This is a genomic window from Nocardia sp. NPDC058176, from assembly GCF_042883805.1.
In the GTDB taxonomy this organism is placed as follows: domain Bacteria; phylum Actinomycetota; class Actinomycetes; order Mycobacteriales; family Mycobacteriaceae; genus Nocardia.
The window spans coordinates 1-111,293 of record NZ_JBHVVA010000006.1; the positions used below are offsets into that span (position 1 = coordinate 1).

A 111,293-nucleotide genomic window follows, 5' to 3' on the forward strand; every position below is an offset into this window, starting at 1 on the left:
GGAGATGTGTATAAGAGACAGGCTCCTTCGTCGCGTACGCCGCGGCGCCTGACCGGCGGCCCGGCCGCGAACCGCCGACTTCGTCGGCGATCCCTCCTCGAGGTCGGGATGTGCGGGGCTGGGAGTGCGGTCATGGCGGACTTGAGTGTTGGTGAGGGGGCTGGGGGTGCGGGAGGTGGTGGACTTCGAGCCTGGTGAGGGGGCTGGGGGTGCGGCAGGTGGTGGACTTTGCGCCCGGTGTTGGGGCTGGGAGTGCGGCAGGGGGGAGTGACACGGAGCGGGGGTGAGTGGCTCCTTCCTGCGTACGGGCCCACGGTGGGGCACAGTGGTGTCATGACGAACCCGAAGAAGCGGGGGCGCGCGGCGGAGCCGGTGCCGGAGGCGCAGGGGCGGAGGGTGCCGGGGGCCGAATTGCTGTCGGCGGCGCAGGCGGCGGTGGGGGCGGCGCAGACGGCGGCGGGGCAGGCGATCGATGCGGCGCAGCAGACGGCGGGGTATGCCTTCGACGCGGCGGTTCGGCTGCCGCCCGCTTCGGCGCAGTTGGCCGCTCAGTTGCCGGATCTGGTGGAGAACCTCTCGATTGCGGTGGACCGGCTCAACAGCACGATCGACCGGCTCGATCGCACCTTGGCGCTGGCCGATCCGGTCTTCGCCACCTATGACCGGTTGCTGCCCCGGCTGGAGGCGATGATCTCGCTGGGCGAGGACATCTTCGGCGCGTTGGCCAAGGTGCCGGGGGTCGGGCTGCTCGGCCGGATCACCGGGCGCGGCGGCGAGGAACCGGCGCCGGAACCTCCGCCGAGCAAACGGTCGCGCCCCAAGCGCTGAGCAACCCGAAGGTTCGCCCGGATCAAGCGCCGGCTTATCTATCCGGTTAGCGCGGAGGCGTTGGTTCGCCCCTCGTCGTTGCCCAGGCTGTCATCTACAACGAAGCACGCATCGCCACGCGGTGATGCGACTCATGACAGCCAGGACGCATCTGATGACATTCGAACTCGGTCGGCGCAAGTTCTTCGGCGTGAGCGCCGTCCTGCTGGGCGGTGCGGTGCTGGCCGCGTGCACCCGTGGGGGCGGCGTGCAGGACCGGGCGGCCGCGGGTGGCGCGCCCAGCTCCGGCGGGTCGATCACCTATCTGAACGAGAAGCTGATCGATGTCTATCAGCAACAGAGCACCGGCTCGTGGCATGTGGGCCAGGTGTGGAACCAGATCGTCGAGCGGCTGTTCTTCTACGACGCGGACGGGAACTTCGTCCCGCATCTGGCCACCGGGTTCACCCAGAACGAGGACCGCACGGTCTACACCATCACCATTCGTGAGGGCGTCACCTTCTCCAACGGGGAACGCCTCGACGCCGCGGCGGTCGCCGCGAATCTGAATCTGCTCGGCAAGGGCGATCAGGCCAGGGGAATCGTTCGCTCGCAGTACTTTCCGCCGATCTTCGACGGGGCCGTCGCCGTGTCCGACTACGTGGTGGAGGTCAAGCTCACCGAACCGATTGGCGACTTCATCTACCGCCTCGGTGCCTGGACGACGGTGGGAATCCTGGCCCCGGCCACCGTGAACGCGAGCCTGGCCGACCAGTCCGATCTGAGCAAGGTGTACGGCACCGGCCCGTTCGTCGTCGAATCCTGGCAGCCCAACAAGGAAGTCGTGCTGGTGCGCCGGGAGGACTACGCCTGGCCGCGCGCCGACCGCACGCACGAGGGCGCCGCCTATCTCGAGCGGGTGACCGTGCAGCAGATCGCGGAACCGTCGCTGCGCGTGGGCGCGCTGGAGGCCGATCAGGTGCAGATCATCCACTACGTGCAGCCCACCGAGGAGGCGCGGATCGAGGAATCGGGGCTGCAGCTCATCGCGCCGTCGTTCTTCGGCAGTGTGTGGGGCCTGCAACTGCGCCTGACCGCACCGCATCTGGACGACCTGCGCGTGCGCCAGGCTCTCACCCACGGCATCGACCGCAAGGAGATCCTGCAGACCAATTTCCCGAGCGGCCACTGGACCGAGGCGAAGTCCATCTTCAACGACGTCGTCCCCGGCACCATCGACCTGCGCGATCGATTCGCCTACGACCAGGACCGGGCCAACCGGCTGCTCGACGAGGCGGGCTGGACCGGACGCGACAGCGAGGGCTACCGCACCAAGGACGGCACTCAGCTGAACCTGTTCATCTATCCGTCGGTGTTCATCACCAGTTCCGCGGCCGACCTGCAACTCATCGCCCAGCAGTGGCGCAAGATCGGCGTCAAGCTCGACATCAAGGGCGTCGATTTCGCCAACTACAACACCGTCGCCACCAAACCCGATGTGCCGCTGTACGAGAACCATTGGCTCGCGGGCAGCCCCACCGAGGCGTGGCGCTGGTGGCACAGCTCCCAGGCCAACCAGTTCAAGGCGCCGAGCCGCGAACTCGACGATCTGCTCACCGCGCTCGTACAGGCCCCCGAGACCGACGCGCGGGTCGAGGCGTCGAAGAAGGTCCAGGAGTACGTGATCGACAACGCGTACTACATCCCGATCCACGAGTTCCGCCAGACCTGGGGCGCCGATCCCCGGCTGCAGGGGCTCGCCGTGGACGGTCTCGGCCTGATCAGCTTCTACGACGCCTGGCTGGATGTCTGATGGCGATCGCCGTCGAGCCGATCACGCCGCCGGAATCCACGCGTGGTCGCACGCCGCGCGACTCCGGGTATGTGCTGTCCCGGATCGGGCAGGCCGTGCTGGCCGCGATCTCGGTCTATGTGTTCGTGTTCGTCATCGTCACGGTGCTGCCGGGTGATCCGGTGTCCAACCAGCTGCGCAATCCCGAATTCAACTACAGCGAAGCCGAAATCCAGCAGCTGCTGTCGTACTACAACCTGGACCGGTCGCTGTGGGAACAGCTCGGCATCGCGCTGCTCCGGCTCGTCCAAGGCGATCTGGGCCTGTCCATCAGCTCCAATCGCCCGGTGACCGCGGTGCTGTGGGACGGGGTCCCCTCGACCCTGCAGCTGGCCGGAACGGCGTTCGTGTTCGCGACGATTCTCGCCTTCGCCATCGCGCTGGCCGCGTTCCAGTTGCCCAGCCGCTTCGGCGGATCGGTGTTCCGGTCGTTCCCCTCGCTGTTCCTGTCGATGCCGAACTTCCTCATCGCGCTGGTCGTCATCGACGTCTTCTCCTTCCAGCTCGGCTTCTTCCGGATCAACGACTACGACAGCCTCAACGCGCTGATCTATCCGGCCATCACCCTCGCCATCCCGGCCTCGGCGCCGATCGCCCAGGTGCTGATCACCGCACTCGACACCGCGCGCGCCGAGCAGTACGCCACCGTGGCGATCTCCAAGGGCATCAGCAGGTTCGAGCTGATAGCCCGCCATCTGCTGCCCAACGCGGCCCTGCCGACGGTGACGATCTCGGCGATCATCGTCGGCGATCTGCTGGCCGGATCGATCATCACCGAAGCGATCTTCGGCCGGAACGGGGTCGGCAGCATCATCGAGCTGGCCGTGGTCAACCAGGACGTTCCGGTCCTGCAGGCCGCGGTGACGCTGGCGGCGGTGCTGTTCCTGGCCATCAATCTCGCGGTCGATCTGGTGTATCCCGCGCTCGATCCGCGCCTGCGCCGCAAGGGAGCCCTCCGATGACCCGAAACCTGGTGCGGCCCGCGAACATTCCGGCGCGCCGGTCCTTCGCCGGCGGCCGTGACGTGTACACGATCCTCGCGCTGATCTTCCTCGCGCTGGTCGCGGCCTGGGCCGTGGCACCCGGATTGTTCAGCGGCCACGACCCGTTCGCCGGGGTTCCGCTGGACAAGTTCGAGGCCCCCTCGGCCGGGCACCTCTTCGGCACCGATCAACTCGGCCGCGACATCTTCGCCCGGGTCGTCCACGGCACCCGCCCGGCAGTGCTCTCGGCGCTGCTCGCGGTGTCGATCGGCTTGGTGATCGGCAGTCTGCTCGGGCTGATCGCCGGATTCTTCGGCCGCCTGCCCGACGCGTTCCTGGGCCGGGTGATCGACATCTTGCTCGCCATCCCCGGCTTCCTGCTCGCCGTCATCGTGGTGGTGTCGCTGGGGTTCGCGACCGTGAACGCGGCCATCGCCGTCGGTATCTCCTCGATCGCGGTGTTCGGGCGGCTGATCCGGTCGGAAGTGCTGCGGGTGAAGAATCTCGCCTTCATCGAGTCGTCGTATCTGATCGGCGGCAACCGGTTCACGGTGCTGTTCGCCCACGTGCTGCCCAACGCCTACCGGTCGGTGGTCGCGCTGGCGGTGCTGCAGTTCGGGCTCGCGGTGATCAGCATCGCCGGTCTGGCGTTCCTCGGCTACGGGAATCCGCCGCCGAGCCCGGACTGGGGGCTGCTCGTCGCGGAGGGCAAGGACTTCCTCTACCGCACACCGTGGTTGGTGTACGGCCCCGGTCTGGTCATGGTGCTCACGGTGCTCGCCCTCAATCAGGTCAGCCGGTCGATCGGGAAGGAGCGGGTGCGATGAACGTGTCGGTAGCCGCGGTCACCACGCGGATTCCCGAGCCTCGGGAACCGGCTGTCGCCGCGTTGCTGGCGGTCGACGGTCTCACCGTGGCCTATCACGGCGATCTCGCGACGCCGACGGTCGCCGGGATCTCGTTCGCGGTGCGGCCAGGGGAGGCGGTGGCGATCGTCGGTGAGTCCGGTTCGGGCAAGTCGACCGTCGTCAACGCGATCCTGAAACTGCTCGGCGGCACGGTGGCGGTCGGCGGCACCGTCACCGTCGAGGACACCGAGGTGCTCGGCCTGCCGGAGCGCGAGTTCCGCCGATTCCGGGGCCGCCGTATCGGTTTCGTCCCGCAGGACCCCACGGCCTCACTGAATCCGGTGCGCCGCATCGACCGTCAGATCGTCGAGGCCCTCCGCGCCTCGGGACTGCCCGAACACGCCGACCCCGCACGGCATCTCGAGCAGGCGCGGGAACTGCTGGACTCGGTCGGCATCCGCGATCCCGAACGCACCCTGCGGTCCTATCCGCACGAGCTGTCCGGTGGCCAGCTGCAGCGGGTGCTGATCGGTATCGCGATCGCGCAGAAGCCGCAGCTCGTGATCGCCGACGAACCGACCTCGGCCCTGGACGTGACGATTCAGAAGACGATCCTGGATCTGCTCGACCGGCTCCGTCGCGAGAACGACCTGGCGATCCTGCTGGTGACCCATGATCTGTCGCTGGCCGCGGAGCGATCCGATGCGGTGGTGGTGCTCGAACAGGGCCGGGTCCAGGAATACGGGTCCGCGCGCCAGGTACTCACCCAGCCGCGCTCGGACTACACCCGCCGGCTCATCGGCGACATCCCCGGCCTCGCCCTCGACCGGTTCGCCGCGGCACGCGAGCGCCGGGCGCCCGTGCCGCCGGACGACCACGCGCTGCGGGTGATCGATGTGCACAAGTCCTTCGGCCCGACCCGGGCGCTGAATGGCGTCTCCTTCGACATCGCCCCCGGCCGGACCCACGCCCTGGTCGGTGAGTCCGGGTCGGGGAAGTCCACGCTGGCCCGCATCGCGCTGCGGTTGCTCGAACCCGACGCCGGGCGGGTGCTCGTCGCCGGGCAGGACGTGTCGCATCTGAAACGCAAGGCCCTGCGCGCGGCGCACCGGAATCTGCAACTCGTCTATCAGAATCCGTCCAACTCCCTCGACCCGACGTTCTCGGTGGGCCGGCTGGTCGGTGAGCCGTTGCTGCGCTATCGCGTCGGCACCCGCCCCGAACGCCGCGCCCGCGTCTCGGAGGTGCTCGAGCTGGTCGGTCTCGACGACTCGTTCCTGCCGCGCCGCATCCGCGAGCTGTCCGGCGGCCAGCGGCAACGGGTGGCGATCGCGCGGGCGCTGAGCCTGCGCCCGCGCACCCTCGTGCTCGACGAGCCGACCTCGGCGCTCGACGTCACCATCCAGTCCCAGATCCTGCAGGTCCTGGTCGACCTGCAGGAGGAACTGAACCTCAGCTACCTGTTCATCTCCCACGACCTGAGCGTGGTCCGCCAGTTCGCCGACACCGTCACCGTCCTGCAGCACGGCGAGGTCAGGGAGTCGGGCCGGACCGAGGACGTCTTCGGCCGCCCCTGCCACGAGTACACGAAGGCGCTGGTGGCCTCGATTCCCACCGCGACCGGTCTCGTCACCACGAACCACCCCGAAATCCACGGCAGTGGAATTCACCCAGTAGGAGAAGGAGTCAGCCCATGACCACCGTTCCCAGCTCGGCCCTCGGTCTCGACGTCGTCCCCGTTGCGGGCTACATCGGTGCCGAGATCACCGGTGTCGACCTGCGCGAGAATCTCGAAGACGCCGTCATCGCCGACATTCGCCGCGCACTGCACGAATACAAGGTCGTGTTCTTCCGCGACCAGGAGATCGGCCACGCCGAACAGATCGCGTTCGCGCGCCGGTTCGGCAAGGTGACCCCCGCGCATCCGCACGAGGAGAGCCCGCCGGAGGGTTTCCCGGAGATCCTGCCCATCGACAGCCGTCGCTACGAGAAGAACCTGGGCCGCAAGCGCACGTCCTATGACCACAGCTGGCACACCGATGTCACCGCGCTGGTGAATCCGCCCGCCGCGTCGATCCTGCGCTCGGACATCCTGCCGCCCTACGGCGGTGACACCACGTGGACCAATCTCGTGACCGCCTACGAGAACCTGCCCAAGGAGCTGCGCGAGCTCGCCGACAAGATCGACATCAAGCACCAGTTCCAGACCAGGGCCGTCGAGGGCAGCCAGCGCAGCCGCAAGGTGGCCGAGGCGAATCTGGTGGCCTACCACCCCGCGGTCCGGGTGCATCCGGTGACGGGTGAGCGGGCCCTCTTCGTGAGCCCCGGCTTCACCCGTGGGGCGCGCGAGATCCGCGGGTTCAGCCCCGAGCAGAGCGAGCGCATTCTGAAGCTGCTGTGGTCGGAGGCCACCCGTGTCGAGTACACGGTGCGGTTCCGCTGGGCGGTCGGCAGTGTCGCGTTCTGGGACAACCGTGCCACCGCGCATCTGGCGATCGGCGACGCGGGTCATCTCGACCACGATCGGGTGCTGTACCGGGTGACCCTGGAAGGCGATGTGCCCAAGGGCGTGGACGGGCGCGAGTCCGAACTCGTCTCCGGGCAGCCCTTCTACGGCTCCTGAGCGGGCCACGTCGATGAGTCGATACCTGCGATTCGCGGTGAATCTGATTCCTGGCCCGTTGCAGACCGCCGACGGCAGGCATCCCTTCATCGACATCGCCGACTTCGTCCGCTCGGCCCAACTGGCCGAGCGGGCGAAGCTCGACGCGGTCTTCTTCGCCGATTCCCAGGGGCTCGGCCCCCAGGGCCGAGGCTTCGCCTACCTCGACCCGCTCACCGTGCTGCCCGCGCTCGCGCGCGAGACCGAACACGTGGGCCTGGTGGCGACGGCCTCCACCACCTACACCGAACCGTATGCCCTGGCCAGGGCGATCCTGTCGATCGACCACATCTCCCACGGTCGCGCGGGCTGGAACATCATCACCACGATGGACCCCGCCGTCGCGGCCAACTTCAACAGCCCGCACCCGCCGCCGCGCGAACAGCGCTACCGGCGGGCCGCGGAATTCGCCGAGGTCGTGGACAAACTGTGGGACTCGTGGCGCGACGACGTCACCGAGACCTGGGATCTGGCACGGCTCGATCGCGCGCCGATCGATCATCACGGCGAGTTCTTCTCCGTCGCCGGGCCATTGCAGTTGCCGCGGTCGCGTCAGGGCCGACCGGTGGTCTTCCAGGCGGGAGGTTCCGAGCAGGGGATCGAGACGGCCGCGCGGTTCGCCGACGCGGTGTTCTCGGTCGGCGTCACCGAGGACGCCTCCCGCCGGTACCGCGAGCGGCTGGCCAAGGAGACCCGCACCTGGCGTGGCGATACGGCCCAGGTCCTGGTGCTGCCGGGCATCTTCTTCACCATCGGCAGCACCGAGGACGAAGTGCGGCGGCTGCTGCACGAGGCGGAGCACGCCCTCGACGACAGCGATGTACTGCACCGGTTCGCGACCCGCTTCGATCTCGACCCCGCCACCCTCGACCTGGACGGCCCGGTCCCGCCCGAGGTGAGCGTCTCGGATTCGTCGCGGTCGATCGGATTCGCCCAGGGCGGTGTGGATCTCGCGGCGAGCGATCCGGCGCTGACCCTGCGCCGGTTCATCGTCTCCGGCGGTGGTGGGCATCGCCGCGTGTTCGGCACACCGGGATCGATCACCGACGATCTCATCGGATGGGTCGAGCGTGGCGCGGCCGACGGCTACACGGTGTTCGTGGAATCCCTGCCGCAGTTCGTCGAACACATCGTTCCGCTGCTGTGGGAGCGGGGCGTGCACCGGCACGAGTACAGCGGCACCACGCTGCGCGAGAACTTCGCCCAGCACACGGGTTGAGCAGCGCGTTCCGGCCGCGAGAACGATCGGATCGGCGTGGTCGGAACGCCTTCTCGGCGGGTGCGGTCCGGTAGCCTGGATGAGGTGAGTGTGACAGTGGCCGTGGTTCGACATCGTGTCGACCTGACGCGCCCCTGTTGTCCGAGCTGTCGCTGATCTCCACCAGCCACCCCTCGCGCACGCCACCCTCCCGTGCGTCGGACATGTCCCCGCCCTCCCCGTGACGGCGACCGCGGGCCGCACTGTCGACGCTGTATCACCGAGCGAGACGCCCATGCCAGTCACACCAGCCCCCCTGCGGAGCGCGTCATGACCCTCGACCTGCGCCGGATGATGCTGCTGTGCGATCTGGCCGAGCTCGGTTCCGTCGCCGCGGTGGCCGAGCAGCGGCGTGTCACCAGTTCCGCTGTCTCCCAGCAACTTCGCGCGCTCGAGCACGACACCGGCGCGGTGCTGTTCCGCCGGGACGGGCGCACCCTCGGGATGACCCGCACCGGCGAGGTGCTCGTGCAGCACGTGCGCAAGGTGCTCTCCGCCCTCGACGAGGCCGAAACCGCGATCGCGGCGGCCCGCACCGGGGTGCTCGGAAACATCGCCGTGGCCTCCTTCAACATGGGTATCCCGATGCTGGTCGCGCCGATGATGTCACGGTTGCGGCTGGCCCACCCCGACTTGAACGTCGCACTGCAACAGGAGTCGGCCGAGCACGCGCTGCGCCTGCTGCGGCGCAGCGAACTCGACATCGCCATCCTGTGCCGATACCCCTTCGACGCACCGCATTCGGCGGCCGGACTGATCGACGAGCACCTCATGGACGAGCCGATGGTCCTGCTCGCCCCGCTCGACCAGCACGACCGGATCCGTGCGGAGGGGATCGGCGCCCTCGCGGAATCCCCGTGGGTCACCGGCCCGGTGAGTTCGGGCCTGAGCACCACCCTGGGCCAGGTGGCCGGTGCGGCCGGATTCGTTCCGAAGGTCAAGCATCGGGTGATCGGCGCGCAGAACCTGTGCATGCTGGCCGCCACCGAGGTCGCCTCGGCCATCGCGCCGCGGATGGCCGTACCCGCCGAGTTCGAGTCGTTGATCGTGCGCGACGTGGGCTTCGCCGCCCGCACCATCAGCGCGGTGGTCCGCCACAACCGGCAACGCGACCCGAACATCAAACTCGTCCTGCGCGAACTCCACGACGTGGTCGCCGCGAACTGGCCCGAGACGCAACGTCGTCCGCTGCGCGTCGCGGTGTGATGCCGCGACACCGCGACCCGCTCCCGCGCGGAGGGGTTCCGCCTTACCTGAGAGCGCGGAAGGTCGCCGCGGCCTTGAGGACCATCTCCGCGTACTCGTCCTCGGGATCGGAATCCAGCACGATCGCGCCGCCCGCGCCGATCCGCCATTCGTCGTCGTAGCGGACGGCGGTGCGGATGACGATGTTGAGATCGGCGGTGCCGCCGAGGCCGAGGAAGCCGATGGTGCCCGAATAGATCCCGCGCGCTTCGGTTTCCAGCTCGTCGAGGATCTCCATGGTGCGCAGTTTCGGCGCACCGGTCATCGAACCGCCGGGGAAGCAGGCGCGCAGGGCATCGATCACCCCGGCGTCGTGGTGCAGGGTGCCGCGCACGGTCGACACCAATTGGTGCAGGGTGGAATAGGTTTCGGTGCTCATCAACTCCGGCACGTGCACCGAGCCGACCTCGCAGACCCGGCCCAGATCGTTGCGCAGCAGGTCGACGATCATCAGGTTCTCGGCGCGGGTCTTCGGATCGTCGGCCAGGGCGCGGCGCAGGTGCTCGTCCTCGGCGACGGTGCGGCCGCGCGGGGCGGTGCCCTTGATCGGTTTGCTCTCCACCGTGCGGTCCCGGTCGATCTTGAGGAAGCGCTCCGGCGAGGAACAGGCCACGTCGAGGCCGGGGAAACGCAGGTAGGCGGCGTACGGCGCGGGATTGCAGCGCCGCAGTCGGCGGTAGAAGTCCAGCCCGTCGTCTGGGGCGGCGGCGACGGCGGCTGCGTCGGTCAGGCAGATCTCGTAGGACTCGCCCGCGTGCAACCGCTCCTGGCACACCGCGATGTCGGCCAGGTACCGGTCGCGGCCGCGCAGCAGATGCGCCTGGACGGCGTCGGGGTCGGCGGGCACGGGAAGGTCGGCCGGATTCACCCAGGTGGGGAGTTCGTCGAGCGCGGCCGCGGTCTCCGCCAGCCAGGTGAGCGCGGCTTGTTCAGGTTCGGTCGGGGCATCCCCGGCGCGGTCCGGCCAGGTCTGCGCCTGCTCGGTGAGCGCCAGCAGGTGGGTGCGCCCCGCTTCGTGGTCGACCACGATCAGCCGGTCGGCGAAGATCCACTGCGCGTCCGGCGTGGGACTGCGGTGCACGGCCCGCGCGCCGCAATCGGCCTTCACCTCGTAGCCGAGATAGCCGACGTAGCCACCGGCGAAATCGAAAGGTAGCTCCGGGATCTCGCAGTGCCTGCGGCGCAGTTCGCGGTCCAGGTAGTCCAGGACCGTGCCGGGGACCGTGCGCTGGCCCGCCGCGTCGGTGACGGTCACCGCGTCCTCGCCGACCCGGTAGCGCACCACCTCGGCGTGCGGTCCGGCGGCGTCGCCGAGAAAGGAGAACCGGTCGAGGCCGGGTTCGACGTGTTCGCTGTCGAGCCAGAACGCGGTGGGGGAGTCGGCGTAGCGGCGCAGGAAGATCGCCTCGGTGTCGATCGCACGCTCGATCACACTGTGCCGCAGCTGGAATCGGCGCTCCGGCGGGGCAGGGGCCGGCGCGTGCACCGGTCCGCGCACCACCACCGGCGCCGCGGTGTGTGCCCGCGCCTTGGTGAGATCGGCGAAGTTGCGCACCAGGGCCGCGCCGAACTCGCTCGACACCGATTCGGGATGGAACTGCACACCCCACTGCGGCCGCTCCCGATGCCGCACCCCCATGATCACGCCGTCGCTCGTCCGCGCGGTCACCTCGATGACCTCGGGGAGCGGCTCCAGCGCGGCCAGCGAGTGATAGCGCACGACCGTGAAATCCTGCGGCAGACCGGCGAACAGCTCACCATCGTCATGCGCGACCTGATCGAGAAACCCGTGCCTGGCCTGCGGTGCCCGCCCCACCGCACCGCCCGCGCCGAGCACGATGCCCTGGTGCCCGAGGCAGACCCCGAGCAGCGGCAGCTCGCTGTGCGCGATCACCGCCGTCGACACCCCCATGTCGCGGATCCGATCGGGCCGACCGGGCCCCGGCGAGATCACCACATTGTCGAAGCGCTCCAGCCCCAGTTCGGACAACTCGACGGCCTCGTCGTTGCGCACGACGGTCGGCTCGTTGCCGTTGACCTCGCTGATCAGCTGATAGAGGTTGTAGGTGAACGAGTCGTAGTTGTCGATCAAGAGCGTGCGCATCGTGGGAGAAACCCTACGCCGGGCCCGGTCGCGCGCCTGCGAGGCATTCCCGAGCAGTGGGCGGCGATCTCGGGGCAGAATGTCCGTCATGGCTGTTTCGCAACCGCTCGATGTCGACCCGGCGATCGCAGATTTCGCGGCGATCGGAGGGTGGATGGACGAGCAGGACCTGCCCGAGGGCGAGTTCGGCGAGGTCACCGCGATCGGTGGCGGCACGCAGAACATCATGCTGCGCTTCACCCGCGGCGATCGCGAATACGTGCTGCGCCGCGGGCCCAAGCATCTGCGCGCCAAGAGCAACGACGTGATCCGGCGCGAATCGCGACTGCTCGGTGCCCTGGACGGCACCGAGATCCGTTCTCCCCGGGTGATCGCGGCCTGCGGCGACGAGTCGGTGATCGGCGCGGTCTTCTACCTGATGGAACCCATCCACGGCTTCAATCCGCAGACCGAACTGCCCGCCCTGCACGCCGGTGACCCCGAGGTCCGGCGCGGGATGGGCCTGTCCGCGGTCGAGGCCATCGCCCGCCTCGGCTCCCTGGACTACCAGGTACTCGGCCTGCAGGACTACGGCAAGCCCGACGGCTTCCTCGAACGTCAGGTGCCGCGCTGGCTGCGCGAACTCGAGTCCTACACCGCCAACGAGGGCTACCCCGGCCCGCGGATCCCCGGTCTCGAGCGGATCGGCGACTGGCTCGACCGCCACCGCCCGGCCGACCCGACCCCTGGGATCATGCACGGCGACTGTCACCTGGCCAACATGATGTTCGACTACGACAGCCCCGAGGTGGCCGCCATGGTCGACTGGGAGATGTCCACCATCGGCGACCCGCTGCTCGACCTCGGCTGGCAGCTGGCGACCAGGCCCGAACCGGGCACAGTCGGCGCGGGCCTGATGGGCACGCTCGGCACCGTCGGCGGCCTGCCGACCGAGGCCGAGATGGTCGAGCACTACGGCAAGTTCTCCGACCGCGACCTGAGCGCGGTCACCTGGTACACCGTGCTGGCCTGCTTCAAGCTGGGCATCGTGCTCGAGGGCACGCACGCGCGGGCGTTCGCGGGCAAGGCGCCCAAACAGGTGGGCGACTTCCTGCACGCGGTGACGCTGGAGCTGTTCGAACAGGCGGACCGCCTCGCCGAATGATGCCCGGATCTCGCGGGTACTTGGCCGAATATTGATGGATCACAAGATGCGGACATCCTAGGCTGGCATCATGATCGTCCCCGACACCAAGAACTGGACCTGGGTCCTCGAACGCCCCTGTCCCGACTGCGGATACGACGCCGAGGCCACCGCCTACGCGGCGATCCCCGAACTGTCGCTCGCCAGTGCCGCCCGCCTCGGTGCGGCGCTCGAACGCGCCGAGGCGCGGGCGCGGCCCGACGAGTCCACCTGGTCGGTGCTCGAATACGGCGCGCACGTGCGCGATGTGTGCCGCATCTTCGACACCAGGCTCGCGCTGATCCTGGCCGGTGACGGGGTCGAGCCGCCGCGGTTCGAGAACTGGGATCAGGACGCGACGGCGGTCGAGGATCGCTACGGCGAGCAGGACCCGGCCCTGGTCGCCGCGGAACTGTCCCGCGCCGCGGACACGGTGGCCGCCGCGTTCGGGGCGGTCCCGCCGGATCGGCTGGCGCTGCGCGGGGCGCGCAGCGACGGATCGCTGTTCACCGTCACCTCGCTGGCCCGCTACTTCCTCCATGATCTCGTGCACCACGTCCATGACGTGCGCGGATAGAGAAATCTTCATATTCTTTCTAGAACGTGTTCCAGAATTGGCCAATTCTTCGTTAGGGTGAGTGCAGTCACTACGAGGCACCAGCTTGGCGAGAGGTCGACCGGAACATGAAGACGAAGGGCGCGATCCTGTGGGGCACCGACCAGCAGTGGTCGGTGGAGGAGATCGAGGTCGGCGACCCCGTCGCCGGCGAGGTGCAGATCCGGATGGAAACGGCGGGCATGTGCCACTCCGACCATCACATCGTCACCGGCGCGACGCCGATGCCCGCCTTCCCCGTGATGGGCGGGCACGAGGGCGCGGGCGTCATCACCAAGCTCGGCCCGAACTGTCCGAGTGATCTGGCGGTGGGCGACCACGTCATCCTCTCGTTCATCCCGGCCTGTGGCCGCTGTCCCGCCTGCGTCGCCGGCAACATGGCGCTGTGCGATCTGGGCGCGGGACTGCTGATGGGACAGGCGATCTCGGACGGCACCTACCGCATCCAGGCGCGCGGGGAGAACGTCATCCCGATGTGCCTGCTCGGCACCTTCGCGCCCTACATGACGGTGCACCACACCTCGGTGGTCAAGATCGACCCCACCATTCCGTTCGAGGTCGCCTGCCTGGTCGGCTGCGGTGTGCCCACCGGCTTCGGTTCCTCGACCCATGTGGCGGAGGTGCAGCCCGGCGAGACCGTGGTGATCGCGGGCATCGGTGGTGTCGGCATGAGCGCGCTGCAGGGCGCGGTCCTGTCCGGTGCCTCGAAGGTCATCGCCATCGACCCGAATCCGTGGAAGCGCGAGCAGGCGCAGAAGTTCGGCGCCACCCATACCTACGAGTCCATGGCCGCCGCGATCATGCCGATGATCGACGCCACCGAGGGGCGGATGGCCGAGAAGGTCATCCTCACCATGGGTGAGATGCACGGTGACTACATCGAAGAGGGCCTGATCCTCACCGGCAAGGCGGGCACGCTGGTCGTCACCTCGATGGGCCGCATGGACGCAGGCGACGTGAAGATGAACAGCTTCCTGCTCTCGATGCTGCAGAAGACGGTGAAGGGCTGCATCTTCGGCGGCGGCAACGCCCGCCAGGACGCCCCCCGCCTGCTGCAGCTCTACAAGGCCGGTCAGCTCAACCTCGACGACATGGTCACCCGCAGCTACTCCCTCGAGGAGATCAACCAGGGTTACCAGGACATGCTGGACGGCAAGAACATTCGCGGCATCATCCGCTACACCGAGGCCGACTGGTAGGTCAGCTCCGTCGAACACCCTCGGCGAGCCGAACGGCGATCCGCGCGATCAGCTCGTACGGAATCGGTTCGCCGAGGGAGAATTTCACGGTGCCGCGACCCGATCGGTACGGGTCGACGGCCCGTTCGAGCTCCTCGTCCCCCTCGGGGATCGGGTAGAGGCTCACGTGGTCCTTCCAGCCCGCGAAGGACACGAATGTCCGGCCGTCGAGAGTGGCCGCCGGGATGGCGTAGCTGATCTTCTCGCCGCTGCCCGGCACCGCGCGCCGAATGGTCTCGCGGATCTGCTGGACGACCGCGCGTCCCGGCTCCGGCAGGCCGGCCAGATAGTCGTCCACGGAGGCGGGTTTCTCGGCCATCGTCGTCCTCCTGCGTCGCGCGTGCGGTGGAGCCGTCGGCATCGATGTTAGGCCCCGACCAGGGCTTCGCCGGGTTGCCCCGCGGCGGTGAGGTGGCCCTCGCGCAGCACCAGGCAGTGGTCGGCTCGCCGCGCCTCGGCCAGGTCGTGGGTGGCCTGCACGACGGTGACCCCGGTGGCGCTGATCTCGGTCAGGGTCCGGGAGATCTCGGCCTTGGAGTCCGTGTCCAGGCCGGTCGCCGGTTCGTCGAGCAGGAGCAGATCCGACTGCTGGGCCAGGGCCTGGGCGAGCAGGGTGCGCTGGCGTTGTCCGCCCGAGAGGGTGTCGAGCCGCCGCGTGGCCAGGTCGGCGAGGTTCATGCGTTCCAGGCAGTCGTGCGTGATGGCGCGGTCCTCGCGGGTGAGTCTGCGCCACGGTCCGCGGTGTGCCCAGCGGCCCATCGCCACGGCATCGCGCACGGTGATCGGCAGGGTGGTGGGAACGGCGGTGTGCTGCACCACGAATGCCGGGCGCCTGGCGGTGTCGCGGTGGATCGTGCCCCGGTCGGGGGTGACCGTGCCCGCGAGCACGCCGAGCAGGGTCGACTTCCCCGAACCGTTGGGTCCGAGGATCGCGGTGACCTGTCCGCGCGGGATCGTGGCCGACACCTCGAACAGCACCGGCCCGCGGGCATAGCCCGCCGTCAGGTGCTCGATCCGCAGGGCCGGGTCGGCAGTGTGTGACATCTCACCTCATTTGAAACGATAATCGTTTTCAGTATAGCGTTCCGCGCTATGGATTGGCTGATCGCCCCGTTCGAGGTGGCATTCGTGCAGCGTGCGCTGTGGGGCGGACTGCTCGTCTCCGGTGTGTGCGCCCTCGCCGGGACCTGGGTTGTGGTGCGCGGCATGGCATTTCTCGGCGACGCGATGGCGCACGGCATGCTGCCCGGTGTCGCCGTGGCGGCGCTGCTCGGCGGCAATCTGCTCGTCGGCGCCGCGGTCAGCTGCGCGGCCATGGCCTTCGGGGTGTCGGTGCTCGGGCGCAGCAAGCGCTTCGCGACCGATACCGCGATCGGGCTGCTGTTCGTCGGCATGCTGGCCGCCGGGGTGATCATCGTGTCGCGTTCGCAGTCGTTCGCCGTCGACCTGACCGGGTTCCTCTTCGGTGACGTGCTGGCCGTGCGCTCGCGCGACCTCTGGTATCTGGTCGCGGCCCTCGGTATCGCGCTGGTCGTCGTGGTGCTGGGGCACCGGGCCTTCCTCGCGCTGAGCTTCGATCCGCGCAAGGCGCACACGCTCGGGCTGCGGCCGAAGCTGGCGCACGCGGCCCTGATCGGGCTGGTGACCGTGGCGATCGTGGCCTCGTTCCACGTCGTCGGAACGCTGCTGGTGTTCGGCCTGCTCATCGCGCCACCCGCCGCCGCCCTGCACTTCTCCGACCGGATTCCGGTGATCATGGCGATCGCGGCGTTGATCGGCGGGCTGTCCACGGTGGCCGGACTGGTCATCTCCTGGCACGCGGGGACCGCGGCCGGGGCGACCATCGCCGCGGTGGCCGTCGGTGCGTTCTTCCTGTCGGCGATCGTGTCGGCGGTGCGCGAGCGGCTCGGCCGGGTGGGGGCCGCCTCGGTGGCGGCGCTGGCGGCGGTGCCGCTGGTGGGCTGTGGTGCGGTCGAGGAACCCGCGACGGTCGAGGAGACGCCGCACGGGTACGTCGCCGGGGCCGAGGAGGCGAGCGAGGCGCAGACGCGACTGGTCGTGGTCGACGCAGGGACCGGGGAGACGCGCGTGCTCGATCTGTTGACCGAGGAGGTCACTCCGATCGACGCGACAGCAATCCGCACCTCCCAACCACTTCCGTCCGCCACCACCGGGACTTCCGCCCCGGCGACCTCGGGCTCCGCCGCTCCGTCGACCCCGCCCGGCATCGGCTCCGCGGCTGGACAACTCGCCGCAGACGGCCGCTTCGCCTACCTGAGTTCGGCGGCCGAGCTGCGCATCGTCGATGCCGGGGCATGGACCGTCGACCACGGCGACCACCGGCACTACTACCGCGCACCGATCCGCGCGGTGGGCCGAATCGTCGCGCCGGACACCGAACCCGGCACCAGGCCTGGCGAAGGCGGACCAGCCGGCTCTGATTCCGGTGGCGGCACGGATGCGCGGCCCGGCGGTGCTGGGTCGTCGGGTGTCGGCCCTGATGGCCGGGTGAATGCGGAGCCTGGGGGTGCGTCGGGCGCCGGTCCCGATGAGGGCGTGACAGGCGGCAGCGGTTCGGCGGGCGGCGGTGATTCGCGCGATGGGCTGGGAGTTGTTGCGGCGCACAGTGACTCCGCTGTGACGGCGGTTGTCCGGGAGGCGGACACCTTGGTGTTCGATCGAGTGGCATTGGCAGAGGGCGTCGTAGCCGAGCCGCGCCGGATCGACGGTATCGCGGTGCCCTATGGTGAGCGGCTCATCGTGGCCGATGCCGGTGGCCGCGTCGAGGTGCGTGGGCGCGACGGGGACGCGGGGCAGGTGCAGGCCGAGAGCTGCTCGCAGCCACGGGGACAGGCGGTGACCCGGCGTGGGGTCGTGTTCGGTTGCGCCGATGGCGCTGTCGTGGTGGCCCAGCGCGAGGGGGCGTTCGTCACCGAGAAGATCCCGTACCCGGAACCCGCCATCGCACGGGCGCAGGCGTTCACGCATCGTCCGGGCAGCACCACGCTGACTGCGCTGGCCGGTCGGGACGGCGTCTGGGCCCTGGACATCAGGGCGAAGACGTGGACCCACACCCCGATCGCCGACGCGATCGCCGTGAACACCGCCGGGGAGGGCGCGCCGCTGCTGGTCCTCACCCGCGACGGCGCCCTGCACGGCATCGACCCCGCCACCGGCGCCGAGACCGCGCACGTGCCTCTGCTCGCCGGACCCGTCGAAGGCCGCCCAGTCATCGAGGTCGACCCGAATCGCGCTTACGTCAACGACTCCCGCGCCCGCACCATCCACGAGATCGCCTACAACGACAACCTCCGCGTGGCCCGCACCTTCCCGCTGGACATCACGCCGTCGCTGATGGCGGAGACAGGACTGTGATGACGAACAGGACTCCCGATTCGGCGAGCCTCGACCGTGCGCAGTGCGAACGCACACCGCACGGGACCACGGGATTGCGAGCGCGGAGAGAACGGCCCGCGGGCAGCCTCGGTCGAAAGGCAGCTGAGTCCGGGCAGCCGACCGGTCGCGCCGCTGTTCGGCTCTCCGGTGGCGACCCGAACACCAGCGCGCTTGTGTTCGGTTCCCGGGTCCATCGGCATCGACCGGTGCGGGCCGTGTTCGCTCTGATCGGCGCCTTGGCGGTACTCGCCGCCCTGATCAGCGGCTGTTCGTCCACCGGTGACCGGTCCGGGATCGTCGTGACCACCAACATTCTCGGCGACCTCACCAAAGCCGTGGTCGGTGACACGACCCCGGTGACGGTGCTCATGCAACCCGGCTCCGATCCGCACTCCTTCGCGATCTCCGCGCGCGAGGCCGCCGACATCGAGCGGTCCGCGCTGGTCGTGCACAACGGTCTCGGACTCGAGGAAGGGGTGGCCCGGCATGTGCGGGCCGCCGCGGATTCGGGTGTGCCCACCCTGGCCGTCGCCGAGCGGGTGAACCCGATCGAGTACACCGCCGACGAGTCCGCCGGGCAGCCCGACCCGCACTTCTGGACCGACCCGGGGCGGGTGCGTCTGGCCGTCGAGGCCATCAGTGCCGAGGTGATCGACCGGGTCGACGGCATCGACGCGGACATCGTGCGCGACAACACCACTCGCTATCTGGCCGAACTCGACCAGCTCGACCGGTGGATGAGCGAGCGGTTCGCCACCATCGCCCCCGAACACCGGAAACTGGTCACCGATCACCACGTCTTCGGTTATCTCGCCCAGCGATTCGGCTTCCAGGTGGTCGGCGCCGTGATCCCCAGCGGCACCACGTTGGCCTCGCCCAGCGCCTCCGACCTCGACCAGCTCGCCGGCGCGATCCGGCAGGCCGGAGTGGGGGCGATCTTCGCCGATTCCGCACAGCCGGACCGGCTTTCGCGAGTGCTCGCCGAACACACCGGCCTGCGGATCCAGGTGATCGCGCTGCACACCGAATCACTGTCCGCACCGGGCGGCGGCGCGGCCACCTACCTGGAGATGGCGCGCACCAACACCGAAGCCATCGCCCGTGGTCTGTCCGGGCAGTCGACGTAGTTTCACGCACGAGAAATGGAGCAGCACATGCACAGTCGGTCACGGATCACCACGAAGGTGGCACTGTCCGGGGTCCTCGCCTCGGTCGTCGCCCTGAGTGGTTGTGGCACGGACGATTCCGGGCACGGCCATGAGCACACCCCCGGTGCGGAGCCGATCGCCCTCACCTACGACGGCGGCATCTACGTCCTCGACGGCGCCTCGCTCGACCAGCGCGGCGAGGTGAAACTCGACGGCTACAACCGGATCAACCCGGCGGGCGACGACGACCACCTCGTGGTCTCCACCAAGGACGGCTTCCGCGTCTTCGACGCCTACGGCGCCGATTTCACCGGCACCGACTTCCCGGCCGCCAAGCCCGGCCACGTCGTGCGGCACGCGGGCAAGACTGTGCTGTTCGCCGACGGTTCCGGCGAGATCACCATCATCGAGACCGACCAGCTCGGCCAGGAGAAGCCGAAGTCAGAGGTGTACAAGGCCGCCACGCCGCATCACGGCGTCGCGATCGAACTGAGCAACCGCGAGCTCGTGCTCACCCTCGGCACCGAGGAGGCGCGCACCGGCCTGGTCGCCCTCGACGGCGACCGCAAGGAACTCGCCCGCAACGAGGAATGCCCCGGCGTGCACGGCGAGGCGACCGCCCAGGGCGAAGCCGTGGTGGTTGGCTGCCAGACCGGCGCCCTGGTGTACCGCGACGGCGAGTTCACCAAGGTCACCAGCCCGACCCCCTACGGCCGGATCGGCAACATGGCGGGCAGCGAGGCCTCCCCGATCGTGCTCGGCGACTACAAGCAGGACAAGGACGCCGAACTCGAACGCCCGCAGCAGATCTCGCTGGTGAACACCGCCGACGGCACCCTGCGCCTGGTCGACATCGGCACCAGCTACACCTTCCGCTCCCTGGCCCGCGGCCCGCAGGGCGAGGCGCTCGTGCTCGGCACCGACGGCAAGATCCACGTCATCGACCCGGTCGCGGGCACCCTCACCCGCACCATCCCGGTCATCGACTCCTGGTCCGAGCCGCTGGACTGGCAGGAAGGCCGTCCTTCGCTGTTCGTCCGCGACGGCATCGCCTACGTGAGCGACCCGGCCACCAAGCAGGTCCACCGCGTCGACCTGGCCGACGGCAAGATCACGGCCTCGGCCACGCTCGCCTCGGCACCGAACGAGATCACCGGCGTCACCGGACACTGACGCCGTTTCCGGCGAACGTCACCGACAGCGCCGAGATCCGGCATGACGAAATGCCCCCGTCCTCGAAGCTTCGAGGATGGGGGCAATCGTCGTCGGCGCTCCCGGGCAGCCGAAACGGGCGCTCGGCGACCTACTTCGCAGCGCAGCGGATGACGGCGTCGCGCAGGTGGCGGCTGCGGACGTCGTCGAGGATGGCCATGCCGAGGCGGTTCATGCTGTAACCGAAGCCCAATCCGGTGCTCGGATCGGCGAAGCCGAAGGAGCCACCCAGGCCGGTGGTGCCGTAGGCGCGCTTGTCGGAGCCGAAGCGGAAGGAGCCGCGGGACTTGCGGAAGCCGAGGTGGTAGCGGCTCTTGGTGTGCAGGACCAGGTCATCGGCGGGCACGTCGTCGGCGGTGTCGGCGGCGGCGAGCCGGTCGAGTACGTCGTCGTCGATCGGCAGGACGCCGGTGCGGCCCGCCGCGGCGCCGTAGATCTGGGCCAGCGCGCGGGCATTGCCGACACCGTTCATGCCCGGCCACTCGATCTCGAGGAATTCCCGGCGCGCGGCGCGAGCGGGTGCGCCGGGACGCGGATTGGTCAGCGCCGCATACGAAAGCCCGCGCTTGGCATACACCTCGGCGCCGATCCGCAGCGGCACGTCGGCGAGCTCGTAGCGCAGGATGTCGAGTCCCTTGGTCGCCGAGAGCTGGGCGACGCGCTCCATCGGCTCGCTCGCGGGCAGCCCGATGAACACATCGGCGCCGACCGGTCCGGCGATCTCCTCGGCGAAGAACCGGCCCAGACTGCGGCCCGCTGGATCCACCCGGCGCAGCAGTTCGCTCTGATACAGCCCGAGCGTCAGCGCGTGATAGCCGTGCCGGGTGCCCGGTTGCCACGCGGGTTTCTGGGCGGCCAGCAACTCCGCGAGCGCGTCCCGGTCGGTGAGTTCGTTCAGCTTCACGATCCGGTCCAGCCCGGACAGCCCGGCCTGATGGTCGATCAGCTGCCGCACGGTGATCCGCTCCTTGCCGTGCGCGGCGAATTCCGGCCAGTACTTCGCCACCGGCGCCGCGTAGTCGAGCAGTCCGCGCGAGACCGCGGCGGCGAGGGTGAACGCCGAGAGTCCCTTCGACGAGGAGAACACCGGCACGATCGTGTCGCGCTCCCACGGCACCTCGCGGCGGCGATCGCGATGTCCCGCCCACAGATCGACCAGCGGCTGGTCACCGGCGTACACGGCGACGGCGGCACCGATCTCCGCGTGGTCGGTGAAGTTGCGGCGGAAAGCGTCGGCGACGGGGCCGAAACCGGCCGCCACGTCGCCGTGGATCGATGGTGCGGGGCTCATGATGACCCGATCGTAACCGCGTCTCGTACGCTGCCGGGTATGCGATCGTTGCAGCAGGTTCAGCACTGGCCGGTCAAGAACGCCGCCGCCGCCGTGGTTTCCGCCGACGGTGCCGCGACCATCGGCGACACCGATCGGGTGTTCCGGCTCGCCTCGGTCACCAAACCGCTCGTCGCCTACGCGACACTGGTCGCGATCGAGGAGGGCGCGGTCGAGCTCGACCAGCCCGCGGGCCCGCCCGGCGCGACCGTGCGCCACCTGCTCGCCCACACTTCGGGTGTGGCCTTCGCCACACCGGATGTCATCGCCGCACCCGGCGCCCGTCGCATCTATTCGAGCGCCGGATTCGAACTGCTCGCCGATTTCCTCACCGAGAGCACCGGCATCGAATTCCCGCGGTATCTGCACGAGGCGGTATTCGAACCGCTCGGTATGAATACCGCGACCCTCGATGGCTCCGCGGGGCACGCGGCCCGGGCGTCGCTGGATGACCTCGTCCGATTCGCCACCGAGTTGCTGACACCCGAATTGATATCTCGGCAAACACTCGATGACGCGACCACTGTGCAATTCCCCGGCCGCGACGGCATCCTGCCCGGATTCGGCAGCCAGCGCCCCAACGACTGGGGATTGGGATTCGAAATCCGCGACGGGAAATCCCCGCATTGGACGGGCAGTTCGAATTCCGGCCGCACCTACGGGCACTTCGGGCAGTCCGGCACCTTCCTCTGGGTCGACCCGGAAATAAGGGTGGCGACGATCGCCTTGAGCGACGAGAATTTCGGGGACTGGGCCAGAGCGGCGTGGCCGAAATTCAGCGATTCCGTGATCGCAGAGACACATAACACGCTGTGAAGTAACACGCGCAACACCGAACACTTCAGTACACTCGGGCCACGCCAGTCCGCGACGGGTCGTTGGGGAAGACGCTCCTTGTCGAGGCTGGAGGTGTTGGTAGTGCGCGCATCGAGTCAGTTCGCTGACGCGACGGCGGGTGTGGTCTACATCCACTCATCGCCCGCCGCGTTGTGCCCGCACGTCGAATGGGCACTGTCCACCGCGCTGTCGTCCCCGGCGAAATTGCGCTGGACCGCGCAACCCGCCGACGGACAACTGCGCGCCAGCAGCGATTGGATCGGTCCCGTCGGCACCGCCGCCCGGATTGCCCAATCATTGCGCTCCTGGCCCGTTCTGCGTTTCGAGGTCACCGAGGACCCGAGCGAAGGCGTCGACGGCGAACGCTACAGCTTCGTCCCCGCCCTCGGCCTCTGGCACGGCTCGACCGGCGCCAACGGCGACGTCATGCTCGGCGAGATGCGATTACGCGCCCTGCTCCACGCCGCCGCCGAACTCGACACCCACGGCGCCTTCGACCTGCCCGCCGAACTCGACCGCGCCCTCGGCACCCCCTGGGACGACGACCTCGAAGCCTTCCGTCAGGGCACCGACAACACCGGCGCCGAAGTCACCTGGCTGCGCCGCGACGTGGGCTGAGTCAGCCGCGGCGTCGTCGCCGCTGTCCGATCACCACCGCGAGCACGAACAGGGCCAGCGTCACCACGAGGAAATAGACGAGCGAACCGTCGCGGCCGAAGCGCGGCAGGAACGCCAGCTCCTGACCGGTGGCGGCGACCGCGTTGAGGAACGGCGCGTAGGCCTGCAGGGTATAGCCGTTGGGCAGCAGGCTGATCGAGTTCTCGGCCACGAACACCCAGAACAGCAGCACCGCGATCGCGGCAGGCGGTGTGCGGATCACCGAGCCGATCGCGATGCCGATTCCGCAGGCGAGGAAGGCATAGCTCGGGACCGTCCACAGGAAGCGCAGCCCGGCCGCGTCGTCGAGGCGGACCTCGCCGTAGACGAGGGGGAACAGCCCCGGTAGCGCCGTCAGCACGATGACGAGCAGGGCGAGGGTCGTCAGCGCGGCGACGGCGCCGTAGTAGAGCCAGCGCGCCAGCGCCGCGGTCCACAGCCGGGGGAACAGGAACGCGTCGAGGTCGCGGAGATTGCCGCGCGAGCAGGTGGCGTGGGCGTAGGTCGCGGTCACCATCATGGTGCCGGTGGCGAAGGTGATCACCCAGTAGACGGCATTGGTGGTGCTGACCGAGGTCACCTGGAGCTGGCCGGGGATGGCGGCGAAACGTTCGGCGACGGTGGCGATGCCGAAGGTGATCAGCAGGGGCAGGGTCACGGTGAGCGGGACCGCGACCGTCCACAGGAAGCTGCGGCCGCTGGTCCGCGTCCATTCCGCCGCGAGGCCACGGCCGATCTCGGGGAGGGGATTGCTCACGACGGATGTCCGTTCGTCACGCACAGATAGGCGTCCTCGAGCCGGGTGGCGTCGTGCGCGCGCAGGAATTCCGGCAGTGGTGCGTCCGCGAGCAACTGGCCCGGACCGAGCACGACGACGCGATCGGCATTGCGCTCGGCCTCGTCGAGCAGGTGGGAGGTGACCAGCACGCAGGTGCCCGCGTCGGCGAGTTCGCGCAGCAGGCCGCGCATCCAGTGGATGCCCGCGATGTCGAGACCGTTGAGCGGTTCGTCGAGCAGCAGGGTGTGCGGCCGGGTCAGCAGCGCGGCGGCGATGCCGACGCGCTGGAGCATGCCCAGCGAGTACTGGCCCAGTCTGCGGTCGGCGACCTCGGTCAGGGCCGTGGTGTCGAGGACTTCGGCGACCCGGTCCGGTGCCAGGCCGCGGGCGCGGGCGATCCAGCGCAGGTGGCGCCGCGCGGTGTGGTGCGGATCGAAGGCCCGGTGGTCCAGGTGCATACCGAGTCCGGCCGGGGTGGAGTGTCCGGCGCGCACGCGGGTGCCGTCGACGTGGATCGTGCCCGTCGCCGGGGCGATGATGCCGCACACGCAGCGCAGCAACGTCGACTTGCCGGTGCCGTTGAGGCCGAGCAGATAGGTCACCGCGGCGTCGGGCACGGTGGTCTCGGGAATGTCGAGCACGGTGGTGCCCGCGTAACGCACGGTGAGACCGCGGATCTCGATCATCGACCGGGGGTCAGAAGTCGCACGGGATCGGCAGGCCGACCGTCTTCACCCCGGCGCACAGCGACTTGTTGGCCAGCTTCCAGGTGCCGTCGACGCGTTTCCAGGTGATCCGCATGGTGACGGTCGGGCGGCCGGCCGAGCTGGCGTGCAGGACCGCGGTGTGCTCGGTGCCGCTGTGGGTTTCGGGTCCGGTGACCTCGTTCCAGCCCAGCGGTGCGCGGAACAGGCCGAGGTTGTAGACGGTGCGCGGGACGACGACCGCGTTCGCGCCGCCCTCGAGGTTGGCCGCCTTGGCCGCGTCCGAGGCGGGGGTCTCGACCAGGAATCGGATCTGCTCGTTGAGTTCGGCCAGTGTCGGGACCGCGCCGGTGATACGGAAGCTGCCGGGATCGGCGGCGGTGTTCGGGGCGCTCACCAGCACGGCCGCGGTGAGACCGGCGATGGCGACCGCGCTGCGCCGGATCGTGCTTCTCGTCATTTTTTCGATCCTTTGTGTGATCGGAGATGCACTCCGGATTCCTGGTATAGCACCAGCTGATGGCAGTAAGTTAGCCTAGCCTTATGATTCTGGTCAAGGATCATTTAAATAAGATCGGATCGCGACCTGACAGGGTCGGGATCTCCCGAGGGAAGGGTGGTGGTCAGTGGTGGGGCAGGGCTCAGCCCGCGAGTGGCGCCGTCGTCGACCGGGTGGTCAGGCGCAGGGTGACACCGCAGTCGCCGCCGGTGTCGGGGCGCACGTCGACGTCGAATTGCGCTGCGAGCGCGGGGGAGTGCCGTTCCAGGATCCGCTCGATCATGCCCTGCTGGATGCCGACGACGATCTCGGGCGCGTTGCGCGCGATGCGCCGCAGCGGGCAGTTGCACATCTGGATCTCGTGCGTGCCGAAGCTCGACACGGTCGCCGAGACCTGGAAGCCGAGCCGGGTCAGGGTGGTCGTGACGACGGTGACCGGGTCGGGCAGATCGGTCGGCTGTTCGCCGAGATCGGTGAGGCTGTCGGCCCACACCCGGCCCGCCGCGGCCGCTTTCGCGCGGCGCGCTTCGGCGGTCTCGCCCAGCTGGGCCAGCAGGGCGTCGAGCACCGGCGCGGCCGGGTCCGCGCCCACCGCCACATAGCCCTTGCGCGGGCGGCCGACGGTCTCCGACGGCAGCCACGTGCCCTCCACCAGGCCCGCATCGATGAGCGCGTTCAGATGGAAACGCGCCGTGGTGATGTGGATGCCCAGCGCCGCGCCGACGACCGGCGCGTCCAGCGGTTCCAGGGAATCGCGCACCAGCGCGAGCACCCGATCCCGCTGCCGGGGTGTGCTGACCATCGGCGCTCCTCTCACGCCTCGACCGGCGCCCTCTCGACCAAGTGTAGGACCGCCGCATCCCGCGGCCGAACCGACAGGAACACGCCATGACGACACCACTGCCCTTCGACGACCGCGATTCCGCGCACATTCCCGGGCACTGGCTGCTCGCCCGGCTCGGCAAGCGGGTGCTGCGACCGGGCGGGATCGAACTGACCGAACGCATGCTCGACGCCGCCGACCTCTCGGGCGCCGACGTGGTCGAACTCGCCCCCGGCCTCGGCCGCACGGCCACCGCCATCCTCGGCCGTGGCCCGGCCAGCTATCGCGGTGTCGAAGCCGATGCGGCCGCGGCGGCCCTCAGCGCCGAGGCCGTCGGGACCGCGGGCACCATCACCACCGGCGATGCCGCCGCCACCGGACTCGCGGCCGATTCCGCCGACGCGGTCGTCGGCGAGGCGATGCTCACCATGCAGACCGACCCGCACAAGGCCGAGATCATCGCCGAGGCGTTCCGGGTGCTGCGTCCCGGCGGGCGCTACGCCATCCACGAACTCGCCCTGCAACCCGACGATCTCGACGTCGAGACCAAGACCGAGATCCGCAAGGCCCTCGCCCGTTCCATCAAGGTCAACGCCCGACCGCTCACCCGCGCCGAATGGACCGAGCTGCTGACCGCGGGTGGATTCGTCGTGGAGACAGTCGATTTCGCGCCCATGGCGCTACTGCAGCCGCGCCGGGTGATCGCCGACGAGGGCCTGCTCGGTGCGGCCAGGATCGTCCGCAATGTGCTGCGCGACAAGCCCGCCCGTCAGCGCGTACTCGCCATGCGCGCCACCTTCACCACTCACCGCCGCGCCCTCACCGCCATCGCCCTCATCGCCAGGAAGCCGACCGCATGACAACCTTCGCCACCGACACCACCACCTGGCACCCCAAGGACGGCCCCACCCCCCACCCCCAACGCCTGCTGTCCGGCCCCGGACTCACCCTCGTCCGCATCAGCTTCCGCCAGGGCCAGCTCCTCGACGAACACCGTGCCCCCGGCCCGATCCTGATCACCTGCGTCTCCGGCCTCATCGACCTGGACATCACCACCCCCACCCCCGAATCCCACCTCCTCGAACCACACACCACCATCTACGTCCCCGCCGGCGCACCCCACCGCCTCCTCGCCCGCGAGGACACGGTCATCCACGTCACCCTGCACCGGACGGTGCACGGGGAGTAGCGGCCACTGAACGCCTGGTGCCGCGGCGACTTGTGTGCGGCGCATACTGCGGTGATGGCGTTCATGCTGAGTGGATTCACCGGATTCGTGCCGTTCGCCGATCTCCCGACGAGCTCGGTGCCGGCCGCCGCCGGTGTCTACGTCGTCGTTCGAACCGCGACCACGCCTCCGGTGTTCGTGCCGGTGAGCCCCGCGGGCTGGTTCAAGGGCAGAGACCCGTCCTTGCCGGTGTCGGAGCTGCAGTCGTCGTGGGTGCCGGGCGAGCCGGTCGTCTACATCGGCAAGGCGAACCTGGGGCGGTCCGGCAAACGCGGGCTGCGGACCAGGCTCGACGAGTATCGGCGGCATGGCGAAGGCAAGCCGGTTGGGCACTGGGGCGGGCGGATGATCTGGCAGCTCGCCGACAGTGCCGACCTGCTGGTGGCTTGGCGCGCGGAAGTCGATGCTCGGGCGGTCGAGAAGTCGATGATCGCGGGCTTCGTCGAGATGTACGGGAGGCGGCCGTTCGGTAATCGGACCGGATGAGGGTGTCGCGGTCCGGTTCGGCGGCATACGCTGGGGCGACGGGATGACGGATGCCTTGGGGGCGTGATGTCGACGATGGTGATGACCGGCGGGACGTCAGGGTTCGGGGCGTTGGCGGCGGCGCGGCTCCGGGAATCGGGTGATGTCCGGGTGATTCTGGGGGCGCGCGGGCGCGGGGGTGCGGACGCGCTGGGGTTGGACTTGGCGGAGTTGGAGTCCGTGCGGGCATTCGCGTCGGCGGTGGGGGAGGAGCTGGCCGGGTCGGCGGTGGACGCGCTCGTGTTGAACGCGGGGCTGGTGCTCGCCGATGCGGGTCATCGGACCGTCGATGGGTTCGAGACGACTTTCGCGGTCAACCATCTCGCCCACTACCTGCTGGCACGGCTGTTGCTGCCGTCCCTGGCCGAGGGTGCCACCGTGGTGCTGACGACCAGCGGCACCCATGATCCGGCGACCGGTGCGGGGCTGACTCCACCCCGCCACGCCGACGCGGCACTGCTGGCGCATCCAGAACGCGACCCGGGGCTGGACGGCCGGCCCCGGAAGGCGGGGGAACAGGCCTACACTGCGTCGAAGCTGTGCACCGTGCTGACGGCTCGTGCATTGGCCGGCCAGGATGCCGTGCGGGACAAGGGGATCACGGTGATCGCGTACTGCCCGGGTCAGGTGTTCGGGACGGGGTTGGCGAAGGATCTGCCGTGGTACATGCGGATGGCGTGGTCGGTGATGGGCTCGCCCGTGGTGAGTTGGCCCGCGCGCCGGTTCGATCGCACGCTCAACACCCGGCCAGATGCCGGAAAGGCACTGGCGGATTTGGCATCCGGAGTCGCACGCCCACCAGCGGGTCGCGGGTACGCGGCGCTGCGCGGGGGAGAACTCACCTGGCCCGACCCATCCGATGCCGCGTTGCGTGAAGACTCGGCACAGGAGTTGTGGACCGCGAATGCGGCACTCGTCGGCCTGCCGGGCTGAGGTCGTTCAGAGACCGTCGAGCACCCCGCCCAGCTTGGTCAGGAGTTGACGCCACCCGCGTTCGAGGTTGTTCCGCTGCATCCGCTGACGCTTGTCTGTGATGTCGAAACCTGTTGTGGTGAGCAGCAATCGGGTGCCGTGACCCTGAGCGTCCGGCCCTCCGATGCGGACCAGACTACTCACTCGACGGAATCCCGCTGTTCGTCCGCGACCAGGTCCATGCGGAGGAACTCGTTGATGCGCAACAGTTTCGGTGGTCGGGGCACGTCGGTGGGCCAGATCCGGAACGCCTCGTCCCTACCGACCACGCGCGGCTCGGTGAGCTCCGTGTCGCGGCCGTCCGCTCGTAGCCGCGCACTACCGGCGGTCAGGATGTTCTGCACCCAGTCCGAGCCCGACCCGTAGACGAGGACGAACAGATAGCCGCCCTCGACGGGATGGGCGTCGAGTGGCGTGCGGTACGTCGTGCCGGACGCGCGGCCGATGTGCGTCAGCACCGGCCACTTCCCGCCTGCTACCGCGCGCGGATTGAACACCCGCTTGTTGATGTGACCCCACCATCTCGGCATCGGCATCGTAGGCCTCCTCTGTTCGAATCTTACAGCTGTAAGGTTGGCTTACGTGTGTAAGGTTGTCAACAGTTCGCACCCGAGGAGCCACGATGTCCACACCCCCGTCGACCCGGCAGCCACTCAGCCGAGATCGCGTGCTCGACGCCGCGATCCGGGTCGCCGATCGCGGCGGCTCGGCGGCGATCACCATGCGCAAGGTGGCCCAGGAACTCGGGGTGGAGGCCATGTCGCTCTATCACCACGTGCCGAACAAGGACGCGATCCTCGACGGCGTGGTCGACGCCGTGTTCGCGGCGATCGAGCTACCCGATGGCGACGGGGACTGGCGGGACGCGATCCGCGCCCGCGCGTCCTCGGCCCGCACGGTTCTGTCCCGGCACAGCTGGGCGCTCGGTCTCATGGATTCCCGCCGCACCCCAGGCCCCGCGACGCTGCGCCACCACGACGCCGTCCTAGGCGTTCTCCGCCGCGCGGGCTTCACCCTCCCGATGGCCGCCCACGCCATCGCCCTCATCGACAGCTACGTCAGCGGATCGGTCCTCCAAGAAGCGAACCTCCCGGTGACCACCCCCGGCGACGTCGAGGAGGTCGCCACCAACATCCTCGCCGACCTCCCGGCGAACGAACTGCCCTACCTCACCGAAATGATCGTCGACCACGCCCTCCAGCCCGGCTACGACCACACCACCGAATTCGCCTACGGCCTGGATCTCATCCTCGACGCCCTCGAGTCACGCCGGAGTTAGGACTTCACCGTCGAACGAACCTGGCCACGCCCGCCCCGGCAGCAACATGCACATGCAGATGCCGGTTGTGCTGCTCGTCGCCGACGCTGGTCAGCACCTGACAGCCGCCGTGCTCGGCGGTCGCATTCGCCGCGACCTCTTGGACGATTGCCAGCAAGTGGGCGCCGAGCGCCGGGTCGAGCTCCAGCAGCGACCGGACATGCGGCTTCGGGACCACGATCACATGCTCTGTCCCGAACCCCGGAACAGGCGGGCGGAACGCCAGCACCTGATCCGTCTCGCGGAGGACCTCGACGTCGATCAGACGCGGAATCACCTCGGCGCAATACCAGTCGGGCTCATTCATCGTCGAACTACGCCAACTCGACCTCGTCGAACCCGGCGGTCAAACTGTGCCAGCGTCCCCGCAGTACGCCACCCTCACGGTGGACGATGCCCTCCCCGAAATCGACGCGCAGCTTGGTTCGGCGGACGTCGACTTCGCGGACGACTCCGCAGATTCCGCTGAACGGACCCTCGGCGAAGAAGACGACATCACCCGGTGCGTATTCGGAAGTCCCCACGTCTCACCGTATCCCAGGTTCGCGGCATTCTCCGATCGTGGAAGCGATCTACTCGAGTTGCCCGGCGGTCGCAGTGCCGATGCTGAGGCGAAGGTGGTACTCGCGCGATCACAGGTCGGCCAGGTGGTGGGTGTCGTCGAGGCGGTACACCTGCCGGTTGTGGAAGAAATCATCTTCCCTGAGTTCGGTGATGCCGCCGGAGGTGGCGCGGAAGTTCGCGTAGCCCGCGGATTCGAGGGGCATCCCGATCCATGCCGCTACGACGAAAGTCATTGCGCCACCGTGAGTCACGATGATCTGGTGACGGCAGGTGCTCGTCAGGATCGAGTCGAGGGCCGCGTAGATGCGTTGGGCGAGCACCCCTTTCGTCTCGGCGCCCGGAATCCCTTCGTCGTGCCACATGCGCTCGCCGACGGCCGGCGGCGGAACGAACCGATCGTCGAGCCACTGCTGCGGGCGTCCACCGGCCTCGCCGTAGGACTTCTCGCGCAGGCGCGCGTCGAGGATCGGCTCCACATCCATTGCCGCGCCGACTAATTCGGCCGTCTGCGCGGTGCGCCGCAGATCCGAGGAGTACACCTCGACCGCCGCGTCGCGAGGGATGCGTGCGCGGAGTGCGTCGGCGGCCAGCGCCGCGGCCCGCAGACCGTCCGGCGTGAGTGCGGAGTCGTACCACCCGCCCACCACCCCGTCGACATGATGTGTGGCCTGTGGATGGGTGACGACGTAGATGGTGCGCACGGCCATCATCGTGCCGCAGCACTCGCCCGCTCTGGCGAGTGGTCCGGGAACACCTGACCGGATGGCGGACCGTCGGTGGCTACCATGGCCGCCATGGTCGAAATCCGATTTGTCCCATTCATCCGGAGTTGGCGGTGGTGACCGGCGGCTCGGTGTCGCGCCGCACGCGGATCCTGACCACCGTGGCCACGGTGCTGGTCATCGTCGTCGGCGCGATCGTGCTGGCCGCGGCCCGCGGCGACGATCGCGCCGCGACCAGCCCGGATCCGGGCGGCGAACCCGCCCAGGTCGTGCGCCCCGACAGTCACCGGCTCACCGACCCCGCGGGCGCGCGGGTCACCTTCGTGGAGTTCCTCGACTTCGAATGTGAGGCGTGCCGGGCGGCCTACCCCGCGGTGGAACAACTGCGCGCCGACTACGGCGACCGGGTCAGCTTCGTCGTCCGCTACTTCCCGGTCCCCGGCCACTTCAACGCCGAGCGCGCCGCCCGCGCCGTCGAAGCCGCGGCCGCACAGGGCCGCTTCGAGCAGATGTACCAGCGGATGTACGAAACCCAGGCCGCGTGGGGCGAGAAGCGGGTCCCGCAGGACGCGGTCTTCCGCGGCTTCGCCGTCGACCTCGGCCTCGACATGGCCGCCTTCGACGCCGCCTACGACAGCCCGGCCACCGCGGCGCGCATCATCGCCGACTTCGACGAGGGCCTCGCCCTCGGCGTCGACGGCACCCCGACCTTCTTCGTCGACGGCGTGCGGATCAATCCCCGCACCTACGACGATCTGGTCGCCGCCCTCGACACCGCGCTGGGCGAGAACTGATCCCGGCACCGCACGCGGTGGTTGCGTCGAAAGGGGCCGGGCTCATGCGTTGGGGAACAGCATGAAATCGGTGACGAATCCGGTGACCTCGCCGTGCTCGCCCCGGAGCACGAAGGTCGGGTAGAGGCCATCGCCCCACCCGGACTTCAGGATGCTGACGTTCGCACCGGTCTCCTCGTCGGTCACCGCCGAGATGTAGCCGGGGGCCGGGTCGGCGGGGAGCGGCCGGGGAATGTAGACCGAGTCGATCCGGGCGGCGTCCCAGCGCCACAGGGCCTTCAATGCTTCGACGTCGGCGAGGGTCGCGCAGCCCGCGTCGACGGTATGACCGGTGTACGCCTTTCGCCCCCGGAGATCGGCGGCCGATTCGCCGGCCAGGAACGCCATCTCCCAGGTCAGCGCGGGTGCCTCGCTGATGCGCAGCTCCAGTAGGGTGTTGCGACGGTCGACCTGCTTGCCACGCTTGAACTGTGTTGCAACCCAAGCGAACAGCGGATAGGTGCCCGGCGCCACGGTCACTGGGAACGGCTCGTCGTCACGGGTCGACAGCGGATCGCAGGCGACCACGCGCCCGGTGGGCAGGACAACCGGATCGAGCGCACGCGACTCCATGCGGAACTCCGAGCGCCGCCACCTGTGCCGGTAGCCGTCGACCATGAGGATGTCCAGATCTGGGTCGTACACCCTCGCGATCCTAGGGCTGATCCGGCTCGCGCTTGTGCACCGGCAAGCGCGCGATGCCCCGCGAAAGGTCGACTCCCAGCGGATCGTCACCGGTGGCGAGCTGTTCACCCCGCGTCTCGCGGCTTCGGATCTCCTGCTGGGTGTGCTGACTCGACGGGGCGAACAGTGCCTGCAGCTCGCCGAAAAGACCTGCCGCACCGGCGGAACCGACCTTGCCCCGGGGAGCTACCCAGCCCCGGCGCTCGGCCAGGACGAACAGCCGGTCGAGGACCACGGCGAACACCACGATGCCAACGATCATCCATACCAACGGCATATCCACCCCTCACGTCCGTATTCCCGAAAGTACCCTTGAAAACCGGGGCGGTGCCTTCGCCGCCCACGGGTGATCGCGATCGCGCGCGCGGACTGGCACGGCCCGTCGGCTCTGAGTCGGGGTGAATCCTTTTGCCCCACCCGGACCTCTCATCTGTGTTCCGGCACGATGCCGGACGGAGACGGAGGTTGTCGTGATCATCGGAATCGGCGTGGTTGTGGGTCTGTTACTGCTGTGCACCTGCCTGGTCGTCGTGCGGCGCAAGCGAGCCGGGCGTGGCTGAGTCGCACTGGCCCGGCGACGAGTTGATCCGGGCCGCCCAGGGCGGTGACGTCGACTCGATCGCGGCCCTGGTGTCCGGCTCGCATCCGAACATTCAGCGCTTCGCCCGGTCGCTGTGCGCTACCCCGGAGGATGCCGAGGACGCGGCCCAGGAGGCGCTGATCATCCTGTACCGCAAGATCGGGATGCTGCGGGCCTCCGGCGCACTCGCGTCGTGGATGTTCCGCATCGTCCGCAACGAGTGCCTGCGGCGTGCCCGGCTCCGGCCGGCTGTCCGGCCACCGGACAGCATCCTCGCTCCCTCGGCCGAGGACGAGGCCCTGCGCCGCCTGGAAGCGAGCCGGGTGGCCGCCGCGATCGCCGCCCTGCCCGCCGATCAGCGTGGCGTGCTGGTGCTGCGCGACATCCAGGGCTACAGCGGACGGATGGCCGCCGACGCACTCGGCCTCAGCACCGCCGCGATGAAATCCCGCCTCCACCGCGCCCGCGCCACCGTCCGACAGGCACTGCAAGCCACCCCCGACCCGACACCTGGGGGCGACGATGCCTGACGGCCCCAACTTCGCCTCCCTCCCCGCACACCTGCTGCGCGGGTTGATCGGCTTCGGCGCGCTCATCGGTTCACTGGCCCTGATCCCGATCACCGGCCCACTCAGCCTGGCACTCCTGCCCCTCGCCCTGTTCGCGCTGCGCGGCTGCCCGATGTGCTGGCTGATCGGGCTGGCACAGACGCTGTCGCGCGGCAAACTCCAACGTTCCTGCGAGGGCGATCAGTGCTCGTTGACTCTGGCCCGGGATGGCGGAGTCAATCCGTGATCGACCGCGCGCCAGCATGCCAGGTGCGCGAATCAAGTCGTGTCAGAAGAAGATTGATCCCTCGGTGGGATCGCGGCGTGTGTCAGACCCCGTGCTGGAACGCGAATCTTCATCCCCAACCCCCTTCGTGCGGCGGCTGGGAGTCCGGCGGCGCGGCGCCGCCGTCATGCGCAGTGTTCAGGAAAACATGGTGGCGCAGAGGGGATCGAACCGTTGTCGCAGTGACAGCCGTCGTATCGCTACGCGGCGTTGGCCTCGAGGGTCTTCCCGTGGCAGTACCCATCGCCGACCCGGGGTCGGTCTTATGCGGGTTTCCAGCGGGCTTGTTTGACGTCCCGGCGCAACTCTCCGCGGACGTACGGCGTGTTCTGTCCTCGACCAGGGACGCCAGGTTTCTAGCAGCGTTGATATCGCGGTCGAGATGGGTCGGGCAGTGATCGCAGTGGAATGTGCGTTCGGCGAGGGGCAGCTTGGTTTTCACTACACCGCAACCGCTACACGTTTTCGAGCTCGGATAGAACCGATCGGCAACCACGACGGAGGTCCCCGACGCTGCCGACTTGTAGGTGAGTTGGCGCCGCAACTCACCCCATGCGGCGTGCTGAATTCTGGCGCTCAGTCGCCGATTGCGAATCAGTCCGGCGACGTGCAGATCTTCGATCACGATGGACTCGCAGGAGGCGGCCAGCCGCGTAGTCAACTTGTGGAGCTTGTCAGCGCGCACATTCGACATCCGGGTGTGGGCCCGGGCGATTTCAGCGTGCGTCTTGGACCATCGACGTGATGGTGTGCAGCGGAGACGTTTGTCGGGACCCTGCTGACGGGCCGCGCGTCGTTGAAGGCGTCGGAGCTTCTTCTCGGCGCGTTCAGGACAAGGCAGAGCAGCGACGAATCCGTCGGTATCGGTGATGTCCGGAATCGGAGTCGACAAGATCGCCCAGTGTGTGATGCCGAGATCGATGCCGATGACCGGCAACTTGCGGCGGAGACCACCCGAGGGTGGCCAGGACGCTTCGACGGAGAAGGACACCTGCCAGCGCCCGTTTCGGAAGCTGACGGTTGCCGACCGGATCCTTGCGGTGCCGCGACCGATCTGCCGTGCCAGACGATGTGTCGATTCGGAGGTTCTGATGACACCGATCCGTGGAAGTTTGATATGTCGATTGTCGGTGGCGGTGAGTCCGAAAGCGCCCGTGGAGAATCGGCAGGACGGGCGGCTTCGCTTGGGCTTGAACCGTGGGAAGGCTCGCCGCCGACCCGATTCACTCTTCCGGTCGTGTGCCCAGCGGTTCAGCGCAGCCGACAGATTGGCCAATCCGCTGGCATAGGCTTCCTTGGAGTTCTCCGACCACCATGGGGCAACGGTCGATTTGGTTTCGTTCCAGCGCTTTCGAAGCGCGTAGGCCGACCAGTTCACGTGTGGAGTCAATGCTGAGTCCGTGACGCCGTACGACCGCTCGGCATCACGTTGCGCGATGATGGCTCGCACCAGTGCGAGACCCCAGTTGTAGGCGAACCGCTGTGCACCGCAATGGGACTGCAGCGCCCGCGCCTGGGAAGGCGTCGGGGACAGCGCGAACACGCAGGCACGGATTGTGCTGGGCGTTGACAGTGCAGTGTCTACGCTCGTGTCGATCGAAGTCATGGGTTCCCCGGTCCCGCGGTCGATCTCTCCGGATATCGGTCGTTGCCCAGCCTATGGTGAGGCACTGACAGAATCGATCGAAGATGAGGTGGGCGCACGCGGGATCGAACCGCGGACCGCTGGTGTGTAAAACCAGTGCTCTACCGCTGAGCTATACGCCCTGGCACCGCCGGGGAGAACCGGCGGTGACGGTTTATGAATCTAGCGCGGCGAGCGCTTTCTCCCAAGCCGCCTGGTCACGGGCCTCTCCGGGCTCGTTCATCTCGGCGAAAGTGATGTAGCCGGACTTGTCGACGACGAAGGTGCCGCGGTTGGGGTAGCCGGACTTCTCGTTGAAGACGTCGTAGGACTGGGTGACGGCGCCGTGCGGCCAGAAGTCCGACAGCAACGGGAACAGGTAGCCCTGCTCCGCGGCCCAGATCTTGTGGGTGGGCGGGGGACCGACGGAGATCGCGATGATCTCGGCGTCGTCGTTCTGGAACTTGGGCAGCTCGTCACGGACCTTGCACAGTTCGCCCTGACAGATGCCGGTGAAGGCGAGCGGGTAGAACACCAGCAGCACGTTCTTCTTGCCGCGGTAATCCGACAGGGTGACGGGCTGGTTGTTCTGGTCCTTGAGCGTGAAGTCCGGCGCGAGAGTGCCAACCTCTAGCGGCATACTGGGGATCCTGTCGTCGTGTCGGGTCTCAGCCGAGCGTTCTCGCCCAGCTGAGACCTTAGCGAACCGAAGAGTCAGCGCTGCTTCGACGGTGCCTTCGGCTGCACGAGGCGACTGCCCGTCCAGGCCCCGAGGCTGATGGTGGATGTCTGGGTAAGGCCGGCCGTGGGCGCGGCTTCGGCGATCTCGCTCGGATCGACATGGCCCGGGTGCCCGGTCTTGGGGGTGAGGACCCAGATGAAACCTTCGTCGGCCAGCGGGCTGATGGCGTCCATCAGCTCGTCGGCCAGATCGCCGTCACCTTCCCGCCACCAGAGCAGGACCGCGTCGACGACCTCGTCGGAGTCTTCGTCGACCATCTCGCCGCCGCTGACCTCCTCGATCTCGGCGCGCAATGCGTCGTCGGTGTCCTCGTCCCAGCCCAATTCCTGAACAACCAAGCCGTGAGAAATGCCAAGCTTCTGAGCGTAGTTCTGCGCGTCCGCCGCGGCGACCACGGTGGTGTCCTCCCTAAACTGCCGACAGTAAGATAGGTGCAAGCGAACATGGTTATCGCCCGCAACGCAAGCCGATCGGATGAATTGGGACCGTACGCCGCGTGTCGGCAGGGCGAATTCAGCGGCTGGGGCAGGCCTCTTGCACCGCGGTACGGGCCTGATTGATCGTGCGGCTGGCCGCGTTGAGCCCGCCGACCGGAGAGCTGTAGGTCATCTTCCTGGTCTCGGCCGACAGCGCCCGCGCGGCCACGACATAGGCGGTGAACTTGTCGGCCAGCTCGGCGGGCAGCGCGCCCGCGGCGGTGGTGACTCCGGTTTCGACCTTGGTCGCCGCGTTGTCGAGGGTGGCGGCCGCGGCCTCGCGCTTGTCGGCGTAGTCGGGGGCGTTGCCGTCGTGCGCGGAGACGAACTCGTTGAAGGCGGTGACACCCGCGCCCGTGGTGGTGGGGAACTGGGTGCAGTTGTCGCTGATCGCCTTGGCCTCGGCGGCGGCCGCCCGCGAGGCCGCGGCCGCGGACGACGAGGCCGCGGCCTCGGTCTGATAGGCGGCGACTTCGGCGGCGTCGGTGGTCGGCGTGCCGGGGATCTGCGTGGCACAGCCCGCGACGACCAGACCGGAGGTCACCGCGACGACGGCACAGGCCAGTCCGAGCCGACGCGCGTCTGGCAGCCTCATCGTTCCGCGTTCCCTCTCACTCACCGGTACACACTCACGTTTTCCCCCGCAGAACCTAATGGATTTCCTGCTGACATGATGACCTGGGCGGCCCTTTCGGCAAGGATGGGGGGTGCGCCCGAACCTTTCGTAACGGGTGGTCCGCACACCAAGCGGGCAGGCCCGGGGATAGCGACGCCATCAGCAGTTCAAGCCCCCAGTACGAGGAGCAGATTTGACCGACCTGATCCACTCTGCAGCTTCAGCGAATTCCGCGAACGATCCCGCAGCCACAACAACCGCCGCAGGCGGTGAACAACCCACCAGAGCCACCGGTGAACGCGTGCGGGTGATCCGCGAAGGAGTGGCGTCGTATCTACCCGATATCGACCCCGAAGAGACCAGCGAATGGCTGGAATCCTTCGACGACATGCTCGACCGTGAAGGTCCGGGCCGCGCTCGCTACCTGATGTTGCGCCTGCTCGAGCGCGCGGGCGAACGCCGCGTCTCGATTCCGGCGCTCACCTCCACCGACTACGTCAACACGATTCCCACCGAGAACGAGCCCTGGTTCCCCGGTGACGAGGAAGTCGAGCGCCGCTACCGCGCCTGGATCCGGTGGAACGCCGCGATCATGGTGCACCGCGCCCAGCGCCCCGGCATCGGCGTGGGCGGCCACATCTCGACCTACGCGTCCTCGGCGGCGCTCTACGAGGTGGGTTTCAACCACTTCTTCCGCGGCAAGGACCATCCCGGCGGCGGCGACCACATCTTCATCCAGGGGCACGCCTCGCCCGGCATCTACGCCCGCGCCTTCCTCGAAGGGCGCCTCAGCGCCGACCGGCTCGACGGCTTCCGCCAGGAGTACAGCCACGGCGGTCTCGGCAAGGGCCTGCCGTCCTACCCGCACCCGCGGTTGATGCCCGACTTCTGGGAGTTCCCCACGGTGTCGATGGGCCTTGGCCCGATGAACGCCATCTACCAGGCGCGGTTCAACCACTACCTCAACGACCGCGGCATCAAGGACACCTCCGACGAGCACGTCTGGGCCTTCCTCGGCGACGGCGAGATGGACGAGCCCGAATCGCGCGGCCTGATCCAGGTGGCCGCCAACGAAGCCCTGGACAACCTGACCTTCGTCATCAACTGCAACCTGCAGCGGCTCGACGGCCCGGTGCGCGGCAACGGCAAGATCATCCAGGAGCTGGAGTCGTTCTTCCGCGGTGCGGGCTGGAACGTCATCAAGGTGGTATGGGGCCGCGAGTGGGACGCGCTGCTGGGCGCCGACCGCGACGGCGCGCTGGTGAACCTGATGAACACCACCCCTGACGGCGACTTCCAGACCTACAAGGCCAACGACGGCGCCTACGTGCGCGACCACTTCTTCGGTCGTGACCCGCGCACCAAGGCCCTCGTCCAGAACATGTCCGACAGCGAGATCTGGAATCTCAAGCGCGGCGGCCACGACTACCGCAAGGTCTACGCGGCCTACGCGGCGGCGATGGCGCACAAGGGCCAGCCGACGGTGATCCTGGCCAAGACGATCAAGGGCTACACCCTCGGCAAGCACTTCGAGGGCCGCAACGCCACCCACCAGATGAAGAAGCTGGCGCTGCAGGACCTCAAGGACTTCCGCGATCTGCAGCGCATCCCGATCAGCGATGCCGAGCTGGAGAAGGACCCGTACCTGCCGCCGTACTACCACCCCGGCATGGACAATTCGGCCATCCAGTACATGCTGAGCAGGCGTGAGTCGCTCGGTGGCTTCATCCCGGAACGGCGCACGACACCGAAGCCGTTGACGCTGCCCGGCGACGAGGCCTACCGCTCGGTCCGCAAGGGCTCGGGCAAGCAGAAGGTCGCCACCACCATGGCGCTGGTGCGCCTGGTCAAGGAACTGTTGCGCGACAAGGAGATCGGCAAGCGCATCGTGCCGATCATCCCGGACGAGGCGCGCACCTTCGGCATGGACTCGTGGTTCCCGACGCTGAAGATCTACAACCGCAACGGCCAGCTCTACACCTCGGTCGACGCCGAACTCATGCTCGCCTACAAGGAGAGCACCGCCGGGCAGATCCTGCACGAGGGCATCAACGAGGCCGGTTCGACCGCGTCGTTCACCGCGGTCGGCACCTCGTACGCCACCCACGGCGAGCCGATGATCCCGCTCTACATCTTCTATTCGATGTTCGGGTTCCAGCGCACCGGCGACAGCTTCTGGGCCGCGGCCGATCAGCTGGCCCGCGGGTTCGTCCTCGGCGCCACTGCCGGGCGCACCACGCTCACCGGTGAGGGCCTGCAGCACAACGACGGCCAGTCGCTGCTGCTCGCCTCGACCAATCCCGCGGTGGTGACCTACGATCCGGCGTTCTCCTTCGAGATCGCCCACATCGTGCGCGACGGCCTGCGCCGGATGTACGGCGGCGGCACACCGGAGAAAACGCCACTGCCCGGGACGAATCCACCCGAGAGCGGTGCCTTCGCCGGGGAGAACATCTTCTACTACATCACCCTGTACAACGAGCCCTACCAGCAGCCGGCCGAGCCCGACGATCTCGACGTGGCCGGTCTGCTCAAGGGCCTCTACCTGTATCAGCCCGGTGGGGAGGGCGATGTCCGCGCGCAGATCCTCGTCTCCGGGGTGACCGTGCCCGACGGCCTGCGCGCGCAGGAACTGCTGGCGCGGGAGTGGGGTGTCGCGGCGGACGTGTGGTCGGTGACCTCCTTCGGCGAACTGCGCCGCGAAGCCCTTGACAAGGAGATCGTGGCGCTCAAGCACCCCGACACCGATCCCGGCGTCCCCTACGTCACCCAGGCGCTCGCGCCGACGCAGGGGCCCGTGGTGGCCGCCACCGACTGGATGCGCGCGGTCGCCGATCAGATCCGCCAGTGGGTGCCCGGTGACTACACGACCCTGGGCACCGACGGGTTCGGCTTCTCCGACACCCGCCCGGCCGCGCGCCGGGTGTTCAACGTCGACGCCCAGTCGATCGTGGTCGCGGTGCTGGAGGGCCTGGTCAAGGACGGCACGTTCGACAAGGCCAAGGCGGTGGAAGCGGCCGCGAAGTACGGCATCGACGATGTCGCCGCCGCGCCGAAGCCGAGTGCGGACGCGGGCGAGGAACTCGCGTAGCGGACTATTGGACTGTGGAGCGCAAACCGCCGCGGCCCCGTCGGATCACCGAGGGCACCAGCGAGCACGAGGTATACCTGCCGACGGGGGCACTGTCCCCGAACCGGCAGACCCGTGATCCGCTGCCCGACACGCTGCTCAAGCGGGTCAAGCAGTTCTCGGGCCGGCTCTCGACCGAGGCGGTGGGGTCCATGCAGGACCGGCTGCCGTTCTTCGCCGATCTCGACGCCGCGCAACGAGCGGGCGTGCAGATGCTGGTGCAGACGGCGGTCGTGAACTTCCTGGAGTGGCTGCAGGACCCCGACTCCGACATCCGGTTCAGCCTGGACGCGTTCCAGGTGATCCCACAGGATCTGGCGCGGCGGCTGACGCTGCGCCAGACCGTGGACATGGTGCGGGTGGCCATGGACTTCTTCGAACAGTGGCTGCCCGCCCTCGCCCGCAACGATCGGCAACTGGTCGCGCTCACCGAGGCGGTGCTGCGATACGGGCGTGAGCTCGGTTTCGCGGCCGCCTCGGTGTACGCCAGTGCCGCCGAGTCGCGCGGCGCCTGGGACACCCGCCTGGAGGCCCTGGTGGTCGACGCGGTGGTTCGCGGGGACACGGGCCCGGACATGCTCTCCCGGGCCGCCACGTTGAACTGGGACGCCACTGCGCCCGCCACCGTGCTGGTGGGTACCCCGCCGCTGGATCAGGGCGTCTCGACCGTCGGCGCGGTGCACACCATCGCGACCAGGCACGGCAGGGCCGCGCTGGCGGTGGTGCAGGGCGCCCGGCTGGTGATGGTGGTCAGCGGGCATCTCGGTGATTCCGGGATCGGTTCGCCGTTCCTGGTCGATCTGCTCAGCGATGTGTTCTCCGACGGACCGGTGGTGATCGGCCCGACCATGCGCACCCTCGGCGCCGCGCACGCCAGCGCGATCGAGGCACTGGCCGGCATGGAGGCCGTGGTGGGCTGGCGCGGGGCGCCAAGGCCCGTTCACGCCGCGGAATTGCTGCCGGAACGGGCGTTGCTGGGGGATAGAGCTGCGATCGAGGCGTTGAACGAGTATGTTGTCGTCCCGTTGGCATCTGCCGGATCTTCGTTGTCCGACACACTCGATGCGTACCTGGATTGTGGTGGAGCAGTAGAAACGTGCGCGCGTCAGCTGTACGTCCATCCAAATACCGTTCGGTACCGACTCAAACGAATCGGGGAGATCACCGGACGTGATCCGATGAATCCTCGAGACGCTTATGTGCTCCGGATCGCGGCCACAGTGGGTCGTTTGACACGAACGCATAACGAATCGTCACCTCCCGTCACAGAAACCCCGCCCACCCCAGTGGGCCACGACCCCCTGTAACGGGATCGGGGAATCGGTCGATCAGGACAGCCCACCTCGGATTTTGTGGAACCCCTACAAAACGCGTCCGAAAGCTTCATTCGCGCCGACATCTCCTGCGGCGGGGGTCACAGTGTTCTCTTAGGGAGTGATCGCGTTGCTCACCCCTGGACAGGGGTCCCAGACACCCGGCATACTCACGCCGTGGCTCGCACTCCCCGGTGCGACTGATCGCCTCGAGCTGTGGTCGAAGGCCGCCGGCCTCGACCTGGTCCGTCTCGGTACCACCGCGACGGCGGAGGAGATCGTCGACACCGCGGTGACCCAGCCACTCGTGGTCGCCGCCGCCCTGCTCGCCTTCGCCGAAATCGCCCCCGAAGCGCTCCCGGCCGATACAGTCGTCGCCGGACACTCGGTCGGCGAATTCGCCGCAGCCGCTGTCGCCGGTGTCATCACCGCCGACGAGGCAGTCGCCCTCGCCGCCATCCGCGGCCGGGAGATGGCCAAGGCGTGTGCGCTGGAGCCGACCGGGATGTCCGCGGTGCTCGGTGGCGACGAAGCCACCGTGCTCGCACGGCTCGCCGAACTCGATCTCGTCCCGGCCAACCGCAACGCGGTCGGCCAGATCGTGGCGGCGGGCAGCTTGGACGCTCTGGCGGAGCTCGCCGCGAACCCGCCGGAGAAGGCACGGGTCCGCGCATTGCCCGTCGCCGGTGCGTTCCACACCGCCTACATGGCCCCGGCGCAGGAAGCTGTCGCCGATGCCATCGCCCAGATCTCGCCGAGCGATCCGATCCGGACGCTGCTGTCGAACTCCGACGGCAAGCCGGTCGCTTCGGGCGCCGACGCGATCGATAAGCTCGCAGCGCAGGTCACCCGCCCCGTGCGCTGGGACCTGTGCACCGAGAGCATCCGCACCGCCGGAGTCTCGGCCGTGGCCGAACTGCCACCGGCGGGCACCCTCGTCGGCATCGCCAAGCGCGAACTGAAGGGCACACCCACTCTCGCCCTGAAGACGCCAGAAGACCTCCCCGCGTTGGCCGAACTGACCACCTCGGGCTAGCTTTCCCCCCGGCGGTCACGCACGACGAAGTGCGCGTCCGTTTTCCGACCCTACAAACGAGAACTAGAAGGGAGCCACCAAAGTGGCCGCTCTGACCCAGGAACAGATCGTCGAAGAACTCGGCAAGATCATCGAAGAGGTTACGGGTATCGAACCCTCCGAGGTGACCATCGAGAAGTCCTTCGTCGACGACCTGGACATCGACTCGCTGTCCATGGTCGAGATCGCTGTGCAGACCGAGGACAAGTACGGCGTCAAGATCCCCGACGAGGATCTGGCCAGCCTGAAGACCGTGGGCGACGCTGTCTCCTACATCCAGAAGCTCGAGGCGGAGAACTCCGACGCCGCCGCGGAGCTCAAGGCCAAGTTCGACTCCGAGTAGGGCTGCGTACCTATGACCACTCCTGCTCCGTCGACCTTGAACGGGAAATTTCCCAACGTCGTCGTCACCAGCATGGCGGCGACCACGTCGATCGCGGGTGATGTCGATGCGACGTGGAAGGGACTCCTCAACGGGGAGAGCGGAATCGACGTTCTCGACGATCCCTTCATCGAGGAATACGACCTGCCGGTGCGCATCGGCGGTCACCTGAAAGTCAGCCCCGACACGCTGCTGAGCCGGGTCGAGATCCGCCGGATGGCGTATGTCGAGCGCTTGGCGACCGTTCTCGGTCGCGAGGTGTGGAAGAACGCGGGCAGCCCTGAGGTCGATCACGACCGTCTCGGCGTCGCGATCGGTACCGGCCTCGGTGGCGGCGACGCGCTGATCGATTCGGTGGACAAGCTGAAGAACGGTGGCTATCGCAAGATCTCGCCGCTGGCTGTTCAGATGGTCATGCCGAACGGTCCGTCGGCCGTCGTCGGTCTCGAGCTGAAGGCCAGGGCGGGAGTGGTCACTCCGGTCTCGGCGTGCTCGTCGGGTTCGGAGGCCATCGCCAACGCGTGGCGGATGATCGTGATGGGTGACGCCGACATCGTCGTCACCGGTGGTGTCGAGGGCTACATCTCCGATGTGCCGATCGCGGCGTTCTCGATGATGCGCGCCACGAGCACCCGCAACGACGACCCGAAGGGCGCGTCTCGGCCGTTCGACAAGGACCGGGACGGTTTCGTCTTCGGCGAGGCGGGCGCGCTCATGGTCATCGAGACCGAGGAGCACGCCAAGGCGCGCGGGGCGACCATCCACGCACGCCTGCTCGGCGCGGGCATCACCTCCGACGGGTACCACCTGGTGGCGCCCGATCCGGAGGGCACCGGTGCGGGTCGCGCCATGCAGCGCGCGATGCAGACCGCCGGACTGTCCCCTCGGGACATCATGCACATCAACGCCCACGCGACCGCGACTCCGATCGGCGACGTCGCCGAGAAGAACGCGATCCATTACGCCGGGGTGCAGCATGCCTCGGTGTACGCGCCGAAGTCGGCACTGGGTCACTCGATCGGTGCCGTCGGCGCCCTCGAGTCGATCCTCACCGTGCTGGCCATCAGGGACGGCATCGTTCCGCCGACCCTGAATCTGGACAACCAGGATCCGGAGATCGACCTCGATGTGGTGCACGGGGAAGCCCGTCGCCAGGAAATCGAGTACGCGATCAACAACTCCTTCGGTTTCGGTGGGCACAACGTCGCGCTCGCCTTCGGCCGGGCCTAGCCCGCGCCGATCGACTGCATTCACGATCCCCGGTGGGGGTCGCGCCAACTGAATGGCTCGACCCCCGCCGTGGTTCGCCATACGCAGCCGCGCAGCGGCGAGATACTCAACGAAGGTAGGAGTGAACGCGATGACAATCATTGCTCCCGCGTTTCAGGACGCGACGACCGATCCACGTGACCCACTCGGTCGGCTCCAACGATTCTTCGACCCCGGTACGATCCTGCCGCTGCATCCGCGGGACCGCTCCGGTGTCCTCGCCGCCATCGGCGAGGTCGACGGTGTGCGCACCGTCGCCTACTGCTCCGACGCCACCGTCATGGGCGGCGCGATGGGTGTCGAGGGCTGCAAGCACATCGTCGACGCGATCGACACCGCCATCGATTCCGGTATCCCGGTCGTCGGCCTGTGGCACTCCGGAGGCGCTCGGCTGGCCGAGGGTGTCGAGGCGCTGCACGCGGTAGGGCTGGTCTTCGAGGCCATGGTCCGCGCGTCCGGCCTCGTTCCGCAGATCTCGGTGGTCCTCGGCTTCGCCGCGGGCGGTGCGGCCTATGGCCCCGCCCTGACCGATGTCGTCATCATGGCGCCCGAGGGACGGGTGTTCGTCACCGGTCCCGACGTGGTCCGCTCGGTGACCGGCGAGAACGTCGACATGGCGACCCTCGGTGGTCCCACCACACACTTCAAGAAGTCCGGCGTCTGCCACATCGCCGCCGACGACGAGGCCGACGCGCTGCACCGCGCGCGTCGGCTGGTCTCGATGTTCGCCGAGCAGGGCGAGTTCGACCTGGTCGCGGCCGAGCACGGCGATGTCGACCTCAAGGCGATGCTGCCGGAGTCGGCCAAGCGCGCCTACGACGTGAAGCCGATCCTGCACGAGCTGCTCGACAATGTCGACGGCGAGTCCTCCTTCGAGGAACTGCAGGGTGGGTACGCCCGCAGCATGGTCACCGGCCTCGGTCGTCTCGGTGGTCGCACCGTCGGCGTGCTGGCCAACAATCCGCTGCGCCTCGGTGGCTGCCTGAACTCCGAGAGCGCCGAGAAGGCGTCGCGTTTCGTGCGCCTGTGCGACGCGTTCGGTATCCCGCTGGTCGTGGTCACCGATGTGCCCGGCTACCTGCCCGGTGTCGGCCAGGAGCTCGAGGGTGTCGTGCGTCGTGGCGCGAAGCTGCTGCACGCCTTCGCCGAGGCCCGTGTCCCGCGCGTCACCCTGGTGACCCGCAAGATCTACGGCGGCGCCTACATCGCCATGAACGCCCGCGCCCTCGGCGCGACCGCGGTCTACGCCTGGCCCGGCTCCGAGGTCGCCGTCATGGGCGCCAAGGCCGCCGTCGGCATCCTGCACAAGAAGGCACTGGCCGCTGCCCCCGAAGACGAGCGCGAGGCCCTGCACGAGCGCCTGACCGCCGAACACGAGCAGATCGCGGGCGGTGTCGAACGCGCGGTCGCGATCGGCGTCGTCGACCAGGTCATCGACCCGGCCAAGACCCGCAGCATCATCGCCGCCGCCCTCGCCTCGGCCCCGGCCCGCAAGAGCCACCACAAGAACATCCCGCTCTGACGCGATAACCACGTCGACCCGGCCGCCGCCGTCCTCCGCATCGGGAGGCAGCGGCGGCCGTTTCGCTGGGTCGGCTGGTTTCCGGCGCAGCGATATTCGGGTGCGACCGGACCGGGCGGTCCGTAATCTGTCCTCCGTGCAGGCGCGAGAGGGTGGCAGATCGGTGGTTCGGCGGAGTCCGCAGGAGAAGAAGGCGCTGAGCTACGCCAAGGATCGTCGCAACGTCTACAGGGAGAACGACAAGAGTTCGCGCAAGAACATCCCGCGCAAGAAGCGGATGCTGAATCGCGTCGATCGACATCGTGAGAATGTTCTGGATGCGGCGCGCGGACCGGTCGAACTGGAGATGGCCGAGCGATACGAGCTCGAACTGCTGGCGACCCGCTCGAAGTGGGCGCAGTGGCGGAAGCTGCCGGATGCGCCGCTCGGCGAGGTGCTGGCCTGGAGGCTGGAGCGTCGGGCACGGCGCCAGCAGTAGGCGGTAGCGGGTTGCTTCCGGCCGTTTCGCAGACCGGAAGGGTTGTTTCTGTTCAGTGCACGGTCGTACACTGAACGGGCAGTTGAGCTGCGGAATGGCCGTTACCGAAGGAGTCTTACGTCGATGCGTGTATCCGAACTCGGTCGGGAGATGTTCACCGACAGCGTCGTCATGGGTGGTGCGCGGTGAGCTATCGGAAGGAACTGTTCGACGAGTTGTCCGTCGCGGTGCGTCGGACTGGTGTCACCATCGCCGACATTCTGGGGGATGCCGGGCGCAGTACCACTCGGGAGGTGGTCGATCTCGTGCACGAGGGGCGCGAACTCGTCGCCGGTGCGATGCGGGCGCAGGCGGCTGAGCTGCGTCGTCGCGGGCGGTAGGTCCGTGGCGCGCGGTCTGCGCGCATAATGGCTGGGTGCGCTACGAAGAGCTGGCCGACGTCCCGTGTTCGATCACGCGGCCGCTGGTGATCTTCGGGGATCGGTGGACGTTGCTGATCCTGAAGTACTGCTTTGCCGGAGTGCGGCGGTTCAACGCGTTCCAGGGGGCACTCGGGATTTCGCGGAGCCGGCTGGGGGACCGGCTTGACCGGTTGATCGAGCACGGGATCCTGGTGAAGCGGCCCGTGGAGGACGGGGCCTACGAGGAATACCGGCTGACCGAGAAGGGCCACGCCCTCTACCCGATCCTCATGGCCATCCGCGATTGGGGCGACACCTACATGGCCCCCGACGGCCCCCCGGTCGAATACCGCCACCGTGACTGCACCGGCGAAGCCCACGTCCACCTCACCTGCGACGCCTGCGACACCGAGATCACCGCCCGCGACATCGTCCCGGAGCCCGGCCCCGGTCTCACCGAGGCGTCCCGCCCCGCGTAGAAATCTGGACGCCTGATCACCAGGCTCTGGTGTGAGTATCGGCCGAGAGCCGCCCGTCACCAGTGCCTGATGATCTTGATCAGGCCGTGTGCCAGGTGACCTGGTCCTCCAGGGGAGCGCGGTGGGTGCGGAAGGTGTTGATGGGGTGGTCTCGGTCGGGGTGGCCGAAGGAGACGCCGAAGACGACCTTGCGGTGAACGGGCAGGTCGAAGTAGTCGTGCAGGAACGGGGCGTAGGAGGCCAGGGCGGCTTGGGGAGCGGCGCCGAGGCCGAGGGCCTGGGCGCCGAGGAGGAAGTTCTCCAGCCACAGGCCGCAGTCGACGGCGCCGTAGACGCCCAGATCGGCCTCGGAGGTGACGATCGCGACGTGCGGGGCGTCGAAGAATTCGAAGTTGCGCACCATCTGGCGCATCGTCTTCTCGTGCTCACCCTTGGCGATGCCGACACTGTCGTAGAGCTGGAAACCGCACTCGCGCCGACGGTCCTTGTACACCCCCGCGTACTGGGCGGGGAACTCGAAATCCGGTGCGGTGCCGGTGGTCTGGATGTGGGTGAGCAGTTCCTTGCGGAGCCGTTCGGTGCCCTCGCCTTCGGTGACGACGACCTGCCACGGCTGGGTGTTGCACCACGAGGGCGTGCGCTGGGCGAGGCGGAGCAGCTGTTCGATGGTGGCGCGGTCCACCTGCTCCGGGCGGAACTGGCGACAGGTCCAGCGCTCGTCGGCCAGCCGCTGGAGGGTGGCGAAATCGCTGCTGTGGTGGTCGGTCGGCGCCATCGCGCGGCTCCCTCGGTCGGTCACGGGAACTAGTCCCATTTCGAGACCAATCTAACAGCCGGGGTACCCCGCGCGGAACCCGCCGACGCCGTCGAGTTCGGCGTCGGCGGACGTCGGCCCGGTTCAGGCCCGGCGTCGCACGATCCAGATCGCGATGCCGATTCCGGCCAGCAGTGCCACGCCCGACCCCGCGAGCGCGTACGCGGTCCAAGAGCGCGTCGTTGGTGAATCGTCCACGGCGACAGGCTGTTCGGCCTCGCCGAGGACATCGCTGTCACCGCTGGCATAGGTCGGCCCCGGCTCGGAATCGCCCGCCACGGTCACGTCGAGCTGGACCGGTGTCGGCGGCAAAGCGTCGGCGCCCAACGGTGTGCCCAGCTTGACCGCGATGTAGTGCCAGCCGGCCACCGACTGCCGCTGCACCGAATTCTGTGTCACCTCGCGGTTGGCGTAGCGGACCGGCACCGACGCCGCGCTCAGTTCGGTGCTCGATCTGCCGGAGTAGGCGTTGGTGTCGCTGTCGATCTCCCTGCCCAGCGGGGAGTACAGCGTCGTCGTGACGTTCGAGGCCGCGGTGCGGTTCGCGCCGCCGGTCTCGGCGAAGTGGACGCGGTAGGCCAGGCCCTGGCCCCAGTCGAGCTTCACCCGGTAGAAGACGTACTCGCCGGATTGCACGGTGTCGGTGTAGCGACCGCTGCCGTCCAGTGTCGCGGCGACGGTGAACGAGCCACCGCCGGTGACCGGCTGGTCGGGGCCGCCGGGATCGGTGAAGGTGGTCGGCGTGGTCACCGCGGCGGGGCCGGGATCGGTGACGCCGGGTTCGATCCCGATCAGGATCTCCAACGGCAGCCGGGCCGGTGCGCCCGCGGACGCGAGGTCCCAGTCCAGCTCGAAGTAGTAGCGGCCCGCGCCCTTGCACTTGTCGGACGCGCCGCCGGTGGGTTCCTTGGCCGCGCCGTCGAAGGTCTTGGCGACGGTGAGTGCGGCGCCGTCGCTGGAGCGGGTCTCCAGTTCGCGTTCACGGGCATCGCAGTCCGCCCCGTCGCGGCCGAGTACGCGCAGGCCGAGCGCGTTCATGTCCTCGGTCATGGAGACGCCCGACGCGCGCGGGAAGGAGAGGATCCCGGTGAAGTGGGCGGTCGCGCCCGCGGGCAGATCGACCGCGTAGTACCGCTTCTCCTGCCTGCCGATGGTGTCGAGGTACTGGCCCTGCCGCGCGAGCGGGGCGGTGGCGTGGTTGTCGGTGCCGGTGATCGGGGTGCCGGTGGCCTGGTAGTTGCGCAGGGCGGCCGCGCTCACCCGGGGCAGGACGCGTTCGAGCGCGGCGCCGTCGGCGGCATCGCTGTAGCTGCCGCCGGTGGCCTGCGCCATGCAGGTGAGCTGAGCGCGCGCGGCGTCGTCGACGGCGAAACCGATCGTGTGGACGACCAGGTCGACACCCTGCTGCTTCAGCTCGCGCGCGACCTCGCACACCTCCGGTGGCGCGCAGGTGTCCTCACCGTCGGAGACGAGCACGATCGAGCGCGGGCCGGAATCGGGCAGCGCGGCGGCGGCCTCGCGCAGCGCCGGTCCCATCGGGGTCCAGCCGCTGGCCGCGATGCCGTCCACCGCGGTGGTGAGCGCAGGCTTGTCGATGGTGGTCGGCGGCTGCAATACGTGCACGTCGCGACAGCCCGCGGCCTTGTCGGCCTCGGTGTTGCCCGTGCCGGTGCCGTAGGTGGTGAGCCCGACCGAGGACTCGGACGGTGCCGAGTCGACGAAGCTCCGGACGGCCTTCTTCGCGGAATCCATCATGGTCGCGCCCTGGTCGGGGCGTTCCATCGAGCCGGAGGCGTCGAGGACGAGCATGGTCGGGGCGTACTGTTCGGGGCTCGCGTGAGCCTGTGCCGGGAGGAGCGACGCCAGCACGGTGAGGGCGACGGCGGTGAATGCGGCGGTCAGCGTGCTGGATCTCGACATGGTCCTCGACTTCGGTGGAGCGGGGTGAAACCGGTCAGACGTTACCCATCGGGGTGGACGCGCCCAACCCCTCGGCGGGGTGGCGCAACCCACCGTTTGAGATGGGCGTCGCCGTTTCGGCCGGTGAGGTGGTGTCGCGCCTGCGGTGCGGGGTGCGGGTCGCAGGGCACAATCGAACGCATGGCTTCGCACGCCCGTGACGCTCAGGAGCGTAAACGGCACGGCAGGCACTACACGCCGCCCGAGCTCGCGCGGTTCCTGGCGCGACGGGCGCTGCTGCACGCGCCCCACGCCGAGGAGTTGCGCGTGCTCGATCCGGCCTGCGGGGACGGTGAGCTGCTGCTCGCGGTGCATCGAGAACTCGCCGCCCACGTCCCCGAGATGGCGGTGCGACTGACCGGGTACGACCTGGATCGACGGGCGGTCGGCGAGACCGCCGAGCGTGCCGCCGCCGAAGGCGTCGAGATCGACTGCCGGGCGGGCGACTTCCTCACCGCCTCGGCCCGCCTCGCCGACGACTCCTTCGACCTGATCATCACCAACCCGCCCTACGTGCGCACCCAGCAGCTGGGTGGCGCGACCGCCCAGCTGCTGAGCAGACAGTTCGGCCTGCGCGGGCGCATCGACCTCACCCACCCCTTCGTCGCCGTCGCCCCCCGGCTGCTCACCGCCGACGGCGTCCTCGGCCTCCTGTGCGCCAACCGGTTCCTCACCACGCGCGCCGGCGCGAACCTGCGCCACATCCTGACCACCGACCTCACCCCCGTGGAGCTCTACGACCTCGGCGACACAAAACTGTTCACCGCCGCGGTCCTGCCCGCCATCACCGTCGCCACCCGTGCCCCATGCCGGCAGGACTGCCGCTACGTCTCGGTATACGAGGAGCCCGGAACCGAACCCGACTGTGACACGGACCTTTTCGACGCCCTGGCCGGTGACAGACCCTGCTCGGTCCGCGATTGTGGGCGGGTCTTCGCAGTCGAGGTGGGGGTGCTGTGCACGGGGCATGCCGAGGCGGGCGGCGGTCTGCCTGGTGAGTCGTCGGGTGTGACGCTGCCAGGGGTGACAGGGCCGGTGGCATCGTCGCCGGAGGTGACAGGGTCGGTCGGGTCGTCGCCGGGCGTGACGGGACCGGTCGGGTCGTCGCCGGGCGTGACGGGACCGGTCGGGTCGTCGCCGGGTGAGCTGTCGGCGAATGCGACGTTGCGGGTGGAGGCTTCGCCGGGTGTGGCAGTGCAGGTGCCGGGCGTGCCGGGGCCCGGTGTGGCGGAGCCTGGTGTGGCGTTGGTGGTGCCGGGTGTGGCGGGGCGCGATGTGGCGGAGCTGGGTGTGGCGGAGCCCGGTGTCGCTGGGCCGGGTGTGGGGTCGGTGGTTCCGGGCGTGGCCGGGCCAGGCGTGGCCGGGCCGGGCGTGGCCGGGCCAGGTGTTGCAATGCCGGTGCCGGTGGATGGGGGTTGCGGGGAGGAAGTGTCGGCGGGTGGGTCGAACGCCGCGTTGTTGTCAGCGGAGGTGGTGGCGAATTCGACTGGCGAGTCTGCCCTGCGCGCCGACATGAGGACAGTGTTGTCGGCGGGGGTGCGATCGCCGGGCACGGGGCGGGCCGGTGGGGGGCGGGGGTCGCGTGCCGACGCCGCCTGGCGGATGTCTCGGCCGGGGGTGGATCGGTGGCTGGCGCGTATAGCCGAGCGGACCTGGCGTTCCTTCGGGGAGGCGGCGCGGATCCGGGTGGGGATCAAGACGACGGCGGATCGGGTGTTCATCTCCGATCGGTGGGAGCAGATGGAGCCGATGCCCGAGCCGGAGCTGTTGCGGCAGTTGATCACTCATCACGATCTGCAGCCGTGGCGGGTCGCGATGGCGCGCGGTACCAAGGTGCTGTATCCCTACGATCTTCGGCAGCCGCGCCGCACGCCGATCGACCTGGCCGAATTCCCCGGTGCCGCAGGCTATCTGCGGTCCCACGAGCAGGTGCTGGCCGGACGGCGTTACGTGGTCGACAGTGGTCGCGAGTGGTTCGAGATCTGGGTTCCGCAGCGCCCGCACCTGTGGGGCGCACCGAAATTGGTGTTTCCCGACATCAGCGAGCGGCCGCGATTCGCCCTCGACCGGTCGGGGGCGGTGGTCAACGGGGACTGCTACTGGATCTCGCTCACCGATCTCGGTGCGGGCAAGGCGGCGACCGAGCTGGCGTATCTGCTGATGGGCGTGGCGAATTCGGCGCTGGGACTGCGGTTCTACGACGCGGTGTGCGGGAATCGGCTGTATTCGGGACGGCGCCGCTGGATCACCCAGTACGTGGCGCGCCTGCCGGTACCCGATCCCGCGCGCCCGGCGGCGGCCGAGATCGTCAGAAAGGTGCGTTCGGTGCTGGAAGACGGTGTGCCCGTGCCGGATGCGGGCATCGACGAGGTGGTGGCGGCCGCGTTCGGCGTTCAGTGAACGCTGCGGATCCCGACCATCGGCAGCAGGGTGCGGCGGGCGAACTCGCGACCGGCCTCGGCGTCGTCGAGGGGGATGAGGCCGTCCGGGGTGAGCGCCAGCGACAGCGCCAACCTGGCCATGATCTCGGCGACCAGATCGGGATCGAAATCGGGCGATCCCGCGCCCACCGGTAGCTCACGGAGTTTCTCGGCGAGATAGCCGCGCCCGACCGCCAGGATCGGCCCGGCGTCGGTGGTGAGCCGGGGCAGGATCATCTCCGGCTCGGTGCCGAGCAGCCTGCGCAACAGCTCGTTGCCCGCGATGGTGGTGACGAACGCGACGAAGATCTCGACCATCTGGTCGGCGGGATCGGCGACCGCGCGCACCCGCTCGTCGATCTCGGCCACATAGCGTTGCGCCTCGCGCACACCGACCGCTTCGACCAGCTCGTTCTTGGATTCGTAGCGTCGATAGAGGGTGGCCGGGCTGATCCCGGCGCGCCGCGCGATCTCGCCCATACTCGTGCGTTTGATCCCGAAGTCCAGAAACGCCGACAGTGCGCTGTCGAGCAGCTTCTCCCCGTCGGTGACGGGCTTTTCCAGTATCCGCGCGAGGATGGACGAGACGGTAGGCATCGCCCCATTATCCCCGTGGCGCCAGATCCAGCGCGGCCATCTCCTGCTCGATCGCATTGGCGGCGAAGTGGACTCCGCGCGAACGTAATTCGTGGACCCGGCACCGAAGTGCCTCGATTCCGCCCGGCTGGGCGGCGATATCGGCCACGCTGAGCCGTACCCCCGCTCGGTGCACACCGGCCTGCATGTATGCCACCGTGATACCTCCTGCCTCGCGTATCCGGTGCCGACCGCAACTCTCATGATCGGACGCAATACGCAGGGCAAATGTTATCAGGTATACCTACTGGACACTTGCTCAGTGTGATGGTTCACAACACCTCGGCATCGCGGTGCGCCGCGAGGTTGTGCACGTACACTGCCGCGTTGAGCTTGATCCCGTCCCGCTGCCCCTGGGTCAGCTCGCGCCGCACCTTGCCCGGCACCCCCGCGACCAGCGAACCGGGAGGAATCTGCGCGCCCTCGGGGATCAGCGCGTTGGCCGCGATCAGGCTGCCCGCGCCGATCACCGCGCCGTTGAGCACCGTCGCGCCCATGCCGACCAGTACGTCGTCGCCGATGGTGCAGCCGTGCAGGATCGCGTTGTGACCCACCGAGACCCCGGTGCCCACGGTGAGCGGGAAGCCCGGATCGGCGTGCAGGACGCACCCGTCCTGGATGTTGGTTCCGGCGCCGACGCTGATCTCCTCGAGATCGCCGCGCAGTACCGCCGAGTACCAGATGCCGACCTCGGCGGCCAGGCGCACCCGGCCGATCACGGTCGCGTTGGGCGCGATCCACGCGGTGTCGTCGATCTGCGGTTCGAACCCGGTCACCTTGATGATCATGCGGTGATTATTGCGCACCGACACGCGAACGGGGATCGCCTGACTCCGTTCCGTGCGCGTCATAGGCTGGCCGCATGACGGGTGCAGGCGTGACGGTCGGGGTCCCGACGGAGGTCAAGCCGCAGGAGTTCCGGGTGGCGCTGACGCCGGCGGGTGCCACCGAACTGGTCGCGCACGGCCACGAGGTGCTCGTGCAGGCCGGAGCCGGTGCCGGCTCGGGATTCGCCGATGACGACTATCGCGGCGCGGGCGCGCGGATCGTGCCGGACGCCGAGCGGGTGTGGGCCGAGGCCGCGATGGTGCTGAAGGTGAAAGAGCCCATCGCGCAGGAGTATTCGCTGATGCGCCGCGACCAGGTGCTGTTCACCTATCTGCATCTGGCCGCGTCGAAGGAGTGCACCGACGCGATCCTCGCTTCGGGCATCACCGCGATCGCCTATGAGACGGTCCGCGCGCCGGACGGTTCGCTGCCGCTGCTCGCCCCGATGAGCGAGGTGGCGGGCAAGCTCAGCGCCCAGGTCGGCGCCTATCACCTGATGGCTCCGCTGGGCGGGGGCGGTGTGCTGCTCGGTGGGGTACCCGGCGTCCGCCCGGCCGATGTGGTGGTGCTCGGCGGTGGGGTGGCGGGCACCAACGCGGCGAGTGTGGCGGTCGGGATGGGCGCGACGGTCAGTGTGCTCGACACGAATCTGGCGCGCCTGCGCGAACTCGACGCCCGCTTCGCCGGACGCGTCGGCACCCTCGCCTCGCATTCGCTGGAGATCGAGAAGGCCGTGCGCGCGGCGGATCTGGTGATCGGTTCGGTCCTCGTGCCCGGTGCGAAGGCGCCGAAACTGGTGTCCGACGAACTCGTCGCCCGGATGCGTCCCGGCTCGGTGCTCGTCGACATCGCCGTCGACCAGGGCGGCTGCTTCGCCTCCACCCGCCCCACCACCCACGCGAATCCGACCTTCCCGGTGGCGGATTCGCTCTTCTACTGCGTGGCGAACATGCCCGGCGCGGTACCCCACACCTCGACCGTCGCCCTCACCAACGCCACCCTGCCCTACGCCCGCGCGATCGCCGACCGGGGCTGGCGCGGCGCCTGCACCGCCGACCCCGGCCTCGCCGCGGGCCTCACCGCCGTGGACGGCAAACTCCTCTCCGCCGAGGTCGCCGCCGCCCACGCCTACCCCCTCGACGCGTAACTCACCTGGACCATTGATCACCACGCTGTGGTGGCGGCATCGGCCGAGCGGCGAACGCCACCAGAGCGTGGTGATCTTGGTCCGGGGTCAGTGGTCGCCGAAGGACCAGTCGCCTTCGGTGGGGAGGTCGTGGAGTTTGTCGGGGTTGCGGACGATGTTGAGGGCGGTGATGCGGCCCTGGTCGACGACGAAGGAGAAGACGCCGAGGTTGGTGCCGTCGTGGACCACCAGGCCGGGAGTGCCGTTGACCAGGACCGCTCGGCCCCAGCCGTTCGCGGCCGAGGGCGCGTGGTACCAGCCGAGCAGCATCTTCGCGATGAGTTCGGCGCCGCGGATGGGCTGACGGACCGCGGGGACCTTGCCGCCGCCGTCGGCGGTCAGGACCACGTTCTCGTCGAGCACGCCGAGCAGGGAACTCAGGTCACCCGACCGCCAGGCCAGCGCGAACGCCGACACCACGCGCTCCTGTTCGACGGGGGAGGCGGGGAAGCGCGGTGTTCCGCTCTCCACGTGCTTTCGGGCCCGGGAGGCCAGCTGGCGGACCGCGGCGGGTGTGCGTCCGACGACCTCGGCGACCTCGGGGCCGGTCATCCCGAACACGTCCTGCAGCACGAAGGCGGTGCGCTCGGCGGGCGAGAGCGATTCCAGCACCACCAGCAGCGCGGTGGTGACCCGCTCGTCCTGGGAGATCCGGTCGGCGGGATCGTCCCAGGTGGTGACCTCCGGTTCCGGCAGCCACTCACCGACGTACTGCTCGCGGCGGGCGCGCGCGGAGCCGAGGTGGTCGAGGGCGAGCCTGCCGGTGACGGTGGTGAGCCAGGCGCGCAGATTGTCGATCTCGCCCGCCTTGCCCGCCTCGAACTGCCGTTGCAGCCGCAGCCAGGCGTCCTGCACCACGTCCTCGGCATCGCTGAGGCTGCCGAGCGTGCTGTAGGCGAGCCGGCGCAGGTACGGGCGGTGTTCTTCGAAGCGGCGGGCCAGTTCGGCCTGAGCGAGGGGCTGCGGTGCGTCGGTCATCGTGGTCGCCATTCGGTTGTCCGGCCCGGTGCGGGGGATGGGAAAAGTCTGTCGCAGAGAAGACGAACCAGCCGCACCCGGTGTGACATTCCCGCCACCGGCTACCCTCGCCCCGTGCAGAAGGCGACATCGACCGCGTGCGGGCTGGTGCTGGGATTCGTGCTCGACCGGGTGTTCGCCGATCCCCGGCGCTGGCATCCGGTCGCCGGATTCGGTACGGCGGCATCGGCATTGGAACGGTCGACCTACGCCGATGACCGGCGGGCCGGGGTGGCGCACGAGGTCGTGGCGGTGGGGTCGGTCGTCGCGTTCGGCGCCCTCGTCGCGCGGGGCGGGTTGCTCGCGACCGCGCTGGCCACCTGGACGGTGCTGGGCGGGCGCAGTCTCGCGCGCGCCGGGCACGCCATGGCCGATCGGCTCGACGCCGACGATCTTGCCGGGGCACGGGAGTTGCTGCCGTCGCTGTGCGGGCGTGATCCCTCGGTGCTCGATGCCGACGGGCTGGCGCGGGCGGCGCTGGAATCCATCGCCGAGAACACCTCCGACGCGACGGTCGCGCCGTTGCTGTGGGGTGCGGTGGGGGGGGTGCCCGGCTTGCTCGGGTATCGGGCGGTGAACACCCTCGACGCGATGGTCGGGTACCGGAACGAACGGTACGAGCGGTTCGGATGGGCGGCGGCGCGGACCGATGACGTGGCGAATCTGGTGCCCGCTCGGGTCACCGGACTGCTCACGGTGGGGTTGGCACCGCTGGTCGGCGGCACTCCTGGGGCGGCATGGCGGGCTTGGCGACGTGATGCGGGCAAGCATCCGAGTCCGAACGCGGGGGTGGTCGAGGCGTCGATGGCGGGGGCGTTGGGGGTTCAGCTCGGGGGGCGGACGCAGTACCGGCACGGTGCCGAGCTTCGGCCGACATTGGGGGAGGGGCCCGCGCCGACGAGTGCGGATCTGCGGCGTGCGGTGCGGATGTCGGAGGCGGTGCAGGTGGGGGCTGTTGTGGTGGCGGGGGTTGTGGGGTGGGTCGTTCGGCGCCGGTGACGGCGCCGTGTTGGACCGTTGATCACCAGGCGCTCAGGTGAGTATCGGCCGAGAGGTGAACGCCATCAGTGCCTGGTGATCGACGGTCCAGGTCAGTGGTTGCGGCCGTAGCGGTCGGCGAGGCGGGCTTCGGTGGTCGGCCGGGTGGGGGTTGTCGACTCCTCCTTGGATCCGGCTGCGGGGGTGGGCGCGGCCGGGGCGGGGTCCGCGCGGTCGCGGCGGCGGGCGCGGAGTTCGGCTACGACGAAGTAGCCGAGGCCGAGGGGGGCCATGATGCCGAAGGCCAGCCATTGCAGGCCGTAGGAGAGGTAGGGGCCCGCGTCGAGTTGGGGGAGGGGGGTGGGGGAGTAGGCGCCGGGCTGGCCCTCGGCGAGTTGGAGGTAGCCGCCTTTGTCGGTGCCGGTGGGGATGGGGGTGAGCGTGGTGCCGAGGACGGTGGATTCCTGGGTGGTGTCGATCGTGTAGACCTGCCGGTAGCCGTCCTGGGTGCTGGGGACCTTGTCGGGGACGACGCCCTCGGAGGCGCGTACCCTGGCATCGATGCGCTGTGGGCCCGAGGGCGGCTCGGTGATGGCGGGCGGACGGGTGCCGTCGACGGCGGCGACCAGGCCACGGTCGACGAGCAGGGTGCGGCCGTCATCGAGGCGGAAGGCGGCCAGCACGGCGTAGCCGGGGGCGCCGCCGAGATGGCGCAGGCGCACGAGCACGGTCGATTCGGGCAGGTAGCTGCCGGTCGCGGTGACATTGCGCCACTCGGTGTGGGTCGCGGCGTCACCGTCGAGGATGTCGGTCACCGGCACCGGATCGGCCTGGACGGAGTCGGCGATGAGCTGGTTGCGATGTTCGGTGCTGTCGTTCTTGTTCAGCTGCCACGGCGCGAGCACGGTGAAGCACAGGTAGGCGAACGCCACGACGATCACGCCGAGGATCAGCCAGCTCGGGCGCAGCAGGAAGGTGAGTTTGCGGATCATCGGGCGTCGGCGGGGCTGCGGGTGGCGAGCGCGGCGTGCACCCAGTCGAGCAGGCCGGGGACGGCGGCTTCGATCTGGTCGCGGACCAGGTCGAAATCGGCCTGGTCACCGTAGTACGGGTCGGGTACGTCATTGCCGTCGGCGGCCGGGTCGAAGCTGCGCAGCAGGCGGCGCTGCTCGGTCGGCACTCCGCGGTGGGCCAGTTCCCGGTCGTGGCCGGTGTCGAGGGCGACGATCAGGTCGGCGTCGCGATGCTCGGGACCGAAGGTGGCGGCGATGTGCTCGGTGTCGTAGCCCGCCCGGCGCAGGGTCGCCTCGGTCCGCGGATCGGCCGGATCGCCGACATGCCACGATCCGGTGCCCGCGCTGCTGACCCGCACCCGGTTCGCCAGCCCGGCCCGGAACAGGTGCGCCTCGAACATCTTCGCGGCCATCGGGGACCGGCAGATGTTTCCCGTGCAGATGAACGTGACGTGTAGATCCACGCGCCCATTCTCGCCGGTGCCGCCGAACGGGCGCCACGTAGGGTGTTCAGTTGTGTTCGAGGACTCGGTCGACCCCGCGATGCTGCGCCACCACGGCGACGTGGAAGCGCGCCCGGGGATGCTCGATTTCGCGGTGAACGTGCAGGGCCTGGCCCCGCCCGCCTGGTTGCGGACCCGCCTGGCCGCCCGCCTCAACGACCTCGGCCGCTACCCCGGCGCCGACGACGAACACGCCGCCCGCACCGCGGTCGCCGCCCGCCACGGCCGCGCGACCGAGGACGTGCTGTTGCTCGCGGGCGCCGCCGAGGGCTTCGCGATGCTCCCGCGCCTGGCCCCGCGCCTGGCCGCGGTGGTCCATCCGTCGTTCACCGAGCCGGAACTGGCCCTGCGCGAGGCGGGCGTCCCGGTCACCCGCGTGGTTCTCGACCCGCCCTACATCCTCGATCCCGCCCTGGTCCCCGAAGAAGCAGACCTCGTCGTCCTCGGCAATCCGACCAACCCGACCTCCGTCCTGCACCCCGCCGAGACCCTGCACGCCCTGCGCCGCCCCGGCCGCCTCCTCGTCGTCGACGAGGCCTTCGCCGACGCGGTGCACGGACCCACCCCACCGCAACCGCGCACCGCACCCACCGGCGCGACCGCGCCCGCCGTTGGCGCCACGCACGTGCCGTCGACAGGACTCGATCCGCTCGCATCGTCGGCCGCTGCCGACGAGCCCGAGTCGTTGGCCTCGACCGCCGCCCCCGACATCCTGGTCCTGCGCAGCCTCACCAAGACCTGGGCACTGGCGGGGCTGCGCTGTGGTTACGCGCTCGGCGCACCCGAGGTGCTCGCCCGGTTGACGCGAGGCCGCCCGCACTGGCCGCTGGGCACCCTGCAGCTCGAGGCGATCACCGCGACCGCCGAGCCGGCCGCGGTCGCCGAATCCCGCCGGGTCGCGCACCGCATCGCCGCCGAGCGCGCCGCCATGGTCGAACGCCTGATCGCGCTCGGCATCGACGTGCACACCCCCGCGACCGGGCCGTTCCTGCTGCTGCGCGTCCCGGACGGACCCCTGCTGCGCAAACACCTCGCCGACCGCGGCATCGCAGTGCGCCGCGCCGATACTTTCCCCGGCCTCGGCCCCGACCATCTCCGGGTGGCGGTCCGCGGACCGGCCGAGGTCGATCAGCTGATCGATGCCGTCCGGGCGGCGCTGTGGTGAACGACCGCCGCGCCGGACGATGTCGACGCCACTGTCCCGACCATCGATGACGACGATTCCAGCGAGAAGAAGGAGGCGACGGTGACCGACCTGGCCGAGCTGATCGGGGTACTCGACGGGGCGTACCCGCCGAAACTGGCCGAATCGTGGGATTCGGTCGGGCTCGTGTGCGGCGACCCGACGCAGGAGGTGCGCAAGGTGGTCTTCGCCGTCGACGCCACCGCCGCCGTCGTCGAGGAGGCGATCGATTGGGGCGCGCAGGCGCTGGTCGTGCACCATCCGCTGCTGCTGCGCGGGGTCGACACCGTCGCGGCGAACACCCCGAAGGGCGCGCTGCTGCACCGCTTGATCCGCCACGGCTGCGCCCTGTTCACCGCCCACACCAACGCCGACTCCGCCGACCCTGGTGTCTCGGACGCGCTGGCCGCCGCCGTCGGCCTCACCGTCACCGGCCCGCTCGATCCCAAACCGGTTGCCTCCGTGGACAAATGGGTGATCCAGGTGCCGCAGACGCACACCGCGGCCCTGCTGTCGGCCCTGTTCACCGCGGGCGCGGGCGCGATCGGCGACTACCGCGAGGCCGCCTGGTACACCTCGGGCACCGGTCAGTTCCGCCCGCTGCCCGGCGCCAACCCGGCCATCGGCGCGGTGGGCGCGGTGGAGACCGTCACCGAGGACGCCGTCGAGGTGGTCGCCGCCCCGACCCGCCGCCTCGCCGTGCTGGCCGCCCTGCGCGCCGCCCACCCCTACGAGGAACCGGCCTACCACCTCACCGAACGGGCGCCGCTGCCGTCGAGCCTCGGCATCGGCCGCATCGGTGAGCTCCCGCAGCCCGAGACCCTGCGCGAATTCACCGCCCGCGTCGGCGTCGGCCTGCCGCGCACCGTCTGGGGCGTGCGCGCCGCGGGCGACCCCGACCGGCTGATCCACAAGGTCGCCGTCTGCGGCGGTGCGGGCGACTCCTATCTCGACGCCGCCATCCGCAACGACGTCGACGCCTACCTGACCTCCGACCTGCGCCACCACCCTGTCGACGAGCACCTCCGCCGCGGCGGCCCCGCCCTGATCGACGCCGCCCACTGGGCCACCGAGTTCCCCTGGTGCGCCCAGGCCGAGCAGATCGTCCGCACCGCTCTCCCCGACGTCACGACCCGCGTCTCCGCCCTGCGCACCGACCCGTGGACGGTCACCGGCTGAGCGAGGCCGCCGGCCGTGTGCGCCACTCGAGCCTGTGCGCGGCCATGTCCTGCACGTTCGCCGCCCCTCAGCGAGGCTCGGTGCAATTCTGGTGGACCGAATCGGGAAGGCACAGCACGAGCCGTGCTGGATCCCGCCGAGCTCGGCGCCAGGGCAAAGCGACGTCGCCGGTCACGCACGGCGCGGGGTTCGGCCCGAGCACGGACGCGTCCTCGGGTCATGGCATCGTTGACCCCCGCGGCGCGGTACGGTTGATCGATCCATCCCTCCACAGTGTTCAGGAGTTCGTGCGCGTTGAATGTCGAACCGTCGGTCCAGTCCAAGCTGCTCCAGCTCGCCGCTGTCGATGCCGAGTTGACGCGGATCGCGCACCGCAGGAACGCGCTGCCCGAACAGCAGGAGGTCGCGCGGCTGACGACCGAGCGCAACGGCTACAAGGACGCGGCCGTGGCGGTGGAGATCGGCATCGATGATCTGGATCGTGACATCCGCAAGCTCGAGGGCGAGGTCGAGGCCGTCCGCAAGCGCGAGGACCGGGACCGCGGCATGCTCACCGCGGGCACCGTCGCCGCCAAGCAGCTCTCCGAGCTCCAGCACGAACTGGGCAGCCTGGAGCGCCGCCGCTCGGTGCTCGAGGACGAACTGCTGACCGTGATGGAGCAGCGCGAGGCGATGTCCGACGACCACGACCACGCGGGTGCCCGCCTGAGCAAGGCCGACCAGGACCTGGCCGACGCCGAACGCCTGCGCGACGAGGCACTCGCCGATCTCGAAGTGGCGCAGCGCCGTTGCGACAACGACCGCTCCGGCCTGCTCGGCCAGTTCCCCGACGAACTGCTCGCCGTCTACGACAAGCAGCGTGCCGCCCACGGTGTCGGCGCCGCCCTGCTGCAGGCCCGCCGCTGCGGCGCCTGCCGGATCGAGATCGACCGCGGCGAGATGCAGCGCATCGCCAAGGCCGCGCCCGACGCAGTTCTGCGCTGCCCCGAGTGCGGCGCGATCATGGTGCGCACCAAGGAATCGGGGCTGTGAGCGGTGCGCCGCACGAGGTGATCGTCGAGGCCGACGGCGGCTCGCGCGGCAATCCCGGTCCGGCCGGGTACGGCGCGGTGGTCTTCGCCGACGATCACGTCCGGGTGCTCGCCGAGCGCAAGGAATTCATCGGTGTCGCCACCAACAATGTCGCCGAATACCGGGGCCTGCTCGCGGGTTTGGCGGCCGCGGCCGAACTGGGCGCGCGGGTGGTGGCGGTGCGGATGGACTCCAAGCTCGTCGTCGAACAGCTGGCGGGCCGCTGGAAGGTCAAGCACCCCTCGATGATTCCGCTCGCCGAACAGGCGCGAGCGCTGGTCGCCGGGTTCGACCGGGTGAGCTTCACCTGGATCCCGCGCGCCGAGAACTCCCACGCCGACCGGCTGGCGAACGAGGCCATGGACGACGGCACGCTCACCGGGACCGTCCGCGAGGCTGTCGCCGCCGGGGACGCTGCCGGTGACGAGGTCCCCGCCAGGCCGACCACGGCCCCGGCGACTGCCGCCCCGGCCGCGACGTCGACGACCGCCGCTCCGGCAACGGCCACCCAGGCGACCGCGGCGACCACATCCACCACCGCCCCCGGCTGGACCGGCGCCATCGGCAGACCGACCCGCCTGCTCCTGCTGCGCCACGGCCAGACCGCCCTCTCGGTGGAACGCCGTTACTCCGGCCGCGGCAACCCGCCACTGACCGACCTGGGCCGCGAACAGGCCGACCGCGCCGCGAAGATGCTCGCCGCCAAGGGCGATATCGCCGCCGTGGTGAGTTCGCCGCTGCAGCGCGCCCGCTCCACCGCCGAGGCCGCCGCCACCGCCCTCGATGTTCCGTTGCGCATCCTCGACGGCCTCACCGAGACCGATTTCGGCGACTGGGAGGGTCTCACCTTCGCCGAGGCGGCCCAGCGCGATCCGCAGCTGCACAGTGACTGGCTGGGCGATCCGTCGATTCCCGCGCCCGGCGGCGAGAGTTTCGATCAGGTGCGCGAGCGCGTCGAAGGGGTCCGCCGGGATCTGGTGGCGCTGTATCCGGGCGAGAACATCGTCGCGGTCAGCCACGTCACCCCGATCAAGACGCTGCTGCAATTGGCGCTGGGCGTCGGTCCGTCGCTGCTGTACCGGCTGCACCTGGATCTGGCCTCGCTGTGCGTCGCCGAGTTCTATCCCGATGGCGGTGCCTCGGTGCGCCTGGTCAACGACACCTCGTACCTGTAGCTGGCCCGCCCGCACCCGGGCGCGGTACGGTCGCCCCGGCTCACGGCGGGCGTAACGACAACGCCCCCGCGCCCGAAAGGTTCACGGGCGTGCGGAATGCCGCGGCCATCGAGAAAGGTACTTGATGAGGTTTCTACGGATGGCGGCGGTTGCAGCGGCCATCGCGGGGGTGCTCACGGCGTCCGCGGGCGTCGGTAGCGTGTCGGCCGATCCGAGCGTGGTGCTCGGCGCGGGCTCCGGCATCGTCTTCGACAACGAGGCGGGGTGCTCGTTGACCGCCATCGGCCACGACAACGCGGGCCGCCTCGTCGGTCTCACCGCCGGCCATTGCGCGCCCACCGGGGCCCGGGTCGGCTCCGAGCAGGCGCTGCGCGCGGGCGTGATCGGCACCGTCGCGTTCTCCGATGACGGTGACTACCTGGATTTCGCTGTGCTGCAACTGGATGCGTCGAAGGTCCTGCCGGTGCGCACCATCGGCGAGACCACCGTCGCCGGAATCGGCGGCGCGCCGGGGCCGGGCACCATGGTGTGCTCCGACGGACGTACCAGCGGCCGCAGCTGCGGCGTGGTGTGGGGTGAGCTCGAAGGCACCTCGATCAACCAGTACTGCTCGCAGCCCGGTGATTCCGGCGGCCCGGTCGTCGTGGGTGATCGTCTGGTCGGGATGAACCAGGGCAGGCTCACCGGCCTCGGCCCGATCGACTTCGACGTGCCGTGCACCGGCGGTGCCAACCCGGTCCACTCGCCCGCCTACTTCCAGCCCATCCAGGTCATCCTGGATGTGATCGACCGCGCGGGCGGGGTCGGCGCGGGCTTCCGGCCCATCTGAGCGGACCGACACGAGGGGCGCGGTGCCGAACGGTGCTGCGCCCCTCGTGCGTTCGGATCAATGGCCGGCCATGGCCCGCAGCACGGTCGCGGTGGCGTCGTCGAGCGGGTAGAAGAATTCGATCGCCAGTTCCGACAGTGTCACGTCGGCGGGGGCGCCGAAGGTGGCCATCGTGGAGAACATGGTGAGCGGGCCGACCGGCGAGCTGATCCGGATGGGCACCTGGAACGCGCTGCTCGGCTGTGGTGTCTCGGGTGAATCATCGCGTACCGGATAGGTTTTCACTTCGTCGTGGAGCTCGCGGAGGCGGGCGTCACCGGTGGCGGCCACCTGGCGGCGCAGGCGTTCGAGGAACAGGTCGCGGACCTGGCGCGGGTTCTCCAATCGTGCCGCGAGACCGTCCGGATGCAGGACCAGCCGGTAGACGTTCGGACGCGGGTTCAGCAGATGGTCCGGCACGCCCGTCATCAGCACCGGCATGGCCGCGTTGCCCGCGACCACATCCCACCACCGGTCGACCACCACGGCGGGATACGGCTCGTGCGCGGTGAGCATCGCATCGATCGCGGCACGCGCGGGGGAGAGTTCGGCGGCATCGAGGCTCGACTCCCGGTAGGCGGGTGCGAAACCCGCGGCCAGCAGCAGCGTATTGCGTTCCCGCAGCGGCACATCCAGGGCCTCGCACAGGCGCAGCACCATGGACCGGCTCGGGGCCGACCGGCCGGTCTCCAGGTACGACAGGTGCCGTGACGAGGTGTCGGCGGTCAGCGCGAGATCGAGCTGACTGAGTTTGCGCCGCTGCCGCCATTCGCGCAGCAACCCTCCGATACCTGCCGTCGTCGCCGTCACGCCGCCAGCGTATCGACCTCGACCGCCGCCCGGCCATGACCTCCGAGGTCATTGCGGTCCGCCCGCGAACCCGCCGGAGGAGGTCTCAACCCAGGCTGCGTTCGTGCATGAGGAGCATGCCGAAGGCGGCCAGGGTGTGGGCATCGACGATCTCGCCGCGCATGATCATGGCCTCGACGCGCGCGCGGGAGAACCAGGCGGTGCGCATGTCCTGCTCCTCGAGTTCGCGCTCGGGAGCGCCGGGGGTGAGGTCGGTGGCCAGGAAACAGTGACCGCGCTGGTTGGTGATGGCCGGCGCGGTGGCCATGGTGCCCAGATGGATCATCCGGCCCGCCCGCAGCCCGGTCTCCTCGCGCAGCTCGTTGTGCGCCACCTCGAGCGGTGTGGGGGCGGTGCCCTCCGGCGGAGTGCCGGCGGGAAACTCCCAGCAGCGCGTGCCCAAGGGATAGCGGAACTGCTCGACGAGATGAAACCCCTTGCCGTCGAACGGGATCACCAGCGACCAGTCGACCTTGTCGAGCACGCCGTAGATCCCCACCGACCCGTCGGCCCGCCGAACGGTGTCCTCCCGCAGCCGCAGCCACGGATTCGTGTAGATCGTGCGCGAGCTGAGCTGTTCCATGGACCCATGGTGCCCGACGGATCCCCTCGTACCGGCGGGTTTCGGACACCGCCCACCGTTCAGGGGCGCAGCACCGAGACCAGGAAGTCGGTCTGGTCGCGGACGACCTGCTCGAAGACATCGTCGAAGTACACGTCGAAGTGGCCGACCGGGTACTGCTTGACCACCGCGTGCTTGGTGCGCTCGGCGGCCTTGCGGGTCGGGGCGGCCGGGGCGATCGAATCGTGCTCGGCGATGGCATAGAACACCGGGACTTTCAGTGCCTTGGCGCGGCGGCCGGGTGCGTCGAACAGAGTCGAGAAGGCCACTCGCGCCGCGACTTTCGGCTCGTAGGTCGAACTCTCCTCGGCCAGCCTGCCGAAGCCCTCCGGCACGTCGGAGGCACTCATCAGTGCCGCGGCCCGCTTGCGCCCGGCCAGCCGGATGCCCACCGGCTTGCGGCGGATCGGGCCGAACAGCACATCGGTGACGGCGATCGTGGCGACCTTGGTCAGGCTGATCGGGCCCTTCGCCATCGACGAGGACCACCCGCTGGTGAACGGCACCTGCGCGACCACCGCGGCGAGATAGTCGTCGTCGGGCGCCACCGCGAGCACGTGCCCGCCGCCGAAGGAGGTGCCCCACAGCGCGATCCGGGTGGCGTCGAAGCCGCGGATACTGCGCGCGTAGGCGATCGCGGCCTTCCAGTCCTCGCGCTGCCTGGCGATGTTGAGCAGCTGACGCGGTGCGCCCTCGCTCGTCCCGAAATGCCGGTAATCGAAGGCGAGCACCCCCATTCCCGCGGCCACGAACCGCCGCGCATACCGATCCAACCCCATCTCGCGGGTAGCCCCCAGCCCGTGTCCCATGATCACCAGCGGTCGCGGTCGGGGCGCGCCGTCGGGCAGGTAGAGCCACGCGGCGCATTGCTGGTCACCCGAAGGGAAACTGACGTCGACACGTTCCATGAGTGATCACGGTACCGAGTACTCTGTACGAGCGGACGAGTCGGCCGGGCGACCGCGGTGACGGGAACGGGTACATCAGGTGCCGCTGCCCGCTGCCGAGGAAAGTCCGGACTCCACAGAGCAGGGCGGTTGTTAACGGCAACCCGGGGTGACCCGCGGGACAGTGCCACAGAAAACAAACCGCCGCGCGCAGGCGCGGTAAGGGTGAAACGGTGCGGTAAGAGCGCACCAGCGCCCCGGGTGACCGGGGCGGCTAGGTAAACCCCGCCCGGAGCAAGGTCGAAGGTCGCACCTCGCGGTGCGGCTGCGCAGGTGTTCGAGGGCTGCTCGCCCGAGCCTGCGGGTGGACCGCTCGAGGCACCCGGCGACGGTGTGTCCAGATGGATGGTCGCCCACCGATGCGAATCGGGGACAGGATCCGGCTTACAGGTCGGCTCGTCCGCCTACGGCGACGACGAAGGCGGCGGACCCGCAGGGGTTCCGCCGCCTTCGCTCCGCTCGGGAGAACTCAGCACATGAGCTTGGACATCTGGTAGATCGCCTGCGCCTCTTCGTCGGTCGCGGTGGCCGAACCGTTCGTGGAACTCGCCACGATGCCCGCCACGGTGTCGGACTCCGACTTGCCCGCGGCGATGTCACCGCAGGTCTGCGTCAGCACGCCGGCGACGGTCTTGTCGTCACGGCCCTCGGCCAGCTTCGGGAAGGCGTTGCGGTAGCTCACCACGAACATGCCCGCCTTGCCCGCGTCGACCTCGGCGGTCGGGGCGGCGGAGGTGGACGGGGAATCGGCCGTGGTCGAGGAGTCGTCGCCACAGCCGGACAGCAGCAGGGCGAAGACGGTGGTGCTGGCCGCGATGGCGGCGGTAGTTCTGCTCACGCAGCGGGATGCTAGCCGCCCAGGAAACACCTCGCCCCCCGTGCAGTGAACGGGGGGCGACATGTTCGCGACTCGAATCAGTCCACTAGGTGGGGTTGATCACCAGCAGCTTGGCCCAGAAGGTGGCCTGATCCGGACCGAGGATCGGCAGCAGGTAATCGAAAATCAGCGACGACATACGCTCGGAACTCCCATTTATCGACGTGGGTGGTGCACTGCCCGGCGAGTGCCGGGTGTACCGCCGCCACAGTAACAATTGCCGGGTCCGGCACCGGTCGCGTGTATCGGCTCGGTGAATATGCGCTGGAACTCGTCGGGAACGTGAGCGAGGTCATAGAGTGTTCGCCGTCGGCAGGGCTCGCTGCCCAGGGTTCGCGGGCCCAACACATTCGATCGCGGAAGCAGGTCTTATTCAACATGCGGGTAGTTCGTTCCATTGTCGCCGGTGCACTGATCGCCGGAGCCGCTGCGGTTTTCACCTCGCTGGGTGCCGGATCGGCGAGCGCGGTCGCGGTGACCCCGCTGGCGGGTGGGGTCCAGGTCGACCTCAGCCCGGCCGATACCGCCTGGGTCTCCCAGTCCCGGATCGGCCTGACCATCGCCGGGCTGCCGCATCCGTCGGCGGCCTCGTTCGGTGAGGCGCTCGACGCGGCCGCGACCGTGTCCTCCGCCGTGCCCAACGGCCGGGTCACCTTCACGGTCTTCGGCCCGTTCGATCAGCTCAACGGCACCATGCTGGCACTGCAGTAGTTCCTCGCCCTAACCTGCCAGGATGGAACTCCATCAGCGGATCGTCTCGGCGCCGGTCGACTTCGGCGCCATCCGTTCCGAATTCGGACTGGCCTCGGAATATCCGGCCGAGGCCGTCTCCGACGCCCGCGACGCGGTCGACGCGTTCGCGGGCACCAGGGCCGATCGCACCGATATCGAGTTCGTGACGATCGACCCGCCCGGCGCCATGGATCTGGACCAGGCGCTGCGGCTGGAACGCACCGCGACCGGCTTCACCCTGTACTACGCGATCGCCGATGTCGCCGCCGTGATCACACCGGACAGTGCGCTCGCCCGCGAATCCGAATCGCGCGGCCAGACCTTCTACCTTCCCGACGGCACGGTGCCGCTGCACCCCACGGTGCTGTCCGAGGACGCCGCCAGCCTGTTACCCGGGCAGAATCGTCCCGCCGCCCTGTGGACGATCGAACTCGACGAATCCGCTGTGCCCCAATCCTTTTCGGTGACGCGCGCGATGGTGCGCTCCCGCGAGCGCTTCGACTACGCCCGGGTGCAGGCCGATGCCGACGCGGGCACACTGCACCCCCCGCTGATCGCGCTGCCCGAATTCGGGCGGCTGCGGATCGAGGCCGGGCTCGACCAGGGCGCGATCTCCCTGCGGTTGCCCGCGCAGGACGTGGTCCGCCACGGTGACGAATGGCGCCTGGAACTGGAGCCGCGCACCGCCGCCGACGACTGGAACGAGCAGGTCTCGCTGCTCACCGGGATGTGCGCGGCCCGGATCATGCTCGAGCACACCGGCACCCCGATCGGCTTGCTGCGGACCATGCCGCCCCCGCCGCAGAGCGCGATCGACTCGATGCGGCGCACGGCGGCCGCGCTGGGTGTCGCCTGGCCCGCCGACGTGCCGGTCGGCCGGATACTGGCCGGCCTGGACGCCAACACCCCCGCGGCCCTGGTCCTGATGTCGGAGGCCACCGGCCTCCTGCGCGGCGCGGGCTACACCCTGCTGGCCGACCTCGACGACCCCGCCGCCGACAAACTGACCCACAGCGCCATCGGCGCACCATACGCCCACGTCACCGCCCCGCTGCGCCGCCTGGCCGACCGGTTCGTCACCGAGATCTGCCTGGCCCACTGCGCGGGAACCGAAGTCCCGCAGTGGGTGATCGACGGCCTCGGCCCCGCCGTTGAGACGCTGCGCCGCACCGACGCGGTGGCAGGCAAGGTGGACCGCGCATGCGTGGACCTGACCGAGGCGACCGTGCTGGCTTCCCGAGTGGGTACCGAGTTCTCCGCCGTCGTCCTGCGCGAGGCCAACGGCTCGCGCCCCGCCGAGATCTTCGTCGCCGAACCACCGATTCTGGGCCGCTGCGCAGGAAATCCCCCGGAAGGGCGCACAGTTCAGGTGCGGCTGACCGCCGTCGACCCGGAAACCCGGACGATCACCTTCGGCTACGAGCCCTGATCGCGGCGGCCGGCTCGCCGGTCCAGGTGGCTATAGTGACCGCCGGAGGGGATCGGGAGCGGAGGGGAGCATGACAGTCATCGAACGTTCATTTCTCGGAGACTCGGCATGAGCACCGGACAGCAGACTGCGGAGACGCTCACCACAACGCGGTGCGCGTCGACTACGACGCGGGAAATCCGCATTCGCCCGATCCGTCCGGAATCTGGACGGTCAACGGTGATCTGGTCTTCGTGCCTGGGCGCGACGGTGGCGACGTCACCGTGCACGGAACCCGCACGGATTACCCCTCCCTCGAGGTGTATCAGGAACGTCAGGACGGCAGTGTGAAGGAGATTGTCGTCGATCCGGCGGTGACCGGTGGGGAACACGGACCGATCGCGAATTTGCCCTTCCACCACGAGATCCCGGGATCGGACCCGAAGGTGCTCGACAAGTTCAAGGCCATCCAGAAGTTCCCCGAAGGTGATCCGGGGCCGGGCTATCCGGGTACCTACGACCTGCCCGGCACCAAGGCGGGCGAGACCGACAATCCGCCGGTGGTCCGCAAGATCACCCCGAGCGATATGCCGCTCGGATGAGCGGCACGACCACGCCCCCCGCCGAGCGATACTGGAGGACCGCGACGCTGTCGTTGCCGGTGTTCGCCATGCTCGCGTTCGCGCTGGCGTTCCTTTCCGCGGCGCTGCTGGACGGAACCACCGGCCTGCCGGAGCGGTTGGCCTTCCCGCTGGGCTCGCTCACCGGAGTCCTGGTCGCGGTCCCCGTGGCAGTCGTTCTTCTGCGGTGGGATGGACGTGTGGTCGCGCGCGGAATCGTGCTGGGGATTCTCGTTGCCAGTGGGCTGAATATGATCGTCGGCGCCGGCATCGGAATCTGGGGATAGTCGATGAACGACACCGAGAGAATTTCGGTACGCAACAGGGCGTTCGGTCCGTACGGCTTTCTCACTGTCGCCGTCGTCTTTCCGGTGGCTGTGCTCTACGGACTTGCGATGCGCGATGCCGACGTGCCGGGGGTGCCCCTGCCGATCTGGTCGGCGTTCGCCGTCGGCTGGCTGGTGGCGTTCACCGTCGGTGGCCGAGCACGCGAATTGGCCGTCGGTCTGCTGCTCGGTGGCACCGGCCTGCTCGTATCCGTGCTGCTGTACCCCTCGATCCTCGTTCTCGCCGTAGCCCTGCCCGCGACGGTGGTCTGGGCAGTGGTTGTCGCGGTACGCCGCCGGGGCCGTCCCGACGAGTCGTCCGCCTCCGGTTAGCGCTTCCGCAGACCGCACGGCGCGGCTGACCCTTGCGGCGTACGACTGCGCGGATCACCCGGCGGAGACGAAGGCTGCGGCGGCCGGGTAGCGGGCGAGGGCTTGGCCTGCGGCGGCTTCTTCGGTGTCGGCGAGGAGTTCGAAGAGGGTGGCGGTCGGGCCGTGGGCGTCGGTGCCCACCGTGAGGATCGCTTCGCGGGATTCCACGGCGTCGCGGTGGTCGCCCAGGACCGACTGCAGGCGTTTGGCGCGGGCGCCGAGGTCGTGGGCGTCGGGGCCGAGGGTCGCCGCGGCGGCTTCGCAGGAATAGCGTAAGCGCTTGGCGCCCTTGCGGATGTCGTGCAGCAGCTCCACGCGATCGGCGGGGGTGGCGGTGGGTTCGGCGAAGACCAGCTCGCGCAGGCGGGTGCGGTCGCGGCGCAGGATCTGTTCGAAGACGGTGATCGCGTCCTTCTCGGCTTTGGCGGTCGAGAGTGGGGGATCGGTGCGCCAGGTGGTCAGTGTCTCGACCAGGCGGTGGTAGCGCTCGCCGTCGAGTTCGGTCAGCACGGCGGCGTGGGCGGTGGCATAGGCCTGCCGGGACGCGCCGACCAGGGCATCGGTGACTGCCGCCGGGACCTCGTCGAACGTGGCCAGCAGATCGGTGAAGCGTTCGGCGCGCACCTCGGCGTCGCGCGCGACTCCGAGCAGGTCGGCCAGCCACTTCAGCTCGGCCTCGGTGGCAGCCGCCTCCTCCTTGACGAACAGCTTGCGATAGGAGCGCAGGACGCTGCGCAGCCTGCGGGTGGCGACCCGCATCTGGTGCACGGAGTCGTACGCGTCGACCCGCACGTCGGGTTCGGCGGCCATCAGCCGGTCGATGTCCTCGCGCAGTGCCGCGATGACGGCTGGTCCGGCTTCGGTCGCCATGATGTCAGTCTCGCTTCCCGAACGTGTCGGTCGCTTCCACCAGATGATGGGTGATGCCGGGCTCGTGGGCGGTGTGCCCGGCGTCCTCGACGATGTGCAGGGTCGAGGACGGCCACGCGTTGTGCAGGTCCCAGGCGCTCACCGCCGGGCACACGATGTCGTGGCGGCCCTGCACGATCACCCCGGGGATGTCGGCGATCCGATCGATGTCACGGAGCAACTGTCCCTCGTCGAGGAATCCGCCGTGCCGGAAATAGTGGTTTTCGATCCGGGCGAAGGCGAGGGCGAAGCGTGCCTCGGCGGTTTCGGCGACCCGATCCGGTTGCGGCAGCAGCGAACTCGTCGCGCCCTCCCATGTCGACCACGCCACCGCGGCGTCGAGGGCGACCTGGGGATCGGGGGAGTGCAGCAGTCGGTGATAGACCTCGACGAGATCGCTGTCGCGCTCCTCGACCGGCACCGGCGCGAGGAATTTCGCCCATTCGGCGGGGTACACATTGCCCGCCGCGCCGTTGTAGTACCAGTCGATCTCCTTGCGCCGCAACAGGAAGATCCCGCGCAACACCAGTTCGGTGACGCGCTCCGGATGCGCCTCGGCGTAGGCCAAGCCCAGCGTGGAACCCCACGACCCGCCGAACACCTGCCAGCGTTCGATTCCGAGGTGCTCGCGCAGCAGTTCCATGTCGGCGATCAGATTCGGGGTGGTGTTGGTGTCCAGGCTCGCGCCGTCGGCGATGTGCGGCACCGACTGTCCACAGCCACGCTGATCGAACAGCACGATCCGGTACACGGTGGGATCGAAGAAGCGCCGCTGCAGTGGTCCGGTGCCGCCGCCGGGTCCGCCGTGCACGAACACCACCGGCTTGCCGTCGGGATTCCCGCTGACCTCCCAGTACACCGACTGCCCGTCACCGACCGCGAGCAGCCCGTGCTCGAACGGCTCGATCTCCGGGTAGAGGGTCCGCATCAGAACGCCAATCCCGAAGCCAGGTCCGGCAATTCGAGCGAGGTCAGCGCCTCGGTCCGCACGTCGGCGCAGGCCGCGGTGGTCACCCGGTCGATGATCGCCTTGTCCGCGAGCACCTGCCCGTTGATGCCACCGTTGCGCAGCGCCCACTCGTGCACCATCGCGTTGAGCGAGAACCGCCCCAGCGTCGGCCCCTGCACCCGGAAGTTCGACAGCTCCGGCTCGATCATCCCGCACAACTCCGCCGCGGCGGCATCGGTGATCGCGACCTCCCCGGCACCCGCCGGACCGCTGGTCTTCGCCGCGCCACTCGTCGCCGAGGCCGCCGAGGTGGTGCTGCCGGAACTACCGGTGGACACGGCTTCACCACCGCCACAGGCGGTCAGGCTCGCGACGGCGAGCACACCCGCCAGCAGGACAACAGGTCGAGAATTCCAACGGCGGTGCGGCATCGGTACCTCTACTCGAGTCGAATGTATCGACTCCGAGTCTGCCACCTACCTCGCACCACCGGCCGGGGCACGATGGCCGAACCCGGTTGCCAGACGGTCGAGCAGGTCGTCGACGAACTGTTCGAACCGCCCGCCGGTCGTATCGATGGTGCGCCACGGATGCAGCGCGACCAGCGGAGCGAGCTGCTCGGCGAGCTGGAGCTCGCGCGCCCCGATCGGGGCATCGCGGCCCAGCGCGGCCAGGAAGGCGGCGCGGTGCCGTCCGTGCAGCAGTCGCATCGACAGCATCGGGTGGGTGATCACGGCATCGCCCCAGTCGAAGATGGCGGTCTGCGCGTCGCGATCGAGCGACGGGGTCGGCGTCGCTCGATCGCTCGGCATCGTCGGATCAGAAGCTGTGCTCGGGCCCGGGGAAGGTGCCCTGGCGGACTTCGGCGGCGTAAGCGGTTGCGGCGGAGCGGAGTTCGTCGCCGACGTTGCCGAAGCGCTTGACGAACTTGGCGGTCTTGCCGCTGGTGTAGCCCGCCATGTCCTGCCAGACCAGGACCTGGGCGTCGCAGTCGGCGCCGGCGCCGATGCCGACGGTGGGGATGGTGAGCTTGTGGGTGACCTGGCCCGCGAGTTCGGCGGGGACCATTTCCATCACCACGGAGAAGGCGCCTGCCTCCTGGACGGCGATGGCGTCGGCGATCAGCTGTTCGGAGCCGTCGCCGCGGCCCTGCACGCGGAAGCCGCCGAGGGTGTTCACGCTCTGCGGGGTGAAGCCGATGTGGGCCATCACGGGGATGCCCGCGGAGGTGATCAGGGCGATCTGCTCGGCGACGCGCTCGCCGCCCTCGAGCTTGACCGCGTGCGCGCCGCCCTCCTTCATGAAGCGGGTGGCGGTCGCGAGGGCCTGCTGGGGCGAGGACTCGTAGGTGCCGAAGGGCAGGTCGGCCACGACCAGGGCGTGCGGTGCGCCGCGGACCACGCCGCGCACCAGCGGGATGAGCTCGTCGACGGTGATCGGCACGGTGGTGTCGTAGCCGTAGACGACGTTGGCGGCGGAGTCACCGACCAACAGGACGGGAATACCCGCCTCTTCGAACAGTCGCGCGGAGGAGTAGTCGTAGGCCGTCAGCATCGACCAGCGTTCGCCCTCGGCCTTCATCTGCTGCAGATGCTGGACGCGGGTCTTGCGGCGGGGCTTGGCGGTGGTGGCGGGAGCGGCACCGTAGGCAGGGGTCTGCTCATCGGATACGGACATCATCGTCCCTCTTTCGTCTGGTTCCTCGAGGCCCGTCACCGGGTCCCCGGGTGTGTCTGACGAATCCAGTGTGCCACCTCGACACGAACCGATTTAAGGGCCGGTGGCGGTGTGATCGGTCACACCCTCGGTTCGGCTACCGTGAGAACGAGCCCCTCCGTGCGGAACGGGCGCATCGAGATGTGCGCCCCGTCGGCGCGGAAAGGTGGACCCACCGTGCAGCGAGGTCGGCTCGTCGTGATCATCGGTGCGATTGCCGCGCTGATCGTCACCGGATGCAGCACCAGTGCGGACGCACCGAGCGCCGAGCTGCCGCCCCCACCGCCCGGGCTGGACACCTTCTACTCCCAGCAGGTCGACTGGGGTTCGTGCGAGACCTTCGGCGGACCCGAGGACCGGCTGCCGCCCAACGCCCAGTGCGCGCGGGTCACCGTGCCCGTCGACTACGCCCGCCCGGACGGTCCGACCGCCCAGATCGCGCTCTCGCGGCTCCCGGCGACCGGCCGCAAGGTCGGCTCGCTGCTGATGAATCCCGGCGGTCCCGGCGTCTCCGGCCTGTCGATGATCACCGTCGGCACCCGCACCGAGCTGGCCGAGAAGTTCGACCGCGTCGGATTCGATCCGCGCGGCGTCGGCTCCTCGCTGCCCGCGATCGTCTGCCTGACCCCCGAGCAGGCCGACGCCGAACGCGCCGAACCGCCGACCGACAACACCCCGGAGGGCATCGCCGCGGCCGAGGCCGACAATCGCGAGTACGCCGACCGCTGCGCCCAGCGCACCGGTGCCGACCTGCTCGCCCACGTCGGCACCCGCGAGGTGGTCCAGGACATGGACGTCCTGCGCGCCGCGCTCGGTGACCCCAAGCTGAGCTACCTCGGCTACTCCTACGGCACCCGCCTCGGCTCGGCCTACGCCGAGAAGTTCCCGCAGAACGTGCGCGCCATGGTCCTCGACGGCGCGGTGGACTCCTCGCAGGACCCGGTCCAGGAGTCGCTGCGCCAGGCCGCGGGCTTCCAGGGCGTGTTCAACGCCTACTCCACCGAGTGCGCCGCCCAGGCGGACTGCCCGCTCGGCGCCGACCCGGCCCAGTCGGTGGCGCGCTTCCGCGCCCTGGTCGGTCCGCTCGAGACGACCCCGGCCGCGACCGACGACCCGCGCGGGCTCAGCTACAACGACGCGATCACCGGCGTCCAGCAGGCCCTCTACAGCGACGAGATGTGGAACGTGCTCACCCAGGGTCTGATCGAACTGGCCGACGGTCGCGGCGACACCCTGCTGCAACTGGCCGACATGTACGACGGCCGCCGCCCGGACGGCACCTACGCCAACACCCAGGACGCCTTCAACGCCATCCGCTGCGTCGACGACCCCCGCATCACCGATCCCGCGGTGACCGGACTCCAGGACACCGAATACCGCAAGGCCGCGCCCTTCCTCGACGACGGCAAGGGCACCGGTGCCGCCCCGCTGGAACTGTGTGCCGCGTGGCCGGTGCCCAACACCAGCGAACCGCATCGGGTGTCGGCGCCGGGTCTGCCGGTCACCGTCGTCGTCTCCACCACCGACGACCCGGCGACGCCGTATCAGGCAGGCGTCGATCTGGCCGAACAGCTGGGCGCGGACCTGGTCACCTTCCGCGGTAATCGGCACACCGCGGCGCTCGTGGCGGGGGATCAGTGCCTCGACAGCACGATCATCGACTACCTCGTCGACCTCGCCGCGCCCGGACCCGGTCTCACCTGTTGAACACTCGCGGACCTCACCGCGCCACGTCGTGGCCGGTGAGATGGGCGAATGGAAAGACTGGATCGCAAACCCGTTCGCGTATGTAACACGGATTTAACGCCAGGTGCCTACTCTCGCCCGTATGGATCGCCAGAAGGAATTCGTGCTGCGGACGCTCGAAGAGCGGGACATCCGCTTCGTACGTCTCTGGTTCACCGACGTACTGGGCTACCTCAAGTCGGTCGCCATCGCCCCCGCCGAGCTCGAAGGCGCCTTCGAGGAGGGCATCGGCTTCGACGGTTCGGCCATCGAGGGCTTCGCGCGCGTGTCCGAGGCGGACATGGTCGCGCGCCCCGATCCGTCGACCTTCCAGGTGCTGCCCTGGGCCAGCTCCAAGGGCCACCAGCACTCCGCGCGGATGTTCTGCGACATCACGATGCCCGACGGTTCGCCGTCGTGGGCCGACCCGCGCCACGTGCTGCGCCGTCAGCTGAACAAGGCCGCCGACGTCGGCTTCAGCTGCTACGTGCACCCCGAGATCGAGTTCTTCCTGCTGCGTGAGCAGCTCAAGGACGGCTACGAACCCACCCCGGCCGACAACGGCGGCTTCTTCGACCAGGCCGTGCACGACGCCGCGCCGAACTTCCGCCGCCACGCCATCGACGCGCTCGAGTCGATGGGCATCTCGGTGGAGTTCAGCCACCACGAGGGCGCGCCCGGTCAGCAGGAGATCGACCTGCGCTACGCCGACGCGCTGTCGATGGCCGACAACGTGATGACCTTCCGCTACCTCATCAAGGAGGTCGCGATCGACGAGGGCGTGCGCGCGACGTTCATGCCCAAGCCGTTCTCGCAGTACCCGGGCTCGGCCATGCACACCCACATGAGCCTGTTCGAGGGCGAGTCCAACGCCTTCGCCGACGCCGACGACCCGAACAACCTCTCGGGCACCGCGCGCTCGTTCATCGCGGGCATCCTCGAGCACGCCCCCGAGATCAGCGCCATCACCAACCAGTGGGTGAACTCCTACAAGCGCCTCATCCACGGCGGCGAGGCCCCGACGGCGGCCTCCTGGGGCCGGTCCAACCGGTCGGCGCTGGTGCGCGTGCCGATGTACACCCCGAACAAGTCCTCCTCGCGGCGCGTCGAGATCCGCAGCCCTGATTCGGCCTGCAACCCGTACCTGACCTTCGCGGTGCTGCTGGCCGCCGGTCTGCGCGGCATCGAGAAGGGCTACACGCTGCCGCCCGAGGCCGAGGACGACGTGTGGTCGCTGACCGCCGCCGAGCGGCGCGCCATGGGCTTCCGCGAGCTGCCCGGCACGCTCGACGAGGCGCTGCAGGCGATGGAGCGTTCGGAACTGGTCGCCGAGACCCTCGGTGAGCACGTCTTCGACTTCTTCCTGCGCAACAAGCGTCGCGAGTGGGCCGACTACCGCAGCCAGGTCACCCCGTGGGAGCTCAAGGAGTACCTGAGCCTGTAGTGAGCCGGTGGTCACGAGGACGTGACGCCACCGTGGCCTGGAGCATGTAGTTTTATCGCATGGTTCGGCCACCGACTGCCCGCTCCGCTGTTCCCGGCGTAGGTCGGCTCGGCTTACTAGAGCCGACCGCCGCGGACTCCCTGCACCAGCTCGGCTGGGACAATGTCGACGGCGTGCCCGTGCTCTGGGCGCTGTCGCGGTCACCCGATGCCGATCTCGCCCTGTCCACGTTGGTCCGGCTGCGCGAATCGCTCGGAACCGACTGGGGTGAACTGGATTCGGCGATCCGCACCGAGACCACGTTGCGCGGCAGGCTGTTCGGGTTGCTGGGCTCGTCCACCGCGTTCGGCGACCACTTGGTGGCCACCCCGGACGCGTGGAAGATCCTGCGCGCGAAGGAACTTCCCGATCGAGACGCGGTGATCGCCGATCTGCTCGACGCGGTCGACGCCGTCCCGGAGACCGGGCCCAACGCGGGACCGATGCTGTATCGCGCCGGGATCGCCGGCCCGGAGGCGATCGCGTTGCTGCGCAAGCGGTATCGCGATCAGCTGATGCTGCTGGCCGCGATCGACCTGGCCTCCACCGTGGAGAACGAGCCGGTCCCGCCCTATCTGGTGGTGGGCAGACAGCTGTCGGACCTGGCCGATGCCGCGCTCACCGCGGCACTGTCGGTCGCGGTGGCGCGGGTGTGCAAGAACGGCGAGGTGCCGGTACGTCTCGCTGTCATCGCGATGGGCAAATGCGGTGCGCGCGAACTGAACTACGTCAGCGATGTGGATGTGGTCTTCGTCGCCGAACCGGCCGACGCGACCGCGACGCGGCTGGCCGCGGAGATGATGAGCGTGGCCGGCTCGGCCTTCTTCGAGGTCGACGCGGCCCTGCGCCCGGAGGGCAAAGCGGGTGCGCTGGTGCGCACCCTCGATTCCCATCTCGCCTACTACAAGCGCTGGGCCCGCACCTGGGAGTTCCAGGCGCTGTTGAAGAACCGGCCGATGACCGGCGACCTCGCCCTCGGTCAGCAGTATCGCGACGCGATCATGCCGATGGTGTGGACCGCCTCGGAGCGTCCCGATTTCGTCACCGACGTGCAGGCCATGCGCCGCCGCGTCGAGGACCTGGTCCCCGCCGACCTGCGCGAGCGCGAGCTCAAGCTCGGCGCCGGCAGCCTGCGCGATGTCGAATTCGCCGTCCAGCTCCTGCAATTGGTGCACGGCCGGGTCGACGAGGCGCTGCACGTCACCAATACCGTCGAGGCGCTCACCGCGCTCGCCGCCGGTGGGTACGTCGGCCGCGACGACGCCGCCAACCTCACCGCCTCCTACGAATTCCTGCGCCTGCTCGAGCACCGCCTGCAGTTGCAGCGGCTCAAGCGCACGCACACCCTGCCCGCCGCCGATGACGAGGAGGGCATGCGCTGGTTGGCGCGCGCCGCCCACATCCGGCCCGACGGCCGCCAGGACGCGGTCGGGGTGCTCGACACCGAGATCCGGCGCAATTCGATGCGGGTGCGGCGCCTGCACGGCAAGCTGTTCTACCGGCCGCTGCTCGACGCGGTCGCCCGGATCGACTCCGACGCGCTGCGCCTGAGCCCCGACGCCGCCGTCCGCCAGCTCGCCGCGCTCGGCTACGGCGCACCGGCGAACGCGCTCGGCCACCTCAAGGCGCTCACCGGCGGGGTCTCGCGCAAGGGCCGCATCCAGGCGCTGCTGCTGCCGACCCTGCTCGAATGGCTCGGTGACACACCGAATCCCGACGCGGGCCTGCTCGCGTACCGGCGCGTCTCGGAGGGGCTCGACGATCAGATCTGGTTCCTGCGCGAACTGCGCGACGAGGGTGCCATCGCCCAGCGGCTGATGATCGTGCTCGGTTCCTCGGAATACCTGCCCGACTTGCTGATCAATGCCCCCGAGACCATCCGCATGTATGCCGACGGTCCCGGCGGTCCGCAGCTGCTCGGTCCGCAGCCCTCCGACGTCGCCCGCGGCATCCAGACCGCCGCCGCCCGCTACGACGATCCGAAACGCGCTGTCGCGGCGGCCCGTTCGCTGCGCAGGCACGAACTGGCCAGGGTCGCCTCGGCCGATCTGCTCGGCATGCTCGACGTGCCGCAGGTGTGCGCGGCGCTGTCGTCGGTGTGGGTCGCGGTGCTCGAGGCGTCGCTGCGCGCGGTCATCCGGGCTTCGGAGGCCGAGCGTGGTGCGCCCGCGCCCGCCGATTTCGCGGTGATCGGCATGGGCAGGCTCGGTGGCATGGAGCTCGGTTACGGCTCCGACGCCGATGTGCTGTTCGTCTGCGATCCGCGGCCCGGCGAGGACGAGACCACCGCGATGAAGTGGGCCATCGGCATCGCCGAACAGGTCCAGCGCCTCCTCGGCGCCCCGAGTACCGATCCGCCGCTGCAGGTCGACGCGGGGCTGCGTCCGGAGGGGCGCAACGGCCCCTTGGTGCGCACGCTGGCGGCCTATCAGGCGTACTACGCGCAGTGGGCGCAGCCGTGGGAGGTGCAGGCGCTGCTGCGCGCCCACCAGGTGGCGGGCGATCAGGCGCTGGGTGTGCGGTTCCTGCACGTCATCGACCCGGTCCGCTATCCGGCCGGTGGCGTGTCCGCCGATTCGGTCCGTGAGATCCGCCGGATCAAGGCCCGCGTCGATTCCGAACGCCTCCCGCGCGGCGCCAACCCCGCCACCCACACCAAACTGGGCCGCGGCGGCCTGGCCGACATCGAGTGGACCGTGCAGCTGCTGCAGCTGCGTCACGCCCACGAGGTCCCCGGCCTGCACAACACCTCGACCCTGCAGTCGCTCGACGTCATCGAGGCCGAGGGCATCCTCGAGCCCGAAGACGTCGCCCTGCTGCGCGAATCGTGGATCACCGCCACCGCCGCCCGCAACGCCCTCGTCCTGGTCCGCGGCAAACCCTCCGACCAGCTCCCCGGCCCCGGTCGCCTCCTGTCCGCCGTCGCCCGCGTCGCAGGCTGGCCCACCGACGACGGCAGCGAGTTCCTCGACAACTACATGCGCATCACCCGCCGCGCCAAGGCAGTAGTCGAACGCGTCTTCGGCGGCTAGGGACACGAGAAAGGCCCCGTACCACTGGTACGGGGCCTTTCTACTGTTGCGCCGAGATCAGATGGCGCGGACGTCCTGGGCCTGGGGGCCCTTCTGGCCCTGGCCGACCTCGAACTCCACCCGCTGTCCCTCTTCGAGGGACTTGAAGCCCGAGCCGCCGATGGCGGAGTAATGCACGAAGACGTCGGGGCCGCCTCCGTCTTGGGCGATGAAGCCGAAGCCCTTTTCGCCGTTGAACCACTTAACAGTGCCTTGAGTCATGTGTTTAAAAGTCTTTTCCGTAGGTGAGCCACGGCGATCACTTGCGATCAGCCCAGTCTCAGCAGCCAAGTATGCCATACTCTTCGGCAAACTGCGCATTCGGACCTATAAGACCACGTTGTGGGCGGCGTCTGCGGTTCGATCCCGGGCGTGTCGCGCCTCGTGGACGCGGGTATGAGCGCCCGCGCCACATGCCTTCGCGGGGTGTGCCAATCTGAGCGGTATGGGTGAGATGAACGAGGGGGACTCCGGTCATGTCGACCTGGCGCTGCGGGTGCTCGACGCGCACGTGGCGTTCACCAAGGAGCAGCTGTTGCAGCCGGCGGGTTTCCTCGAGCTCGTTGTCGAGGAGGTCGACGGATTGCTCGCGGAAGCCGAGGAGCTGACCCTGGCCGAGTCGGTGACCCGCGAGCAGATCAAGGGGGTCGCGCACAAGTACGCCGTGCAGATCCCGGTGGAGGGCGCGATCCCCGAACTCGTCGGTGAGGTCGCCGCGCGGCTCTACAACCATCGCGCCAACGACGAGATCCCGGTCGGCGAGGTCGTCGACAGCCGTCGCTTCGACGAATTGGCTGCCGCCGTGGCCGACATGGGGGTCACCCACCGGTTGGTGCGGCTGGTGCTCAGCAGCCCGGTCACCGTCGACGCCTGTGTCGAAGCGGTCCAGCGCGCGGTGGTCACCGCGGTCGACGACGGCCGCCACGGCGAGGGCGGCGGACTCGCGCAAACGCTGCGCGGCGCGCTGGCCCGCCTGGCCGAGCCCGCGCTGCCCGCGATCGAGAACGGCGTCGGCAGGCTCACCCGCACCGGCGCGCGATTCGTGTTGCGCGGCAACCGCGCCGACGCCGACGACGTGCTGCTCGACACCGCCCGCGAGACCTGGCGCAAGCACGCCGACGACTCGATCGGCTCGTTTCGCGACCTGGTCTCGGCCGAGGACGTCGAGGACGTCGTCGTGCTCACCTTCGAGTTCTGGCGCACCTTCCGCGACACCGACTACTTCCACGCCCTGCTCGACGAGGGCATCGACCACGTCTTCGACAAGTACGGCGACACCCCGCTCACCGAGCTGCTGGCCGAGCTGGGTATCGGTCGCGAGGACCTGATCGAGGAGGCACTGCGCTTCGGCCCCTCGGTGCTCGGAAAGCTCGACGAGCGTGGTTATCTCGACACCGTGGTGCGGCGCAGGCTGGCCCCGTTCTACGCCTCGGCGGAGTTCCGGGCCGCGGTGGCGGGCACCGGGTAGTCCGCGGCGACCCGCCAGTCCTGTTCGGGCGCTGCCGCGTCGGTGTGTGTCGGTACGATCCGTGCAACGATGGGGCGGTTCGCCGCCACCGGATCGCGATCGAAAGGCTGCCGTGACACGTCTGTCCACCCTGCTCGACCAGATCGACTCCGGTGCTGTGCTGCTGCCCGAATTCCAGCGCGGCTACGTATGGAATCGGGACCAGGTGCGTGGACTCATGCGGTCGCTGTACCTCGGGTACCCGGTCGGTGGGCTGCTGGTGTGGGAGACCGGATCCGAGGAGATCGCGGTACGCGGTGCCCCCGGCGGATCGGGGCTGCGCCAGTTGCTGCTCGACGGCCAGCAGCGCATCACCACCCTCTACGGGATCGTGCGCGGGACCGCGCCGTCGTTCTTCGAGGGCGACGCCATCGCCTTCACCGGGCTCCATTTCGATGTCGAGCGTGAGGTTTTCGAGTTCCAGGTGCCCGGACGCGACACCAATCCGGCGTGGATCGATGTCACCGAACTGTTCGCGCTGGGGCCGATGCACTACCTGGCCCGGTTCACCGATGTGGCGCCGGAGACCCTCGCGGTCTATCTCGACCGGCTCAACAAGCTGCGCGAGATCACCCACCGAGAGTTCAACGTCGAGACGATCACCGGGTCCGATCGCACCGTCGACGAGGTGGTCGACATCTTCAACCGGGTCAACTCCGGCGGCACCAAGCTGTCCAAGGGTGATCTGGCACTGGCGACGCTGTGCGCGCAGTGGCCGCAGGCCCGCGGCAATCTGCGCGACCACCTGATCCGCTGGGACAAGGACGGCTACACCTTCACCCTGGACTGGCTGCTGCGCAATGTGATCGCGGTCGGCAACGGGCGCTCGCACTTCGACGCGCTCGGCGATCTGGACCCGGTCGAATTCGAGCAGGCGCTGAGTTCGACCGCGACGCAGGTCGACACGTTCCTCGACACCGTCGCGGGCAGGCTCGGCCTCGATCACGACCGAGTCCTGATGGGGCGCTACGCCATTCCGGTGATCACCCGGCTGCTGTTCCTCAACGGCGGCCGCTTCGACAACGATCTGCACCGCGACCGGGTGCTGTACTGGTACGTGCACTCGGCGCTGTGGGGCCGGTTCAGCGGCTCCACCGAGACCTTCCTGCAGCAGGACTACGACACCCTCGAACGCGGCGGTATCGACGGTCTGATCGCCTCGCTGGAACGGTTGCGCGGCGGTTCGCTCGACATCTGCGCCGACGATTTCGCCGGGGCCACCCGCGGGTCGCGGTTCTATCCGCTGCTGTATCTGCTTGCCCGCGTGGACGGTTCGCGCGATCTCGGCACCGGGTCCGAATTGGGGATCGAGCAGTTCAGCGAGCGCACGCCGGTGCAGGTGCATTACCTGTTCCCGAAAACGCTGCTGCGCGAAGCCGGATACGAGCGCAACGAGATCAACGCGATCGCCAACTTCTGCTTCCTGAGCCCAGGCTCGGAGGCCGAGCTGGGTGATCGTGAGCCGGGCGACTACTTCGCCGAGGTCGAGCAGCGCAACCCCGGAGTGCTCGCCTCGCAATGGATTCCGACCGATCCGGCGCTGTGGCGGGTGGAGAACTACCGCGAGTTCCTGCGCGCGCGGCGCAAGCTGCTCTCCGCGGCGGCCGACGCGTTCCTCGAACAGCTGCGCACCGGCACGCTGCACCGGCCGACGCTGCTGACGGTCGGCGTGGCCGGGGTGACCCTCGGTGATCCCGCCGTCGATCAGGTGAACGCGCTCGTCGACGACCTCATCGCCGACGGCTTCGGCTTCCCGCTGCTCGACAGCGAGGTCTCCGACCCGGTCACCGGCCGCGAACTCGCTGTCGCCGAGGCGTTCTGGCCCGAGGGGCTGCAGCCGGGCGTCGGCATGCCGGTGGTGCTCGTGCTGGAACCGGCCAATGCCGACCTCACCCGCTTCGCCCAGCTCGGCTACGCGGTGTTCACCTCCGTCGACGCCCTGCGCGGCTACGTCGGCAACCTGCGCGCCGAGGCCTCCGGCGCCACCGGCCCCGACGGTCCGGCCGCCGATGTGGCCGCCCTGGCCGAGCGGTTGCCCGCCACCTGGGTCGGCAACTCCGAGCAGGTCTGGTTCCACTACGCCTGGAACCAGCTCGAACACGACCGGGCGAGCGGCCCCGACGCGAACCTGGAACCCGAGCAGGTCGCCCTGCGCTACGTGGCCCTGTGGGCGCTGACCCGCACCTTCTACATCCACGCCTTCGACCAGGGCAACCCCGGCGAATGGCGCTACTACCTCGGCGACGTGATCGGCCCCGCCCCGCTCATCCCCTACGAGTGGCTGGCCCAGCGCGCGGTCGACTCCGGCGCCCTTGCCCCCGGCGCCGCCCCCGGCGACGAGGACATCGCGATCGCCCTGGTCCACGGCGTCATCGAAACCGTCGACGAGGTCGCCACCGCCCTCACCTACCTCCTCGGCGGCCCCGGCCTCTTCGCCTCCCTCTGGGCCTCCGCGGGCGCCGCCGAACACTACGGCTACCCGCTCTCCCCGGACCAGATCAACGACCTCATCAACCAGGTCGTCAACGACCCGGCCTCCCGAAAGATCCAGGCCTACAACTGGATCGAGGAAGGGTTGCCGCTGTAGCGCGTCCGCGTGATCACCGGTCGGACGGATCGGTGATGTGGTGGGGGACCGGCGGGGTGGCGGCCGAGTGCGCACCGGCGACGAAGGCGGCGCAGTCCTGTCCTGACTTGTCGCCGTCGGCGTCTTCGACACCGCTGTTGACGTCGACCCCGAACGGGCTCACCGCGGTGATCGCCGCGCCGACATTGGCAGCCGTCAGCCCGCCGGCGAGTATCACCGGGCAGCCGAGTGCGGACAGTTCGGCCACGATCCGGGCGCTGATCGTCCAGTCGTGGGTGCGGCCGGTGCCACCGAGGCGATCCTCGGTGCGTGAATCGAGCAGTACCGCGTCGCAGTGGTCGGCAACGGCCCTGGCTTCTCGGACGGCGTCGGTGCCGGTCACGTGCACGGCTCGCAGGACGGTGCGGCCTCGTGCCGCTGCCCTGACCTGTCGGAGCGTGGCCGTCGACACCAACCCGTGGACTTGAATCGCGTCCACGCCGATCCGATCCGCCAGGGCGATGATCGCGTCGGCGTCCTCGAGGTGGGTGACGAGGACCTTGGTGACGAACGGCGGCACCAGGGCGGCCAGACCGCGCGCCTCGTCGGTTGTGAGGCCGTCCTCGCTGAAATGAGTGATGCCCGAGATGAATCCGACCGCATCGGCCCCGGATTCCACCGCGATCCGCAGATCGGTCGCCGAGCGGATTCCGCAGATCTTCGCACGGACGGTCATGGCCGGGAGGCTACCGCGGTTTCTCGCTGGAAGGTGGTGACGAAGTCGCGGAGGGCGGTGCTGTCCTCGCGGTCGGTGGGGCGGTAGCCGTGGGCGACCTCGACGGTGATGGGGGTGCCGGTGGTGATGGGGAGTTCGGTCCAGCAGGTGGGCAGGACCGGGAGTTGGATGGTGCGGGTGGCGACGGTGAGGGTGATCGACGAGGTGTAGCGGGTCGCGAGCAGGGTCAGTTCGTCGACCGCGTGCTCGGTGAGCGGGCCCGCCGCGGTGAATTCCTCGATGTACATCGGCCACCTCCTGGGGGTCAGGGTAGTCCACAGAGAAGCTTTAGCTTCGCCACAAGTCGGTCGAAAGTGGGGCGATTTAGGCTGGCCCGATGATGCGTAAGTGGATGGACCGGGTGCTGCTCGGTCTGGGGTGGGGCGCACTGGCGGCGGCGGTGACGGGGATCGTGCTGCACGCCGGGAACTGGCAGCGGCAGGGTCTGGTGCTGCTGGCCTCGGGGGCGACGTGGTTGATGCTGGGGGCGATCGTCGGGCTGATCCTGGTGCTGGCGGCCCGGGGATGGCGCAGTGCGGCGGCCGCCGCGGTGGTCGTGGTCGGGGTGGGGTGGACGCTGATTCCGCCCTACATCCCGGACAGCCGCGCCGCCGACGGCCCGGAACTGGTGGTGCTGCAGTCGAATCTGTACTTCGGTGCGGCCGATCCGGCGGCGGTGGTCGCGACGGTTCGCGACAATGCCGTCGACGTGCTCACCGTCAACGAACTGACCTTCGACGCCGTCACGAAGCTGCGCGCGGCGGGCCTGGAGGACGCGCTGCCGCACTTCTACACCGAACCCACCCACGCCGGTGGAGGCGGCACCGGCATCTACAGCCGATACCCGTTGCGCGACACCGTGAAATACGACGGCTTCATCCTGCACAACCTGTCCGCCACACTGGAACACCCCGAGCGCGGCCCGATCTCGGTCTACGCCTTCCACCCGGTCCCGCCCACGGCCGACTTCCCGGCCTGGTCGGCGGAGATGCGCCGGGTCGACGAAATCCTCGCCACCGCAACCACACCCGCCGTCGTCGGCGCGGATTTCAATGCCACCCGCGATCATTCGGCCTACCGCGCCCTGCTCGACGGCCCGTTCGCGGCCGCCGCCGAGCAGACCGGTGACGGTGTCCTGCCCACCTATCCGGCGGATCGCCGGTGGGGGCCGGTGATCGGGATCGACCACATCCTGCTCGCCGGTGGCGTCGCCCAGTCGGTGCGCACGCTCACCCTGCCGGGCACCGATCATCGCGCGATGCTGGCCACGGTCCGCCTCGAGCGTTGACGTCGGCGCGCCCGCTGCGATTACCATGTGAGCGCTCGACCGCGGACCGCTCGGTGTCCGCGTCATTCTCCGGGGAGGAATGCACATGAGGAGACATCGGTTCGGCATGGCCGTGGCCGCCGCACTGGCCAGTGCGGGGATGCTCGTATCCGGTTGCACGGCAACGACGGTCGCCAGCGACCAGGCGGTACCGGTGCTCGATGATCCGTGGGAGGTGGCGGGTGCCGCGTCGAGCACCAGCCCCAGCGGGCCGCGTCCCGGTGTCCCCGACAGCGACAAGCGGGCCGAGAACGGTGACAACGGCCCGATCGACAAACTCGCGCTCAACGCCATCGCCGATATCGAAGAGTACTGGCAGACCGAGTATTCCAAGACCTTCCGCGGCAACTTCAAGCCCGCCTCGAAGTACATCTCGTGGTCGGCGACGGCACCGGAGTCGGAATCGGTGAAGTTCTGCCTCAGCAGCACCTACCAGCTGGTCAACGCCGCGTACTGCCCGCTCAACCACACCATCGGCTGGGACCGTTCGGTGCTGCTGCCGCTGCTGGTGGACAAGTACAAGGAGATGTCGGTGGTGATGGTGCTGGCCCACGAGTACGGCCACGCCATCCAGTCCCAGGCCGATCTGCTGCGCGGTTTCACCACCGACGCCCTGGTGAAGGAACAGCAGGCCGACTGCCTGGCCGGTGTCTTCCTGCGCCATGTCGCCGAGGGCAATTCGAAGCACTTCACGCTCAACACCACCGACGGTCTCAACGGCGTGCTCGGCGCGACCGTCGCCGTGCGCGACCGCGACCCCAATGATCCCGACGCCGTGCACGGTTCGGCCTTCGAACGGGTCACCGCGGTGCAGATGGGCTACACCCAGGGCGCCAAGTCCTGCAAGGACATCGACGAGGACGAGATCGCCCAGCGTCGCGCCGGGCTGCCGGTCACCTTCGAGGACGGCGAACGCGACGAGCAACTCCCGGTGAACAAGGAGAACCTCAGCTCACTGGCCGACCAGCTGGCCAAGTCGATGCCGGTGGGGAACGCGCCGAAGTTCGACTACACCGGCCTGACCCGCAACTGCGCCTCGACCACCACGACCGAGCTGGTGTCCTACTGCCCCGGCAGCAACACCATCGGCACCGATCTGCCCGCCATGGCCGAGCGCGCCGGCGAGGGGACGCGGGGCAAGGAGGAACCGCTCTCGGCGGTCGTCACCGGCGACTACAACGCCGCGGTGGTGTTCGTGTCCCGCTACGCCCTCGCGGTGCAGCAGGACCGCAAGCTGTCGCTGACCGGCGCCGAGACAGCTGGCCTGCGCACCGCCTGCCTGTCGGGCGTGCTCACCACGAAACTCAGTGAGCCCGGCAGCGATCCGCGCCTGTCGGCGGGTGACCTCGACGAGGCCGTCTCGGGCCTGCTCGCCGACGGCCTCGCGGCCGCCGACGTCAACGGCAAGGTCGTGCCGAGCGGGTATCAGCGCCTCGAGGCGTTCCGCACCGGGGTCCTCGAAGGCGAGCAGGCCTGCCTGAAGCAGTTCAAGTAGGTCAGCGCGCCGCGGGCAGTGACCGCAGGGAGCTGAGGGTGTTCGCCACCGCGCGGGCGGCCTCGGCTCCCTTGGTCACGAAGTGGTTGGTGTAGTAGTCCACGTGCTCGCTGTGCTCGTGGAAGTGGTGCGGGGTGAGCACCACCGAGAAGACCGGCACATCGCCGTCGAGCTGCACGCGCATCAGGCCGTCGATCACCGCGGAGGCGACGAAGTCGTGGCGGTAGATGCCACCGTCGACCACCAGCGCGGCGGCGACGATCGCGTCGTAGCGGCCGGTGGCGGCCAGGCGCTTGGCGTGCAGCGGGATCTCGAAGGCACCGGGCACGTCGAAGACGTCCACGAGCGCCGGGTCGAAACCGAGATCGGCGTATTCGGCGACGAACCCCTCGTGCGCCCGGTTGACGATGGAGCTGTGCCAGCTGGCACGGATGAAGGCGACGGCGCCGGTAGACGTGGTTCCCATGGACCGAGTCTACTTTCCGGTAAATCTGCCCCGGAAGCGTCGGATCATTCTGATTCCGGCGCCGCCACCGCTCACCGGGCGGGCACGGCGTCGGTCTCCCCGCTGCCCACCGATTCCCCGAGCAGCCGCCGGTAGGTGGCGCTGCGCGCGAGCAGCTCGGAGTGCGTGCCCGTCGCGTCGACTCGACCGTGCTCGAGCACCACGATCTGATCGACGTGACGCACGGTGTCGAGCCGGTGCGCGATCACCAGCACCGTGCGGCCTGCCGCCAGCGTCTGCAAGGCCTGCTGGATGCGGGCCTCGGTATCGGGGTCGACCGCCGAGACCGCCTCGTCGAGGATCAGCACCGGCGAATCCTTCAGCAGTGCCCGCGCGATCGAGAGGCGTTGGCGCTGCCCGCCCGACAGGGTGGAGCCGCCGTCGCCGAGCACGGTGTCGAGGCCATCGGGCAGCGCGGTGACCACGTCGTCGCACTGGGCCGCGGCCAGCGCCGCCCAGATCTCGTCGTCGGTGGCCTGCGGCCTGCCGAGGGCGACATTGAAGCGGACGGTGTCGGGGAACAGGTAGACCTCCTGGTAGACCGTCGTCACCGCCGCCATCACCCCGTCGCTGCCCACCTCGGGCAGTGGTTGCCCGCCGAGCAGGATGGCGCCTTCCTCGACGTCCCACAGGCGCGCGGCCAGTGCGGCGATGGTCGACTTGCCCGCCCCGGACGGCCCGACCAGCGCGGTGACCGTGCCCGGCCGCGCCTCGAAGGACACCCCGTCGAGCACCCGCTCCCCGTCGTAGCCGAAGCCGACGCCGTCGAAGCGCAAGGTGGCGTCCGCCGGGGTCGCCGGGCGGCTCGGTTCGCTGAGCACCGGCTCGTCCCAGACCTCGGCGATCCTGGCCGCGATCTGCTCCTGATTACGGCGATACCCCGCGAGCGCGTTGAGTTCCTGGATCGGCTGGTAGAGCGCCAGGGCAAGGAACAGGAACAGCAGCAGCGTCGAGGCGCTCACCTCACCGCCCTGGTAGAGGGCGGCACCGGCCACGATCAGCACGACCAGCCCGCTCTCGACCGCGATGCTGCCCAGCGCGGTCGACGGCGTGGCCCGCACCGACATCGCGACGCTGGCCGCGCGCAACTGCTCGACCACCTCGCGGTAGCGGTTGGCCACCGCCGAGTCACCGGCCCCGCGCAGGACCGCCGCGCCCCGCGCCTGCTCGAGCAGGACGGTCGACGCCCGCGCCCGCGCGCGGTGCACGTCGGCGAAGACGCGGTGGTAGATCCGGTCACTCCAGACGGTGACGCCGAGGAAGATCGGGATGCCGATGAGTGCGGCCAGCGCCAGCCGCCAGTCGATGACGGCCAGGATCACCGCGGCGTAGAGCGGCTGCACGAACGCGGCCGCGACCTGTCCCGGCACGTTCTGGAAGTCGAGCATCACGGTGTCGTTGGTGATCAGGGTGGCGATGCGCCCGCGGTCGACCCGGCCGAGGAAGCCCATCGGCACCCGGCGCAGCCGCTCGACGATCGAGAGCATGATGTCGGTCTTGGACCGGTCGGCCAGCCCCCACACGAACAGGTTGGCCCACCGCGACAGGACCAGCCGGGCCACCAGACCGGCCATCAGCAGGCCGAACACCTGCCACAGGAATCCTGTGGTGAGCTCGCCGTCGATGGCGCGCGCGACCACGAGGAACACCGCCGCCAGCGGGACGCCGCGCACCAATGAATCCAGGAACACGCGAATCAGTCCGTGCCGCACCAGATCTCGCCAGCCGCGACCGTAGAGGGTGCGCCACTGCTTGCCGAAGGTCATGGTGGCGATGCCGGGGGTGACCACTTCCCTGGCCGCGCGGGTCCACTCGTCGGTGTCGTCGGCGGGCGGTGGTGCGGGGACCTCGGCGTGGGCGGGGGCGTCGACCGGGTCGAGGCGCCAGCCGTCGGCCGCGGTGTAGGCGGCCCACAGGGCGCGGTAGGTGGCGCTGTCGCGGGTGAGTTCGTCGTGGGTGCCGGTCGCGGTGATGGTGCCCGCGTCGACCACCGCGATCCGGTCGCTGCCGCGCACGGTGTCGAGGCGGTGGGCGATGGCGATGACGGTGCGGTCGGCGGTCAGCCGCCCGATGGCGGCCAGGGTGCGCCGCTCGGTCTCGGCGTCGAGCGAGGCGGTCGCCTCGTCGAGAACGACCACCGGCGCGTCCTTGAGCAGCGCCCGTGCGATCGAGATCCGTTGCCGCTGACCGCCGGAGAGCCTGCCACCGCCGGGCGGCAACTCGGTGTCCCAGCCGCCCAGCTCCTCGGCCACCTCACCCAGCTGCGCCGCCTCGCCCGCGGCGATCACCTCGGCATCGGTGGCCCCGGGCCGGGCGATGCGGATGTTCTCGGTGAGCGTCGCGGCGAAGATGTACTCGTCCTGCTGCACATAGGCCACCAGCCGGGCGAGCTCGGCCGACCCGATCTCGCGCAGGTCGACCCCGCCGATCTCGACACTGCCCGCCTCCGGATCCCACAGCCGCGCGATCAGCCGCGCGATGGTGGACTTGCCCGCCCCGGTCGGTCCGACCAGGGCCAGCGACGACCCCGCGGGCACGGCCAGATCGATACCCGAAAGTGCCTCCGCGGTATCGGAATACGCGAATCGAACGTCGCGGAGCCGTACGTCGAAGGACCGCGGCCGCGTCGGCTGTTCCGGTTCCGGCAGGGCGGGTTCGTCGAGCATCTCGGTGATCGAACCCGCCGCGAACTGGATGCGGATCATCAGCGTCGCGAGAACACCGACCAGGCTCATCAGCGGGGACAGATAGCCCAGGCACAGCACCAGCATCAGGATCAGGGTCGGTATCGAGACCCAGCCGTGCACCGCGCCGAGGCCGGCCACCGGCAGCATGGCCGCGACCGCGAAACCGGTGCCCGCCAGCATCACCGAGACGACCCACGAGGTCGGCCCGGCCTGTGCCCGGCGCTGGTGGTCGAAGCCGTCGAGGATGGCGGTGCGGGCCTGGTCGTAACCCGAATCGGGACGCAGGAAACCGCGAATCACGGTGAGCCCGTTGAGATATCCCATCACCGCGGAGTTCAGCGCGGTGAGATGCGCGGCCATCGCCACGTTGGACTTCTGCGCCATCGCCATGCCCGCACCGGAGACCACCAGCAGGGTCACCATCGCGGCGACCGCCACCAAGGCCAGCCGCCAGTCGATGGTGAAGAACAGCACCGTGGTGGCCAGCGGCACGGCGATCGCGGCCGCCAGATCCGGGACACCGTGGGCGAGTGCCTCTTCCAGCTGCTCGACATCGTCGTGCAGCAGCTTCTTCATCTCACCGGTGGATCGCGCCTGCACCCGGCCCAGCGGGACGACGCGCAGCTTGTCGGCGAGCGCGAGCCGCAGATCGGCCAGCACCCGGTAGGCCGCGACGTGCGCGGTGTGCGTGGACAGCCCCGACAGCGCCGCGCGGGCCGCGATGGCCAGCGCGGTCCACAGCGCGATCATCGGGATCCGGTCCGGGTCACCGCCGTCGGTGAACAACTCGACCGCGACCAGGTACACCGCCACATAGGGCGCCAAGGCCAGCACGGCGGCGAGCACCGCGAGCAGGGCGGCCGCGGCGAGACCGAGCCGACGGCGGGTGATGACAGCGCGAAGGCTCACCGAGGAGTTCATAAGGGGAGGCTAAGCTCAGTGCGCAATTAAATCAACAGTGTGTGTATTTTTAGCGGGAAATGGCAGGTGGCTGGGTAGCGTGGGCTCTCATGACCACCGAGCGACGCAAACGCGGCCGCCCCCCGCGGACCGGCGGGCACGAGCCGGTCACCAAGGAGCTGATCGGCAAGGTCGCCCTCGACATCGCCGGCGCCGAGGGCTTCCCGCAGTTGACGATGCGCAGGCTCGCCACCGAGATCGGGGTGACCGTGCGGGCGCTCTACAACGTGGTTGCCGACCGGCAGGAGGTCGTCGACCTGGCCGCGGCGCGGCTGATGGAGCTGCTGCCGGTGCACGAGTTCGACACCGACGACTGGCAGGGCACTGTCCGGCGGGTCTATCGCGAAGCGCGCGCGGCCTACCGCTCGGTGCCGCGCGCAACGCTGATCTCGCTGGACGAGACCGTCACCCCGAGCGAGGTGCCGGTCAAGCGGATCATCCAGCCCGAACGGTTCCTGGCCTTCCTCGTCGCGATCGGGCTCTCGCTCGAGAACGCGCTGGCCGTGCGCGGGTTCTTCCTGGTCGAGGTGTTCGGCTTCACGCTGCTGGTGGACTACCGCTACGACCGCAGCGACGAACAGATCCGGCAGATGATGTTCCATCCGGTGCCACGACCCTGGTTGGCGGCGCATCCGGAGGTGGACGCACCGCTGTCCCGGCAGGTCGCCGCGCAGCCCGCCGGTACCGCGGACGACCTGTTCGCGGCACTGGTCGAGCGTGCGATCCACACGATCGAGGGGCTGCGGCAGACCTAGGCGGGTCTCAGCGGGGCCGAGCGAATTCGATCAGCCGCTTCAGGGCGACGCGGACATCGTCGAGTGGTTCGATCGTGTGGGTGCTGCGGCACTGGGCGATGGCACCCTCGATCGCGCTGATGGCCGTGCTCGCAATGGATTTGGCGGTGACGGGTTCGACGCCGACTGATGTCAGGGCGGTGCCGATCTTGTCGACCCAGCTCGCGAAGACCGCCGCAGAGGCGGCCTGCACGGCGGGTTCGTCCGGCCCGGCCTGCGCCGCGGCGAGGATGGGGCAGCCCATCGCGTAGTCGCTGCCGGTGAGGACCTGCTTCCAGTAGTCGATGATGCCGTCGACGAAGCGTTCGGGATCGTCCTTGGCCAGCAGATCGTCGAGCAGCGAGCTGATGGTGCGGCCGGCGGCGTAGGTCGCCTGCTCCATGAGCTCGGACTTTCCGCCGGGAAAGTGCTGGTAGATGGAGCCGCGCGCGGTGTGGCTGTGGGCGAGCAGGTCGGACAGACCCGTCGCGTGCACGCCTCGTTCGCACATCAGCATGATCGCGCTGAGTATCAGCCGCTCCCGGGGGCCCTTCGATGTCACCGAGCTTCTCCTTTCCGCATCCACAGCATAGACCGGTCGGTCTATCGTCGTGTAACCTCGGGTCGACATAGACCGAACGGTCTATCGACGTGAGGGAGCAACGGGATGCAGGACTGGGACGCGATCGTCGTCGGCAGCGGAATGGGCGGCATGACCGCGGCCGCCTATCTGGCCGCCAACGGCAGGCGCACGCTCGTACTCGAGCAGGGTGACGTGCTCGGTGGCTGCACACATGTGTTCCGCCGCAAGGACTACGAGTTCGAGGTGGGCGTGCACTATCTCGGCGACTGCGGTCGCCCGGAGGGCAACATCCCGACCATCCTGCGTGGCGTCGGCGTCGACAAACACGTCGAGTTCCGCGAGATCGACCCCGACGGGTTCGACGTGCTCGATTTCCCGTCGGTGACCTTCAAGGTGCCGCGCGGCTGGGACGAATACCGGGACCGGCTGCTCGAGACGTTCCCGGACGACGCGGCCTCGCTGCGCCGCTACGTGCGCGTCATCCGCCGGCTCGCCGACGCGGTCGACCGCGCGACCACCCCCGCCTCCACCCGGGGTACGGCGGCCACCGTGCTCCGGGCAGGCTGGGCGGCACCGTTCGCGATGGTGCCGCTGGCCCGGCTGCTCGACCTCTGCGGGGTCGGTCCGGCGCCACGGCCGGTGCTGTGCGGGCAGACCCCGGCGTACGCGGCGCCCGCCGACCGGGCACCGGCGATCGTGCAGGCCGGATTCCTGAAGAACTACGTCGAGGGCGGCGCCTACTATCCCGTCGGGGGCGGGCAGGTGCTCTCGGCGACGATGGCCGAGGTCGTGCGCGCCAACGGGGGCGACTTCCGGCTCGATGCCCGGGTGCGCGAGATCCTCGTCGCGGACGGTCGCGTGCGCGGCGTCGAGCTCGCGGACGGGGAGATCATCTCCGCACCGGTCGTGGTGTCCAACGCCGATCTCAAGCGCACCTACCTGGAGCTGCTCGACCCGTCGGTCGTCTCCCCGGTCCGGCGCAAGCTCGTCTCGAGCTACCAGATGGCGTGGCCGCTGTTCAACACCTATCTCGGCCTCGACATCGACCTGTCGAAAACCATGACCAGCAGCCAGATCTGGAAGTTCCGCGCCGACGCGGACTTCGGGCCCATGCGCAAGGCCATCGATTGGGCGGGCGCAGGCCGCGACCGCGCGCGCTGGCTCGACGCGCTGCGCGAGAACGCCGCGGCGATGATCCACATCGCCACCAACAAGGACTCGGCGACCCCGCTGGCACCGGCGGGTCACTCCGTCATCGAGATCATGACCTACCTGCCCCCCGACCACGACCTGTGGGGACTCGGCGCCGGTGGTCCGGTCGCGGGCGAGAAGTACCGCGACAATCCCGACTATCTCGCGGTCAAGGACGCGGTCACCGAGATCCTGATCGACCTGGCCGCCGACGTCATCCCCGGCCTGCGCGACCACATCGTGTGGCAGGAAGCGGGCACCCCGATCACCCAGGAGCGCTACACCCATTCCACCGCGGGTGGCTCGTACGGCATCGAGATGAACCTGCGCCAGATCGGTCCGCTGCGCCCGACGCCGAAGACCGGGATCCGTGGGCTCTACCTGGCCGGCGCGAGTCTGGGCTGGGGGCCGGGCGTGGAGGGCGTCATGCTCTCCGGCGTCGGCGCGGCCGGTGCCGTTCTGGGTCGCGATCTGTTCACCGCGATTCGCGACGGCGCCGTCTTCGGCACGGCCGATCAGGTGCCCCAGCACGGTGACGGCTGGGACCCGCTCGCCGTCGCCACCGACACCACGTTGCGCGGCAAGAAGGCCCGGCGCCGCACCACCACCCAACGACAGGAAGCCTGATGACCGACACGATCACCCTCGAACGCGATGGCCACGTCCTGCTGATCGGACTGAACCGGCCCGGCAAGCGCAACGCGTTCGACCGCGCCATGCTCGGCGAGCTGTCGCTTGCCTACGCGCTGCTCGAATCCGATCCCGACCTGCGCTGCGGTGTCCTGTTCGCGCACGGCGAGCACTTCACCGGTGGGCTCGACCTCGCCGATGTCGCCCCCGCCATCGCCGCGGGCGAAACCACCTACCCCGCCGACGGGCGCGATCCGTGGCGCCTGGACGGCGACTGGACGACCCCGATCGTCGCCGCGGCCCACGGCTGGGTGATGACCCTCGGCATCGAACTGCTGCTCGCCGCCGACATCCGCGTCGCCGCACCGGACACCCGGTTCTCGCAACTCGAGGTCCGCCGCGGTATCTACCCGTTCGGCGGCGCCACCCTGCGCTTCCCCCGCGAAACCGGCTGGGGCAACGCCATGCGCTGGATGCTCACCGGCGACGAATTCGATGCCGGTGAAGCGCATCGCATCGGCCTGATCCAAGAGATCGCCGACGACCCCGTCGACCGGGCCCGCCTGCTCGCGCACACCATCGCCGACCAGGCGGCGCCGCTGGGCGTGCAGGCCGTCCTCGCCAGTGCCCATCGCGCCCGCGACCTCGGCGACGACGCCGCGATCGCGAACCTGCAACCCGATGTCGCCCGCCTGCTCACCTCCGCCGACGGTGCCGAAGGTGTGCAGTCGTTCCTCGAGCGCCGCGCCGCCGTCTTCACCGGCCGATGACCGCGGACGCCCGACGGTCAGGGCTGATCGGCGGTGGTGTGCGCTGACAACCACCGCACCAGGTCGCCGATCACCTCGTCGCGTTCGGGCTCGTTGAACACCTCGTGGAACAGCCCCGGGTAGCGGGTCACGGTCACATCCGTCGAGCCGGTGCCGGTCTCGAGCAGGTCGGCACTCGACGGCGCCGCGACGACATCGCCGGTGCCGTGCAGCACGAGCAGCGGCGGGGTGAGCGCGCCGAGGCGCTGCTTCACCAACGCCGTGTGCTGCAGGATCTCCACCGCGGTGCGCGCGGGCAGCTTGCCGCGGAACACCAGCGGGTCGGCGTCGTAGGCGCGGACCACTTCGGGATCGCGGCTGATCGTCGACGAATCCAGCGTCAGCACACCGAGATTCGGCGCGATCCGGGTGAGCAGGGGAGCGGCGAGGCGCTGGACCGGATTGCCGAGCGGAATGTCGAGCGGCGGCGCGGAGACGACGATGCCCGCCACATCGACCGGGCCGCGGGTGGCCAGGTGCAGCACGACCAGGCTGCCCATCGAATGGCCGAGCAGGAACCGCGGCAGGCCGGGATGGGCGGCGCCCGCGAGCTCGAGCAGCGTCGCCACATTGTCGGCGGCCGACTGCAGCGAGCCGATGTTGGCCGAGGCGCCCTCGGAGAGCCCGTGCCCGATGTGGTCGAGCGCGTAGACCGCGAACCCGGCCTCGGCCAGCGCGGTGCCGACGTGCTCGTAGCGACCCGAGTGTTCTGCCACACCGTGCACGAGCACGATCACCCCGCGCGCGGTGGACTCCGGTTGCCATGCGCGCCAGGCGATCCGGCCGCCGTTGCCGGCGAACTCGCCCGTATCCGTCGTCATCGCCGCTCTCCTGTGGGGTCGGGCGCCGCGGCGAGCCGCTCGATCAGGCGCCGGTTGAACTCGATCAGCCGAGCGTAGTTGAGCCGGGAGATCCGCTCGTCGGTTCCGTGGATTCGTTCGAGGTCGGCCGCGGTCAGCACGATCGGCGCGAAATTGCAGCGGGTGCGCGCCAATCCGTCGTAGTGGCGCGAGTCGGTGGCGCCGGGGACGAGGCCGGTGGTGGTCACGATGCCGTCGACGACGCTGGTCGCCAGTTCGGCGATCAGGTCGAAGGTGGGGCCGGGCCCGGTCACCTGCGACGGCTCCGAGGCGGGCCCGGTCAGCTCGATCGCCACGCCGAGGTCCCGGATCACCCGCTTACAGTGCGCCAGCACCGTCGCCACCGAATCACCGGGCAGGATCCGGAAATTCACCAGGGCCTCCGCGCTCTGCGGGAGCACATTGGCTTTCACGCCGCCGCGGATCACGGTGGGTGCCGTCGTCGTGCGGACCAGCGCCTCGGTGGTCGGACCCGCCGCCAGGATCCGGGTGACCAGCGGTCCGGCGAACGTGGACAGGCCGCGCCGGTCGGTCAGCTCGAGCAGGGTGCGTCGCGGTTCGGGCAGGGCGACCCGCATGCGGGCGAGCATGTCGGTGATCACCGGCGTCAGCCGCAACGGCATCGGATGGTCCTGCACCCTGGCGACCGCCCGCGCCAACCTGCCGACCGCGGTCTGCTTGCCCGGCATCGAGGAGTGACCGCCGGTCTCGGTGACCGACAGCCGCACCGTCGCATAGCCCTTCTCGCCGAGCATGATGCTCGCGACCGGCCGGTCGACCCCGTCGGCCACGCCGTCGGTGATCACCCCGCCCTCGTCGAGCAGCAACTCGGCGCGCACGTCCTGATCGCGCAGATGCTGGGCCATCCGCACCGCGCCGCCGTCACCGAACACCTCCTCGTCGTGGCCGAACGCGAGGTAGACGGTGTGGCGCGGCCGGATGCCGAGCTCGAGCGCCCACTCGACGGCTTCGAGCACGGCGAGCACGCGGCTCTTGTCGTCGATGGCGCCCCGGCCCCAGATGAACTCCTCGTCCACCACCCCGGCGAACGGCGGGTGGGTCCAGCGCTGCTCGTCGTCGACCGGGACCACGTCCTGATGGGCCAGCAGGATCGCCGACACCTGCCCCTGCTCCACGCCGTCCCAGCGGTAGAGCCTGCTGCGGCCGAAGGTGGTCAGGCTCAGCTCGGCGTGCACCCGGGGAAACGAGGACTCGAGGTGCTCGGCCAGGCGCGCGAACTCCGCGTCGACGGTCTGCGCCGGGTCCTCGGTCGACACCGTCGCACAGCGCAGCGCGACGGCCAGCCGCTGCGCGACCGCGTCGTCGACGCCCTCGGTGACGGGGGAGTGGGTCGGGTTCTCGGTGATCGGGCGCATCCTAGGCATTCTGGCCGGTGCTCGTCCCGCGCGCCGGAAAAGACGTCCGAAACGCCGTGATCGTGCCGGAGTGTCATGCGGTCCGACCGGCTCGCGGGGCGCCATCTAAGCTGGACACCATGGCAGGAGGCAAGGGCGGCAAGCCGTCGAAGGAAGCCAAGGCCGCGGCTAAAGCGGCCCGTAAGCAGGCATCACGCGAGCGGCGTCAGCAGCTGTGGCAGGCGTTCAACATGCAGCGCAAGGAAGACAAGGCGCTGCTGCCGCTGATGATCGGCGCACTCGTCGGCACCACGGTGGTCTTCTTCCTGATCGGCCTGATCTTCGACATGCAGTGGTTCCTGCTGCCGCTGGGTCTGCTGCTGGGCGTGCTGTTCGCGTTCATCATCTTCGGTCGCCGGGTGCAGAAGAACGTCTACCGCAAGGCCGAGGGCCAGGCGGGCGCCGCGGCGTGGGTGCTGGAGAACCTGCAGGGCAAGTGGCGGGTCGCCAACGGCGTCGCCGCGACCACCCAGCTCGACGCCGTGCACCGCGTCATCGGGTTGCCCGGCGTGATCTTCGTCGCCGAGGGCGCCCCGCAGCGGGTGAAGTCGCTGGTCGCGCAGGAGAAGAAGCGCACCGCCCGGCTGGTCGGTGACACCCCCATCTACGAGGTGATCGTCGGCAACGACGACGGCCAGATTCCGCTGAAGAATCTGCAGAAGCACCTCACCAAGCTGCCGCGCAACATCGACGCCAAGCGGATCGAACAGATCGAGGGCAGGCTCTCGGCGCTGAGCTCGCGCAGTGGTCCCGCGATGCCGAAGGGCCCGATGCCCCCCGGTGCGAAGATGAAGGGCATGCAGCGCGCGATCCGTCGCCGCTGACCCGAATCTCTTCCGCGAGCCCGTCACCCCAGGTGGCGGGCTCGCGGCGTTTCGTCAGCCGGTCGCCGACCGTCCGGTGAGCAGCCACACCACCCGGTCGTAGGCCAGCAGGTGGTAGCCGACCAGCACCGCCGCCGAGATCAGCGCGAGCCGGGGCAGCCCGGCCGCCCACAGGGCCGCCGCGCCACCGAACAACACGACCACCTCGACGAGCAGCCGGACCTGCCCGGCGACGGGCACCGGCACGTCACCACCACGCGACGGATCGTCGGGAACCGCGAACACACCCCACAGCGCGGCGGCCGCGACCGGCAACACCACGACGAGCAGGTACCGCCACGGCGAATCGAAGGAACGCCAGCCGTACACCCCGAACGAGGCGATGGCGACCAGCTCGAGCAGGAACCGCGTGGCCAACATGGCCGGATTCAGTGACACGGCGCCAGCGTAGGGCGACGGGCGGGGATCAGCGCGCGTTGACCAGCGCGGTACCGGTGGCCTGGTCGTGCATGCCGCGCCCGTCGGCGTCGGTGAACAGCGCGGGGATCACGAAGACCAGCAGCACCTGCCGGGCCAGCGCGCGCACGAAGCCGACCGTCACCGGCGCGTCGATGCGCACCACCCGCAACTTCATGAAGTACTGGCCGGGTGTGAACCCGAACAGCGTCACCGCCGCGATGCCGATCACGAACCACACCAGCAGCGGCATCGTCGAGGAGGTGAACCCCTTCGTGATGATCGCGGCGATGCCGACGCCGATGAACCAGTCGATGAACAGGGCGACGACCCGGCGCCATGTCGCGGCCAGCGACCCGGCACCCTCTCGCGGCAGCCCGTACAGCTCGCCGGGGTAGCCGGGTGTTTCCGGGTCGCCCGGCTCCGCCGAAGATCCGGAGAGCCATGTGCCGGTGATACGCGCCATGGCCTCCAGGATAGTGGCGGACTATCGCCCGCTCACGACCGCATCGGTGGAGGTCACGTCACCGCACCGCGAGGGCGGATGGCAGGATTACGATGCAGGTCGCGCTCGGATGGCTGACATCACTGCAGCCCACCGCACGCGTAACACTGGCGAAACATAGCCTTGACTGTCGGGAAACACCGCGTCCATACCGTCAGGTCGCGACGAACCCATGCATGGTTATTGGCTGGGAACCGATCCGTAAGGAGAACAAGTGACGTTCAGCACGGCCGAAGAGGTCATCCAGCACATCAAGGAAGAGGACATCGAATACGTCGATATCCGCTTCTCCGACCTGCCCGGCGTTCAGCAGCACTTCTCGATCCCGGCCAAGGCGTTCACCGCCGACCTGGCGGAAGAGGGTCTGGCGTTCGACGGCTCCTCGGTGCGTGGCTTCCAGTCGATCGACGAGTCGGACATGCTCCTGCTCCCCGACTTCAGCACCGCGCGGATCGACCCGTTCCGCAACGCGAAGACGCTCAACCTGAACTTCTTCGTGCACGACCCGTTCACCCGTGAGGCCTACTCCCGCGACCCGCGCAACATCGCGCGCAAGGCGGAGGAGTACCTGCGTTCGACCGGCATCGCCGACACCGCCTTCTTCGGTGCCGAGGCCGAGTTCTACATCTTCGACGGCGTCCGCTACGGCTCCGGCATGAACGGCTCGTTCTACGAGATCGAGTCCGTCTCCGGCTCGTGGAACACCGGCAAGGAGTTCAACCCGGACGGCAGCCGCAACCTCGGCTACAAGGTCCGCAACAAGGGTGGCTACTTCCCCGTCGCCCCGTACGACCACTACGTGGACCTGCGCGACAAGATCTCGACCAACCTGCAGAACGCGGGCTTCGAGCTCGAGCGCGGCCACCACGAGGTCGGCACCGCGGGTCAGGCCGAGATCAACTACAAGTTCGGCACCCTGCTCGGCGCGGCCGACGACCTGCAGCTGTTCAAGTACATCGTGAAGAACACCGCGTGGCAGGAAGGCAAGTCGGTCACCTTCATGCCGAAGCCGCTCTTCGGTGACAACGGCTCGGGCATGCACGTGCACCAGTCGCTGTGGAAGGACGGCAAGCCGCTGTTCCACGACGAGGCCGGCTACGGTGGCCTCTCGGATCTGGCGCGTCACTACATCGGCGGCATCCTGCACCACGCCCCGTCGCTGCTGGCGTTCACCAACCCGACCGTGAACTCCTACCACCGTCTGGTGCCGGGCTACGAGGCCCCCATCAACCTGGTGTACTCGCAGCGCAACCGCTCCGCCGCGGTCCGCATCCCGGTCACCGGCAACAACCCGAAGGCCAAGCGCATCGAGTTCCGCGCGCCGGATTCCTCGGGCAACCCGTACCTGGCCTTCGCCGCCATGATGATGGCAGGCCTGGACGGCATCAAGAACAAGATCGAGCCGCTGGCCCCGGTCGACAAGGACCTCTACGAGCTGCCGCCCGAGGAGGCCAAGAACATCCCGCAGGCCCCCACCTCGCTGGCGACCGTCATCGACCGCCTCGAGCAGGACCACGACTACCTCACCGAAGGCAACGTCTTCACCGAGGACCTGATCGAGACCTGGATCTCCCTCAAGCGCGAAAACGAGATCGCCCCGGTCAACCTGCGCCCGCACCCGTACGAGTTCGAGCTGTACTACGACGTGTAGGTCTGACCTGCACGAATGGGCCTAATTGGCCTGTTCGGTACGCAGTGGGTACGCAGTGAACGGTTTCGAGTCCATCCGCTCGGTGATCACAGAAGCGATCACCAGGCGGGTGGACTCGTCCGTATCCGGCCACAGGTGCCCGTACGTGTCGAGCGTGGTCTTCGCCGCCGCGTGCCGCATCCGGGCCTGAACCACCTTGATGTTCGCGCCGTGGGCGATCAGCAGCGACGCGAGGTAGTGCCGCAGGTCCTGGAACCCGAACTCCTCGGGCAGCCCGACGACCTCCCCGCGTATGTCGCGGAGGGCACGGTCGATGTGCCAAGGCGGAACCGACTTGCCGAAGTCGTCGGTGAGCACTCGCTCGCCGGGCCGCTTTTGGACTGCCGCCGACAGAATGAGCGACAGTTCGCGCGGGATCGGGATCGGAGCTTCCGAGCCCGGCGTCTTGAGCACACGCGCCGGCCACTGCTGTTTCGGGTGAACGATGCCGCGAATGAAGTCGACATCCTCGGCCACCCGCAGACCGCAAGCTTCGGAGATGCGGAGACCCGCGAACGCGCCGAGCAGGATTGCGGGCCGCAGGTGGTCGGGCATCAGGTCGTACAGCGCCCAGACCTGTTCGGTGGTTGCGCAGTAGACCTTCTGCTTGCCCATCGGGGGAGTGGTGCGTTTCGAGCACGGGTTGCGAGCGAGGATGCCGTCTAGCACTGCGTCACTGAGGATTTGAGACAACCGACCGTGCAGGGCGTATATGTAGCTCGCCTCGTGCCCCCGAGCCTTCAACTTGGCCGTCCAGGTCTTGATCGCTGACGGGCGGATCGCGGCGAGCTGCACCGTGCCGAACTCGGCGTTGATCTGAGCGATATGTGTGCGCGCCTGGCGCACGGTGCCGTCCCGGTGGTTCGCGTAGCCCTTGAGCCATTCCTCGGTCCACTCCTGCATCGTGCGCTGCATGTCGCGGGGCGCAACGTGGGTGCCCTGTACCAGGGACGAGACCTGTTTATCGAGCCACTGCTGTGCGTCCGTCTTCCGGGTGAAGCGCTTCGTGTACTCGTTGCCGGTGTCGTCGACATAGCGAGCGCGCCAGCGCTTGCCCTTGCCATGGAGCTTGGACGGAACGCGCCGCACCGTGCCGTCTGGCTGGCGTTCGTCCTTGGTCCAGAGGTCTTCGACTCCGGCGCGGCGGTTCCGTCGTGCGGCCATGGTCAGGCGGCTCCGCCGGTTGCGGTGGCCTGCTCCTGCTCGGCGATCCAGGCCAGGATGGTCGACTCGCGCCAGACGCGGCGGCGACCGAGTTTGAAGCTGACGGGGCCGCGGCCGATGTGGGCCCAGTAGCGCCAGGTGCCTTCGGGGATGCCGGTGAGGGCTTCGCACTCCTTGGCGGGCAGGAATCGGTCAGGGGTCACGGTGGTCTCCTTCTGGGTGTGGTTCGGGGTGGCGGTGGGGGTGCTCATTTGGTGGTCTCCGTTTCGGTGAGGTGGGCCGCGCTGGCGGCGAGGGTGCGGGTCACGGTCGAGGCGCTGACGCCGAGGTGGTCGGCGATATGGGCGCGGGTCCACTGCTGTTCGTGGCGTAGCCGCAAGATCGCGGCCACCCGCTCGGGATCACGCCGCCCGTTCGGGTCCGCCGCGCACACCCGGTGCGCGAGTGCTTCCCACCGGTCGGGCAGCGCCACCGCTTCCGCTTCCGGTGCCGGTGCCGGTGCCGGTTCGGGGTCGGGGTCGGGCTGGTCCTCGCGGACCGAGACCGCGTGCACGGGTTCGGTCACCGTGACCGGGTCGGGCGCATCAGCGGCGGGGGTGCGCATGGTGTCGGGGTGGTGGCGTTCGCTCGCGATCATGTGCGCCAGTGCTGCGCCCATGCCGAGGACCACGACGGGAAGGCAGGCCACGAGCACGGTCACCAGGGCCGGGGCGCTGGTCATGCCGGCGGATTCCATGAGGTGGTAGGCGACCTGTCCGGCGGCGCCGAGGGTGAGGCTGGCGATGGCTGACCATTTGGCGAAGCCGCGGGTTCGGTCGGAGCGGATACGTCCGGACAGCCAGACGTAGAGGGCGTAGGAGGCGTAGGTTTCCATGCCGATTGGCAGGGTGATCGCGGTGTTGATGCTGAATCCGTCGGCGATGCCGGGCAGGGGGTGGACGGGGCCGAAGCCGGTCAGCTCGCCCAGGCCGACCCAGCCGGACCAGATCGCGACGAACGCGGGAGCGGCGAGCAGGGCGATCGGCCAGGCCCGCACGGGCCGGGACTGGGCGTGCGCACGGGGTGTGTCGGTGTGGTTGAGGGTGGTCACGTCATGCTCCTTTCGGGAGGTCGCGCACCGGACGGATGCGTCGGTGGGTTCCGGCCAGTTCGCCGGGGGTGGTCGCTGTCAGGGTGAGGTCGGAGCGGATGTGTTCGGCGGTGCGGTAGACGGTTTCGGGTCGGTGCGCACCGGTGCACACCCACAGCACCGAGGTGCATCCGTCCTGCTCGGCCTGGCCGACAGTGCGTGTCAGTGCTTGCGCGAGCTGGCGCGGGTTGCTGGTGCGGGCGATGTCGGTGCGTACCGCCCACACCGGCGAGGCGGTTCCTCGCGCCGTGCGCAGTGCGAACGGGTTGCTGGTGCGCACCATCAGACCGTCGTACGGGTACGGGCCGCGGTCGGTGCGCTCCAGGGAGAGTTCGCGTTCACCGGTCCAAGCGTCGAAGTCGGTCGCGCCGAGCAGCACCCGGGCTTCGGCAGCAGCGCGGCCACGGATCGACCACAACGAGGAAGGGGTCCAGTCCGGCAGTGATTGACCGAAGTAGCGGGTCACTGCCGACCGGGTGGGTACGACCCATTTCGGACCGGCCGTCAGCTGGGTCAGCTCGCGGGCCAAGCCGAGGCGGCGCAGCGCCGCGGCGGTCTCGTAGACGTGGCTGGACCCGCAGCCGAGGAAGTCGGCGAGCACGTCGATCGGCATCGCCCGGTGCTGCACGATCGCGGCCAGGGCGCGGTTCTGCCGCAGGGTCAGCGGCACGGTTCGGGCGTTCATCGGTCACCGTCCTGACGATCGGTGCCGCGCCGGCGCCGATGATTCGGGTTCGCCGACCGGTTCGCCGCGCGCATCAGGCGGCGGGTCTGTCGGTATTTCTGCCATTCGATGTCGAGGTCACCGGCGACGATCATGGCGTCTGCGAAGTGCGCGGGCAGCCGATCGTTGGCCGCCTGGACCACGCGCAGGACGTCGTCACCGCGGCACAGGTAGAGCACTCCGGCCAGGGCTTCGGGTTCGGCGTTGCGGGCGGCGGCGATCGCGCCTTGTAGAGCCTTGTCCATGTTCGCGGCCGACTTCGCGGTCAGCTCGACTTCCACGGCGTACCAGCCACGACGACCCTCGATGACACCGAGGAACCGGCCATCGTGGATGTGGCCGATGTAGCGGGCCCGGCCACGGGTGCGGGTCGCGGACATTTCCGCGTCGTGGCGCAGTTGGCGTTCGGAGATCCAGGTGCCGGGTTCCATGCCGACGAGCAGTGCGCGGGCCATCGCGACGGCGCGGTAGTGCTCGGCGTCCTTGAGCGGCGGGCGCCAGGCAGTACGAACTTCCCAGCCGAGGAAGCTCGATGCCGCGTCGAGGGTCGGAACAATCCACTTCTCGCCGGGCTGCACCTGGATCAGCGTGGGCAGCATCAGCCCGCCGTCGCACAGCTGCTTGGCCAGGGCGTATGCACCTTTGATGTCCGACCCGAGGTATTCGGCCAGGATGTCGAGCTGGAGCCCGTACATCTCGGTGATGAGGCGGGCGGTCTGCTCGTGCCGGGCGGTCGGGCGAGACTTCTTGCGGTCGGACAGCAGCCGTCGCACGGTGGTGCGAGGCAGGTCGACCAGGTCGGCGATATCGACGTGGGATCGGCCCTGGTCAGCCAGCGCGGTGACCTCGCCGAGGGCATCCTCGACCACGCGGGCGGTGACGCCGAGTTGGTCGCGGATGTCTTGGTAGGAGTCGCCCGCGGCGCGCATGGTGCGGATGAGTTCGTCGCGGGCGGCGGCCTTGACCTTCCTTTTGTGGTCGCGGGAAGGGTTGCGGCTGGTACCGGTGCGGGCGCCGGAGGTGGCCCGCTGGTGAGTGGTGGTCATGAGAGACCTCCTAACTGTGGACAGTGGAAGTGGTTGTGGTTCAGGAGGACTCGAAGGACCAGGGCGCCTGTACCGCGTAGCCGGACAGGTCCGGCCATCCGGCATCGGCGGGAAGTACCGGCGCCCCGATACTTCGGTCAGCGGGTGTGTTCGAGTCCGTCGCCGCGGCCACGCCGGTGGTCGACCCAGCCCCGAGCGTCGGGCTGGTGGCGGTCGGTGGGCATCGGGCCGTTGTACTGGTCAGGGTTGGCCCGGATATCGCTCTCCTTGACCGGGGCCGTCGAGTCGATCCAGCTCATCAACGCCCGCATCCGGGCCGGGTCCGACAACGGCGAAGGCTTGGCATCGGACCGTCGGGACTCGTCAGGATCGCGGGGCGTTGCCTCGGCAGGGGTATCGCGAACTGGGGTTGCCTGCCGGGGCGGCACCGGCCACAGTTCCCACTCCGGAACGCCGATCTCGACGGCGGCCGCGGCTTGGTTACACGCGTAGGGGACATAGCCCTTGGTGATCCAGCGGTCGACCGTCTTCGGGCTCAGCCCGAGACGCTCGGCGAGCTTTTCCGGGGTCAACTGCGCATCGAAGATGGCCTGTCGCAGACGCTGATTCAGATGCTGGGGTTCTGATGGCGCGGATTCCTCGGCGTGGAGCTCGGGCCACAACTGTGCACGGTCGGCGCCGATGGCCTGGGCGACGGCGTGCTGATGGTTCGGGTACGGGGTGCGACTGTTGGTGATCCACCGCCGGACCGTGCCCGGTTCGACACCGATCTTCTTCGCCAACTCCTGCGGGGTCACCCCCGACGCGGAGAGGGCTCGCGCGAGTTGTTCGTTCGGTACGACCTGGCGGAGGTCGCCGCGTTCCTGGCGGCGCCGGTGACAGCCTTCGAGCAGGCGGTCGATGATGGCAGCGGCCCGGTCTTTGCGCAGTTCGTGTTGGTCGCGGGCGTGCAGTTGCCGCCGGACGCGGGCACGGCGTTCACGCTCGGGATCGGGCTGGTTGTCGTGGCCGTTCCCGAACGCTCGGGTGTAGTTGTTGGTGTTCATCGCGAACGCTCCACACCCCGACCGCGCGCGACCCGCCGCGGGGGCTCGCGGGTTGCATCGACCCAGCTCATCAACTCCCGCGTGCGGGAACTGGTCGGCGAGTCCGGTCGGTGCTGGTCGGTTTCGGGCGAGGATTCGCCGTCGCTGGGGCGGTCGGCGCGTTCGGCGGCGAGCTCGCTGAGGTAGCGAGTCGGTTTGCCGACGCAGATGACCCGCAATCCCGGCGGGCGCGGGGTCGTTTGGGCAGACGGATCTACACTGGACATGCTTCTGGCTCCTTGAGATGGGCGGAAGTGATGCCGGAGCGAGGTGTGAACTCGCCTTCGGTTTGGGCTCTCTCGCCGCGCCAACGGCGGGAGAGCCCTTTCTGTGAAATGCACTGGCCCCCAATGATTTCGGTGATCCCCAACGCTGTGGGCCAGGTCACCACGGTAACAGTTGATTACCAATGAAATCAACTGTCTACACGATGTGAATTTCTGGCAACCTGTGCCAAGGTGGGGTTTTCGCAGGTCAGGCCGACTGTTGCCAACTGATATGGTTCATGTAGCCAACTGATATCCAGCAAGAAAGCGACGCCGTGACCGAACCTGAACCGGACCGGACCGCCATACATCTCCGAGTGGCCCAGGCGATCCGCAGCGACATCGAGGCCGGTCGGCTGCGTGACGGCCAACGGCTCCCCTCAACCCGCGAGCTTGCACAGCAATGGAAGGTCAGCAACCTGACCATCCAGCGGGCGATGGACCTGTTGACCGAAGACGGCTACATCGAGAGCCGGAACCGATCTGGGCGGATCGTCAGCACACCGACCGATCTCACGCTCTCGCTGGCAACGCCGATCCGACCGGCACATCCGCGAATCGTCATGGTGGGCGGGTTCCCCGGCAGCGGAAAGACCGAGTTCGCGCGGGTGCTCGCGCGCGAGACCGGCTGGGCGCTGCTGGACAAGGACACCATCAGCCGTCCAGTGATTGAGCCCGCGCTAGTTGATCTGGGCAGCTCACTGAACGACCGGGAATCGGACATGTACGTCCAGAAGATTCGACCGCGGGAGTACGAGGCGCTGGCGGCAACGATCGCTGACAACGTCGAGGTGGGCAATTCCGTAGTCGCGACCGCGCCCTATCTGCGTGAGTTCAACGACGCGGCCTGGGTCGACAACACAACGGCCCGTGCAGCGACGTTGAATGCAGACGTCACGCTCGTGTGGGTTCGGTGCACTCCGGAGACGATGAAGCTCTACCTTCGCCGTCGAGGCGCGGCCCGCGACGCCTGGAAACTGGAGAAGTGGGACCAGTACCTCGGTGGGCTCAACCTCGACTTCCGGCCGGTCGGCGACTTCGTGGTGGTCGAGAACGACCCTGGTAGCGAACCGCTCCAAAAGCAGGCTCGACGGTTGCTCGACTCGTTCCGGTGGCCGACCACAAAAGCTGACCAGTCGTGACCGGGCTGATCCTGTACGGCCCTCCCGCGAGTGGAAAGGACACTGTGACCGCAGCACTCGCGGCTCAGGACTCGCGATTCCGCCTGTTCGAGCGACTGAAGGCGGGGACGGGCCGAACTGTCGGCTACCGCCTGACTGGCTCTCGCGAGTTGGATCGACTCGCGGAAGCTGGTGAGGTCGTCTGGGAGAACGCGCGCTACGGCGCGCGATACGTCATCGACCGCCCGACACTGCGCGAGCATGTCGCCGCCGGCGCGGTACCCGTGGTGCACGCCGGGCAGCCCGAAGTTGTGGATGCCGTTCGTACGGCGATCCCGGATACGGTGTGGTTCATTGTTGAACTGCGCCTGTCTCGCGAGGTTGCCCGCGCGCGCATCGTTGCCCGCGCAACCGGAGATACCGCAGAGCGGCTGACCGCGTGGGACGCAACTCCGCCGCTCTCGACGGCGATGCTCTCGATAGACAGCGGCCAGGTTGCTGCCGCGCGTTCTGCCGCCATCATCCGAGCGCTGATCGATCTGCCCTCGGAACTCTGAGCGGTCGAATACCGACCGAGATGGCCGAGAAGTGGCCGAGAAGTGGCCGAGACGGGTTGGTCCTGATCAGGTCCCGCCGGAAACCATGTCTGATCTGCGCCTTCGGCGCAGGAACCACCCCCGCCCTGTTCCTGATTCTCTAACGCTTCGCTGTCAGAGAATCAGGAACAGGGCGGGGGTGGTTCAAGTTGGGTAGGTGGTTGGGTTTGTCAAAAAGTAACTGTGCCAGGAAGGGGGCGGAGAGGACCAAAAAGACGGGCCAGGTTGGGTGGCTGGGTGGGTAACGCCGAGCGCGACGGCTCCGGTGCGGGATGCGGTTTGCGAATCGGTCCGTGTGTGCAGCGCGGCGGCAACCGGAGCATGGCGGCCAGGGGCGGTGCTCGCATGGAGTGTCGTCGGCGGGTGTCGTGAGCCGCTGCGTCCAGCCATGAATAACGGTAGGCAAAGTGTGAGCTCGATGTGAAAGACTCTCCGAGGTGGGAAGCCCCAGCCGATCCGCATTGGAGTGATCCGGGAGGTCCAGAGTGACGGAAGACCCTCAAAATATCGAAGGTCAGGTTGCCGACGCAGGGTCGGACACGTTCGACATGACCTTGCCCGAGGACTCCATCTTTCGAAAGATTCCGTTTTGCGTAGAACCGCGCCAAGCGTTGCTTTTCGAGGCGTTGGCCTACTCTGCAGATTCGATCGATGTTGCGTATAGCGTATTGGTCAAGTTGATTTCGATGTCCGGAGCTCGTCCGGATGAGATGCATCGCACTATTCGAATTCAGCTGTTCAACAATGCGTGGTCGATGGTGGACGCCTTGCATAATATGCGGCAGATCATAACTGCGCTGGGATTTTCGAACCCGTTGGCGGTAGAATTTCTCAGCAGCTACTCTTCCGCCACGCGTCTGCGGAACGCGATGGACCACCTCAAGGACCAGGCAGGTAACCTTGCCCTGAAAAAGAAGGCGGAACCCCCGTTGATAGGGGCGCTTACCTATAACTACATTGCCGATGAAGATATCATCAAGAATGATGCTGGAATGATCGTCGATATAGCTGGCGGTATGATGGTCACGACATCAATCGGAAGTTTTCGCAAGAATTCCGTTATGGAACTTCTCAATCCGGTGGATGAGAAGTTTATTCTTGGGAATATCAATGGGCTGAAGCTAGAGGGTTTCGGTCACTCCATTCATCTCATGAAAGCGCATCGTGACTTTTCGGAGCTGTCGCGGAAAATGAGCGAAGCGGTCGGCAAGAGCGTTGCAGAGCAGGCCAAAGCCGCGGCTA

The 111,293-nt window shown here is 69.0% G+C and carries 114 protein-coding genes, 1 tRNA gene and 1 other RNA gene (1 of these 116 running past the window's edge); 62 read left to right on the plus strand and 54 right to left on the minus strand.

All coding sequences use genetic code 11. The features are described 5' to 3' along the window. The first annotated feature begins 333 nt into the window (after nt 1-333). The 8 genes from ACFVVM_RS26500 (at nt 334) to ACFVVM_RS26535 (ending at nt 9,616) form a co-directional block, all read left to right on the plus strand. A complete protein-coding gene (locus ACFVVM_RS26500; RefSeq protein ID WP_387623508.1) occupies nt 334-828 on the plus strand; it encodes a hypothetical protein in 495 nt (164 codons plus the stop codon). Between the two features lie 154 nt (nt 829-982). Then, a complete protein-coding gene (locus tag ACFVVM_RS26505) occupies nt 983-2,620 on the plus strand; it encodes an ABC transporter substrate-binding protein (RefSeq protein ID WP_387623510.1) in 1,638 nt (545 codons plus the stop codon). Continuing rightward, on the plus strand, nt 2,620-3,621 hold the full coding sequence (locus tag ACFVVM_RS26510) for an ABC transporter permease (protein ID WP_387623513.1): 1,002 nt from the start codon (nt 2,620-2,622) through the stop codon (nt 3,619-3,621). Before ACFVVM_RS26505 ends, ACFVVM_RS26510 begins: the two co-directional genes overlap by 1 nt. Further along, nucleotides 3,618-4,469, plus strand: a complete 852-nt coding sequence (locus tag ACFVVM_RS26515) for an ABC transporter permease (protein ID WP_387623515.1) — start codon at nt 3,618-3,620, stop codon at nt 4,467-4,469. The genes ACFVVM_RS26510 and ACFVVM_RS26515 overlap by 4 nt, the downstream gene beginning before the upstream one ends. Further along, complete coding sequence (locus ACFVVM_RS26520) at nt 4,466-6,187, plus strand: ABC transporter ATP-binding protein (protein ID WP_387623518.1); 1,722 nt, start codon at nt 4,466-4,468, stop codon at nt 6,185-6,187. Before ACFVVM_RS26515 ends, ACFVVM_RS26520 begins: the two co-directional genes overlap by 4 nt. After that, nucleotides 6,184-7,113: a TauD/TfdA dioxygenase family protein gene (locus ACFVVM_RS26525; protein WP_387623520.1), complete on the plus strand. Its 930-nt coding sequence runs from the start codon at nt 6,184-6,186 to the stop codon at nt 7,111-7,113. Before ACFVVM_RS26520 ends, ACFVVM_RS26525 begins: the two co-directional genes overlap by 4 nt. A 37-nt stretch (nt 7,114-7,150) precedes the next feature. Then, on the plus strand, nt 7,151-8,371 hold the full coding sequence (locus tag ACFVVM_RS26530) for an NtaA/DmoA family FMN-dependent monooxygenase (protein ID WP_387623523.1): 1,221 nt from the start codon (nt 7,151-7,153) through the stop codon (nt 8,369-8,371). 309 nt (nt 8,372-8,680) lie between these two features. Beyond that, nucleotides 8,681-9,616, plus strand: coding sequence for a LysR family transcriptional regulator (locus ACFVVM_RS26535; RefSeq protein WP_387623526.1), 936 nt, complete (start codon nt 8,681-8,683; stop codon nt 9,614-9,616). 43 nt (nt 9,617-9,659) lie between these two features. On the opposite strand, the gene pabB is transcribed toward ACFVVM_RS26535, so the two are convergent. Continuing rightward, the gene (gene pabB / locus ACFVVM_RS26540) at nt 9,660-11,759 is read right to left on the minus strand and encodes an aminodeoxychorismate synthase component I (RefSeq protein ID WP_387623528.1); all 2,100 of its coding nucleotides are present in this window, start codon (nt 11,757-11,759) and stop codon (nt 9,660-9,662) included. A 79-nt stretch (nt 11,760-11,838) separates the two neighbouring features. Between pabB and ACFVVM_RS26545 the strand changes: the two genes are divergently transcribed. The 3 genes from ACFVVM_RS26545 (at nt 11,839) to ACFVVM_RS26555 (ending at nt 14,736) form a co-directional block, all read left to right on the plus strand. After that, on the plus strand, nt 11,839-12,903 hold the full coding sequence (locus ACFVVM_RS26545) for a phosphotransferase family protein (RefSeq protein ID WP_387623530.1): 1,065 nt from the start codon (nt 11,839-11,841) through the stop codon (nt 12,901-12,903). Between the two features lie 70 nt (nt 12,904-12,973). Next, on the plus strand, nt 12,974-13,498 hold the full coding sequence (locus ACFVVM_RS26550; RefSeq protein ID WP_387623533.1) for a DinB family protein: 525 nt from the start codon (nt 12,974-12,976) through the stop codon (nt 13,496-13,498). Between the two features lie 107 nt (nt 13,499-13,605). Then, complete coding sequence (locus ACFVVM_RS26555; protein ID WP_387623535.1) at nt 13,606-14,736, plus strand: NDMA-dependent alcohol dehydrogenase; 1,131 nt, start codon at nt 13,606-13,608, stop codon at nt 14,734-14,736. A gap of 1 nt (nt 14,737) precedes the next feature. Here ACFVVM_RS26555 and ACFVVM_RS26560 read toward each other — a convergent pair whose 3' ends face one another. Further along, entirely contained in the window at nt 14,738-15,094 is a 357-nt protein-coding gene (locus ACFVVM_RS26560) for an iron chaperone (RefSeq protein WP_387623538.1), read from the minus strand. Nucleotides 15,095-15,141: 47 nt separating this feature from the next. After that, complete coding sequence (gene aztA / locus ACFVVM_RS26565) at nt 15,142-15,819, minus strand: zinc ABC transporter ATP-binding protein AztA (RefSeq protein WP_387623540.1); 678 nt, start codon at nt 15,817-15,819, stop codon at nt 15,142-15,144. Nucleotides 15,820-15,867: 48 nt separating this feature from the next. Between aztA and aztB the strand changes: the two genes are divergently transcribed. From aztB to aztD, 3 genes are all read left to right on the plus strand, one after another. After that, on the plus strand, nt 15,868-18,150 hold the full coding sequence (aztB, locus tag ACFVVM_RS26570; RefSeq protein ID WP_387623542.1) for a zinc ABC transporter permease AztB: 2,283 nt from the start codon (nt 15,868-15,870) through the stop codon (nt 18,148-18,150). Nucleotides 18,151-18,386: 236 nt separating this feature from the next. Further along, the gene (aztC, locus tag ACFVVM_RS26575; RefSeq protein ID WP_387623545.1) at nt 18,387-19,298 is read left to right on the plus strand and encodes a zinc ABC transporter substrate-binding protein AztC; all 912 of its coding nucleotides are present in this window, start codon (nt 18,387-18,389) and stop codon (nt 19,296-19,298) included. A gap of 27 nt (nt 19,299-19,325) precedes the next feature. Continuing rightward, the gene (gene aztD, locus ACFVVM_RS26580) at nt 19,326-20,492 is read left to right on the plus strand and encodes a zinc metallochaperone AztD (RefSeq protein WP_387623548.1); all 1,167 of its coding nucleotides are present in this window, start codon (nt 19,326-19,328) and stop codon (nt 20,490-20,492) included. Between the two features lie 130 nt (nt 20,493-20,622). On the opposite strand, the gene ACFVVM_RS26585 is transcribed toward aztD, so the two are convergent. Further along, a complete protein-coding gene (locus ACFVVM_RS26585) occupies nt 20,623-21,822 on the minus strand; it encodes a serine hydrolase domain-containing protein (RefSeq protein WP_387623550.1) in 1,200 nt (399 codons plus the stop codon). Nucleotides 21,823-21,861: 39 nt separating this feature from the next. Here ACFVVM_RS26585 and ACFVVM_RS26590 point away from each other — a divergent pair, with 39 nt between their 5' ends. Both ACFVVM_RS26590 and ACFVVM_RS26595 read left to right on the plus strand, forming a co-directional pair. Beyond that, complete coding sequence (locus tag ACFVVM_RS26590) at nt 21,862-22,677, plus strand: serine hydrolase domain-containing protein (protein WP_387623553.1); 816 nt, start codon at nt 21,862-21,864, stop codon at nt 22,675-22,677. Between the two features lie 102 nt (nt 22,678-22,779). Continuing rightward, complete coding sequence (locus ACFVVM_RS26595; protein WP_387623555.1) at nt 22,780-23,316, plus strand: DUF3145 domain-containing protein; 537 nt, start codon at nt 22,780-22,782, stop codon at nt 23,314-23,316. Between the two features lies 1 nt (nt 23,317). Here ACFVVM_RS26595 and ACFVVM_RS26600 read toward each other — a convergent pair whose 3' ends face one another. The 4 genes from ACFVVM_RS26600 to ACFVVM_RS26615 all read right to left on the minus strand — a co-directional run bounded on the left by ACFVVM_RS26600 (nt 23,318) and on the right by ACFVVM_RS26615 (nt 26,138). After that, nucleotides 23,318-24,112, minus strand: a complete 795-nt coding sequence (locus ACFVVM_RS26600; RefSeq protein ID WP_387623557.1) for an ABC transporter permease — start codon at nt 24,110-24,112, stop codon at nt 23,318-23,320. Next, a complete protein-coding gene (locus ACFVVM_RS26605; RefSeq protein WP_387623560.1) occupies nt 24,109-24,819 on the minus strand; it encodes an ABC transporter ATP-binding protein in 711 nt (236 codons plus the stop codon). Before ACFVVM_RS26605 ends, ACFVVM_RS26600 begins: the two co-directional genes overlap by 4 nt. A gap of 10 nt (nt 24,820-24,829) precedes the next feature. After that, nucleotides 24,830-25,297 (minus strand): hypothetical protein, encoded by a 468-nt coding sequence (locus ACFVVM_RS26610; RefSeq protein WP_387623563.1) that lies wholly within the window; start codon nt 25,295-25,297, stop codon nt 24,830-24,832. A 181-nt stretch (nt 25,298-25,478) separates the two neighbouring features. Beyond that, complete coding sequence (locus ACFVVM_RS26615) at nt 25,479-26,138, minus strand: transcriptional regulator (RefSeq protein WP_387623565.1); 660 nt, start codon at nt 26,136-26,138, stop codon at nt 25,479-25,481. An 86-nt stretch (nt 26,139-26,224) separates the two neighbouring features. Between ACFVVM_RS26615 and ACFVVM_RS26620 the strand changes: the two genes are divergently transcribed. From ACFVVM_RS26620 to ACFVVM_RS26635, 4 genes are all read left to right on the plus strand, one after another. Continuing rightward, nucleotides 26,225-27,019: a class I SAM-dependent methyltransferase gene (locus tag ACFVVM_RS26620; protein WP_387623568.1), complete on the plus strand. Its 795-nt coding sequence runs from the start codon at nt 26,225-26,227 to the stop codon at nt 27,017-27,019. Next, nucleotides 27,016-27,348 (plus strand): hypothetical protein, encoded by a 333-nt coding sequence (locus ACFVVM_RS26625; RefSeq protein WP_387623571.1) that lies wholly within the window; start codon nt 27,016-27,018, stop codon nt 27,346-27,348. The genes ACFVVM_RS26620 and ACFVVM_RS26625 overlap by 4 nt, the downstream gene beginning before the upstream one ends. 54 nt (nt 27,349-27,402) lie before the next feature. After that, nucleotides 27,403-27,873, plus strand: coding sequence for a hypothetical protein (locus ACFVVM_RS26630; RefSeq protein ID WP_387623573.1), 471 nt, complete (start codon nt 27,403-27,405; stop codon nt 27,871-27,873). Between the two features lie 66 nt (nt 27,874-27,939). Beyond that, nucleotides 27,940-28,845 (plus strand): SDR family NAD(P)-dependent oxidoreductase, encoded by a 906-nt coding sequence (locus ACFVVM_RS26635; RefSeq protein WP_387623576.1) that lies wholly within the window; start codon nt 27,940-27,942, stop codon nt 28,843-28,845. A 6-nt stretch (nt 28,846-28,851) separates the two neighbouring features. On the opposite strand, the gene ACFVVM_RS26640 is transcribed toward ACFVVM_RS26635, so the two are convergent. Both ACFVVM_RS26640 and ACFVVM_RS26645 read right to left on the minus strand, forming a co-directional pair. Next, nucleotides 28,852-29,028, minus strand: a complete 177-nt coding sequence (locus ACFVVM_RS26640; RefSeq protein ID WP_387623578.1) for a hypothetical protein — start codon at nt 29,026-29,028, stop codon at nt 28,852-28,854. After that, the gene (locus tag ACFVVM_RS26645) at nt 29,025-29,420 is read right to left on the minus strand and encodes a nitroreductase family deazaflavin-dependent oxidoreductase (RefSeq protein ID WP_387623581.1); all 396 of its coding nucleotides are present in this window, start codon (nt 29,418-29,420) and stop codon (nt 29,025-29,027) included. The genes ACFVVM_RS26640 and ACFVVM_RS26645 overlap by 4 nt, the downstream gene beginning before the upstream one ends. Before the next feature lie 86 nt (nt 29,421-29,506). On the opposite strand from ACFVVM_RS26645, the gene ACFVVM_RS26650 reads away from it, so the two are divergent. Further along, nucleotides 29,507-30,163: a TetR/AcrR family transcriptional regulator gene (locus tag ACFVVM_RS26650; protein ID WP_387623584.1), complete on the plus strand. Its 657-nt coding sequence runs from the start codon at nt 29,507-29,509 to the stop codon at nt 30,161-30,163. Between the two features lie 4 nt (nt 30,164-30,167). On the opposite strand, the gene ACFVVM_RS26655 is transcribed toward ACFVVM_RS26650, so the two are convergent. The 3 genes from ACFVVM_RS26655 to ACFVVM_RS26665 all read right to left on the minus strand — a co-directional run bounded on the left by ACFVVM_RS26655 (nt 30,168) and on the right by ACFVVM_RS26665 (nt 31,473). Next, the gene (locus ACFVVM_RS26655) at nt 30,168-30,509 is read right to left on the minus strand and encodes an HIT family protein (protein ID WP_387623587.1); all 342 of its coding nucleotides are present in this window, start codon (nt 30,507-30,509) and stop codon (nt 30,168-30,170) included. A gap of 7 nt (nt 30,510-30,516) precedes the next feature. Then, nucleotides 30,517-30,726 carry a hypothetical protein gene (locus tag ACFVVM_RS26660; protein WP_387623590.1) on the minus strand — a complete coding sequence of 70 codons (210 nt, stop codon included), beginning with the start codon at nt 30,724-30,726 and terminating at the stop codon, nt 30,517-30,519. A 108-nt stretch (nt 30,727-30,834) separates the two neighbouring features. Beyond that, entirely contained in the window at nt 30,835-31,473 is a 639-nt protein-coding gene (locus tag ACFVVM_RS26665) for a histidine phosphatase family protein (RefSeq protein WP_387623593.1), read from the minus strand. 131 nt (nt 31,474-31,604) lie between these two features. Here ACFVVM_RS26665 and ACFVVM_RS26670 point away from each other — a divergent pair, with 131 nt between their 5' ends. Further along, entirely contained in the window at nt 31,605-32,282 is a 678-nt protein-coding gene (locus ACFVVM_RS26670; protein ID WP_387624318.1) for a DsbA family protein, read from the plus strand. 42 nt (nt 32,283-32,324) lie between these two features. Here ACFVVM_RS26670 and ACFVVM_RS26675 read toward each other — a convergent pair whose 3' ends face one another. Next, on the minus strand, nt 32,325-32,966 hold the full coding sequence (locus tag ACFVVM_RS26675; RefSeq protein ID WP_387623596.1) for a DUF4241 domain-containing protein: 642 nt from the start codon (nt 32,964-32,966) through the stop codon (nt 32,325-32,327). Between the two features lie 10 nt (nt 32,967-32,976). Then, entirely contained in the window at nt 32,977-33,282 is a 306-nt protein-coding gene (locus ACFVVM_RS26680; protein WP_387623599.1) for a DUF6191 domain-containing protein, read from the minus strand. Nucleotides 33,283-33,557: 275 nt separating this feature from the next. Here ACFVVM_RS26680 and ACFVVM_RS26685 point away from each other — a divergent pair, with 275 nt between their 5' ends. After that, nucleotides 33,558-34,115 carry an RNA polymerase sigma factor gene (locus tag ACFVVM_RS26685; RefSeq protein WP_387623601.1) on the plus strand — a complete coding sequence of 186 codons (558 nt, stop codon included), beginning with the start codon at nt 33,558-33,560 and terminating at the stop codon, nt 34,113-34,115. Further along, complete coding sequence (locus tag ACFVVM_RS26690; RefSeq protein ID WP_387623604.1) at nt 34,108-34,380, plus strand: hypothetical protein; 273 nt, start codon at nt 34,108-34,110, stop codon at nt 34,378-34,380. Before ACFVVM_RS26685 ends, ACFVVM_RS26690 begins: the two co-directional genes overlap by 8 nt. A gap of 109 nt (nt 34,381-34,489) precedes the next feature. Here ACFVVM_RS26690 and tnpB read toward each other — a convergent pair whose 3' ends face one another. The 5 genes from tnpB to ACFVVM_RS26715 all read right to left on the minus strand — a co-directional run bounded on the left by tnpB (nt 34,490) and on the right by ACFVVM_RS26715 (nt 37,856). Continuing rightward, nucleotides 34,490-36,025: an IS607 family element RNA-guided endonuclease TnpB gene (gene tnpB, locus ACFVVM_RS26695; protein WP_387623606.1), complete on the minus strand. Its 1,536-nt coding sequence runs from the start codon at nt 36,023-36,025 to the stop codon at nt 34,490-34,492. A gap of 89 nt (nt 36,026-36,114) precedes the next feature. Further along, a tRNA-Val gene (locus ACFVVM_RS26700) sits at nt 36,115-36,186 on the minus strand. A gap of 32 nt (nt 36,187-36,218) precedes the next feature. Next, nucleotides 36,219-36,683 (minus strand): peroxiredoxin, encoded by a 465-nt coding sequence (locus ACFVVM_RS26705; protein WP_071927071.1) that lies wholly within the window; start codon nt 36,681-36,683, stop codon nt 36,219-36,221. Nucleotides 36,684-36,757: 74 nt separating this feature from the next. Next, entirely contained in the window at nt 36,758-37,180 is a 423-nt protein-coding gene (locus ACFVVM_RS26710) for a DUF3052 domain-containing protein (protein WP_071927072.1), read from the minus strand. Between the two features lie 118 nt (nt 37,181-37,298). After that, nucleotides 37,299-37,856, minus strand: a complete 558-nt coding sequence (locus tag ACFVVM_RS26715; RefSeq protein WP_387623610.1) for a hypothetical protein — start codon at nt 37,854-37,856, stop codon at nt 37,299-37,301. Nucleotides 37,857-38,184: 328 nt separating this feature from the next. Here ACFVVM_RS26715 and aceE point away from each other — a divergent pair, with 328 nt between their 5' ends. The 9 genes from aceE (at nt 38,185) to ACFVVM_RS26760 (ending at nt 47,926) form a co-directional block, all read left to right on the plus strand. Next, nucleotides 38,185-40,968 carry a pyruvate dehydrogenase (acetyl-transferring), homodimeric type gene (aceE, locus tag ACFVVM_RS26720; RefSeq protein ID WP_387624321.1) on the plus strand — a complete coding sequence of 928 codons (2,784 nt, stop codon included), beginning with the start codon at nt 38,185-38,187 and terminating at the stop codon, nt 40,966-40,968. A 14-nt stretch (nt 40,969-40,982) separates the two neighbouring features. Continuing rightward, on the plus strand, nt 40,983-42,314 hold the full coding sequence (locus ACFVVM_RS26725) for a PucR family transcriptional regulator (RefSeq protein ID WP_387623612.1): 1,332 nt from the start codon (nt 40,983-40,985) through the stop codon (nt 42,312-42,314). A gap of 127 nt (nt 42,315-42,441) precedes the next feature. Then, nucleotides 42,442-43,356 carry an ACP S-malonyltransferase gene (locus ACFVVM_RS26730; RefSeq protein ID WP_387623615.1) on the plus strand — a complete coding sequence of 305 codons (915 nt, stop codon included), beginning with the start codon at nt 42,442-42,444 and terminating at the stop codon, nt 43,354-43,356. A gap of 82 nt (nt 43,357-43,438) precedes the next feature. After that, nucleotides 43,439-43,738, plus strand: a complete 300-nt coding sequence (acpM, locus tag ACFVVM_RS26735) for a meromycolate extension acyl carrier protein AcpM (protein WP_387623617.1) — start codon at nt 43,439-43,441, stop codon at nt 43,736-43,738. Nucleotides 43,739-43,750: 12 nt separating this feature from the next. Continuing rightward, complete coding sequence (locus tag ACFVVM_RS26740) at nt 43,751-45,007, plus strand: KasA/KasB family beta-ketoacyl-ACP synthase (RefSeq protein WP_387623620.1); 1,257 nt, start codon at nt 43,751-43,753, stop codon at nt 45,005-45,007. Between the two features lie 130 nt (nt 45,008-45,137). Continuing rightward, nucleotides 45,138-46,568, plus strand: coding sequence for an acyl-CoA carboxylase subunit beta (locus tag ACFVVM_RS26745; protein ID WP_387623622.1), 1,431 nt, complete (start codon nt 45,138-45,140; stop codon nt 46,566-46,568). Nucleotides 46,569-46,704: 136 nt separating this feature from the next. Continuing rightward, a complete protein-coding gene (locus ACFVVM_RS26750) occupies nt 46,705-47,046 on the plus strand; it encodes a hypothetical protein (RefSeq protein WP_387623625.1) in 342 nt (113 codons plus the stop codon). A 185-nt stretch (nt 47,047-47,231) separates the two neighbouring features. Beyond that, entirely contained in the window at nt 47,232-47,426 is a 195-nt protein-coding gene (locus ACFVVM_RS26755) for a hypothetical protein (RefSeq protein WP_387623627.1), read from the plus strand. A 35-nt stretch (nt 47,427-47,461) separates the two neighbouring features. Beyond that, nucleotides 47,462-47,926 (plus strand): winged helix-turn-helix transcriptional regulator, encoded by a 465-nt coding sequence (locus ACFVVM_RS26760; protein WP_387623630.1) that lies wholly within the window; start codon nt 47,462-47,464, stop codon nt 47,924-47,926. A gap of 79 nt (nt 47,927-48,005) precedes the next feature. Here ACFVVM_RS26760 and ACFVVM_RS26765 read toward each other — a convergent pair whose 3' ends face one another. Then, nucleotides 48,006-48,701 carry a nitroreductase gene (locus ACFVVM_RS26765; RefSeq protein ID WP_387623632.1) on the minus strand — a complete coding sequence of 232 codons (696 nt, stop codon included), beginning with the start codon at nt 48,699-48,701 and terminating at the stop codon, nt 48,006-48,008. A gap of 123 nt (nt 48,702-48,824) precedes the next feature. Further along, a complete protein-coding gene (locus ACFVVM_RS26770; protein WP_387623634.1) occupies nt 48,825-50,660 on the minus strand; it encodes a VWA domain-containing protein in 1,836 nt (611 codons plus the stop codon). 180 nt (nt 50,661-50,840) lie between these two features. On the opposite strand from ACFVVM_RS26770, the gene ACFVVM_RS26775 reads away from it, so the two are divergent. Beyond that, entirely contained in the window at nt 50,841-53,099 is a 2,259-nt protein-coding gene (locus tag ACFVVM_RS26775) for an Eco57I restriction-modification methylase domain-containing protein (RefSeq protein ID WP_387623637.1), read from the plus strand. Here the strand turns inward: ACFVVM_RS26775 and ACFVVM_RS26780 are convergent. The 3 genes from ACFVVM_RS26780 to ACFVVM_RS26790 all read right to left on the minus strand — a co-directional run bounded on the left by ACFVVM_RS26780 (nt 53,093) and on the right by ACFVVM_RS26790 (nt 54,543). Then, the gene (locus ACFVVM_RS26780; protein ID WP_387623639.1) at nt 53,093-53,716 is read right to left on the minus strand and encodes a TetR/AcrR family transcriptional regulator; all 624 of its coding nucleotides are present in this window, start codon (nt 53,714-53,716) and stop codon (nt 53,093-53,095) included. The two genes, ACFVVM_RS26775 and ACFVVM_RS26780, sit on opposite strands and share 7 nt — an antisense overlap. Nucleotides 53,717-53,723: 7 nt before the next feature. Further along, entirely contained in the window at nt 53,724-53,903 is a 180-nt protein-coding gene (locus tag ACFVVM_RS26785) for a hypothetical protein (protein WP_387624324.1), read from the minus strand. Nucleotides 53,904-54,027: 124 nt separating this feature from the next. After that, complete coding sequence (locus ACFVVM_RS26790) at nt 54,028-54,543, minus strand: gamma carbonic anhydrase family protein (RefSeq protein WP_387623641.1); 516 nt, start codon at nt 54,541-54,543, stop codon at nt 54,028-54,030. Nucleotides 54,544-54,632: 89 nt separating this feature from the next. Here ACFVVM_RS26790 and ald point away from each other — a divergent pair, with 89 nt between their 5' ends. Then, nucleotides 54,633-55,730, plus strand: a complete 1,098-nt coding sequence (gene ald, locus ACFVVM_RS26795) for an alanine dehydrogenase (protein WP_387624326.1) — start codon at nt 54,633-54,635, stop codon at nt 55,728-55,730. 87 nt (nt 55,731-55,817) lie between these two features. Here the strand turns inward: ald and sigJ are convergent, their stop codons facing one another. Beyond that, nucleotides 55,818-56,747, minus strand: a complete 930-nt coding sequence (gene sigJ / locus ACFVVM_RS26800) for an RNA polymerase sigma factor SigJ (RefSeq protein ID WP_387623644.1) — start codon at nt 56,745-56,747, stop codon at nt 55,818-55,820. Between the two features lie 114 nt (nt 56,748-56,861). Between sigJ and ACFVVM_RS26805 the strand changes: the two genes are divergently transcribed. After that, on the plus strand, nt 56,862-57,785 hold the full coding sequence (locus ACFVVM_RS26805) for a cobalamin biosynthesis protein (protein ID WP_387623646.1): 924 nt from the start codon (nt 56,862-56,864) through the stop codon (nt 57,783-57,785). Nucleotides 57,786-57,877: 92 nt separating this feature from the next. Here ACFVVM_RS26805 and ACFVVM_RS26810 read toward each other — a convergent pair whose 3' ends face one another. Both ACFVVM_RS26810 and ACFVVM_RS26815 read right to left on the minus strand, forming a co-directional pair. Further along, complete coding sequence (locus ACFVVM_RS26810; protein ID WP_387624329.1) at nt 57,878-58,753, minus strand: SURF1 family protein; 876 nt, start codon at nt 58,751-58,753, stop codon at nt 57,878-57,880. Next, a complete protein-coding gene (locus tag ACFVVM_RS26815; RefSeq protein ID WP_387623648.1) occupies nt 58,753-59,241 on the minus strand; it encodes a low molecular weight protein-tyrosine-phosphatase in 489 nt (162 codons plus the stop codon). Before ACFVVM_RS26815 ends, ACFVVM_RS26810 begins: the two co-directional genes overlap by 1 nt. 52 nt (nt 59,242-59,293) lie before the next feature. On the opposite strand from ACFVVM_RS26815, the gene cobC reads away from it, so the two are divergent. From cobC to ACFVVM_RS26840, 5 genes are all read left to right on the plus strand, one after another. Then, on the plus strand, nt 59,294-60,445 hold the full coding sequence (gene cobC, locus ACFVVM_RS26820) for an Rv2231c family pyridoxal phosphate-dependent protein CobC (protein WP_387623651.1): 1,152 nt from the start codon (nt 59,294-59,296) through the stop codon (nt 60,443-60,445). A gap of 81 nt (nt 60,446-60,526) precedes the next feature. Beyond that, entirely contained in the window at nt 60,527-61,642 is a 1,116-nt protein-coding gene (locus tag ACFVVM_RS26825; protein ID WP_387623654.1) for a Nif3-like dinuclear metal center hexameric protein, read from the plus strand. A gap of 294 nt (nt 61,643-61,936) precedes the next feature. Next, nucleotides 61,937-62,674: a zinc ribbon domain-containing protein gene (locus tag ACFVVM_RS26830; RefSeq protein ID WP_387623657.1), complete on the plus strand. Its 738-nt coding sequence runs from the start codon at nt 61,937-61,939 to the stop codon at nt 62,672-62,674. After that, nucleotides 62,671-63,888 carry a bifunctional RNase H/acid phosphatase gene (locus tag ACFVVM_RS26835; RefSeq protein WP_387623660.1) on the plus strand — a complete coding sequence of 406 codons (1,218 nt, stop codon included), beginning with the start codon at nt 62,671-62,673 and terminating at the stop codon, nt 63,886-63,888. The genes ACFVVM_RS26830 and ACFVVM_RS26835 overlap by 4 nt, the downstream gene beginning before the upstream one ends. Nucleotides 63,889-64,027: 139 nt before the next feature. Then, nucleotides 64,028-64,717: a hypothetical protein gene (locus tag ACFVVM_RS26840; RefSeq protein WP_387623663.1), complete on the plus strand. Its 690-nt coding sequence runs from the start codon at nt 64,028-64,030 to the stop codon at nt 64,715-64,717. 57 nt (nt 64,718-64,774) lie between these two features. Here ACFVVM_RS26840 and ACFVVM_RS26845 read toward each other — a convergent pair whose 3' ends face one another. The 3 genes from ACFVVM_RS26845 to ACFVVM_RS26855 form a co-directional block, all read right to left on the minus strand. Then, nucleotides 64,775-65,566, minus strand: coding sequence for a helix-turn-helix domain-containing protein (locus ACFVVM_RS26845; protein ID WP_387623666.1), 792 nt, complete (start codon nt 65,564-65,566; stop codon nt 64,775-64,777). 85 nt (nt 65,567-65,651) lie between these two features. Next, a complete protein-coding gene (locus tag ACFVVM_RS26850; protein ID WP_387623669.1) occupies nt 65,652-66,188 on the minus strand; it encodes an NUDIX domain-containing protein in 537 nt (178 codons plus the stop codon). Between the two features lie 59 nt (nt 66,189-66,247). Continuing rightward, nucleotides 66,248-67,135 carry an alpha/beta hydrolase gene (locus tag ACFVVM_RS26855; protein WP_387623672.1) on the minus strand — a complete coding sequence of 296 codons (888 nt, stop codon included), beginning with the start codon at nt 67,133-67,135 and terminating at the stop codon, nt 66,248-66,250. A 36-nt stretch (nt 67,136-67,171) separates the two neighbouring features. Here ACFVVM_RS26855 and rnpB point away from each other — a divergent pair. Next, an RNA gene (rnpB, locus tag ACFVVM_RS26860) (RNase P RNA component class A) lies at nt 67,172-67,577 on the plus strand. A gap of 66 nt (nt 67,578-67,643) precedes the next feature. Here rnpB and ACFVVM_RS26865 read toward each other — a convergent pair. Further along, the gene (locus tag ACFVVM_RS26865) at nt 67,644-68,012 is read right to left on the minus strand and encodes a hypothetical protein (protein WP_387623674.1); all 369 of its coding nucleotides are present in this window, start codon (nt 68,010-68,012) and stop codon (nt 67,644-67,646) included. Nucleotides 68,013-68,429: 417 nt separating this feature from the next. Between ACFVVM_RS26865 and ACFVVM_RS26870 the strand changes: the two genes are divergently transcribed. From ACFVVM_RS26870 to ACFVVM_RS26890, 5 genes are all read left to right on the plus strand, one after another. Next, nucleotides 68,430-68,762, plus strand: a complete 333-nt coding sequence (locus tag ACFVVM_RS26870) for a hypothetical protein (RefSeq protein ID WP_387623677.1) — start codon at nt 68,430-68,432, stop codon at nt 68,760-68,762. A gap of 22 nt (nt 68,763-68,784) precedes the next feature. Further along, nucleotides 68,785-70,212: an RNB domain-containing ribonuclease gene (locus tag ACFVVM_RS26875; protein ID WP_387623680.1), complete on the plus strand. Its 1,428-nt coding sequence runs from the start codon at nt 68,785-68,787 to the stop codon at nt 70,210-70,212. A 152-nt stretch (nt 70,213-70,364) separates the two neighbouring features. Beyond that, nucleotides 70,365-70,793 carry a hypothetical protein gene (locus ACFVVM_RS26880; protein WP_387623682.1) on the plus strand — a complete coding sequence of 143 codons (429 nt, stop codon included), beginning with the start codon at nt 70,365-70,367 and terminating at the stop codon, nt 70,791-70,793. Then, nucleotides 70,790-71,098, plus strand: a complete 309-nt coding sequence (locus tag ACFVVM_RS26885; protein ID WP_387623685.1) for a hypothetical protein — start codon at nt 70,790-70,792, stop codon at nt 71,096-71,098. The genes ACFVVM_RS26880 and ACFVVM_RS26885 overlap by 4 nt, the downstream gene beginning before the upstream one ends. Before the next feature lie 3 nt (nt 71,099-71,101). Beyond that, nucleotides 71,102-71,470: a hypothetical protein gene (locus tag ACFVVM_RS26890; protein ID WP_387623688.1), complete on the plus strand. Its 369-nt coding sequence runs from the start codon at nt 71,102-71,104 to the stop codon at nt 71,468-71,470. Nucleotides 71,471-71,524: 54 nt separating this feature from the next. Here ACFVVM_RS26890 and ACFVVM_RS26895 read toward each other — a convergent pair whose 3' ends face one another. The 5 genes from ACFVVM_RS26895 to panB are packed head-to-tail and all read right to left on the minus strand — an operon-like array spanning nt 71,525 to nt 75,044. Further along, nucleotides 71,525-72,379, minus strand: a complete 855-nt coding sequence (locus ACFVVM_RS26895; RefSeq protein ID WP_387623690.1) for a CHAD domain-containing protein — start codon at nt 72,377-72,379, stop codon at nt 71,525-71,527. Between the two features lie 4 nt (nt 72,380-72,383). After that, nucleotides 72,384-73,346 carry a prolyl aminopeptidase gene (gene pip, locus ACFVVM_RS26900; RefSeq protein ID WP_387623693.1) on the minus strand — a complete coding sequence of 321 codons (963 nt, stop codon included), beginning with the start codon at nt 73,344-73,346 and terminating at the stop codon, nt 72,384-72,386. Then, nucleotides 73,346-73,798, minus strand: coding sequence for a hypothetical protein (locus ACFVVM_RS26905; RefSeq protein WP_387623695.1), 453 nt, complete (start codon nt 73,796-73,798; stop codon nt 73,346-73,348). The genes pip and ACFVVM_RS26905 overlap by 1 nt, the downstream gene beginning before the upstream one ends. A gap of 45 nt (nt 73,799-73,843) precedes the next feature. Then, nucleotides 73,844-74,179, minus strand: coding sequence for a hypothetical protein (locus ACFVVM_RS26910; RefSeq protein WP_387623697.1), 336 nt, complete (start codon nt 74,177-74,179; stop codon nt 73,844-73,846). Nucleotides 74,180-74,186: 7 nt separating this feature from the next. Then, nucleotides 74,187-75,044: a 3-methyl-2-oxobutanoate hydroxymethyltransferase gene (gene panB, locus ACFVVM_RS26915; RefSeq protein ID WP_387623700.1), complete on the minus strand. Its 858-nt coding sequence runs from the start codon at nt 75,042-75,044 to the stop codon at nt 74,187-74,189. Nucleotides 75,045-75,224: 180 nt separating this feature from the next. On the opposite strand from panB, the gene ACFVVM_RS26920 reads away from it, so the two are divergent. The 3 genes from ACFVVM_RS26920 (at nt 75,225) to ACFVVM_RS26930 (ending at nt 81,323) form a co-directional block, all read left to right on the plus strand. After that, on the plus strand, nt 75,225-76,790 hold the full coding sequence (locus ACFVVM_RS26920; RefSeq protein ID WP_387624332.1) for an alpha/beta hydrolase: 1,566 nt from the start codon (nt 75,225-75,227) through the stop codon (nt 76,788-76,790). 121 nt (nt 76,791-76,911) lie between these two features. Continuing rightward, nucleotides 76,912-78,252, plus strand: coding sequence for a type I glutamate--ammonia ligase (gene glnA / locus ACFVVM_RS26925; protein WP_387623702.1), 1,341 nt, complete (start codon nt 76,912-76,914; stop codon nt 78,250-78,252). A 59-nt stretch (nt 78,253-78,311) separates the two neighbouring features. Next, nucleotides 78,312-81,323, plus strand: a complete 3,012-nt coding sequence (locus tag ACFVVM_RS26930) for a bifunctional [glutamine synthetase] adenylyltransferase/[glutamine synthetase]-adenylyl-L-tyrosine phosphorylase (RefSeq protein ID WP_387623705.1) — start codon at nt 78,312-78,314, stop codon at nt 81,321-81,323. 57 nt (nt 81,324-81,380) lie between these two features. Here the strand turns inward: ACFVVM_RS26930 and ACFVVM_RS26935 are convergent, their stop codons facing one another. After that, nucleotides 81,381-81,584, minus strand: a complete 204-nt coding sequence (locus ACFVVM_RS26935; protein ID WP_056821080.1) for a cold-shock protein — start codon at nt 81,582-81,584, stop codon at nt 81,381-81,383. A gap of 223 nt (nt 81,585-81,807) precedes the next feature. On the opposite strand from ACFVVM_RS26935, the gene ACFVVM_RS26940 reads away from it, so the two are divergent. Both ACFVVM_RS26940 and ACFVVM_RS26945 read left to right on the plus strand, forming a co-directional pair. Then, nucleotides 81,808-82,830, plus strand: coding sequence for a hypothetical protein (locus ACFVVM_RS26940; RefSeq protein WP_387623706.1), 1,023 nt, complete (start codon nt 81,808-81,810; stop codon nt 82,828-82,830). Nucleotides 82,831-82,942: 112 nt separating this feature from the next. Beyond that, nucleotides 82,943-85,456 (plus strand): DUF262 domain-containing protein, encoded by a 2,514-nt coding sequence (locus tag ACFVVM_RS26945; protein WP_387623707.1) that lies wholly within the window; start codon nt 82,943-82,945, stop codon nt 85,454-85,456. Nucleotides 85,457-85,469: 13 nt separating this feature from the next. Here the strand turns inward: ACFVVM_RS26945 and ACFVVM_RS26950 are convergent, their stop codons facing one another. Next, the gene (locus ACFVVM_RS26950; RefSeq protein WP_387623709.1) at nt 85,470-86,171 is read right to left on the minus strand and encodes a phosphoribosylanthranilate isomerase; all 702 of its coding nucleotides are present in this window, start codon (nt 86,169-86,171) and stop codon (nt 85,470-85,472) included. After that, the gene (locus tag ACFVVM_RS26955) at nt 86,168-86,458 is read right to left on the minus strand and encodes a hypothetical protein (protein ID WP_387623711.1); all 291 of its coding nucleotides are present in this window, start codon (nt 86,456-86,458) and stop codon (nt 86,168-86,170) included. The genes ACFVVM_RS26950 and ACFVVM_RS26955 overlap by 4 nt, the downstream gene beginning before the upstream one ends. 89 nt (nt 86,459-86,547) lie before the next feature. On the opposite strand from ACFVVM_RS26955, the gene ACFVVM_RS26960 reads away from it, so the two are divergent. After that, entirely contained in the window at nt 86,548-87,498 is a 951-nt protein-coding gene (locus tag ACFVVM_RS26960) for an endonuclease/exonuclease/phosphatase family protein (protein ID WP_387623713.1), read from the plus strand. 85 nt (nt 87,499-87,583) lie between these two features. Beyond that, complete coding sequence (locus ACFVVM_RS26965; RefSeq protein WP_387623716.1) at nt 87,584-89,032, plus strand: metallopeptidase; 1,449 nt, start codon at nt 87,584-87,586, stop codon at nt 89,030-89,032. A gap of 1 nt (nt 89,033) precedes the next feature. On the opposite strand, the gene ACFVVM_RS26970 is transcribed toward ACFVVM_RS26965, so the two are convergent. Beyond that, nucleotides 89,034-89,498, minus strand: a complete 465-nt coding sequence (locus ACFVVM_RS26970) for a 6,7-dimethyl-8-ribityllumazine synthase (protein WP_387623719.1) — start codon at nt 89,496-89,498, stop codon at nt 89,034-89,036. 71 nt (nt 89,499-89,569) lie between these two features. Continuing rightward, complete coding sequence (locus ACFVVM_RS26975; protein ID WP_387623722.1) at nt 89,570-93,133, minus strand: ABC transporter ATP-binding protein; 3,564 nt, start codon at nt 93,131-93,133, stop codon at nt 89,570-89,572. A gap of 101 nt (nt 93,134-93,234) precedes the next feature. Between ACFVVM_RS26975 and ACFVVM_RS26980 the strand changes: the two genes are divergently transcribed. Continuing rightward, a complete protein-coding gene (locus ACFVVM_RS26980; RefSeq protein ID WP_387623724.1) occupies nt 93,235-93,939 on the plus strand; it encodes a TetR/AcrR family transcriptional regulator in 705 nt (234 codons plus the stop codon). A gap of 7 nt (nt 93,940-93,946) precedes the next feature. Here ACFVVM_RS26980 and ACFVVM_RS26985 read toward each other — a convergent pair whose 3' ends face one another. Continuing rightward, the gene (locus ACFVVM_RS26985; RefSeq protein WP_387623726.1) at nt 93,947-94,519 is read right to left on the minus strand and encodes a TetR/AcrR family transcriptional regulator; all 573 of its coding nucleotides are present in this window, start codon (nt 94,517-94,519) and stop codon (nt 93,947-93,949) included. A gap of 105 nt (nt 94,520-94,624) precedes the next feature. Between ACFVVM_RS26985 and ACFVVM_RS26990 the strand changes: the two genes are divergently transcribed. Further along, nucleotides 94,625-96,358, plus strand: a complete 1,734-nt coding sequence (locus tag ACFVVM_RS26990; protein WP_387623729.1) for a phytoene desaturase family protein — start codon at nt 94,625-94,627, stop codon at nt 96,356-96,358. After that, nucleotides 96,358-97,131 carry a crotonase/enoyl-CoA hydratase family protein gene (locus ACFVVM_RS26995; protein WP_387623732.1) on the plus strand — a complete coding sequence of 258 codons (774 nt, stop codon included), beginning with the start codon at nt 96,358-96,360 and terminating at the stop codon, nt 97,129-97,131. The genes ACFVVM_RS26990 and ACFVVM_RS26995 overlap by 1 nt, the downstream gene beginning before the upstream one ends. 17 nt (nt 97,132-97,148) lie before the next feature. Here ACFVVM_RS26995 and ACFVVM_RS27000 read toward each other — a convergent pair whose 3' ends face one another. Continuing rightward, nucleotides 97,149-97,991 carry an alpha/beta hydrolase gene (locus ACFVVM_RS27000; RefSeq protein ID WP_387623734.1) on the minus strand — a complete coding sequence of 281 codons (843 nt, stop codon included), beginning with the start codon at nt 97,989-97,991 and terminating at the stop codon, nt 97,149-97,151. Then, on the minus strand, nt 97,988-99,406 hold the full coding sequence (locus tag ACFVVM_RS27005) for a M20/M25/M40 family metallo-hydrolase (RefSeq protein WP_387623737.1): 1,419 nt from the start codon (nt 99,404-99,406) through the stop codon (nt 97,988-97,990). Before ACFVVM_RS27005 ends, ACFVVM_RS27000 begins: the two co-directional genes overlap by 4 nt. 119 nt (nt 99,407-99,525) lie before the next feature. Here ACFVVM_RS27005 and ACFVVM_RS27010 point away from each other — a divergent pair, with 119 nt between their 5' ends. After that, the gene (locus ACFVVM_RS27010) at nt 99,526-100,269 is read left to right on the plus strand and encodes a DUF4191 domain-containing protein (RefSeq protein WP_387623740.1); all 744 of its coding nucleotides are present in this window, start codon (nt 99,526-99,528) and stop codon (nt 100,267-100,269) included. A gap of 54 nt (nt 100,270-100,323) precedes the next feature. Here the strand turns inward: ACFVVM_RS27010 and ACFVVM_RS27015 are convergent, their stop codons facing one another. Together ACFVVM_RS27015 and ACFVVM_RS27020 are read right to left on the minus strand one after the other, a co-directional pair. Then, a complete protein-coding gene (locus ACFVVM_RS27015) occupies nt 100,324-100,707 on the minus strand; it encodes a DUF2568 domain-containing protein (RefSeq protein WP_387623742.1) in 384 nt (127 codons plus the stop codon). A 28-nt stretch (nt 100,708-100,735) separates the two neighbouring features. After that, nucleotides 100,736-101,191, minus strand: a complete 456-nt coding sequence (locus tag ACFVVM_RS27020; protein WP_387623745.1) for an RDD family protein — start codon at nt 101,189-101,191, stop codon at nt 100,736-100,738. 253 nt (nt 101,192-101,444) lie between these two features. On the opposite strand from ACFVVM_RS27020, the gene glnA (ACFVVM_RS27025) reads away from it, so the two are divergent. Beyond that, the gene (gene glnA / locus ACFVVM_RS27025) at nt 101,445-102,881 is read left to right on the plus strand and encodes a type I glutamate--ammonia ligase (protein ID WP_387623747.1); all 1,437 of its coding nucleotides are present in this window, start codon (nt 101,445-101,447) and stop codon (nt 102,879-102,881) included. A 21-nt stretch (nt 102,882-102,902) separates the two neighbouring features. Here the strand turns inward: glnA (ACFVVM_RS27025) and ACFVVM_RS27030 are convergent, their stop codons facing one another. The 7 genes from ACFVVM_RS27030 to ACFVVM_RS27060 form a co-directional block, all read right to left on the minus strand. Then, nucleotides 102,903-104,084 carry a tyrosine-type recombinase/integrase gene (locus ACFVVM_RS27030; protein WP_387623749.1) on the minus strand — a complete coding sequence of 394 codons (1,182 nt, stop codon included), beginning with the start codon at nt 104,082-104,084 and terminating at the stop codon, nt 102,903-102,905. Between the two features lie 2 nt (nt 104,085-104,086). Beyond that, entirely contained in the window at nt 104,087-104,335 is a 249-nt protein-coding gene (locus tag ACFVVM_RS27035) for a helix-turn-helix transcriptional regulator (protein WP_387623751.1), read from the minus strand. After that, nucleotides 104,332-105,174: a helix-turn-helix domain-containing protein gene (locus tag ACFVVM_RS27040; protein WP_387623753.1), complete on the minus strand. Its 843-nt coding sequence runs from the start codon at nt 105,172-105,174 to the stop codon at nt 104,332-104,334. The genes ACFVVM_RS27035 and ACFVVM_RS27040 overlap by 4 nt, the downstream gene beginning before the upstream one ends. A 1-nt stretch (nt 105,175) precedes the next feature. Continuing rightward, the gene (locus ACFVVM_RS27045; RefSeq protein ID WP_387623756.1) at nt 105,176-105,898 is read right to left on the minus strand and encodes a hypothetical protein; all 723 of its coding nucleotides are present in this window, start codon (nt 105,896-105,898) and stop codon (nt 105,176-105,178) included. Continuing rightward, nucleotides 105,895-106,983: a hypothetical protein gene (locus ACFVVM_RS27050; protein ID WP_387623758.1), complete on the minus strand. Its 1,089-nt coding sequence runs from the start codon at nt 106,981-106,983 to the stop codon at nt 105,895-105,897. The genes ACFVVM_RS27045 and ACFVVM_RS27050 overlap by 4 nt, the downstream gene beginning before the upstream one ends. Nucleotides 106,984-107,120: 137 nt before the next feature. Beyond that, the gene (locus ACFVVM_RS27055) at nt 107,121-108,029 is read right to left on the minus strand and encodes a hypothetical protein (RefSeq protein WP_387623761.1); all 909 of its coding nucleotides are present in this window, start codon (nt 108,027-108,029) and stop codon (nt 107,121-107,123) included. Then, nucleotides 108,026-108,295 (minus strand): hypothetical protein, encoded by a 270-nt coding sequence (locus tag ACFVVM_RS27060; protein WP_387623763.1) that lies wholly within the window; start codon nt 108,293-108,295, stop codon nt 108,026-108,028. The genes ACFVVM_RS27055 and ACFVVM_RS27060 overlap by 4 nt, the downstream gene beginning before the upstream one ends. Nucleotides 108,296-108,609: 314 nt before the next feature. On the opposite strand from ACFVVM_RS27060, the gene ACFVVM_RS27065 reads away from it, so the two are divergent. From ACFVVM_RS27065 to ACFVVM_RS27075, 3 genes are all read left to right on the plus strand, one after another. Then, nucleotides 108,610-109,476, plus strand: a complete 867-nt coding sequence (locus ACFVVM_RS27065; protein WP_387623766.1) for a GntR family transcriptional regulator — start codon at nt 108,610-108,612, stop codon at nt 109,474-109,476. Between the two features lie 44 nt (nt 109,477-109,520). Further along, nucleotides 109,521-110,012, plus strand: coding sequence for a kinase (locus tag ACFVVM_RS27070; protein ID WP_387623769.1), 492 nt, complete (start codon nt 109,521-109,523; stop codon nt 110,010-110,012). Nucleotides 110,013-110,536: 524 nt separating this feature from the next. Next, nucleotides 110,537-111,293: the 5' portion of a hypothetical protein gene (locus tag ACFVVM_RS27075; RefSeq protein ID WP_387623772.1), read on the plus strand. 134 nt of this gene lie beyond the right edge of the window; the window shows 757 of its 891 coding nt (coding positions 1-757); the start codon lies at nt 110,537-110,539; its stop codon lies beyond the right edge, outside the window.

What these genes read in the sequence shown, in the direction of transcription:
- ACFVVM_RS26740 (WP_387623620.1), top strand. Translation starts at nt 43,751, where the DNA reads ATGACCACTCCTGCTCCGTCGACCTTGAACGGGAAATTTCCCAACGTC.
- ACFVVM_RS26610 (WP_387623563.1), bottom strand. Translation starts at nt 25,297, where the DNA reads ATGACGAGAAGCACGATCCGGCGCAGCGCGGTCGCCATCGCCGGTCTC.
- ACFVVM_RS26635 (WP_387623576.1), top strand. Translation starts at nt 27,940, where the DNA reads ATGTCGACGATGGTGATGACCGGCGGGACGTCAGGGTTCGGGGCGTTG.
- ACFVVM_RS26990 (WP_387623729.1), top strand. Translation starts at nt 94,625, where the DNA reads ATGCAGGACTGGGACGCGATCGTCGTCGGCAGCGGAATGGGCGGCATG.
- ACFVVM_RS26870 (WP_387623677.1), top strand. Translation starts at nt 68,430, where the DNA reads ATGCGGGTAGTTCGTTCCATTGTCGCCGGTGCACTGATCGCCGGAGCC.
- ACFVVM_RS26970 (WP_387623719.1), bottom strand. Translation starts at nt 89,498, where the DNA reads ATGGGAACCACGTCTACCGGCGCCGTCGCCTTCATCCGTGCCAGCTGG.
- ACFVVM_RS26855 (WP_387623672.1), bottom strand. Translation starts at nt 67,135, where the DNA reads ATGGAACGTGTCGACGTCAGTTTCCCTTCGGGTGACCAGCAATGCGCC.
- ACFVVM_RS26590 (WP_387623553.1), top strand. Translation starts at nt 21,862, where the DNA reads ATGCGATCGTTGCAGCAGGTTCAGCACTGGCCGGTCAAGAACGCCGCC.
- ACFVVM_RS26935 (WP_056821080.1), bottom strand. Translation starts at nt 81,584, where the DNA reads ATGACTCAAGGCACTGTTAAGTGGTTCAACGGCGAAAAGGGCTTCGGC.
- ACFVVM_RS26785 (WP_387624324.1), bottom strand. Translation starts at nt 53,903, where the DNA reads ATGCAGGCCGGTGTGCACCGAGCGGGGGTACGGCTCAGCGTGGCCGAT.
- ACFVVM_RS26715 (WP_387623610.1), bottom strand. Translation starts at nt 37,856, where the DNA reads ATGAGGCTGCCAGACGCGCGTCGGCTCGGACTGGCCTGTGCCGTCGTC.
- ACFVVM_RS26965 (WP_387623716.1), top strand. Translation starts at nt 87,584, where the DNA reads ATGAGGAGACATCGGTTCGGCATGGCCGTGGCCGCCGCACTGGCCAGT.
- ACFVVM_RS26910 (WP_387623697.1), bottom strand. Translation starts at nt 74,179, where the DNA reads ATGCCGAGCGATCGAGCGACGCCGACCCCGTCGCTCGATCGCGACGCG.
- ACFVVM_RS27000 (WP_387623734.1), bottom strand. Translation starts at nt 97,991, where the DNA reads ATGACGACGGATACGGGCGAGTTCGCCGGCAACGGCGGCCGGATCGCC.
- ACFVVM_RS26550 (WP_387623533.1), top strand. Translation starts at nt 12,974, where the DNA reads ATGATCGTCCCCGACACCAAGAACTGGACCTGGGTCCTCGAACGCCCC.
- ACFVVM_RS27035 (WP_387623751.1), bottom strand. Translation starts at nt 104,335, where the DNA reads ATGAGCACCCCCACCGCCACCCCGAACCACACCCAGAAGGAGACCACC.
- pabB (WP_387623528.1), bottom strand. Translation starts at nt 11,759, where the DNA reads ATGCGCACGCTCTTGATCGACAACTACGACTCGTTCACCTACAACCTC.
- ACFVVM_RS26615 (WP_387623565.1), bottom strand. Translation starts at nt 26,138, where the DNA reads ATGGTCAGCACACCCCGGCAGCGGGATCGGGTGCTCGCGCTGGTGCGC.
- ACFVVM_RS27045 (WP_387623756.1), bottom strand. Translation starts at nt 105,898, where the DNA reads ATGAACGCCCGAACCGTGCCGCTGACCCTGCGGCAGAACCGCGCCCTG.
- ACFVVM_RS26930 (WP_387623705.1), top strand. Translation starts at nt 78,312, where the DNA reads ATGGTTCGGCCACCGACTGCCCGCTCCGCTGTTCCCGGCGTAGGTCGG.
- ACFVVM_RS26585 (WP_387623550.1), bottom strand. Translation starts at nt 21,822, where the DNA reads ATGAGCCCCGCACCATCGATCCACGGCGACGTGGCGGCCGGTTTCGGC.
- ACFVVM_RS26555 (WP_387623535.1), top strand. Translation starts at nt 13,606, where the DNA reads ATGAAGACGAAGGGCGCGATCCTGTGGGGCACCGACCAGCAGTGGTCG.
- aztA (WP_387623540.1), bottom strand. Translation starts at nt 15,819, where the DNA reads ATGTCACACACTGCCGACCCGGCCCTGCGGATCGAGCACCTGACGGCG.
- ACFVVM_RS27005 (WP_387623737.1), bottom strand. Translation starts at nt 99,406, where the DNA reads ATGCGCCCGATCACCGAGAACCCGACCCACTCCCCCGTCACCGAGGGC.
- ACFVVM_RS26515 (WP_387623515.1), top strand. Translation starts at nt 3,618, where the DNA reads ATGACCCGAAACCTGGTGCGGCCCGCGAACATTCCGGCGCGCCGGTCC.
- ACFVVM_RS27020 (WP_387623745.1), bottom strand. Translation starts at nt 101,191, where the DNA reads ATGGCGCGTATCACCGGCACATGGCTCTCCGGATCTTCGGCGGAGCCG.
- aztB (WP_387623542.1), top strand. Translation starts at nt 15,868, where the DNA reads ATGGATTGGCTGATCGCCCCGTTCGAGGTGGCATTCGTGCAGCGTGCG.
- ACFVVM_RS26790 (WP_387623641.1), bottom strand. Translation starts at nt 54,543, where the DNA reads ATGATCATCAAGGTGACCGGGTTCGAACCGCAGATCGACGACACCGCG.
- ACFVVM_RS27010 (WP_387623740.1), top strand. Translation starts at nt 99,526, where the DNA reads ATGGCAGGAGGCAAGGGCGGCAAGCCGTCGAAGGAAGCCAAGGCCGCG.
- ACFVVM_RS26505 (WP_387623510.1), top strand. Translation starts at nt 983, where the DNA reads ATGACATTCGAACTCGGTCGGCGCAAGTTCTTCGGCGTGAGCGCCGTC.
- glnA (WP_387623702.1), top strand. Translation starts at nt 76,912, where the DNA reads ATGGATCGCCAGAAGGAATTCGTGCTGCGGACGCTCGAAGAGCGGGAC.
- ACFVVM_RS26705 (WP_071927071.1), bottom strand. Translation starts at nt 36,683, where the DNA reads ATGCCGCTAGAGGTTGGCACTCTCGCGCCGGACTTCACGCTCAAGGAC.
- sigJ (WP_387623644.1), bottom strand. Translation starts at nt 56,747, where the DNA reads ATGACCGACGCACCGCAGCCCCTCGCTCAGGCCGAACTGGCCCGCCGC.
- ACFVVM_RS26520 (WP_387623518.1), top strand. Translation starts at nt 4,466, where the DNA reads ATGAACGTGTCGGTAGCCGCGGTCACCACGCGGATTCCCGAGCCTCGG.
- ACFVVM_RS26680 (WP_387623599.1), bottom strand. Translation starts at nt 33,282, where the DNA reads ATGCCGTTGGTATGGATGATCGTTGGCATCGTGGTGTTCGCCGTGGTC.
- ACFVVM_RS26650 (WP_387623584.1), top strand. Translation starts at nt 29,507, where the DNA reads ATGTCCACACCCCCGTCGACCCGGCAGCCACTCAGCCGAGATCGCGTG.
- ACFVVM_RS26920 (WP_387624332.1), top strand. Translation starts at nt 75,225, where the DNA reads ATGTGCGCCCCGTCGGCGCGGAAAGGTGGACCCACCGTGCAGCGAGGT.
- ACFVVM_RS26950 (WP_387623709.1), bottom strand. Translation starts at nt 86,171, where the DNA reads ATGACCGTCCGTGCGAAGATCTGCGGAATCCGCTCGGCGACCGATCTG.
- tnpB (WP_387623606.1), bottom strand. Translation starts at nt 36,025, where the DNA reads ATGACTTCGATCGACACGAGCGTAGACACTGCACTGTCAACGCCCAGC.
- ACFVVM_RS27060 (WP_387623763.1), bottom strand. Translation starts at nt 108,295, where the DNA reads ATGTCCAGTGTAGATCCGTCTGCCCAAACGACCCCGCGCCCGCCGGGA.
- ACFVVM_RS26905 (WP_387623695.1), bottom strand. Translation starts at nt 73,798, where the DNA reads ATGCCGCACCGCCGTTGGAATTCTCGACCTGTTGTCCTGCTGGCGGGT.
- ACFVVM_RS26690 (WP_387623604.1), top strand. Translation starts at nt 34,108, where the DNA reads ATGCCTGACGGCCCCAACTTCGCCTCCCTCCCCGCACACCTGCTGCGC.
- ACFVVM_RS27050 (WP_387623758.1), bottom strand. Translation starts at nt 106,983, where the DNA reads ATGACCACCACTCACCAGCGGGCCACCTCCGGCGCCCGCACCGGTACC.
- panB (WP_387623700.1), bottom strand. Translation starts at nt 75,044, where the DNA reads ATGTCCGTATCCGATGAGCAGACCCCTGCCTACGGTGCCGCTCCCGCC.
- pip (WP_387623693.1), bottom strand. Translation starts at nt 73,346, where the DNA reads ATGCGGACCCTCTACCCGGAGATCGAGCCGTTCGAGCACGGGCTGCTC.
- ACFVVM_RS26545 (WP_387623530.1), top strand. Translation starts at nt 11,839, where the DNA reads ATGTCCGTCATGGCTGTTTCGCAACCGCTCGATGTCGACCCGGCGATC.
- ACFVVM_RS26655 (WP_387623587.1), bottom strand. Translation starts at nt 30,509, where the DNA reads ATGAATGAGCCCGACTGGTATTGCGCCGAGGTGATTCCGCGTCTGATC.
- ACFVVM_RS26510 (WP_387623513.1), top strand. Translation starts at nt 2,620, where the DNA reads ATGGCGATCGCCGTCGAGCCGATCACGCCGCCGGAATCCACGCGTGGT.
- ACFVVM_RS26645 (WP_387623581.1), bottom strand. Translation starts at nt 29,420, where the DNA reads ATGCCGATGCCGAGATGGTGGGGTCACATCAACAAGCGGGTGTTCAAT.
- ACFVVM_RS26770 (WP_387623634.1), bottom strand. Translation starts at nt 50,660, where the DNA reads ATGTCGAGATCCAGCACGCTGACCGCCGCATTCACCGCCGTCGCCCTC.
- ACFVVM_RS26840 (WP_387623663.1), top strand. Translation starts at nt 64,028, where the DNA reads ATGGCGGCGGTTGCAGCGGCCATCGCGGGGGTGCTCACGGCGTCCGCG.
- ACFVVM_RS26605 (WP_387623560.1), bottom strand. Translation starts at nt 24,819, where the DNA reads ATGATCGAGATCCGCGGTCTCACCGTGCGTTACGCGGGCACCACCGTG.
- ACFVVM_RS26525 (WP_387623520.1), top strand. Translation starts at nt 6,184, where the DNA reads ATGACCACCGTTCCCAGCTCGGCCCTCGGTCTCGACGTCGTCCCCGTT.
- ACFVVM_RS26535 (WP_387623526.1), top strand. Translation starts at nt 8,681, where the DNA reads ATGACCCTCGACCTGCGCCGGATGATGCTGCTGTGCGATCTGGCCGAG.
- ACFVVM_RS26630 (WP_387623573.1), top strand. Translation starts at nt 27,403, where the DNA reads ATGGCGTTCATGCTGAGTGGATTCACCGGATTCGTGCCGTTCGCCGAT.
- ACFVVM_RS26885 (WP_387623685.1), top strand. Translation starts at nt 70,790, where the DNA reads ATGAGCGGCACGACCACGCCCCCCGCCGAGCGATACTGGAGGACCGCG.
- ACFVVM_RS26890 (WP_387623688.1), top strand. Translation starts at nt 71,102, where the DNA reads ATGAACGACACCGAGAGAATTTCGGTACGCAACAGGGCGTTCGGTCCG.
- ACFVVM_RS26780 (WP_387623639.1), bottom strand. Translation starts at nt 53,716, where the DNA reads ATGCCTACCGTCTCGTCCATCCTCGCGCGGATACTGGAAAAGCCCGTC.
- ACFVVM_RS26765 (WP_387623632.1), bottom strand. Translation starts at nt 48,701, where the DNA reads ATGGCGCCGACCGACCACCACAGCAGCGATTTCGCCACCCTCCAGCGG.
- ACFVVM_RS26625 (WP_387623571.1), top strand. Translation starts at nt 27,016, where the DNA reads ATGACAACCTTCGCCACCGACACCACCACCTGGCACCCCAAGGACGGC.
- ACFVVM_RS26665 (WP_387623593.1), bottom strand. Translation starts at nt 31,473, where the DNA reads ATGGCCGTGCGCACCATCTACGTCGTCACCCATCCACAGGCCACACAT.
- ACFVVM_RS26500 (WP_387623508.1), top strand. Translation starts at nt 334, where the DNA reads ATGACGAACCCGAAGAAGCGGGGGCGCGCGGCGGAGCCGGTGCCGGAG.
- ACFVVM_RS26980 (WP_387623724.1), top strand. Translation starts at nt 93,235, where the DNA reads ATGACCACCGAGCGACGCAAACGCGGCCGCCCCCCGCGGACCGGCGGG.
- ACFVVM_RS26560 (WP_387623538.1), bottom strand. Translation starts at nt 15,094, where the DNA reads ATGGCCGAGAAACCCGCCTCCGTGGACGACTATCTGGCCGGCCTGCCG.
- ACFVVM_RS26960 (WP_387623713.1), top strand. Translation starts at nt 86,548, where the DNA reads ATGATGCGTAAGTGGATGGACCGGGTGCTGCTCGGTCTGGGGTGGGGC.
- ACFVVM_RS26620 (WP_387623568.1), top strand. Translation starts at nt 26,225, where the DNA reads ATGACGACACCACTGCCCTTCGACGACCGCGATTCCGCGCACATTCCC.
- ACFVVM_RS26955 (WP_387623711.1), bottom strand. Translation starts at nt 86,458, where the DNA reads ATGTACATCGAGGAATTCACCGCGGCGGGCCCGCTCACCGAGCACGCG.
- ACFVVM_RS26940 (WP_387623706.1), top strand. Translation starts at nt 81,808, where the DNA reads ATGGGTGAGATGAACGAGGGGGACTCCGGTCATGTCGACCTGGCGCTG.
- ACFVVM_RS26995 (WP_387623732.1), top strand. Translation starts at nt 96,358, where the DNA reads ATGACCGACACGATCACCCTCGAACGCGATGGCCACGTCCTGCTGATC.
- ACFVVM_RS26875 (WP_387623680.1), top strand. Translation starts at nt 68,785, where the DNA reads ATGGAACTCCATCAGCGGATCGTCTCGGCGCCGGTCGACTTCGGCGCC.
- ACFVVM_RS26850 (WP_387623669.1), bottom strand. Translation starts at nt 66,188, where the DNA reads ATGGAACAGCTCAGCTCGCGCACGATCTACACGAATCCGTGGCTGCGG.
- ACFVVM_RS27030 (WP_387623749.1), bottom strand. Translation starts at nt 104,084, where the DNA reads ATGGCCGCACGACGGAACCGCCGCGCCGGAGTCGAAGACCTCTGGACC.
- ACFVVM_RS26895 (WP_387623690.1), bottom strand. Translation starts at nt 72,379, where the DNA reads ATGGCGACCGAAGCCGGACCAGCCGTCATCGCGGCACTGCGCGAGGAC.
- ACFVVM_RS26775 (WP_387623637.1), top strand. Translation starts at nt 50,841, where the DNA reads ATGGCTTCGCACGCCCGTGACGCTCAGGAGCGTAAACGGCACGGCAGG.
- aztD (WP_387623548.1), top strand. Translation starts at nt 19,326, where the DNA reads ATGCACAGTCGGTCACGGATCACCACGAAGGTGGCACTGTCCGGGGTC.
- ACFVVM_RS26745 (WP_387623622.1), top strand. Translation starts at nt 45,138, where the DNA reads ATGACAATCATTGCTCCCGCGTTTCAGGACGCGACGACCGATCCACGT.
- ACFVVM_RS27055 (WP_387623761.1), bottom strand. Translation starts at nt 108,029, where the DNA reads ATGAACACCAACAACTACACCCGAGCGTTCGGGAACGGCCACGACAAC.